The sequence below is a fragment of the Chitinophaga sp. MM2321 genome, assembly GCF_964033635.1.
Classification (GTDB): Bacteria; Bacteroidota; Bacteroidia; order Chitinophagales; family Chitinophagaceae; genus Chitinophaga.
In genome coordinates this window covers 2,133,838-2,249,180 of sequence record NZ_OZ035533.1, presented here as the reverse complement: position 1 = coordinate 2,249,180, position 115,343 = coordinate 2,133,838, and the positions used below count along the sequence as shown (strand labels likewise).

Here is a 115,343-nt window from a genome sequence, read left to right as displayed (position 1 = left end):
TTGCGCAGGTATTTCAAATAAATAAAATTCCAGGCGAAGTCACCTTTATAAAAAATATCCCTTGAAACTATTAAGCTTACCGCTCAGCATCACACAAAAACTATGTGCTTTCTGTTTGCTGTTTTCTGTACTCCTATTGTCCTGCCGGTCAGGCGAAAAATTATTTAATAAAGGCAGGTATGATGATGCCATAGGCGCTTTTGTAAAAAAGCTGCAACGCAAACCCCAGGATGCGACCGCACTGAAAATACTGCCCACCGCCTATACACATGCCCAGCAACAGCATGAAGACCGGGTAAATGAATACCTCCGCTCCAACAACCAGCTTAAATGGGAAGCCGTACGCAATGAATACAATAAGCTGCAATACCTCTATTCCCTTATTCACAGCTCCCCTGCTGCCTTGCGGGTGGTGACGCCAAAAGACTACCGCGACGCGATTACAGGCGCACAGGAAAATGCCGCCGAGATCCGTTACGACAGAGGCATATCCCTGCTGGAAAGAGGCGATAAAGCCAGCGCACGCCAGGCATACGATGAATTTACCGCCACCCTTAAAATGGTCGACGATTACCGCGACACCAGAGAACGCATGGAAGAAGCTTTTGAAGCAGGTGTGGTGAATGTGGTGATGAGTGAGATAGAAGTCCGTTCTGCTTTCTTTCAGTTCAGCGCAGACCAGTTCAGGGATTATCTCGTCAAAAATCTGCAACAGCGTAATATCAACCGCTTTGTGCGGTTCTATGATGAACGTTTTGCCCTCAGTCAAAATGTACGCCCCGATGAATATATTGAACTCCGCTTTTTTGACTTCGTGGTAGGCCAGACCTATGTAGACCGCATCCAACGCGATGTTTCAAAGGAAATTGTAACCGGCACTACCAAAGATACTACCGGCAAGGAACAGAATATTTATACAACGGTGAAAGCTACCCTCTTTATCACAAAAAAGACAGTCGTATCCAAAGGCTTGCTGGACTACCGGATCACAGCTACCGACAATGGCAAAGTAATCCGGACCAACCGCATCCCTGGCAGCTATACCTGGTTAAATCAGTTTGGTACTTACCGGGGAGATGCAAGGGCTTTAAGTGAGGAAGATAAACGGTTGATGGGTGGCCGTGATGAACCACCGCCACCGCCACAGGAACTGTTTATGGAGTTTACCCGCCCTATTTACGACCAACTGGAAAGGGATCTGCAAAGTTTTTACAACCAGCAGTTCTAGTTACTGTTGTGCGATGTAGGTATTGAGTAGTGGAATCAGCTGATGCGCAGGAACAACGCCGCTTTGTCGCCACAGGAGCTTGCCGTCACGAAAAAGCAGTAGTGTGGGCACGCTGCTGATCTGCCATTGCGCCGCCAGCGGCTGATTTTTATCGATATCTATTTTAATAATCCTGATACCTTCTCCCAGCTTATCTTTTACTTCTTTCAAAATGGGTGGCACCATTTTACAGGGACCGCACCAGGTAGCGAAGCAATCAATTAAAACAGGAGTTCCGGATTGTAATATTGCCTGTAAGTTGTCCATAGCACACGTGTTTATTCCTGCCACAAATTAGCATTTTTTAAAGACTTGAAAATATGATGTACATTACGTATAGCTGTAATATTAATTAAACGTCCGTATGCTCCTTTTCTCCGTTTCTATCAGTCTTGTATCTACCATTATATACCTGGTATGGTTTTTATCTGAGGTCCTGCTGCATCGCATACTGCGTGGTGGCGACACCACCGATAAAAAGAAACAGGACAGAGGAAGCCTCGCACTGATATGGGTCATCATTATTATCTGCGTGAATATAGCGGTATATCTTTCCTTCAAAACATACGACCCTATCATGCACAGTGCTGAGATAAGCTATATAGGCTTATCCGTTATACTGCTGGGCATGATCCTGAGATATATTGCCATCGCCTCACTGGGGCGTTTATTTACTGTAGTTGTTACCATCCGCAAAGATCATCAGTTAAAGAAGGATGGTCTTTACAGCGTACTGCGGCATCCCGCCTATACCGGTTCCCTGCTGTCTTTCCTCGGATTTGGTTTATCGTTGAATAACTGGATAAGCCTCGGGGTTGCTTTTGTTCCGGTGTTTATTACGTTTATCTACCGGATGAATGTAGAAGAGAAAATGCTCACAGAAAAGTTCGGGGATGAGTACAAAGATTATATAAAACATACGAGCAGGATTGTTCCATGGGTATATTGACCAGGATTAAACAGATTTATGGATTAAAACGGATGGGTGTAGTAGATGATAACATCCATCTGTTTACTCCAATCAACCTGTTTAATCCGGTCAGTAGTAGATCATAACATCCATCCTTTTTAATCCATAAATCTGTTTAATCCAGGTCCCTAGTTATTCAAATTCGGATTATTCTGCACTTCCGAAATCGGAATCGCAAACAAATAATACGGACTGTATGGCACAAATGCAGTACCATCGGGCAATGCCAGCGTTCTATGCCCCTGTGCAGCTATTTGTTTAAAGGTACCGTCGCCACGGGGTACATTAATAATACTATCATTTCCATCATGGGCAAGGAAAGCTTTCCTCACAACGGTGCCGCCTGTACGAATAATATCAGACAACGCAAATCCTTCTCCCCATAGTTCCTTCCTCCGTTCTACCAGGATGGTATCAACCAGGCTACCACCACCGGAAAGATTGTATGGCACCGCATTACGGGCTACCCGCAACGCATTGAGGGCTTCCACCGCTTTCGCAGGATTACTTGCACGCGCATATGCTTCTGCTTCTATCAGGTACATTTCGGCCGCACGCATCAGCACCAGGTCGCCAACCAGCGCACCCGGATCACGGAACCGGAATTTTTTGTACCGCAGGTAACCTTCCTGGTCGGGTAATGTGTCCCAGTCAAACAAACGGGTACGCACATCCGCGCTGTCGAAAAAGTTTTTAAAGTACGGATCAGCCATAAAGCTCTGATAGTAAGATGCCGGCGTAGATACATCCAGGAAATGGAAGTTATAGCTGGCATTACTCTGGTTAGGGGTTTGCCCCTGTCCCCAGATCCATTCTGCATTGCTGATATCGCTGAACCCCTTGTTATAGTCATCGCCTGACATCAGCGGATACCCCTCGCGGGCAGCAACAGCCTGCGTGGCAGCCTTGGCATATTGGCCGCTATACAGGTATGCCCTGGCCAGCAAACCATCTGCTACATGCAGGTCTATTTTCCATTTTTTTGTATCATCCCGTGTATAATTTTTCAGTAATGGCTGCGCTTTCAGCAGATCGTCAATGACCTGCTGATATACTTCCGCAATAGTGGCCCTTCCTTTACCCGCAGTAGTGGGCGTGGAAGGTTCGGTATAGAGCGGTACCGCCTTGGCAGCCCCACCGTGAATGATACCAAACTGATAAAAAGATGCCAGCGTGAGATAGCTGTTGGCACGCAACGCATATGCCTGCCCTTTCAGGTACTGTCTTTTGACATCATCCCCCGGTACATCGTCAATCCGGGCAATCAGCGTATTACAGTTATCAATCACCTTATAAAGAATGGTCCAGAAAGCGGTGACCCGGTTCTTGGTGTTATCAGACATTTCAGTAAATGTATAGGCATCCCTCAACCCATAGGAAGTAGTAACCGCTACATCGCTACCCATGGCGTCGCTGGTGAGATGAATTGATTTATATCCCGGCACTGCGTAGGTGAAGAATTCTTCAAACATATAAGACCAGGTACCATTCAGTACTGTTTCGGCATTATCAACCGTATTAAAAACCTGGTCTTCCGGTACAGCGTTGGTAGGCTGTGTATTCAGGAAGTCCTTGTTGCACGCCGCCAGTATTGCCGTCGTAAATATTGCTAAAAGTAATAGTCTGTTCTTTTTCATGATGCTGTTATTTAGAAGCTCAGATTAATACCGGCAGAAAGTGATTTGATAGCCGGATAACGATAATAGGTAGTTCCACCAACGGCCTGTTCAGGGTCCATTCCTTTGTGGTGGTAAACGGTGAACAGGTTTTCTCCCTGCAGGTATACCATCACATTATTCAGGTGTGCTTTTTCCATCCAAAGTTTTGGAAGTGTATAGCTCAGGTTCACACTTTTCAAACGTGCATAGGAAGCATCATACAAAAAGCGGGTAGAGTTGGAAGTCCAGCTGGTATTCACGGTGGTGAGCTTTGGCACATCTGTGTTCGTGTTGTCCGGTGTCCAGGCGTTCAGCATTTCTTTGGACCATGCACGGCCCGGAGAGGTACCTGTACTCATCAGGAATACATAATCGTTATCCAGGACCTTACCGCCAAAGCTGTAAGTGATCAGGAATGAGAAGGAAAAACCTTTGTAGGTGAAAGTGTTGGTTAAGCCGCCATACACATCAGGTAAGGAGGAACCGGCATAGTATTGTGTCGCTGCACTGTAGTTGCTGGTATCACTGATCTTTCCACTGGCAGGATCGGTATAGTGCCAGGTTGGCGCGCCTGTGGCGGGATTCACGCCGGCCCATTCCCGCAGCCAGAAGTCATAGATAGATTTTCCTACCATCAATTTTTTTGTACCGCTGATAATTTCCAGTTGTGGCAACGCGGTGATCTTGTTCCGGTAATGGGTGGCATTCAGGTCTATTGTCCAGCTGAAATCTTTTGTCTTCACCGGTGTGCCGTGGAGGTTGATGTCTACCCCGGTATTTTTCAGTGCGCCGATGTTCTCATCTATGGAAGGATAACCGATAGAAGGCGGTTTAGGCCTGGAATACAGCAGGTCTTTGGATTTACGCTGAAAGAACTCCACGCTGCCGCCAAAGCGGTTATCGAACATGGAGAAATCAACGCCCAGGTTCAGGTTCAGATTGGTTTCCCACTTTAGCAACGGGTTGTAAAGTGTTCTGCGATAAGTCCCTCCTTCTCCCAGGTTACTGTTCACATCAAACAGTGGTAAATAATTATAGTAGCTGTTTTCACCCAGGTTATCATTTCCCTGTGCTCCGTAGCTGGCGCGTAGTGTGAGGAGGTTAAGCCAGGAAGTATTTCTCAGAAAGTCCTCTTCTGTTGCCTTCCAGGAGCCGCCTACCGACCAGAAAGTACCCCAGCGCCTGTCCGGAGCAAAGCGCGAAGAGCCATCCCTGCGGAGGGAAGCCGACAGGAAATATTTCCCGGAGTAATCATATTCCGCACGGCCCAGGTAACTGGAAAGGGTATACGTATCTGAATAACCATCCAGGCTCTTGATCAATGCGGCATCAGCAAGTTCGTCCAGACCGGCTACTGAAAGACCGGATTTGGCGCCATCCAGAAACGTGTATTTAAATTTATATGCTTCCTGGCCTGCCAGCAGGTTCAGGTGATGTTTTTCCTGAAAGGTTTTTTCGTAGGTAAAGATGTTATTGAACGTCCAGCTGAAAGTGCGGTAGCTGGCCTTCTCCACGGTTCCCCCTACTTCTGTATCGAAACCGAGTGTCGGGTTCGTATAGTCGTGTGCGGTACGGGCAGAATAATCTGCATTATAGCTGGTTTTAAATTTCAGACCATCCCATATACTGGCTTCTGCATAAGCGCGGGCAGATACATCATCGCGCAACACGTTATGTTTATCGATCCCGGAAGTTTGTACGAGGTTGCTTCTTGGGTTGGCGGCACTGGGGCGGTAACTACCATAATCAAATAGCTTGTTGCCATTCGCATCCAGGATAAGGTTGCCGGTGTTATCGCGCTGATAAACCGGGTAGAATCCCGGCATCAGGCGGCCATAGTTCACATAGTTATCGGTGCGGCTGTCTTCAGATGGAGGCGCCTGTTGATCGGAATGCGCGCCGCTGAGATTGAGTCCTACCTTGAGCCATTTTCTTGCATCTATATCAATATTGGAACGTACATTATAACGTTTAAAACCGGAGCCCAGGTAGATGCCCTGGTCATCGAGATAACCACCGGAGATAAAATAACGCGTTTTGTCTGTTGCACCACTGATGCTGAGATCCGCCTCTGTACGATGACCGGTACGTTGCATGGCATCGTCCCAGTTATTATCCCAGAGTGGTTTGGCACCGGCAGCCAGTTTGCCGTCCAGTCCTACCGGTTGCGGATAAGCAGCTCCATAGGGATTGATGCCCAGGTCGCCCGTCAGCCTGCTGCTGGCGCGTTGTGCAGCGGCGGCAGAGTCCAGCCGGTTGTTCAGCCCACCGTTAAACAATGCCCGCCAGTACATTTCAAAATATTCATCCGTGTTTACCTGTTCGTAGTTATCGACAGCTCTTTTAGAAATACCCTGACTAACGCGAACGTCTATACTATTTCCTTGTTTCTTTCCATTTTTTGTGGTGATGATAATAACGCCGTTGGCGCCGCGCGAGCCATAGAGCGCACTGGAGGCCGCATCTTTCAACACGCTGATAGAGGCTATATCATAGGGATTGATTGCACTGATAGTACCGCCATAAGGCACGCCATCCACTACATACAAGGGATCGGCGGAGGCGTTGATAGAGCCCACACCGCGGATGCGGATGGTGGCGTCAGAACCTGGCTGTCCGCTCTGCGAGGTGCTTTGCACGCCCGGCGCCAGGCCCTGCAAGGCTTTGGACACACTGGATACCTGCCTGTTTACCAGCTCCTCTCCCTTGATCTGGGAAACAGAACCGGTGTAGGAATTTTTCTTCGCGGTGCCATAGGCTACTATTACAACTTCATCAATATCTTTCCCGGAAGATAGCAGGGAAATTTTCAATGGCGTAGTAGTAACAGGCAGTTCCTGCGACTGCATACCGATATAACTGATCACAATAGTGGTGGCAGCAGGATCATTTACATCCAGCTTGAAAGTGCCGTCGGCACCACTCACAACTCCGATGGTAGTGCCTTTAATAATTATACTGGCGCCGGGCAGCGGTTCGTTTTCCGTAGCCGATAAAACGGTGCCTGTAACGGTCCGTATTTGCGCAAAAGCGGCCAATGGCCCCAGCAGCAGAAATAGCATCAGCATTCGTTGTAACATAAGCAATAATGATTTGAGTGTTTAGATGAACGTGTATGGCAATGCAAACCCACAACCTGCTGAAAGCAGGCATGGCGCAAGGTTCCATGTTGTTTAAATACCAGGAACAGCTATTGTCCGGATACAGTTATTGATTGTTGTAACCTGCTATCACGGAGAAACTGTTGAGCAGATAATTATATGGTTATTTCCTACAGCAACAACATGAATTGATGGTGTAATAAGGCTGGTTAATACCTTTCATAAAACGGTTTCCTTTGATGATGAATGTTGAACCTTTTACTAATCTACAATTCCTATAGACTAACAGGACGCAAAGCTAATAGATTCCTATATTCTCAACAAAAGAAATGTTAAAAAAGTTGACAATTGTTGGGGTGTACAAACATCATTTGTAGTATGATAGCGGGTTTGCGGCATTTATTTTGTGATGAACGGCGGATAATGATCAGGTTTCCTGACAATCATTAACCGGCACTTTCAAATCCTTCATCTATGAGCCAGTTGCCACTATCTGCCGCTTGGGTGGCCAGCTCGTCGCAACGGTTATTGAATATATTGCTGGCATGTCCTTTTACCCATTGCATTTTTACCCGGTGTTTTCTGTACAGGGGAATAAAGCGCAGCCAGAGGTCTTTGTTCTTTTTATCTTTAAAATTTATTTTTACCCATCCCCATATCCATCCTTTCTCAATACTATCTACAACATATTTACTATCTGTAAAAATGGTCACTTCCTGTCCTTCTTTCTTCAGTGCTTCCAAAGCTGTAATAACCGCCAGTAATTCCATCCTGTTGTTGGTGGTTTTACGATAACCCTGTGATAATTCCTTCCTGATATTACCCCATATCAACAACACACCATATCCTCCCGGTCCGGGATTACCACGGGACGCACCATCTGTATATATATGTATTTCAGCCATAGCAGCGGCAAAGATAGAGTTCATTTTTTGATTTTCGAATTTTGGAATTTGTAAATGCAGCGAATACCTGCTTTTTGTTCTCCGCTGCATTTACAAATTCCAACATCAAAAAATAATTGTTTACACCTGGAACACGCCCACATTAAATGCCTGTTCCAAGGGTGCGTTGTTAGCGGCTTTGATGCCTTCTGCAATACGCTGCCGGGTATCCTGGGGATCAATGATCTCGTCTATCCATAGCCTGGCGGCTGCATAGTATGGAGTAGTCTGACTGATATATCTTTCATTGATGTCGTCGAGCAGTTTTTTCTCATCTTCCGGTGTAATCTCCTGCCCTTTTGATTTGAGGGACGCCACCTGGATCTGTAATAAGGTTTTGGCGGCTTGCTCTCCGCCCATCACCGCTATTTTTGCGGAAGGCCATGCATAAATGAAGCGCGGATCATACGCTTTACCACACATGGCGTAGTTGCCTGCCCCGTATGAGTTTCCGATGATGATGGTAATCTTCGGCACGATGGAATTAGCGACAGCATTCACCATCTTTGCACCATCTTTGATGATACCTGCGTGTTCACTTCTGCTGCCTACCATAAAGCCGGTAACATCCTGCAGGAATACCAGCGGAATTTTCTTTTGATTGCAGTTCATAATAAAGCGTGCGGCCTTATCGGCGCTATCGTTGTAAATAACGCCACCCATCTGCATTTCGCCTTTACGGCTTTTCACAATTTTGCGCTGGTTGGCAACAATGCCAACCGCCCATCCGTCTATTCGTGCGTAGCCGCATAAAATACTTTTACCATATTCCTGTTTGTACTGATCGAAAGAGGAGTCATCTACTACCCGGGCAATAACATCCAGCATATCATAAGGCCGGGAGCTGTCTGCCGGCAGGATGCTGTCCAGTTCTTCAGAGGGCTTGGCGGGTAATACCGGTGCAATGCGGTCAAAACCTGCGAGGGACGCATGTCCCAGCTTGCTTACAATCCGTTTGATATGATCCAGGCATTCTTCGTCTGTACTGAATTTATAGTCCGCAATCCCCGAGATCTCTGTATGTGTGATGGCGCCTCCTAACGTTTCCGCATCTACGTCTTCACCAATAGCCGCTTTCACCAGGTAGGGGCCTGCGAGAAAAATAGAGCCGTTGCCTTCCACCATCAGCACTTCATCGCTCATGATGGGAAGATAGGCGCCACCGGCAACACAGCTGCCCATCACAGCAGCAATCTGTGTGATGCCCATCGCACTCATGCGCGCATTATTGCGGAAGATGCGGCCAAAATGTTCTTTATCGGGAAAAATTTCATCCTGCATCGGCAGGAACACACCCGCACTATCTACCAGGTAGATCACCGGCAGCCGGTTTTCCATCGCAATCTCCTGCAAACGCAGATTTTTTTTGCCGGTCAGCGGAAACCACGCGCCCGCTTTAACCGTCATATCATTGGCTACAATCATACACTGGCGCCCGCTTATGTAGCCGATGCCGCCAACAGTACCAGCGGCAGGACAACCACCATATTCCGCATACATATCATAAGCAGCAAATGTACCTATCTCTGTAAAGAGGGAGTCTTTATCTATCAGGTATTGAATACGTTCCCGGGCAGTCAGTTTCCCGCGTTGCCGCACTTTCTCCAGACTCTTCTTTCCTCCCCCCTGTTCTATCACGCCCATGCGTTGTTTCATCGTGCTGATAGCCCTTCGCATGACATCTTCATTTTTGTTGGATTCCAGTTCCTCTTCGTTCATAACGTTTTGGTTTTACTACTAAAAATAGCGACAAAAACGCTAAATTAGACCAGGATTATATGGATTATCAGGATTTACCGGATTGGTGTAGTAGATAGATGAGTAGAACAGTTATTGATCATCCGTTAATCTACACAATTATCTACTACACCAATCCGGTAAATCCTGATAATCCATATAATCCTGGTCTAATGCTTTTTCCACTATGTTGCTCACAGAACATTTAGCTGCTTCCGTAGAGGCGCTCTACAATGGACAACCCTGGCTGGACGTTACTTTCAGGGAACACCTCTCCCGCATCAATGCGTTGCAGGCGGTGCAACGCTTTAAGGAATCCAATTGCATATGGCAGGTGGTCAACCATGTCATCTTCTGGCATCAGCGGGTACAACGCTATATTTATAATGAGCCGCCCGAAAAAGAAGGTGATCTACCGGATTTTTATATGCCGGAAAATCATGGGGAAGAAAACTGGCAGGCAACCCTGCACCGCCTGGAGCATTCTTTTGCGCAGATGGGTGAAACGATCCGGAAGTTTCCGGAAGATGAATTATTCGACACCTTTCCCGGTACAGATAAGATCGCTATCTATTATCTGCAGGGCATTGCAGAACACGATGCCTATCACCTGGGACAAATAGTGCTGCTGCACAAATACGGACCAGAATTGTAGGATTAAAGGATTAAACCGGATTGAACTGGTAGATATATGAGGAAATAATTATTGATTTTTCTATATCTACCAGTTCAATCCGGTTTAATCTTTTATTCCGTTAAATCCTGGTCATAGCGTTGCTCGTACAACTGCTGCCCCCATAATTGCAGGTGCTTTTCACCGGTTTTGCGGAAGCCCGCTTTTTTATAGAGATCACCGGCAGTGGTCTGCATACTGGTAGTCATGAGATATACTTTCTGATATTGTTTCTCCCTGCAAAAAGCGATGGCCTGTTGCAACAGTTTTTTCCCCAGTCCTCTCCCCCTGAAATCAGGATGTACCAGGAACCAGCGCAGTTGTGCAAGATGCCGGGATGATCCCAGGATGGCTACCGATCCTACGATCCTGTTGCCGGCGATGGCGAGGAAAATGCGGTCTTTACCGGTATTATAAGTCGCTAAAAAGTCGTGAAAGGTTTTACATACATACGATTCAAATTCCAGGTTGTAACCACTTTCGCGGGCATACAGTTCCCCGTGCAGATAAATGAGGTACCCAACATCGCCCGGTTGCAGCTGATAGCGGAAATGAACCTCCTCCGCGGCTTCCGGCGTGCGTTCAGGGGATAGTACCTCCTCTATTGTTTTCATGGCACCGGCTACCTGTTGTTGCGCTTTTTCAGGTAATGGTGCCAGCAGTTCCCGGATCTCTTCTGTAGATTTTTCATCCAGTGCTGTCAGCAGCTTTTTCCCTTTGGCTGTCAGCCGCAGAAAAAAAGTACGTCCGTCGGCAGGCGATTGCTGCCGGGATACCCATCCCTCTTTTTCGAATTTTTTCAGGATCCTGCTCAGGTATCCCCCATCTATTTTCATGAGGGTGGTGAGTTGTCCGGCGGTGCATTTTTCACTTTGTCCCAGTTCATATAGCACCCTTACTTCTGATAAAGAAAGGTGGCTATCCAGGATGTGCTGGTTCAATAATCCTACTACACCAGTGTAGAAGCGGTTAAAACGGCGGATGTCTGTTACAAGGGCATTATCTTCAGACATAGTTATTTGTTTATCAACCAAGTTTAAAATAATAGTTGACAAAAGCAAATTAAATATTTGACAGAAGCAAATATTATTTTTTGGGGAGATAAATACCGGATTGTAACCCGGAAGCCCAAAAAAGTTACTGCTGGTAAAAGTGAGAAGATATTATATTTGTCCCTTTATGTTTTGTGCCTTTGCACGAAAATGGTATCTTGATCAAATTTCGTTTATGTCGCCAGGATTATTATTCTCATTCGTCGTCGCCTACTTTGTAATACTTTTGATCGTGGCCTGGTATACCGGCCGCAACTCCACCAACGATACTTTCTTTATCGGAAACCGCAACAGCAATTGGATGCTGGTGGCTTTCGGCATGATCGGCACTTCCCTCAGCGGGGTAACTTTTGTGAGTGTGCCGGGGGCTGTTGGAAAAGATTCCTTTACGTATTTCCAGATCACGCTTGGATATTTTATAGGCTATATCACCATCGCCTATGTGCTGATACCCTTGTATTACCGGTTGCAGCTAACATCTATCTACAACTATCTGAGTACACGGTTTGGTGAACGATCTTACAAAACAGGTGCTTCCTTTTTTATTCTCTCCCGTACACTGGGCGCAACTGCGCGGCTGTACCTGGTAGTCAGGATATTACAGGATGCTATCCTGTCGAGCTTTGGGATTCCATTCTGGGCAACCACACTCATCATCCTGTTTATGATCCTCCTGTATACGTATGAAGGTGGTGTAAAAACCATTGTATATACCGATACGCTGCAAACTACGTGTATGCTTGCGGGTTTGATCATCTGTGTATTCTATATCCTGCATACCATGAACCTCGGATTTGGCGAGAGTATTGCCGCCATGCAGGAAAAAGGGCTGACAAAAATCTTTGTTTTTGATCCCGACAGCAAACTGTTCTTTGTAAAACAGATCCTGGCAGGCGCCTTTATTACCATTACGATGACGGGCCTCGACCAGGAGATGATGCAAAAAAACATCTCTGTAAAAACATTAAAAGACTCCAAAAAGAATATGGTATCGCTGGCCTTTATTATGTTGATCGTAATAGGGCTGTTCCTGTTCCTGGGTGGTTTATTACACCTCTACGGCGCACAACAACAGGTTACTGCCGTAGGTGATACCCTCTTCCCTGCCCTGGCATTGCATCACATGCCGCCGGTGATTTCCGTGATCTTTATCATTGCGTTAATCTCTGCGCTGTTTCCCAGTGCAGATGGCGCCATGACCGCACTCACCTCTTCCTTCTGTATTGATATCCTGAATATGCAACGCAGAACAGACTGGACAGAAGTACAAAAGAAAAAATACCGCCAGCGGATCCATCTGATCATGGCATTTGTATTCCTGCTGTTTGTGATGGTGTTTGAGTGGATCAATAACCAGAGCATGATCGGGGTGATCCTCATTGTGGCTACTTATACCTACGGACCGTTACTGGGACTCTTTTCCTTTGGTATCCTGACCAAGCGTAAAGTAAATGATAAGCTGGTACCGCTGGTATGTATTGCTGCACCGCTTTTATGTTATGTGCTGGATCATTTTCAGACTGCTATCTTCGGAGAATTCCAGATAGGACTGGAATTACTGATCATCAACGGGCTGATTACATTTATAGGCCTGATGTTCATTTCAGAGAAAACAAGTAAATAAATATTTACGGATTTTTTGATTTTGGAATTTAAAATGCGGCGGAGATTTACGTAAATCTCCGCCGCATTTTAAATTCCAAAATCAAAAAATCAAAAATCGTAAATCCCTTCTATTCTGTAGCCATCGACTTATTGAGATGATGTAGTTCCAGCACGGTAGTCTTTCCATTATCGCTTTCGCGGTACATGGGTACAAATTTCCGGTTGTGCCGGATTTCCTGGTAAGTATAGGAAGTGCGTTGGAGTACCGTGTTCGCATATACGTCGTTGAAACCTCTCACCAATACATATACTTCTACATCTGCACTTTCCATGTCGGCAGCTGAAAAGCCCAGTAGCGGACTATTTTCATCAATGGGATGTACAACGGTCCAGTTCATAGACAGCGTTTCGATCTTTCCTCTTTCCAGTGGCAGGTTATAAAATTTGTATACCGATGCACCATTTTCCTGCACCTGTAATCCGAGCGTTACCAATACATCTACATTGGTAAGCGTGTGGTTGTCTTTGTAGGAGGCGAAGCGGAACATCAGGCCCGTGATATCCTTGTAGGGACCTATCAGGGCGTCGTCGCTGAAAACCAGGTGTGCCTTGGGTTTGGAAAAGCGGCCATATATGAGACCGGTGGCCACGGCAAAGGACAGGAAGCCCGACATAGCCTCAAAAGCTGCTACCATGTTGGCACCGTCGCCAATGGGGTTTACCCGGCCATAGCCTACGGTGGTAAAGGTTTCCGTGCTAAAAAAGAATACTTCTTTGAACCTGTTCCATACTGTTTTACCGATAATGCCCTGGAATTCTTCCGTGCCTATTATCCAGTAAACACCCGTGTACAACAGGTTGATGCAAATAAAAAAAAGCAGGATCACGCAGGCAAACTTCCAGGCCGGAAGGTTGAGCAACATGTGATAGACATTAAAGCGGTCCCAGAAAGGACGGCCTTCGCGGCGGATGTTAAATGAGCCGTCACGATTGATAAACCGGCCTCCGTAGCCATTGGGATTGGTTCCGAAGCCCGTATTGTCATTCTGTCGGGAGAAAGGGTTGATCCTTTTTAGGAGTGACATATAACAGATAGTTTGTAGGGCAAATATCTGTATTTACCCCACAATCTATCCTGATTATTTACATTCCCCATCCGGTGTACAAACGGGGCCTGATACCGTTTCCAGTGTAGTGAGCGGCTGCGTTTGCTGCCATTCCCCAAATGCCTGGCTGAGTGCCTGTGAGAAGGCTCCCACGGGCTGTGCCCCTGCTACGCCATATTTCCTGTCGAGCACAAAGAAGGGAACGCCGCTGGCCCCCAGCTGCTGTGCTTCCCGGCAGTCTTTATTCACCTCGGTGGCTAAATCACCGGATTGCAGCATGGCGGCCACCGCTTCTTTACTGAGCCCGATTTCTCCACCCAGTTCTATCAGTGTGGCATGATCACTCATGTCTTTTCCTTCTGTAAAGTATGCGCGGAACAAGCGTTCTTCTGCTGCATCGCCCAGCTGTTGCTGTTTTGCGAGCTGGATCAACCGGTGTGCGTCAAATGAGTTGGCTATAACGGCCTTATCAAAATTATAGGTGAGTCCTACTTCTTTAGCGGTGTTCGTCATTTGTTCGTGGATCTGTAACGACCAGTCGCGCGACTGTCCTTTTATGTCTGCCACGTAATCATATACATCTTTTCCCGGCTGCGGTTTCATGTCGGGATTGAGCTGGAAGCTCTTCCACTCCACTTCTATCTTGTCTTTTCCGGGGAACTGTTCCAGGGCGGCTTCAAACTTCCGTTTGCCGATATAGCAAAACGGGCACATGATGTCTGACCATATTTCTACTTTCATAAGTTCATCTTTTTATGTAAAACTGTTGCAAAGTTAATATATTTGCTATCAAAAAGTAACCAGTTACCTTTGGGTAAGCGATTTACAAGAGGTAACCAACCTATCTGCAAATGGAAGTCATGCAACAAGCCACTATACAAAAGAAGGAGTGCAATGAAGTAGCATCCCACAAGGATTGCCAGGGCGTTATTTTACCGGTCAGGGATGCGCTGGACGTTATCAACGGCAAGTGGAAGCTGCCTATCATCATTGCCATTTCCCGCGGACACAAGCGTTTCCGGGACATCGAAAGAAGTATACCCCGGATCACGTCCAAAGTGCTCTCCAAGGAACTGAAAGACCTGGAAGCCCACAAACTGCTGAAACGTAGCGTGTATGACAGTCAGCCGGTATCCGTGGAATACACTTTAACCCCTTATGCCGCCACGTTGAACCCGGTTATAGATGCCCTGCATACCTGGGGATTACAGCACCGGAAAACGATATTGGGCAAATAACCATTTTCTTATTTATTCTTCTATTCTCAGTACTATTTTCCCCCTCCCTTTTCCGCCTTGCTGGCTGTAGTTCTGGGCTGCGGCAGCCTGTGATAAAGGCGCAAATACTTTTCTGACAAACGGCGTTATCAATCCTTTTTCCAGGAGTTTGGCCACTTCCCGCATAGCGTGGATGGTTTTGGTACCACCCCATACTGCCCGGATGCCCGCAGCAGCGGCCTTTTCAGCGGAGGGCATCCCTACCAGGCATACCAATACACCGCCTGGCTTTACCAACTGATAGGAACGTTCCAGGGTATCACCGCCTACGGTGTCCAGCACAAGATCAACAAGGGCTATCTGCGTTTCAAAAGGCGCCACCTTATAGTCAATTACTTCTGCGGCGCCCAGTGAAGTAACGAAATCTATGTTTTCAGCGGAAGCAGTAGCGATTACATAAGCGCCTGCATTAAATGCTAATTGCACCGCAAACGATCCTACGCCACCGGCGCCTGCATGGATGAGCACACGCTGCCCCTTTACCAGCTGCCCAACTTCAAAGAGCGCGCCCCAGGCTGTTTTGCCGCCACCGGCAGCAGCAGCTTCCTCAAAGGAAAGATGAGCAGGTTTCGGAAAAAGCTGTGCAGCCGGCGCCACCGCACACGCTGCATAGGAGCCATCTACCGCACCATATACTTCCTGGCCCGGCTTCTTATCGGTTACCCCTTCGCCAACAGCAATGACCACACCGGCAGCTTCCACGCCGGGAATAAAAGGCAGCGGCTTCTGCTGGAAGCCTTCCCTTAGTTTCCAGTCGATAGGATTTACCCCACTGGCAACGATGTTGATGAGCACTTCTCCCGGCCCTGGTACCGGGGAAGGTATCTCTTCCAGGGTGAGTTGTGAGGATGCACCGTAAGCATGCACACGTATAACAGGAATATGAATATCGCGCATTTGTTTTTTTTTGTGTAGTTAAATGTAGAGAAAAGCCGCAAGATTGTTACAGGACAGCCTTCGCAAACGTACCCCAAAAATATTAGTTACCTTCGCCGTTCATATTTTGACGTAACATGACATTTCGTGATTTAAATCTGAATACCCCTCTTTTAAACGCGCTGGATGAATTAGGCTATAAACAGCCTACTACTATACAGCAGCGGGCATTCTCGGTGATAATGTCCGGGCAGGATGTGTGCGGGATCGCACAAACCGGTACCGGTAAAACATTCGCCTACCTGTTGCCGGCGCTGCGACAATTTAAATTTTCAAAAGAGAAATACCCACAGTTGCTGATCATCGTTCCTACCAGGGAGCTGGTAGTACAGGTGGTAGAAGCGGTGAAAAAGCTGACCACCTATATGAGTGTGGAAGTGATGGGCATCTATGGCGGTGTGAACATGAACCCGCAGATGGCAGCAGTGCAGAACAAACTGGATGTACTGGTGGCCACCCCCGGCAGGCTCTATGACGTGATCCTGAGCGGCGCCCTCAAAGTGAAATCCATTAACCGGCTGGTGATTGATGAAGTAGATGAAATGCTGAACCTGGGCTTCCGTACGCAGCTGCGCAACATCCTGGACCTCCTGCCACCCAAAAGGCAGAATCTTATGTTTTCCGCCACTATTACGGAAGATGTAGAGAAAATGATCCACACGCACTTTTACAACCCGGTAAGAATAGAAGCAGCACCTACCGGCACACCGCTGGAAAATATTGACCAGATCGTGTACCATGTGCCTAACTTCAACACAAAGGTGAACCTGCTGAAACTGCTGATCACAAAGGATGAAAGCATGACCAAGACGCTCATCTTCGCGGCCACCAAACAACTGGCAGATGACCTGTTTGAACAGTTGCAGGCACAGTTTCCGGAAAAAGTAGGCGTAATCCATTCCAATAAAGAGCAGAACCACCGTTTTAATACCGTGCAGCAATTCCACTCAGGCGCTTACCGTTTCCTGATTGCAACAGACATTATTGCACGCGGGCTCGATATAGCCGAGGTGACGCACGTAATCAACTTTGATACACCCGAAGTACCGGAGAACTATATTCATCGTATAGGCAGAACCGGTAGAGCCGATAAAAAAGGTATCTCCATCCTCTTTACCAAAGAACAGGAAATGGAACAACTGGCACTCATCGAAAGCCTGATGAACTACAGCGTTCCGGTAGTACCACTACCAGACGACCTGGAGATTTCCGATGTACTCACAGAAGATGAAATACCCAAGGTACACATGCGGAATGTGCTGGTAAAAACACCTAAACGGGAAAATGTTGGGCCCGCCTTTCATCAGAAACTGGCGAAGAATATGAAGTCCAACAAGAAAGTAAGCCATAAAGATAAGATGATGCTGAAATACGGCAAACCGAAGAAGAGAGGGGCAAAGAAGAAATAGTCCCTTTGATTTACAGGTAGCATAATTTTATTTTGATGAGAAAGATCACTGAAACGAAATCACGTTACCTGTAAATCAAAAATGAATTCCTGCTTGTTCAAAACACTTTTTTTGTGAGAAATTTTCGATAGATAATCCCCGCTATCTATTGCCTGTATTGATTTTCGGAACAGATTAACCATTGGTTAACAATTAAATCTTCATTTACAAAATCCATCCCTTCCAAACAATCGAATATACCTCCTGTATGTTCAGTTGGTTTGAATGCACAGCTGTTATCATTAAAATCGTTCCACCTGGGAAGTGGAAAAAGAAAGGATTCCTGACAGGGCAACACCACTCTGTTGAAATCAACCATTATCGTGCATGAGTGCAATTAACAACGATATTGAATTGCTTGCGCAGCTGAAGACTGGAAGTATCCATGCTTTTGAGCACTTTTATACTTCTTACCGACAGTGGCTGCTCATCACTGCTATGTCCATCTTAAAGGAGGAGGAAGAAACACAGGAGCTGGTGCAGGAGTTCTTTATCGACTTCTGGCAGCATGCACTTTACCAGCGGATTGATCTTACCAGCATATCTTCCTTAAAAAATTTCCTATTTGTGAGTATTAAGAATCGTTGTCTGAATAAGATATCGAAGGACGATACACGTAGAAAAAGGATGACGCAGATATTTTCGGCGGTGACATATGCCATACCTGGTGAGAAACTGGAGAACTTTGAGCTGGGACAGCAGCTGGAAGGGGCTATCAACCAGTTGCCGGAACGGCAGTCACAGGTTTTCCGGCTGGCATACCAGGAACACAAAACACGGAAAGAGATAGCCGCCGCCATGGAAATCAGTGAGGAAACAGTCAAGAAACAGGTGGCCAACGCGCTGAAAACGCTGCGTGAAAACTTAAAAAAAATAGTGTCTTAATACCCCGCCTAATTATAAATCCGGTTATTAGAATAGAGAGAGATGAATCTGGAATATACATATCAACTAATGACAGAAAAACTGGCTGGGATTATTTCAGCAGCTGATGAACAGCTGTTGGATGAACTCATCGAGGAAGACGAACAGGTTCGGGGAATATGGATGGAGATGCAGGAAGGCAGTCTGCCTGTGCAACAAAAACCCTGGCTGGAGGTGACCAGTTTTTATGAGCAGCATCAACCGCGTCGTTTCCCGGTACAATGGGCAGCAGCAGCGGCTATTATGATCTGTATAGGCGTAGCAGGCTGGATGAAATTCAACAAAACAGTGAAACCTCCAAAGACTCAGCTGGCGGTAGCCCCCTACGCCATGCCCGAAATACAGAACAAGAAAAATGGTATTCAGCTACAACTGGCCAGCGGCAGCAAAATTAACCTGTCGAAAGCCTCCCAGCGGATATTTGTAGATGCAGACCAGCTCAGTAATTCACAAAAAACGCTCACTTACGCCGCTACCAATAACCTGCCGGCAGGCATCAACGCTATCACCGTACCTATCGGTATGGATTATAAGATCAACCTGTCCGATGGTACCGAGGTATGGATCAACTCCGCCACCACCCTGAGATTCCCCTTTACATTCAGCAAAGACAAAAGGGAAATAGCGGTGAACGGTGAAGCCTATTTTAAAATAGCCGAAGATGCATCCAGGCCATTTATCGTATACCTGCCCAATAGTACGGTAGAAGTAATGGGCACCACTTTTAATGTCAATTCCTATGATAGCAGCAAAATAAAAGTATCGCTGGTAGCCGGTGCCGTAAAAATGAATGCCAGTAAACAAGCTGTTGTGTTGAAGCCAGGACAGCAAGGTGTATTCAGGGAAAAAACCGGCGCACTACATGTGAAACCATTCGACGAAGGACAGGAACTTAGCTGGCTCGCTGGTACCTATATCTTCTCCAATGCCACCCTGGACGAGGTGAGCAGCGTTATACCGCGTTGGTTTGGCGTACCCGTAGTTATTGATAACAGCCTCCTGGGGAAAAAGAATTTCTCCGGCAGGGTTAACAGACGCGACCCGATAACAGATTTCTTACATGCACTGAGTGCAACTACTTCTGTTGAATATTACTTCAGTAAAGACAGTACCCTACATTTCAAATAATATATCATAAACGTGATGCACTTATGAAATCACTGACCAAAGCACTGTATATAGAAAGGGATGATCATGCCTATACCCCATTCGGAGAAATCCCCGCCTCCTTTAAAGATGAGCTGATCCCTTATGCCCATTGTTATTTTTATAGCGATGCAGAAGGCACCATACTGGACCAGAACATCAAAACAGACGGCTTTTCCCTGTGGCTGCATACTATAAACATGCAACAGGGCGCCGAGTTACATCCCTTTGCTCAATACCAGGTTATTGCCCTGCATGTATCTGACGATATTCCGGTCACCCTTAGTGAAGGTGGCCACGTGATGCTTCGGCACAAGGAAGTGAATATGTTTAACGTGATGCCGGTAGAACACTCCGCTATCCTGGCAGAAGATCACGCTATCAGCTTTCATATTAATGTGGAACCCGCTGCACTACCCCGTCTTGCCAGGGAGTTCCCCGTACTTCAGCCACTGGCAGCGATGCCGCTTTGTATGGTTACGGAGGCGCTCAACAAGGTCCCGCTCCGGTTAAATGCTGTCGGCAGCCTGATCAAAGACAGAATCCTCAACAGCAAACATATCGGCAAAACCGCAGAGCTCTTTTTCAGACGGAATGCTGCCGATTACTTCTGCAACTTTGCCCGTCACTTGTCGGCACCCGCCCCTATCATGATGAACCAGGTACAACTCAGGTTACTGGATGATGTATTTACCTACATCGTAAACAACCTGCACCAGGCGCACACAATACAGGAACTATGCGAAAAATTTCCGGTAAATAAAGCCATACTGCAACAACCATTTGAACAGGAATTTCATATGCCCCTTGCGGAGCTGATACACCAGGAGAAAATGGCGCTGGCTTTTGATAAGCTGGCCAACACCGATATATCCATTTCCGGAATCATGCAGGCAACAGGCTATGTGGCACAGGAACCGTTCATGGCTGACTTTGAAAAGTATTATAAATGTGATCCCATTCAATTACGAAACGCCCAGTAGTTACACCATGGGAACGCCTTTCAGCAGCTCCTGCACAAACAGGTCTGTCGCCTTTTTGCGGTAAGTTCCTTTTTGCCAGAAGATGTAAGCGCGACGCAATAATTCTTTCCCTTCAATAGGAATAGCCACCAGGTTCTTCCACCCTATCAGTGCCCGCTCGTTCAGCAATGTGGTCCAGTGGCCGTTTTCCAGCATGGAAAGCAGCGCATGTACGTCATTCAGTTCTATTTTTACAGCGGGATACACTTTATGTTTTTCCAGTACTTCGTTGAGAAAGTCGCGGGAGCTGAAACCTTTGGTAGCCAGGATCAGGTTCATACCGTTGAGACTTTTCAGGTTGATCTTTGTGAGATGGGCCAGCTTACTTTTTTTTGATACGGCCATCACTACTTTGGAAGTAAATAATTCCTGTTTCTCCAGGTCTTTACGCTCGCCATCCCGGCGAAAAACCAGCATAAAGTCCAGCTCAGAAGAACGTAATTTTCTTTCCAGATCATCGGTATTGCCGTATTCAATGTATATTCTGATACCTGGATATTTACCGGAGAAAGTGTTGAGTGCAGGCAGCAGTAAAGAAGTGAATGCATACGTAGCACCTATACGCAGATCGCCGGTCAGCATGTTCTGTAAGTCCTCCATGGCCTGTTTACCTTTCTCTACATCCAACAGGATCTGCCGGGCATGCAGTAGAAAAACCTGTCCGGCTTCCGTAAGGCGTACATGTTTTCCGATACGGTCAAACAGGAGCATGCCCAGTTCATTTTCCAGTTGCTTAATCTGTTGCGATAATGTTGACTGCGTAACATATAATGCTGCCGCAGATTCAGTGAAATGAGCTGTTTCAGCGGCTTTCACGAAATAGGTCAGTTGACGGAGCTCCATACACTAATCGTTTTTACTAATGGATATCATTAAAACAATCTATTTTACAAATATATCAATCCTTCCGAAATTTGCAGCATAGATTAATAAAAGGAATGCCTGCATTCCCGCTGCATAAAATAAAATTTTTGAATGGATGTTTTTCGCTCTTTAAAATCCCGGAACTTCCGGCTTTTCTTCTACGGACAATCAGTTTCCCTCATCGGCACCTGGATGCAAAAAACAGCTGTATGCTGGCTCATTTACCGGTTAACCAATTCCGCCCTGCTACTGGGTGTTGTTAGTTTTGCAAGCCTGATCCCTTCCCTGCTTTTATCTCCCTACGCGGGTAGTTATATTGATCGGCATAACCGTTACCGCATCCTGGTGATCACGCAGATCATCTCGATGATCCAGGCAGGTGCGCTGGCCATGATGATCCTTTTCCGTTTTTATAATATCCCGGGAATCATTCTGCTATCGCTGATCCAGGGCATCATCAATGCTTTTGACGTTACCTGCCGGCAGTCGCTCATGGTGGAGATGGTAGAAAGCAAAGATGACCTGCCCAATGCCATTGCATTGAATTCTACCATGGCCAACTTTGCACGCATAGCAGGACCCGCGCTGGCAGGTATTATACTGAGTACTTTCGGGGAAGATTTCTGTTTTCTCAGTAACTTCCTCAGTTATATACCTGTATTAATTTCTTTATTTATGATGAAGATGAATATACCCGTCATCATAAAATCAGAAAGCAGCATATGGAAAGAGTTGCGGGAAGGCTTTCATTATATTTCGGGAGATAAAGATCTGTCATCATTAATCCTGATGCTGGCGGTGAGCAGTTTGTTTGTAATCCCCTTCAATACGCTGATGCCCATTTTTGCGAAAGATCTTTTTCATGGTAACGCCAAAACGTTTAGCTGGTTTGAAAGTGCTGCCGGTCTGGGTTCTATTATATCCGCCATTTATATGGCGCAACTGAAGGGCGGAAAAGATATGGTGAAGATCATGATCACCTCCAGCCTGGTGTTTGCGCTCAGTCTCATCCTGCTTTCCTATGCAGGCTGGCTGCCGCTGGCATTATTGTTCATGATGTTTTCCGGTGTAGGTATGATGGCACAAACATCTGCCATCAACACCTATATACAGACACACGCTATTCCCGCCATGCGTGCAAGGGCTATCAGTTATTACATCATGGCTTACCAGGGTATGATCCCCGTAGGTAGCCTCCTCACCGGTTTGCTGGCACAGGTGATAGGACCGCGCCTTACCGTATGCGTGGCCGGTTTGACAGGTATTGCAGCCACTGTAGTTTTTGTAGCCTACCGGAGAAAAAAACATCATGCATTACAAATGGCATAAATATTTTGTTATTTTGAGATTTTGTTTAAGGAATAGATTTCCATTGAAACAAAATAAACAAATCACCAAATAACCAAATGTCTATACCGTTTATGAAGTCACTCTTCCTGACCTATGCACTTGTTATCACTTACTTTGCTACAACCGCGCAGGTATTTAAGCCTGAATTTAACAGGGCTATTCTCAACACACCACAAGGAAGCATTGTAGAGCTGCCGGGCTTCTTATCCAAACAGATCCCCCACCTGGATTATCACAAAATTGTACTTCCCGGCCCGCAGCATGTCATCTCTGATGATCCTGAATATATCCGTATCCCTGAAGCCATTGCGCTCCAGGAACCGGTGCAGGCGGGTTCCGTACGGCTTTATGTGTACAATGTAAACGGCGTGCAGGAACCGGCAAAAATTGACCGAAAAATAACGGCGCTCATCAAAAATACCGGTACCGCCCCCATGCACCTGCGTATGCTGAAGTATGCCCCACAGCCTGCCAGCACCAACTATTACCAGATCGGTAAACAAGGACTGGCTGATTATTTTGCATCCACACCTTCCGCAACTATACAGGTGATTGCACCCGGAGCCGTAATACCAATAGACCCCAGGCTGGAAAAACAGGTTGTGAAATACGATGAACTGGTACACGGCATCTACGAATTTGTTATTGATCAACCCGGGCAGATCACGATCCTGCAAACGGATCCTGCTACACCCGGTCCTGCAGCCCTGGCCCGCATTAAGACAGTACTGCCCACCAAAGGCCATAGCGGCGCTGGTCGTGGTGTATTTGGTGTAAGCAACTACCGCGTTATCACCAACGGCGTTTACGATACTAAAAACGGCCCCCAACAAATAGTGGTGGCCGACGGAGAACGTGATCCCTGGGTACTGGGTAAAGAAAACACGCAGGAAGGCATCGCAAAACTGGATGGCAACTACGGTGTGATGTACTACTTTGAGATGAAATGGAAAAGCACCGATGGCAAAGCACTCGCCCTGGTAACCTGGAACCCCAACGGTGACAACAGTCAGTGGTGCGGCGGCATGGCCAACACCATGGTAGTAAGCAAAGGGAAATTTAAGGAAGGGATCATTCAGTTACCCAGCGACAGGCTCATTACCAAAAAAGATCCTGAAGCTATTCTCATACAGCTATTCCAGCCGGCAGCTAACGGTGAAGAACAAACGATCCGCTTTACCTATTCACCACCGGGCGCTTCCTGTTTGCCTACACCGCTGGTGTTTATTCCCATAGACCAGGATTATAAGGATTAACAGGATTACCCAGATGGGTGTTTTGTTGTTGAAATAATTTAAAAAATATTAATAAAGATGGGCGGATTTTACGCTAATATCTTACGCTAATTTTTTTTAAACACCAAAACACCCATCTGGGTAATCCTGTTAATCCTTACAATCTTGGTCACTTGGTGAGTGTTACTGGTTTTATCGTACCATCTTTCTCAAAATGCATTTCTTCTATGCAGGTTTCTCTTGCATTCCTGTCTGTTTCTGTGAGTGGTCTGCGGTGGTAAACGATATACCATTTATTCTGTTTGGGCAGGTGTATCACAGAGTGATGTCCTGCGCCGGTGGCGATAGCAGGGTCCTGTTGCAGGATCCTGCCGATACGTTTAAATGGCCCCATAGGAGAATCTGCGATAGCATAGGCTACACTGTAGTCGGGGCCTGTCCAGCCGCCTTCTGACCACATAAAATAGTATTTACCATCCTTCACAAACATACACGGGCCTTCCACGTATTTCTCCGGTGTAATTTCCTTGAAGGTGGTGCCATCTGCGAAGGGTACAAAACCGGTGAAGTCGTCATTTAACCGGGCGATGTTGCAATGTTTCCAGCCGCCGTAGATCAGGTAACAGGTACCGTCCTTGTCTTTAAAGGCAAACTGGTCAATGGGTTGCGCCTTATTGTGAAATTTATCTATCAACGGCTTTCCGAGATAATCCTTGAAAGGGCCGCCTGGACGGTCTGCCACGGCTACTCCGATACCGCCTTCTTCCTGATCGCTCTGAATATCGTTGGCACCGAAGAAAAAGAAGTACTTATTATTTTTCTGAATAACAGAAGGCGCCCACATCGCACGCCGGGCCCACTTTACAGCCGCCGTATCCAGGATACGCGGATGTTTCTTCCAGGTAACCAGGTCAGTAGAAGAAAAAGCATCAAAGTAAACCTGTTTTTCATAAGGAGCAGAAAACGTAGGATAAATCCATATTTCCTTTCCAAATACAACGCCTTCGGGATCGGCATACCAACCTGGAAATACCGGGTTTCCGGCATGGGTCTTTTTCTTCTGCGCGGATGCACTGTGCACCAAACCCGCTATCAGCAATAGTCCTAATAGTTTTCTCATATGGCGATAATTGTATTCAACAGCTAAAAATAGTAAAGCGGTGATATTTATCTCACAAAAACTTTAACACATTCTATGATGATCATAAAATATACACATTCAGATTTTTAATACTTTTACAGATCAGAATGGCATTATCATGAAAGTGGGAAAAAAAATTACGCGGGTGGTGTTGATCAGTGCAGGTGTGCTGGTGTTGTTAATTGCAATAGCCGGGAGTATCCTATACAGCCAACAACAGCGGCTTACACAGCTGGCCGTCAAAGAGCTGAACAAACAATTTGCGGGAGAACTGGTTATCGGTAGCAGCAGCATCTCCCCTTTCAGTAACTTCCCTTATGTATCCATTGCGTTGCACCAGGTGCAATTTTTTGCCAATAAAAAAATGGATGGGCGCCCGCTTTATGAAGTGGAGCGATTATATGCGGGATTCAGTTTACCCGATATTTTCAGGCAGCATTACCAGGTGCGGGTGCTGATGCTGGCCAACGGGCGCCTGCATATGGCGCGGTATGCCAACGGAGAAGTGGACTTACTGAAGGCACATGCTTTCAAAACAGATACCCTTCCGGCGCAACCTGATTCTGCCGATGCCATGAGCCTGGACCTGAAACGGGTTATTCTGAAAAATATTGACGTTACCTACCAGGACGCCGTTTCAGGATGGCAGGTAGCTTCACACATAGAAAATGTAAGGACCTCTTTCAGCATGCAGGCCGGGCACATGGCCATAGAGCTGAACAGTAAGCTGCGACTGGATATTACGGGTAAAACAGATACCACTCTTTTCCGTAACCGGCAACTGTCTATCGACCTGAAAGGCGATTATGAAGAAGCCAAAAAACAACTCACGCTTTCCCGCAGTAGCATCAAACTGGAAAATGCCACTTTACAATTAGCCGGACAGGCACAACTGGATAAGGAAACTTACCTGGATCTCAAAGTAAAAGGCGACCGCCCTGACCTCAACCTGTTGATGGCGCTGGTGCCGAATGATATTGCGGTTATGCTGGGAAAATACCGCCGCGATGGCCGGATATTTTTTGATGGCAGCATCAAAGGCAAACTGGGTAAAGATCAGATGCCGGCGATGAACATCTCATTTGGTTGCGAAAATGTGTGGTTTCAGAATAAAACAGTTGACAGAAAACTGGATTCGCTGGGCTTCAAAGGCTATTATACCAATGGCAGCGGGCACTCGCTGAAAACATCTGAGCTGCACCTGCTCAACGTGAGCGCCAAACCGGGTAAAGGCGTATTCCGGGGCAATTTCGTCATGAAAGATTTTACAGACCCGCATATCATTATGCAGGTGTATTCTGAGCTGGACCTGCAATTTGTGGGTGAGTTCCTGGGAATCAAAGACCTGGAACAGGTAAAAGGACAGATCGCATTGAATATGAATTTCAAGGAGCTGGTGGATATGCAGGTGCCGGAACAAAGCCTCGCCAAATTAAAAGATGGCGTGCAAAGTGAACTTACGGTAAAAGATCTTGAATTCCGCATTCCCGGCTATCCATTACCGGTACGCAAAATAAACCTGCATGCGCAGGTAACGCAGGGCAACCTGCAACTGGATTCCGTGGCTTTTCGTATAGGCAGTTCCGATATACTGGCCAAAGGATCGATCAGTGACTTGCCGGCTATCTTTCATAAACAGGAAAAACCGGTATCTGTCAGGTTCCAGGCGTCGAGCAACCGTATCCGTATCGGCGAATTATTTCAACTCGATTCCACCCATAAATTATTGGAGAAAGAAGTGATGAGCGGGTTTCATATAGGACTGGCATTTGAAACATCCGTAAAAGAACTGCTGCACCCCAATCCTTTGCCCAGAGGCAATTTCCACGTACATCGCCTCAACGCCAACTTCCAGGAGTATCCGCACACCCTGCATAATTTCAAGACCGATGTAGCCATCAATGATACTACTTTATTACTGCGCAATTTTTCCGGGAATATTGATAGCAGCGGTTTTGTTTTCAAAGGACTTTTAAAAAACTATCCGCTGTGGTTTACGCAGATGAAGAAAGGCAATACAGAATTTGCCTTTGATTTCAAGTCAGACCGCCTTGCCATGCAGGACCTTATCGGGCAGCGCGGCAGGAAGTTCATCCCTGAAGGTTATTGGTATGAAGAGGCCAACGGGTTGTGGATACGGGCTAAAATGAATATGAAATACGACACCGCCTTTAAAAGGATGGATGCGCGTATTGCCAATATCTCCGGTACACTGAAGCGGCATCCTATCAAACTGGAAAATATCAAGGGCCGGATCCGCTATGGCAGCAGCCGTTACCTGGTAGTGGATACCCTTACCGGGAAAATAGGCAGCAGTGATTTTGATATGAATCTGCGGCTGTTTGCCGGACGCAACAAACAGTTGAAAAAGCGTGCAAACGCTTTCAGTTTTAAGTCTGCCTTCCTGAATGTAGATGAACTGATGAACTACGATTTCAGCGCGAAAACGCCTGCGAAAGAAGCCCCGGCACGCCCTACCACCGTACGCGAAAATGATTCCCTGCATGCAACCGGATTTAATGTTTTCCGCATTCCTTTTGCTGATTTTGATGCACAGGTGAATATCGGGAAAGTAAAATATCACCGGTTATGGTTGAAGGATATTATTGCAGATGTTCATATGCAGGCAGACCAGCGCATAAAAATTGACACCATCGCATTGCGCATTGCCGGCGGTCATATCGGGATGCGCGGCATGTTTAACGCTACTGACCCGAAGAAACTTTATTTCAGGAGTAAGGTCAAGCTGGATACTGTTGACATATCGAAGTTGCTGATCAAATTTGATAATTTCGGACAGGACTTCGTATTGAACAACAACCTCAAAGGTATGTTGAGCGGGCTTATCAAAAGCAATGTACGGTTGCATCCCGACCTTACACCGGTGCTGAGTGAAACCGCTGCACAAATGGATGTTGAAATATTGAATGGCACACTCCTTGACTTTGGCCCCATGCAGGCGCTTTCCGCTTATTTCAAAGATAAAAATCTGCGCATGGTGCGTTTCGACACCTTACGCAATAAACTGGTATTCAAAAACGGCGTACTGGAAATTCCAAAAATGAATATCAACTCTTCCCTGGGTTATATAGAGGTTTCCGGCAATCAATCGCTGGATATGCATATGAGCTATTCCCTGCGCGTACCCATGAAAATGGTCACCCAGGTGGGTTTCCAGACATTATTTGGCAGGAAACAGGAAGAAGTGGATGCCAGCCAGGTAGATGCCATAGAAAGTCATGATAAAGATAAAAAGGGCCGCTTCATGAACCTTACCATCTCCGGTACACCGGATAAGTATAAAATCGGGTTGGGTAAGGCAAAAAAAGGATAAAGTAAAACTACCGGCTTACCTTTGGAGACATCAATTGAAAGTATGGATCAGACGACAGCCGTTATTACACAAACAAAAAAATGGATCACTGACGTGGTGGTGGGTTGCAATTTCTGCCCGTTTGCCGCGCGGGAAATGAAGCGGAACACGGTACACTACCAGGTAGAAAATACCACAACACTGGCCGATGGGAAAGCTGCGTTTTTAAAGGAGTGTATACGGCTGGATAAAGACAAAACCATTGAAACAACCTTGCTGATCTTCCCCTATGCCTTTGAAAAATTTGATGATTATCTCGACCTGTTGTCGGCAGCAGAACAATTATTAAAACGGAAGAAATATACCGGCATCTACCAGGTGGCCAGCTTCCATCCGTTGTATCAGTTTGCCGGTACGGCGCTGAATGATGCAGCCAATTACACCAACCGCTCTATATACCCCATGCTGCACCTGTTGCGCGAAACACAGGTGCGTAAAGCGATTGCGCACCATACCGATGCCGAAGGCATCCCTGCGCGGAATATAAAATTCGCGCAGGAAAAAGGAGCAGCATATATGAAGATGCTCAGAGATAGTTGTTTGTAAGTGTGGGTTTGGTTCGCTATTTCAAACTTTTTACCGGATTTGCCAGCGCAGCTTTCACCGCCTGGATACTAACCGTAGTTACCGTTATAATGATGGCAACAAAGGCCGTCAGCACAAATACCCACCAACTGATATAAATGCGGTAAGCGAAGTCCTGCAACCACCTGTCCATGATAACCCAGGCGACAGGTGAAGCCACCAGGATGGCAATGAATACAAGTTTCAGAAAGTCTTTTGATAAAAGCGTAACGATGCCTGTGATGCTTGCCCCTAATACCTTGCGGATACTGATTTCGCGGGTACGTTGTTCTGCTGCATATGTAACCAGCCCAAAGAGCCCCAGGCAGGAAATGAGGATGGCAAAAAAGGCAAAGGATATAAATATTTTCCCGGTGCGTTGTTCGGATTGATAAAGCCTGTTGAAATCATCATCTAAAAAAGAATACAGAAAGGGTTGTCCTTCCATTTTATCTACCGCATGATATTTCTTTTCAATCTGTGCTATGAGTGCAGGCAAATTTTTTGTGCTGACGCGAAACGCCATCTTGTCCTTATATCCATCTAATCTGAATACCATGGGAGGAATTTTATTACGCAGAGAACCCGCATTAAAATCCCGTACAATCCCTACCACATTACGCGCCATGGCGCCACCATTGGAATAGAGATATTTATTATTGATGTCATTAAATCCCAGGAGACGGGCGGCTGTTTCGTTAATGATAATAGCCGAGCTATCGGAAAGCATTTGCGCTGAAAAATTGCGGCCACTGGCCATCGTCATGCCGAGGGTCGGTATATAATCCGGATCTATGCTGTTTTCAAATAATCCCATGACATTGCCCGCACTGGCGGCGGCATCCTTCGAATAGATACCGGTATTCATCATGGTAGAGGCAGGGAGTGCGTCGGTCATTGTTCCGGCTTCCACACCCGGGATCTGTAACACTTCATTTTTGAAGGCAGTGGCATGAATCCAGAGCGAGCCTATGTTTTGTAATACCAGCACCTGATTACGGTTATAGCCTAGTTTTTTGTTCCTGATAAAACTCAGCTGGCTATATATGACCAGTGTACCAACGATGAGAATAATAGCGGTCGAAAACTGGAAAACCACCAGGCTATTTCTTAGCCAGCCACCTTTGAAACCGGTAGCCAGCTTACCTTTCAACACCTGTACAGGTTCAAAGGAAGAAAGGAAGAACGCAGGATAACTTCCTGCCAGTAAACCTACTGTTATAATTGTAAGCAGGATAGCAGGCAGTAACCACCTGTTGAGCAGCAGCGCAACACTTATTTGTTTGCCTGCCAACTGATTGAGAAACGGCAGTAACAAAATGGCGATTACAACCGCTACAAGTAATGCGATAAAACTGGTTAATACCGATTCAGTAAGGAATTGCAGGATCAGGTCACGGCGTTGCGAGCCTAATACTTTTCTCACCCCCACTTCCCTGGAACGGCCCGCTGAACGGGCTGTAGAGAGATTCATAAAATTTACACAGGCGATCAGCAGGATAAAAAAAGCAATGATGATGAAGATGTACACGTACTGCACATTCCCCGAAGGTTCCATTTCATTGGTGAGGGTAGAATGCAAATGAATTTTAGTGAGTGGTATAGCACTATACCTGAAGTGGCCGCCGCTTTTCTCCAGATCTTCAATGCTGCTACCGGTCATTGCTTTCAGCGCACTGTTCATATAAGTCTTTGTGGCTTCATCCAGGTATTTATCAATTGTTTGTTTATCTGTACCGGGGCGAACCAGGATATACGTGTCGTAATTATCACTCATCCATTGCGTCTTACGGCTGTCATCCAGTCCGGCCATCGCTTTTATGAAGTTAAAATGAACATGCGAAGTAGCGGGCATGTCTTTGATCACGCCTGAAATCTGGCAGGTGGTGGTATTTTCTGTCAGTAATGTTTTACCTATAACATCCGTGCTGTTGAAATATTTCCTGGCGATACTTTCTGAAATAACAATGGTGTTGGGTTGTGTTAAAGCCGTTTTAGGATTACCGGCTATCATGGGTATGGTAAAAATATCAAACAACGTGGAGTCTGCATAAAAAGCATCGCGTTCCATAAAAGTTTGATTATCCTTCTTCACCAGTATTTGCCTGTCGCCATAACTGCGTAAGCGCACACTGTTTTCTATCTGTGGGTAATCTTTTTGCAAAACAGCGCCAAACTGCGCAGGTGAGTAGCGTTCATGAAAAGCATTTCCGTTTACCAGGAAGTCCGCATCAATCCGGAAGATACGGTCGGCTTTTTCATTGTGCCGGTCGTAGCTCAGTTCATCCGCCACAAATAAAGTGATCAGCAGACAGGTAGCTAAACCTAATGCCAGTCCGAAGATATTAATAGCAGAAAAACCTTTGTTCCGCCAAAGGTTCCTTAATGCAATTTTGAAATAATTCTTAAACATTCCGGAGATTTATACAATTATTGAATGACCTGTTTGCCGTTCCTGCTTTCCATTACAACAAGACAGTGCCATGTATTTATTAATTGATAATCACCCATTTAATAATTAGTATAATATTTAAATTGTACGATTTCAACCTGGTAATTGTTCGATTCTGAACACTACAAAGATACACCCCTCTTCCACGGAATAAAATCATCCTGTCCGTTCAACACTGATTTTGCAGTAACGATACCGCTGGCCACCTGTATAACGTAGTCGAGTATACGTTCTCCTGCAGCGGAAATAGTTTCATCACCATCTATGATGGTTCCGGTGTTGATGTCGATAATATCCCGCATGCGGTTGTATAGCTTTGTATTGCTGGACAGTTTAATGACCGGTGTGATGGGGTTGCCGGTGGGTGTACCCAGGCCGGTAGTAAACAGTACAATGTTGGCGCCGCTGCCCACTTCCGCCGTAGTGGATTCCACATCGTTGCCGGGTGTGCATAGCAGGTTCAAACCGGGGCGCTGCACTTTCTCCGGATAATCCAGTACTGCCGCTACGGGGGACGTTCCTCCTTTTTTGGCTGCCCCGGCGGATTTGATGGCATCTGTAATTAATCCGTCTTTGATATTTCCGGGAGATGGATTCATGTCAAATCCTGAACCGGCTTCTTCTGCACGTTGCTGATACGTGCGCATCAACTGAATAAAACGGGTGGCGTCTTCCGTAGTGGCGCAACGGTCGCTCATCTCCTGTTCCACGCCGCATAATTCAGGAAATTCTGCCAGGATCACGGAGCCACCTAAAGCCACCAGCAGATCCGAGGTATAGCCGATAGCGGGGTTTGCAGAAATACCGGAGAAGCCATCAGACCCGCCACATTCCAGTCCTATACACAGTTTGCTCAGGGGCGCCGGTTGCCGGGTACACTGGTTGGCTTGCATCAGCCCTGCAAAAGTTTGCCTGATCGCATTTGTAATCAACACATTTTCTGCGCCGGTTTGCTGTTGATCAAGGATGTATAATGGTTTGGAGAAGTGCGCATCGCGTTTCTTTATTTCGTCCTGCAACATGGTGATCTGCGCATTCTGACAGCCCAGGCTCAGCACTGTGGCGCCGGCTACATTCGGATGTGTGATATAGCCTGCCAACAAGCCGCACAGCGTTTGTGCATCCTGCCGGATACCGCCGCAGCCACCATCATGCGTGAGGAATTTGATGCCATCCACGTTTTCAAATATCCGCGGTGCGGCAATACTGCCCGGATCTTCGGTATAAATCGTTTCCAGGATCTTTGCGGCGCTGCTACCCGACTGATATGCCGTTACCAATGACCGTGTAAAGGTTGTATAAGCGGCTGGGCGACCATAACCCAGTTCATCCATGAGTGCTTCCCGCAGTACGTCCACATTCCTGTTTTCACAAAATACCAGCGGTATTACCAGCCAGTAATTGGCGGTGCCTACACTCCCATCTTCCCGGTGGTATCCTGAGAAAGTTTTCTGCTGCCATGCGGCAATATCCGGTATATGCCAGCTGGTTTTCCGTTGCGCAGCCAGTTCATAACTGCCTGCAGCATGGCGCACATTTTCAACAGAGATCCTGTAACCGGCAGGAATATTTTCCTGCGCACGGCCAGCCAGCACACCATACATGATAATGGCCTCTCCTGCTGCCAGGGCTGTTGCGGTAAATTTATGCTTGGTGGGAATATCTTCCTGTATAATATAAGTGTTGTCTCTCTCCTGTACCGTTTCCATCTTTTTCAGGTCACGCAATGCTACCACTACATTATCCTGCGGATGTACTTTTAAAATACTTTGTTTCATGTTACGCTTGTTAAATAAATAGCTGAGATATGGTTATTTTCGGGAGGTCCTGTAATGCAAGACTACAGAACATTTCACGAAAAGCGGTGTAACCGTGTCTGTTTATTTACGCAAACGTTCTCGGAGAAAAACGAATCTGCTCACTTATCAGCTAAATAACCCGTTTTATAACTGTCGGAAGCGTTCAAAGGCCACAAATACACTGCAAACAAACAAGAGCGCATTCAAAGCAACACTCTTAAACTCTTTTCTTTTATAGTGAATAACAGATGCCGGCACCATGATACACGCAAAACAAATAGCTGCCACCGGTGTCAGGAAAGGAAGGAGCTGCACACCCCACGGCATAATAATGCCTATGGCGCCCAATATTTCAGCTACGCCGATAAACCTTATCAGCGGGTAGGATAAGTCTGCTACACCGGTCTGCCCGATGCTAACCAGCTTTTCGCGTTGTTGGGTGGATTTCATCATGCCGGAGTAGGCGAAAGTAAAGGCAAGGACTGCCTGGATGCTCCAAAGTATTGTGTTCATAACTTTTATTTTTACAAAGTTGGGAACACGCTACACATTTTCCTTTGACATTTATCAAAAAGTAAAACTGGCGCGGATGCGGCTTAATGTTTCGGGTGTAATACCCAGGTAGGAAGCAATCATGCCCAAAGGTACCCGTTGAATAATGGATGGGGTAAGCTCCATTAATTTTTTATAGCGGTCGTGCGCAGAAGCAAAATGCAGGTCATCAAAACGTTGTTGCATGAGCACAAGTCCCTGGCTGACTAACAGCCGGCCGAAACGTTCAATTTCATGATTCTCTTTATACAGTTTTTCCAGGTCATCATAATTGATGGCCCATAAAATGGCATCTTCCAGCAGCTCTATCGTACGGCGATCCGGCTGCCGGGTAATAAAGCTAACGATAGAAGTAGAAAATGTTTTCTCCATACTGATCCAGTCGGTCACCTCTTTACCGTCTTTCAGGTAATAGGTTCTGGCAAGCCCTTTCTCTATGAAGTATACGTAATTACAAACTGACCCTGCCTTGATCAATACATCTCCTTTCTTTCCCTCCTTTCGTTCCAGGATACCGGCAAACAACGCCCTGCTTTCTGTTGAAAGAGGACTCAACGTTTTGATAGCATCAAAAAAGTCATTCATGCTGTACTGATTATCTGTAAAAAGAAAACCCGCTACAAAAGTATAGCGGGTTTTCTGTATTATCATATTTTAACTGGACAAATAACGCTGAACGAGCGATGCCCATTCTTTTTCCAATGATTCCGGCGGCCGTTTTTCTCCGGCCCTGCTATACCAGTAATCTGCATTCCCGATATCTCCTTCCATCCGGTGCAGGTAAGCATGGATGCGGGCTGCTTTACGGTCGGGCAGGTCCTCGATCAGCGTATGCGCTTTTTGCCAATCGCCTTTTCCTGCGTACCAGAGCGCCTCGAGGTAAACAGAAAGATGCGATGGGCACTCGTTTTCTTTCAGCGAAGTTGTAAATCCGGTAAAATCCATAGTATCCTAAATTAGCTGTAAAATAATGCAATGATCTTACAAAGATCTACACTTTTATTAATAGCCTTCATTCTGTTGTAAATTATTATTACCGGAGATAGCTTGCAAGGGTACCGGGAAACGATTCAGAAATTTATTGTTACCGGGTTGATGATCCCACCAGGGTTCGGTTACAAATTTATTCCACCGGATAAGGTCAGTGCGCCGCCTGCCTTCTCCCAGGAATTCGATGCCCCATTCGTCCAGCATCCTGTATTCATCGAGGTTAGCAGCCGTAGCGGGATCGGGGTCCAGGCCGTTTTCAAAGTTACGTTTGCGCACCTGGTTGATCAGGTTAGCCGCACCGTTATGATCACCGCTACGCCATTTACATTCAGCCAGCATATAGTATATTTCTGTGAGCCTGATTACGGGCTGGTCAGCACCCCAGCGCAATGATTTTTCGCTATCCGGCGGGATAGGAACCTTTACCAGGCGCACACCTGTATTTTCTTCTCCCTCAGATATTTTTGATGGTAGTTGTGAAACAGATGCATATTTTTTGCCGGGGCCTACTTCCGAAAACCGCCCTACCCTGTCATCCAGCACGAGTAGCTTGTCTTTGTACTCCTGTGTGCCTACACAATTATCTCCTGTAACCGGCGAAATCTGTTTGCCTGTGAGGAACATACCTGTATAATTGCCGCTACCAGTGTATACGTAAGGATGTTTGCGCAGATCTTTATCATTAAATTTTTCATAGGGAGATCCCAGTTTAAAAGCCGTTTTATACAACGTGCTATCCGGCCTCCGGGAAGGCTGCAAATGAATGCCATTGCTGGCGCCCATATCTACCCCGAAATAGACCCTCGAATTATAGTGATAAAAATCGCCGTAGAACCAGTCGTATTGCAGTTTATTGAACTGGGAGGGCATGGACCAGATGATCTCAGGTGATTTGTCGTTTGTGAAATTAAAGGCGCCGTTCCAGCTGGCATCCAGTTGATAGCTGCCATACTTTCCGGCAATGATCTCTTCACACAGCTTTGCACATTCGGCATACATCGGTTTGCGGATATAAGCCTCCGCATTAAAATACAGCTCCGCCAGCATGGCCACGGCCGCCGCCTGCCTGATAGCGCCTTCTTCCGCCTCTCCGGCTGCTTTAACGGGCAGTTTATCTATAGCCCCTTTAAACAGCTGTTCCACATGATCAAAGGTTTCCACATCCGTATTACGGGGAAGGTTTTCTTCATTCAGTGAATCAAACACCGGTAGTCCACCAAAGAAATCAAGTCCCCGCATATAAAAATAGCCGATGAGCGTATTCAACTGGTTTACATGCGCATCCTTGTCGGCCTGTGTGAGCTTAAACTGGCCATAGTCCAGCTTATTCAGGTCCTGCTTCGTATCCAGTGCCAAGGCTATTCCCATGAGTGTACCTCTCCATGTTTCCCAGATCCATCCATCTTCCATGGTCCATTTATGATAGTGATAACGTTCGAAGGCGCCGCCATCATACCAATGCGGTCCTTTGGTAGTAACAGCAAACTGGTCGGCAGTAAGCTCCTGCGCCCGCCAGCGGTCATTGACCACATACCAACGGGCATGGGTAAACGGACGATACAAAGCCGCTTTGATATCGGCTTCACTCTTAAAAAAAGTTTCCGGCACTACTTTATCGTACCATACCTCATCGAGGTTCGTACAGGCCTGGAAGGTAGTGATACAGACCACTAGTAATATATAATTAATGAATGCTTTCATGGCTTACAGTTTTGTTGTTAGAAATTAGCTTGCACGCCAAAGGTGAAGCTGCGTGTTTTGGGATAGACATTCAATCCTTCAAAACCCGGTTCAAGACCATTGATGTCCACTTCAGGATCAAGACCGGAATACCTGGTGATGGTAAACAGGTCGCGGCCACTCAGGTACAGGCGCAGGTTTTTGATGTACTTCAGGCGTTCTGTATCAAACCGGTACCCCAGCGTGATGACGTCTATCTTCACAAAATTTCCTTTTTCCAGCCAGTAGTCGGTCAGCTCTTTTTCCCCTTTAATATTCTTGTGTTCTTCGAAGGCAGACTTCAACACATTCTGCTCTTTCACATTTGGTAAGCTGTAGTACATGTTGATCATATTGAACACATCATAGCCAAACCAACCGCGCATATACAGGTTCAGGTCAAAGTTTTTGTAAGAGAAAGCATGATCCCAGCTAAGGATAACCTTGGGAATGGCATTGCCGACAAATCTTTTATCCTGTAACGATTTCGACTGCTGTGATACATCGAATACCTTACCGTCCTTATCGTATAGCAACCAGTTGCCTTCTTTAGAGAAACCGGCAGACTTCCACAGGTAGAACTGTCCGATATCTTCTCCTGGCGCTAGTCGTACGGCGGAGCCGGGAGAGCCGGGTGCCGGGAAAGATTTTCTATCCCACCAGGTTTGACTACCCCATAAGGTTACCAGTGTATTTTTATTATGTGCGCCACGCAGCGTGGATGAATAACTCCAGTTATTGCGTTGTATGGCATTCCAGGTAAGTTCTGCTTCGATGCCCCTGTTGCGCAGACTGCCCACATTCATGGTGGTTTTGTCGTGGATAGCCGGTGGCTGTGATACAGATATATCATAGATCATATCATCGCTGGTACGTTGATAAACATCTACTTTACCGCTTAACCGGTTATCGAACAGGCTAAAGTCAACGCCTATATTAATTTCCTTCTTTTTTTCCCATTCCAGGTTTACATTCTGGTTGTGTGCCAGTCCGTAGGTAGACACCCAGCGGCCATCTACAAGCCACCAGGTATCGCGTCCATACATGCGCATGGCAGTGCCTGGATCAAATCCGGCATTGCCGGTAATACCGTAACCCGCGCGCAGTTTCAGTTCATTGACGAAAGTAACAGGGCGCATAAATGGTTCCGCTGAAATACGCCAGCCGGCAGAGATAGCGGGGAAAGTACCCCAGCGTTTGGCCGGTGCAAATTTCGACGACCCTTCCTGCCGGGCGCTGGCAGAAAGCAGGTAACGGTCTTTATAGGAATAGTTAGCCCTGCCGAAAAAAGCGATGAGGCGTTCCCGTGAGTTCCTCCACGAACCAAGTCCTGCGCGGCCATCCGAGAGGAAGTTGCCGGAGCCCATATCATTTTCTTTCAGGCCGTCTATCGGGAAGTCCTGGTTCTCTGCCCAGAAACCCTGTCCATTGAACTCCTGGAAGCTATAACCAGCAACGGCTTTAATGCTGTGCTGACCAAACTGTTTGTTGTAAGACACCAACCACTCCAGGGTTTTATCCCACCATTTTTTATACTCCTGTTTAGCATACCCATATACGCCGGTTTCCCGTGAGGTCTTATGCTGTGCGGAGCGCCATGAAATAGGTTGCTCGGTAGAATTATTGGTGGCCACCATCACAGAAGTAAAGAGGTCTTTGGTGAGATTCAGTTTCAACGTCACATCTGCCAGCATATATTTATACTGGGTTTTATTACTGCGCAGTTTTACGTCTGCCAGCGGGTTCCAGTAATCGTAGCCTCCTGTCCACACATTGTAGCCGGTTACATCTTCCGGGTCGTACGGTGTTTGGGTGGGATTCAGTTTCAGCGCCATGTTAAAGATGCCGGAATTGTTGTTGTTGTCGCGGTCATAAATATTGGTCACATCCGCATCTACACTGGAGTAGCTGCTATGGCCTATTATTTCCAGTTTATCATCGAGTGTTTTGAAGTGTACGTTGAGACGGCCGCCAATTTCTTTCTTGTTGGCGCCGATAGCGATCCCTTCCGAGTTACGGCTGAAAAGGGTCGCATATACTTTGGCTGATTCACTACCGCCGGAGATGTTTACCACATGCCGTTGGCTGATGGGTGTACTTCTTGTGATGGTTTTAAACCAGTCGGTTTTATGCCCGAGATCTTCTCCCAGTCCGGCGGCTACAAATTCTTCCGGGCTGAGTACTTCCGCGCGGCGGCGTACGGTTTCAGTGGAGAGTTCGCCGGAATAGGAAAGGCTCACCGCACCTGCTTTCGCGCTTTTGGTGGTGATGAGGACAACGCCACCGGAAGCGCGGGTGCCGTATATCGCCGCAGCAGAAGCGTCTTTCAGCACATCAATAGACTGGATGTCTTCCCTCGCTACCGTATTGATATCGCCACCGGGCACCCCATCGATCACGATGAGCGGCCCCATGGAAGCCTTTACGGAGTTGGCGCCGCGCAGTTGAACCGATACACTGGCGTTAGGATCGGTACCGTTGCTGGACACCGTATTCAGTCCCGTTACCTTGCCTTGTACGGCCATCAGCGGATTGGCCATCATACCCGGTATGATGTCTTTACTTTTGAGAGAAGTGATAGAGCTGGTCAGTTCTCTTTTTTCCATGGTTCCGTAACCCACTACCACCACATCTTTGAGCGTAGCGTTATTGGGAGTGAGCATCACACTGAGTGAACCGCTGCCGGCAGGCATTTCCTTTCTGACATAACCGACGGAAGAAAAAACAAGTACGGCAGCATGGTCTGCTGGTAATTTGAACTGGCCCTGGTTGTTGGTGACCGTTCCTTTGGTCGTGCTTTTAATCATGACCGTTACGCCGGGTAATGGATCTCCGCTGAGGGAATCGGTAACGGTACCATTAATAAATGGCTGATCCTGTGCTGCCAGCTTCCATGGGAGGAAACAGCAAAGCAGCACCAGCCACACAATGGGTAGCCCATTGCAGGATTTGGTTTTTCTCATTATGCTATATGTTTTAGGTTTTCAAAAATCGCATATGGTAACGATTCTGCTACAGGTTCAACTATCAATAAGGACGTGGAAATACATACGACGAGATATCGTTTCTACATAGCAGCGTGCTTCAGTTTTTTTTTAGATTTAGTAAATACTTAACGTGGATTGTTCCGTTTTCATGGGTTGGAACAAACATATCATGTACAAAGTACAAAATGATTTTGGAATTTATTTATTTTGAAATTTTGAAATTTTGTTTATAGTTAGGATTAAAAACAACATTTCAAAATTTCAAATAAATAAATTCCAACATCACTTAATGCTGACCGGTTTCTACAACAGACAGAATATTTCCTGCGGGGTCTGTAAACCATGCTATGACCGGGCCTCCGCCGCGGAAGATCCCTTTTTCATCCGTCTTCAGATCACCTTCGTACTGTAGAAATTTTACGCCCTGCTGATGAAGCTGGTCTACAGCTTTCTCAACATCCGGCACCGGAAAGTTAAGGACGGTAAAAGTAGCGGGTGTATGATTGGGTTTAGGATAAATCATGATACTGTTGCCGCCATTAATATGCAACTGCAACATTCCATTTTCTTCCACAACTTCGAGTCCCAATGTTTGCTGATAAAACGCTTTTGCTTTCTGCACATCATTTACAGAAAATGTGCTGAATGCTTTAGTTTGTTTAAACATAATGCTGATGATTTAGTAGTGAAGAATAGGCTAATAGCCGATTGGTGTACTACAAATCTACGACCATTTAATAAGTGCCCCGGGGGGTGAATACGGCAATCAAGGGGTGGTATCACGACATGCTGCCTTCCTGTTAAATCATCGTTACCGGGCTGACAACGATTTGATGAATTACAAAAAGTTCCTTAACTTATAAAATAATAGCAATGATTTCATCACTCTAAACAACTCCACAAACTATGAGACTTAAACAACTCACCGCCATTATCCTCGTGATGGGCCTCTCTGTAATGATGGCCTGTAAAGGAAAACCTAAAGATGCAGACATCCTCGCTACCGTAAATGCATCGCTGAGTACGATTCCTGGCGTTACTGCGGATGTAAAAGATGGTGTAGTTACCCTTTCCGGTACCGTAACGGATGACGCAGCAAAATCATCCGCTGAAGATGCTGCTAAAGCTGTAAAAGGAGTAGCCAGTGTAACCAATGATATTACAGTTGCACCACCACCGCCACCCCCAGCCCCGGAAGTAACCGCAGACGATGCGCTTAAAACTGCTGTGGATGCTGTTGTTAAAGACTATCCGGGTATTGTTGCCAATGTCCAGGACGGTATCATCACCATCACTGGCCAGGAAACTGCTGCCAAATGGAAAAAACTCAAAATGGCTTTGGACGCATTAAAGCCTAAAAAAGTAGACGCTTCAGGGCTGAAAGTAAAATAATTCCTTACGCTTAAAACCATAATCATGGCATTACAGGATAAATACAAAGAGCTGATAGATGCAGCTCAGTCATCCGGTACAACGAACCTGAAAGTTAGTGAGCTGGACGGTGTACTCCATATAGATGGTGTGGCACCTACCGGCGCAGTAAAGGATAAGCTCTGGGATATCTACGGAAAAATTGATCCGAATTTCCTTACCGGCGATGTGGTGATGAACATCAATGTAGCCACCGCAGTAGAAGGCGCCAAGCTGGAAGTCATTACCGACTCTACCAATCTCAACATCCGTAAAGGACCTGGTACCGACCAACCCGTTGTAGGTAAAGCAGCACATGGTGAGACCGTAACATTGATCAATAAAACAAATGACCAGTGGTGGCTCATCCGTACCAATGGCGGCGCGGAAGGATACTCCTACTCACAGTATCTGAAACCTGTGGAATAAACAGTCATAGCATATAACATAGAACAGCCTTCAAGCCACCTGGTTTGAAGGCTGTTTTATTTAATCCCGGGCCTGCACGCACTATCGCATCTTTAGAAATTCCCTTTTCTACAAATCAAATTCCGTATCCGACAAAATCAAGCCAAATGTTTGGATGAAATTTGCAGCTGTAAATTAACCTATACATCTTACCAAATTATTCATTCGATGAAAATAAGACTTACTACTACGGCTACACGCACCACCAGTGCCAGCTCATTTGCTGCCAAACCACAGCTGTTACGCCAGCTTGCCGGCCATATCTCCTTTAAATGCTAACCTGTTTAGAAAACTAATTTACTGATTTGATTAACACTTTTACGTTAGGAGATCCCTGACAGGGCCGCTCTCTGCGACATTCTATAATATATAAGCCATGAAATTTATTGTAGCACAGATATTCATCCTCATCCTTTCCTTTCAAAGCCTCGCTCAAAGCGGGGCAAACTATATACATGGGAGCGTTGTAGATTCCGTTTCCGGTGATCCTGTTCCAGGTGTTACACTGCAATGGAGAAACGAAAAAGATAGCGTTATAGGGATCGGTACCACATCAGACAAGGGAGCGTTCCATATAAAATGTACCACCTTACCTGGCCGGGAAAATACATTATCCATCAGCTTCATTGGCTACAGGACAAAGCAGCTGGTGTTTGAGGTAAAGAAACAAGCAACAACAGATATCGGTTCTGTTAGTATTGCACCGGCCTTTACAGACCTGCAGGGCATTACCGTCACCGCGCAAAAAGAGTCCTACCAGGTAATGCCGGATAAAAAGGTATTCAACGTTGCCAGCAACCTGAATGCAAAAGGAGGTACCGTGTCAGAGGTGTTCCGGCAGATACCCGGCGTAACAATCAATTCCGGAAAGATAACCTTGCGTAACAGCACTCCCACCCTGCTGCTGGACGGCAAGCGGACGAATCTCACCCTTGAACAAATACCGGCAGACCAGGTGGCCTCCATTGAGATCATTACGAACCCTTCTGCTAAATATGATGCAGATGGCAGCGGCGGTATTATTAATATTATTTCCAAAAAAAATAGCAAAGCTGGTATGTACGGTTCCGTGAATGCCAACTGGACAACCATACCGGAGCATAACCTTTATGGGGACTTCAATATTTCAAAAGGAGACTTCCGGTTCAATGTCAATTTCCTGGAACATGGTCACCAGGGCAAACACCGTGAAACGCTTTACAGGAACAATCTTTCAGATGGTACGGCTTTACAGCAGCAAGCTGAAAGTGTCACCAAAGGCCCATTCAGGAAAGGGAAGTTTACCCTCGATTACGAACCCAATAAACAACATACCTTTTCGCTGACCGGCACGTATGGCGGCGGTGATTTCAGGACCTATAACAACCAGCAGAGCTATTACCTCAACAAAGCAGCGTTGGCAGATTCAGGTGCGATCCGTCATACCGGCAATACAGAAAATTTCCGTTTCGGGCAGGCTGCTCTCAGCTATGCATATCAATTCCGTAAACAGGGAGAAAAGTTAACCGCTGATTTCAGTGTAGAAAAATATAAGGGACCGGTAGATGGGAGCTATCATATGCAGTACCAGGATCCGCAAGGCGCCTCCCTGGGCAATCCCGTGTTACAACAATCCAGTGGCGGGTTTAAGGGGCATACCGTTATACTGCAATCAGATTATACCAATACGTTCAAAGAGAATAAAGCTAAACTGGAAACCGGTGTAAAGATCACCTGGCACAAAGATCGTAATCAAAGCCTCCTGCAGGATTATGACCATCACACCAGCGACTACCTGGTGAATAAGCAAGGTACCTATGATTTCAACTATAAAGATCCAACATACAGCGCCTATGGTAATTTCAGCGATAGCTATGGCAAGTTCAGTTATATAGCCGGATTACGTTTTGAACAGTATGATTATACCGGTATGATGCCAGACAGCGGCATCAGGATAGCGTACCATAATCCCGGCCTCTTTCCAAGCTTCTTTCTTACCCGGCAATTGGGAGCCGAACAGGAATTGCATCTCAATTATTCCAGGCGGGTCACCAGGCCGGCCTTTGATGAAATCACGCCAAGAATTGATTACTCCAATCCACAAAATCTGTTCAAAGGCAATACTGCATTGCAATCAGCATTTACTAATCTGCTGGAATTCTCTTATAATAAATCGTTTGGTAAATCCACACTCATTGCCACCGCTTACCTGCGCAATATTCAGCATCCCATCACAACCTACACCTATCCCATTGCACCTGATACCCTGCTGACCACCTATATCAATGCCGATCACAGCAACACCTATGGCGCAGAACTGATCTTTAAAAATCCCATTACCACGTGGTGGAACCTGACAACCAACCTGAACTTTTTTGATACCCGGATCACGGATACCCATATAGGATCTGTACTCGACAACAGTGGATTTAGCTGGTTTGCGAAGCTCAGTTCAGATGCAAAGCTGCCACAGGATATGACGCTGCAATTATCAGCATCGTATGAAGCCCCACAGATAATACCACAAGGTAAAACCAGTAGCACCAGCAGTATAGACCTGGCGCTGAAAAAAGATTTTCTGAAAGAAAAGAACCTGGCCCTCACATTGAGTTGTACAGACATTTTCAATACCGACCGCTACAGAAGAATAACAGCACTACCGGGCACCTTTCAACAGGACTTTCTACAGAAATACACTACGCGGGTATTCAAGATCAATGTTAATTACCGGTTTGGGCGTGCCAATGGTAAAGAAATTCAACATAAAAAGATAGAAACAAATTACAGTAAACAATAAATAATCGTCTATACAATCTATAAACCGTTTATAACGAAAATCCAACAGGGCAATAAACATTTATTATATTGAACGCACGGGAATCTTCCTTATAAATTGAAAGGGTATTTTTAGCCCCTGTCAACAGGTGGCAGCTATTTTATGACATATCCAACGGCAACAGTTACTACAACAGCACAAAATAAAAAGCTTTACGGGCTGGATCATTTGAGAGCACTGGCTATTATCATGGTCTTGTTTTATCATTACCGGATGTTTCCGCACCCGCATTGGCTGGACAATATAATGGGCTTCGGATGGACGGGCGTAGACCTTTTCTTTGTATTGAGTGGCTACCTGATCTCCTCCCAGTTGTTTGTAAACATAGCCGCCGGAAAAGAAATATCCCTGCCGGAATTTTTTATTAAACGTTTTTTCAGGATCATTCCGGCTTACCTCCTGCTATTGGCTATCTATTTTTTAATACCTGCTTTCCGGGAAAGAGAAGCATTGCCGCCACTATGGAAATTTTTAACGTTTACACAAAATTTCAACTTCGATATTAAAAACTTCGGTACTTTTTCGCATGTCTGGTCATTATGTGTAGAAGAACATTTTTATTTGCTCTTCCCGCTTGTACTGATCCTGCTGTTACATTTCAAAACCATGAAAAAAGGAGGACTGATATTGTTGGCAGTGTTGCTCTTTGGCTTTGTTGTAAGGCTATACAGCTGGCATTTCTTAATTGCGCCCGAAGCAGGACAAAACAACTTTGGTATTACCTGGTACCGGTATATGTACTACCCCACCTACAACCGGCTCGATGGATTACTGGCGGGTGTTGCCATTGCTGCGCTATTTGCCTTCAGGCCCGCTGTAAAAGAACGGCTGACAAAACATGGGAATATCATTTTGTTAGCTGGCCTTATCGTTTTAACCGGCGCCTGGTTTTTGTGTAAGGCACAACAAAGTTTCCACGCTTCCATATCCGGGTATCCGTTGGTAGCAGCCGGTTATGGCTTGCTGGTCATGGCTGCTGTAAGTCCGTCCTGCGTGTTGTACCGGTACAATAGCCGCGTCACGGCACTCATTGCCAGGTTATCTTTTGTATTATATCTATCGCATAAAGGAGTGATACACCTGGTACATCCCCTGCTGGAGAAAGCCGGTATTGCGCCCAAAGGCAACCTGATGTTCCTGCTCTGTCTTACAGCCGGCATCCTGGGTGCCCTTTTATTAAATAAAACGGTAGAAGCGCCTTTCCTGCGGCTCAGACAACGTATACTGGAACGTAGAAGAAAGAAGTTGTCCGTGAAAAATGAAATGGTTGGTGACTTTCAGCAAAGGTAGACCAAAAGCTGCGATCGGGGTAAAACCAATGTGCAATCATTTATCTCATTTCTTATCAGATACCATTTACAGCATTGACTCCCTGATCTAGCTCTATCGAAAGCTATAACATAATTTAATACTGAAATTCGAACTATTAATCAGGTATAACCTATTTTACATTCCCAACTTCCAGGATGGTTATTCACTATTTGGTACAAGCTTAATAAAATTTACCAGCTGCGCTGCTGCATTAAAATCATAATATTGCTGTTTTAGTAACCCGATCTGTAACTTTAAAGGCAAATAAATAGCCCACTTGGAAAAGTCGATCAAACTAGGATTCTGCTTCAGTAAGGATTCAATATGTTCATCAATATTATTCAATGATAAAAGTAGATTGAGCCACTTCTTTTGTAATTCTTCCACAGAAATTGACATTTCAAATGAGCTAACATATACATCCAAATTATTTATAATACCATTTACGGTAAATAGTAATCCAAGCGATTGATTAGTTTTTGTACCTGTAAATGAATAAAATTTAACTTTTTTATCGGTCACCAGCAAAGGTCTTTCTCCCTCAACATTCCTAATCTTACAGCTCATAAATTCTTGTCGAATCTCTAATATCTGTTGCTGACACGCCTCATCCAAGTAGGAAAATTGTTTAGTGGAGTAAATTATTTCCAGCATCTTTTCTCTTATCTTGGTATGCACGGTGAGATGTCCACTAAAGAATACGGGTTTTCGCCCATCTGCGGCTCTCACAACTTCAATTTTCTTTGCTTTAAAATCTACAAATTTTATCTTCCAAATTTTTGCCGCGAGTAAGATATTCTCGTCCTCCTTTATTTGTGGAGAGAATGGAATTTCACCTATTCTATTACCTGCATGTAGGACTTTAAAATTAGGCTCCGAAATAAAAACGCTATAAAAATCTTTATTATTAACTATCTTTTCTCCTTCTACTCCAATAATCAATTCAAGTCCTGTCTTTTCTATAAAATCTATGGATAGTAGGTGGCTTATCACTTCTTCCTTCTCGATGGTATCAATCTGAGAAAAAGCAAAGTTTGTTGATAGTTCTCTCAATAACCGTTCATGCGTAATACCATTTCCCCCTTTGAGGATGGATAATATTTGATGTACCAAAATATCATAAGGTTTCTCAGTTATCTCCGGTGGTTCTATGAATTCTTCCTGATAGAGTTCCCAACAAGCGATAGATTGCAAAAGGCTCCATTGATTAGTGGCATACAGAAACAGATTGCTTGGCATACCATTTTTTCGCCCACTTCTACCTACTCTTTGAATAAGAGAAGCGATACTATTCGCCGCATCAATCTGCACTACTTCATCCACACCACCGATATCAATTCCAAGCTCCAATGTGGAAGTGCATGCAATACAAAAACTCCGTCTTTCATTATTTTTCGCAAAATACTCAACATGCTCTCTTACTTCTTTATCAACAGATGAGTGATGTGAGAAATAATTGGAATGCCCTCCCACTTTATCCGAAATCTTCCTGAGTTTAACCGCTATTTCCTCCGCACGCCCTCTATTATTGGGAAATATAAGAACTTTGTCATCCTTCGTTTCTACGTATAAATCTTTCAGTAAAGCCAACGGTAACTCCTCTCCTTCGGCTTCAAAGTATTTGAACTTTGCGTTTATTTCCTTTTTCGTTCTGTCCAACAGGACTATTGTATTTGCTTCATTACCTGTAAATCGTTTTGCTTCCCGATAGTCACCAATAGTAGCAGATAAACCAATTATACTGAATGGAACAGGTATGGTTGATTGTATCCTTGCCAGTAAGGATTTGAGTTGTATCCCTCTCTCCGTACCAATAAAAGAATGTATCTCATCAATAACAACATATCTCAAATTGGAGAAAAGATGTAAGATATTAAATGGTTTATTTACAAACATCGCCTCAATGGATTCAGGCGTTATCAATACAATGCCATTGGGTTGCTTTACCACAGCCTCTTTTGCTGCTTTACTAGCTTCCCCGTGCCACTTTGTAACGGAGATATCGAGGTGTTTACACAGTTCCTCTACCCGGTAAAATTGATCATTAATTAGTGCTATTAGGGGTGAAATATATAGAACCTGCACCCCATGCTCTCTAAAATTTAATTTAGAAAGAATAGGGAGAAATGCAGCCTCTGTTTTACCAGAGGCTGTTCTTGATGCTAGAATAAAATTCTGGTCAGTAGAAATAATTTTCTTGATGGCCGCTGCCTGAATTGGTCGGAGTTCTTCCCAGCGTTTATCTCTAATATACCTGCGGATTGGCTCAGAGAGCAAGTTGATAGGCATTACAACTCATCTATTTCATCCAAGGAAAGTATATCAGGCCTTTCGTCTACCACTTCCATTTCACCAAATAACTTACTTTTCTCCAAGGAAGGATTTTGCCGAAGGATGTTTAATATATTCAAGAAGTCCCTAATTACCTCCCTGGGTGTTAAGAATTCATGCGCACCTGGTTTATTAAACATTTCCTCCATGAAGGTTTGTATATCAACATCAGTAATATCAATACTAGAAGAATAATTGAAATCAAAAACAGCTTTCAGCTTCTTCAATAAAACAAATATTTCATTATGATCCAGTGGTAATATTCTTATTACCGGCTGCGCAAAATCTCTAATCTCTGCTGTTTCAAATTTATTCGTCTCCAGTCTTGTTTTTAAGGCATCGTAGCTAAATAAGCCTCGTCGCTCATTTTCTAACGTTTCTTTTGTACCGGCGAAATTGAAGAAAAGGTGTGATACTTTACCTTGAAAGCAATCATTATAGATAGCCAGTATCTTTTCGTAATTCTTCTCACGCATTACGGAAGTCGATATTTTGTATAAGTTAATTACTTCATCAAGATTAATGAGAAAGCCACTATATCCCATGCTGACAAACAATTTGCAGAAGTTTTTCAGCATGTCATAATAATTTATATCATTAATAATTTCCCTAACACCTAAATCGTGCTTTGCCTCTGTTTTCGTTCTGTATTCTCCTTTCAACCATTTTAAAGCATTTTTCCTTAAAGCCTCATCATCCTTAACGTATCCTTCATAGTATTTCATTACAACCATTCCAAAATCAAAACCACCAACCTCAGTAATTTCATTTATGGTTTTCAAAATATTAGCTTGGATAAGCGGAAATTGTTCCTTCTTGCGAATTTCCGTCAGAAGAATATTATTTTCCAATGCTGTTTTCGAAATAATCTGTTCAATCCATTTCTCCATAAGTGTTGACAATGCACCCCCTTCAGGTTTTGTTTGAATAGCGATATTGTCCATTAAAGAGGTATATAATGACACCGCCTTCCCATCATTCGCATACAACCGGTTATCTGGTGTAAAGTCAGCATTGGTTACAACAAATTTTTGCCGAAGTGCCACCGTATTCATCAAGTGAAGCATAAATGATTTCCCCGAACCAAAGTCTCCTATCCAGAATTTGACCATACTATGTCCATTCTTAACATCTTCTAAAGCCATAATAAAGGCATTAGTTTCTTCAGATCTGCCAACAGTGATATGTTGAATTCCTATTTTTGGCACTACGCCTGCAATTAAAGAATTTATAATAGCTGTAGCTTCCTTGGGCTTTACATTTGCAATCATTTTGAGAATATATTTTGATAGTAATTTTCATTAATAACATAAAAATCGTCATCTTCCTCAATCAATAAATCATCAATTAATTCAAAACATACATCATTGACACTCTCTATTAATTGGTTGGAGAACATTCCGATTGACTTAGCATAAGTGTTTATATCAACTTGCGCAACAGACCAACTATTCTTCAAAAATATTTGCAACAAACCTGATTGTGCTGCATTCAGCTCAACTTTATGAACAGGCACTATTTCATCTTCGGCGCTATGCACTGTGTGATTGGACGAAGGAAATTCAATCGGCTCTATGGAATAGCTATCTGCAAGTGATTCATCTATTGCGCTTTCATCTTGCAGTAATTCATTTAACAACTCAACTGTACCTTTATATTTACGATTTACATCTTTGATCGTACCAATATCTAATTGAATTCTTTTCCGTTTGGGTAAATAGAGCCTAGAGGCATTATCAATTGCAACTTTGAGATTCTTTGTTTTAATGAGGTTATTAATGATAGATTCAAATTCTAATGCTTGCTCATCATTATCAAATAAATTCCTTTGAATTGTTTTAGCAATTGGCTTATTATCAAAAGTCTTGGAGTTCAGATCGTGAAATATGTAATGAGTATATAAAATAAGAGAAACGGCACGATCTCTTTTTGAAAGGATCTTTGAAGCTTCAAAGAATATATTTTCGATAGAAGGGTTATTCTTATTTAGTTTGCCCAGGCATGCCACTTCTTCCAGAAACCATACACTGTTTTTACTTCCAAGCATTCCTTCCAATTCACTTAATTTCGATTTCCAGCGAGTAGTATTTTTCGTGTTTAATTCTATTTCGGTTTGCTCGTCAGGTATTTTTGTATGCAGTATTTCTTTAGGAATTATTTCCCTTATCTTAGAAAGTATTCTTTCTTCTAACTGCAAGTTTACTTCCAAAATGCTATAATTATCGATAGAGAGTTTTCTTTTGTGTCCATAAAGCTCTCTGATGGCATTCTCGCAATGTTTAAAAATGAAAATATATAGCTCATTTATTGTAGATTGAATGCAATATTTGTAGTTATTACTGTTCAGCCTATACTTGTATTGTTTCCTGGCTATTACATCAGCAACGATCTGAAATTGTTGTTCTACTGTTTGTTGTTCTGAGTTATATCTTAGTTGTAATCCTTTAAGCACTGCCAGAAATAGCTTAATTATCTCCAATTGGCAAAATTCTAAATCATAAAAGTTATTGCCTTGATACCAAATTCTATTCAGCAATTTTTCTGATGCCTTATCCAGATTGAGTGTTTTCTTATGCTTTGAACCAAGCCCCCAATAATTATAATTATTCTCCTGCTGGTTTCCTTCCATCATTTCCTGATGGACCCTATTCACATTATTATTATCTCCAATTGCGGTCATTTTCTGTAGGAGAAAGGATCGTGTATAGGGTAGCGTTTTAGGATAGTGACTTCCCAAAATATTCAATCCACTCTCCAAACCGTGAAAATCAGTATCTCTATCGAATTGCTTTAGGAGATCAAATAGCAGAATGAAAGCATAATTATTATTCTCTTGTATGTCGATATAGGTTCCCTTCAAAAACTGCTCTTTAAAATTCTGATAGAAGTTAAACTGTTCTTTAGTGGCAGTATTTATATCGTCATAGGAATATATGTACCGATGGCTCCAATATGGAACAATAATAGTTTTATTGATTGGGTCTGGTAGGGGATTGAGATGCTTTATTTGAACAGATTCTCCAGTTATATCAATTATTGAATTATCTGTTTGGCACATTGTATCCCCCATTATACTTGGCTTTTCTTGCTGGCTTTCCTTGATCATAGTGATTGAGGGAAGGGCCGCCAGATTAGATGGATCTATTTGAATCAGTTTATCTTTTGCATTATCGGCTTTTGGGGTTGAATAATTCCTTATGCTTATATGCTCCTTTTGTAGCTCGGGGGGTAAATTTAATGGCAGCGATACGGAAGCTTCAACTGATGAGGTACCATCCATTTTTTCTCCTGTCGTTGGAGGTTGGCTACTTCCGCCAGTCTTATTCTGAGGCAATTTGGAGAATAAGGCCTTTGATATAGGAGGCAAAAACACCAAACCAAAAACTAGAATAAAAAACGCAGTTCCTACTTCTCCACTTAAAAAACCTCCTAAGGCAGTTAAACACAGGAAAATACCAATGATCCAACGTATAAGGATAAAAAAAATTTTCATGACATAACAAATATTGATGTGACTTGCTACTCAATGAGGATTATATAAATTAGTTCACATCCACTAAGATAAGATGTTAAAACAATTAAATGATTTGGAAAGTAGGCGTAATATAAGTTTTTGTCATGAAAAACACATCATAACAATAAATATAAAAACAGCATAATACATAAACAATGGCAAAGTTAATATATAACAATTAAGTAGATCTCCAAATTTCAAAATCCAAAAATATTTCCAACATGGCCCATTTAAAAAAACGCCCTACTCGGATCTTAAACTTTTTACCGGGTTGGCCAGGGCTGTTTTCACTGACTGTAAACTTACCGTCAGCATAGTGATCAGCAAAGCTCCCCCTCCGGTAGCTATAAATATCCACCAGGAGATCTCTACGTGATAATAGTATCCGGATAACCACTGGTACATGATATAATAAGCCAGCGGAAACCCCAGCAATATAGCAATGGAAACCAGCAATAAAAAATCTTTTGATAGCATGACCCACAGGTTGATGGCGGATGCGCCCAGTATTTTCCGGATACCTATTTCTTTTGTTCGCTGTTCAGTCATGAAGGAGGCCATACCAAACAAGCCCAGGCAACTGATAAAAATGGCAAGCAGGGAAAAGATGGTAGCCAGTTTACCGGTTTTTCTCTCTTCATTAAATTTTTTCTGATAATCCTGATCTGTAAATCTATAATCAAATGGCACAGCGGGTGAATAGGCTTTACACACGGCAGCAATTTTATCCAGCGCCACCCTGGTGCTTATGGCAGGATTCAACTTCATCATAATATAGTTCCCTCCTTCTTTCCTGCTGTAGAAAATAGTGGGCTTAGCCTGTTCATACGGTGAATTCATAACCATATCCCGCGATACGCCAATCACGGTATAGGTTTTACCCCAGCGGATAAGCTGTCCTACCGGATCCTTCAGTCCCATATACTTCACGGCGGCCTCGTTTAATATCATAGCAGTACTGTCAGCAGGGAAAGCTGCTGAAAAATCCCTGCCGGAACTGATTTGCATGCCTACTGTTTTTCCAAACCCGGGGCTTACATCTATCAGGGCAAAATCATCGGCCATTCCAGGTTGCTTGCCTTGCCATTCAAAACCGCCGCTGGTAACTTTCACCAGGGTGGTGGTGCTACCTGTTTCTGCCATTTCTGTTATGGCGCCTTCTTTTAGCAGATCGTTACGTATGGCGGCAAAGTGGTTATGCAGATCCGGCGTAACCTGTTCTATTGAAATAAGGCCGTTGCTATTATATCCCAGCGGCCGGTCCTGTGCAAACTGTATCTGCCTGAAAACTACGATGGTACCAATGATCAGTATCACCGATACACTAAACTGTAATACGATCAGCGCCTTGCGTGGGATAGCTGCGTTGCGCCCTACACTGAAGGTACCTTTGAGTATCTTCACCGGCCGAAAGGACGACAGGTAAAATGCCGGATAACTGCCTGCTATAAATCCTGTTACCAAACACAAACCCAGGCATATCAGCCAGAAAATTCCGTTGGTCCAGAGGATAGACATCTCTTTATCCACGATCCTGTTGAAAAATGGAAGAGATAACTGGACCAGCAGTAAGGCGGTTACAAATGCCATCAGCACCATTAACATAGATTCGCCCAGAAACTGTATGATGAGTTGTATACGCATAGAACCTATAGCCTTGCGGATGCCCACCTCCTGGGCCCTTTTTTCTGAACGGGCGGTACTCAGGTTCATAAAATTGATACAAGCCAATAGCAGCACAAAAATGCCGATTAAGGCAAACAGCCAAACATAACGTATAAGTCCGCCCGTACTTACACCGTTATTAAATTCGCCGTACAGGTGTATGCGACTCAACGGCTGTAACTGGATCACAGGATTAAAAGTTCGATCTTCTGCTGCAACATGGTCCATTTTGATATTCCTGATCTTCGCAGCTGTCGTCGCCATGTCAGCATGATCTGCCAGCTGTACATACATCATGAAGGAATTGTTATCCCAGAGATCTTCCGTTTTCTTTACCCAGGGTTCTGCTATGCCATATAGTTCCCAGGGCGCGATGAAGGTAAATTCCCTGAACAGGCTATTGGCGGCGAAGTCTTCATACACACCCGTTACCTTTACCACTGACTGATTATCCATTTTCAGGATCTTGTTTGTTGGATCTATGTCGCCAAACAAGGCACGGGCAGTGCTGGCTGAGAGTAAGATAGTGTGTGGATCAGCAAGGCTGTTGCGCGTACCATACAGCATTTTCAGGGAAAACATTTCCGGCCCATCCGTATTCATATACGAACCTGTCTGTGATATCTTTTTGTCGCCAGCCGCCAGTACATGCGCATTTGGCCAGGAGACGAGAACGATGTGTTTAAAGTCGCTGCCATAAGCTGATTGCATGGCCCCGCGTAAAACAGCGGGTAAAGCGGAAAAGGTAGCGACTTCACCGCTGAAAGTTTTACTTTGCATCACCTGCGCCATGCGGTCATAATGCGGGAGTACCTTACCAAAAGACCATTCATCCCATGTCCATAAACCTATCAGTAATGCTACCGCCATTCCTGCAGACAAGCCTGCAATATTTATTACTGAAAAGACTTTATTCTTCAGTAGGGTTCTTACAGCAATCCGGAGGTAGTTTCTGAACATAGTAACGTTGATGGTAATACGCAGTAAAGCACGATTTGTATGCCATCAAAGCATAAATTTTATTTCCACGTATTTATATATAATATCTATTATAACATGTTCGCTTTTATGTAGATGATTGTCCGTATCCGTACAGCGTAGGTCATCCCTGTTTGAAGCAGCCATATTCCGTTTCCAGGTGCGACAGATCACATTCCAGTGCCTGGCGATCCCAGTTGCCTGTATTGGCGGCTGCTTCATAGGTAGATTGCATAAATGCGAGGAGCGTTTCCTCCGGGTCAGCTGCTTGCTGTACCACGTCATAAGACAACAGGAACTCCCCCATTTCCGGGCTATAGAAGGCCTCTTCAGGCTTCACTGCCTGTTCGCCGAAAGCTGGCGTAGCAGGATAACAATAAGCATAAAAAGAGGCATGCGGATATTGTTCATTACCGGGCCAAAAACCGCAGGAGCTCACCTCTTTGGAATAAGCCTCCTGCATCACAATAGCTGGCATATTGGGAGCTACTCCTTGGTGTTGGGGTGCATCTCTCCCTGAAAACCTCGTCACCGCCAGGTCAAAGGCGCCCCAAAAGAAATGGACAGGGCTACATTTTCCCGTAAAGCGGGCCCTGAAACGGGTAAACACGTTGTGGATTTTTACAAGCGCCTGCCAGAAAGCTGCCATTTTATGCTGATCGTATGACTGATGAAGATGATCATCCGGAAAAGGAATCGTTACTTCCAGCTCATTAGGCACCGGGTAAATAGCTACATCAATATCTAATATTTTCAGTTTTTCAAATAGCACTTTATAGAAATCGGCTACCGTTCTTGGCCGCAGTTCCAGTGTTTCTTTTTTACCCGTACTGGTAATAATCAGTAGCTGATGCTGCATAAAATCAAAGTCTATCTGAAAAATACCATGCTGGTACGGCACGCTTCCAGTACTTAATCCGTAAGGGCACACATATAGCGTAACATGCCAGGAATGATTTAACCAGGGCATCTTCCGGAGGCGGATCTTTCCTACAATCTGCGTCCATAGGTGTACAGTGGCCAGGGTGTCTTTCCAATCATCAAACTTAAGTACAGGCCATTGTCCCTGTTTTAAAACAGTATCATGCATAGCTAACTATTGAATAATGAAGAGATAAAGCTTTCAATAGTAATATAACAAAAATGGCGTAGTTAGGTTTTAGGAAGATATGGGTCCAGTCAGGGCAGCATTTAAAAATGCAGCGAAGACCCGAGTGATTGTTTAAAACGATCAACTCCGACCTTCGCTGCATATCAAATTTCAAAATGAAAAATAATCCCTATTGCAATGATTTATAATCTTCCAGCAAAAGCTGTAATGTTTTTACCTTATCAGGGAATCTTTCTGCCACATTGTGTTTTTCAGAGATGTCCCATGCGAGGTTAAACAGCTCGGTTTCCGGAGTGGCTGCTTTTGCAATCCTTAGCTTCCAGTCGCCCTGGCGAACGGCTTCCAGCTGCCCGCTGGCATTCAGGTAATACAGCACTCTTTCCGGCATCTTTGCCTCTTTACCGCTGATATGCGCCCACATACTGATACCATTGAGATTAGCCGGAAGTGGCGCTGTATAACCGGTAGCAGCGGCCAGTGTAGGCATCATATCATTCATAATGCAGGGTGCAGTGGATAATTGTCCGGCTGGAACATGCCCCGGCCACCATACCAGGAAAGGCTCGCGGTGACCACCTTCATAGGTATTTGCTTTTCCTCCCCGGAAAGGTCCGGTAGATCCATGGTCCCATGGCTTTACGATATCCCGGCCAAACATACGCTCCGGCATATTATTCCATGGACCATTATCACTCGTAAATACTACGATTGTATTTTCATCCAGGTGGAGCTGCTTCAGTTGCTGCATCACCCTGCCCACGCAGTTGTCCAGTTCTTCGATCACATCTCCATATACACCTGCAACGGAATGTCCTTTCCACGCCTCGTTTGCAGCTACAGGTGCATGCGGCATCGGATACGGGAGGTACAGGAAAAATGGTTGCTTGCTACGGTTTGTGCGCGCGATGTAAGCAACCGCGGTATCTGTATAAAGTTGTAGCAGCTTGCTGTAATCCGGCTTTTCTATCACGCGTGTGTTGTCGTAAAATACAGCCAGTGTGGTATCAGTCTTTACAAAAGGGTCCTGGTAGTCATGGCTGTACATCATACCAAAATAATGGTCAAAGCCATGAGAAAGCGGCCTGGTATCCGGCTTGTCACCCAGATGCCATTTACCAATCATCATGGTTTGATAGCCATTGCTCCGGAACATTTTTCCAAGTGTAAAAATGCTGTCAGCCAGGCCATCTTTACTTCCGGGTCCTACTACATGTCCCATGCGGACCTTATCAGGATAACGCCCCGTCAGCAATGCAGCCCTTGCAGGAGTGCATGCAGGTGAAGGCACCATGAAGGACCCGCTTTTAAATCCTTCCGCGGCCATTTTGTCCAGGTAAGGTGTTTTAATCAGCGGATTCCCGTAACAGCTCAGATCTCCATACCCCATATCATCAGCCAGGATAAAGATCACATTGGGTTTAGCCGTTTTTTTTGCTTTCTGCTGTGCATTGATGGTGGTGAATGGCAACAGGCAGATGCAAGACAACCAGCATAGTTTTTTTATCAACATATCAGTCATTGTTTATTATCTAAAATAATTGTTACCATCCTGGATTTTGCGGCATCAAATTCGGGTTCAGGTCTGTTTCCGGTTGTGGTACCGGCCAGAGATAATGTTTAGGCGCTTCGAAATTACGGGTAAAGGCGCTGACAGTAATTGTTTTCACAACACCGCCATCTGTATAAGTCATGCCATATACCGGCCCGGTCATCAATGTAGCCGCAGTTTTCCAGCGCCTGATATCAAACAGTCGCAAACCTTCCAGTGCCAGTTCTACCATGCGCTCATGCCGTACTGCCTGGCGTAACTCGTTTTGACCAAGATCAGTGGCCAGTTGGGGCATATTTACATCGGCACGCTGCCGCACATCATTGATGGCTTTGTATACACTGGCATCAATCGTATTCAATTCTATTTTTGCTTCGGCATAAGTAAGCAATACTTCTGCATAACGCAGCAGAATAATATTAATCCCGCAATTTGTGGGATTGGCATAATCTTCCGGATTAACATATTTCCTGATGTTATAACCGGTGCTGGTAGCGAGATAGGTATTCCCGATAGCATCCGGTGTACCACTGCCGGGTACCGGGTTATAGGTGATGCCGGAAGGTAACTGGTCGCCCTGAACAAAAATAGAATATCTCAAACGCGGGTCCCTGTTGTCATTCGGATGAAACGGATCGTACCCGCTCCCTGCTGCATCAATTGCTTTGCCATTACTCATTTCGTAGGCATCCGTGAGTGCCTTGGTTGGCACATAATAACTGGTGGCGCTTTTCTGACTGTAAGGCGCCAGTCTGTTGAAAACATTATTCGGGTAAAGATCCTTTACAAATTGTTTGTCCAGTATTACTTCTGTATTATTTTCAGCAGCATAGGAAAATAACTGCTGATAGGAACCATACAAAGTATAACCCAGTCCCATTACCTGTTCTGCTGCATCCGCAGCCAGCTGGTATCTTCCTGCATACAGGTCGGCTCTTGCTTTGAGGGCCAGTGCAGCGCCTTTGGTGATGCGTCCTTTATCAGCTGCGCCATAAGAAACTGGTAGCGCCGGCGCAACTGCAGTGAGTTCTGCATCAACAAAATCCCATATCTCTTTTACTGGTGTACGTTTTATCTTGCTGGCTTCTGCAATACTGATGGTACCGGTGATCAATGGTACATCACCGTACAGTGCTGCCAGTTTGATGTACTGGTAAGCGCGCAATGTTCTGGCTTCCCCTTTCAGCCGGTTGATCAGCGCCGTATCAGTTACGGTGATTTTATCCACGTTCTCCATAAAATAATTGACCGCGCGGATGCCCGTGTAAGTGCGTTTCCATTCATCCCAGACCGTTCCGTTCAGTGCATCGTAATTGCCTCTGTCTATGGTTGCTTCAGCAGCAATATTCTGATTCACATGTGCAATATCCGTAAGTGCATCCCAGGTAAAAATATTGGTACTATCGAGAAAGGTATACAATGAATTTGTGGCCATCTTGGCGTCATTATCTGTTTTCCAGAATACGCCGGAAGACAGGCGGTCGTTGGGCACGGTGTCCAGCAGACTGTTGTCGCAGGCTGTAAAAAAGAGTGCCGACAACAGGAGAAATATGGAAGATGATTTATAGCGGTTCATGCGATTTCTTTTTGATGGTTGATGGTGAAACGATTAGAACTGGATATTACAACCGATGGTGTACAAAGCAGTCTGCGGATAATATTGCAAACGGCCCGATCCCACTTCCGGGTCCAGGTTCCACTCGTTCAGCTTCGAGATAGTGAAAACATTGGTAGCCGATACATACACTTTTACACTGTTAAACACATTGCGCGTCCACTCCTGGGGAAGGTTGTACAACAGTTGTATATTTTTCAGCCGGAAATAAGACCCATCTATTACCAGGCGGTCGGAGGTCATCACATTACGCAGATCACTTTTAACCGGCCGGGGATATTTTGCATCCGTATGTTCCGGTGTCCAGTAATTATTTGTAAAGATGTTGGACACAAAGCCTTCCTGCACGCCCATTTCAGCCAATGCACCGGATAAGCGGGTATCTACATCTGCCGCTCCCTGGAACAGCGCATTTAATTCCAGTCCTTTGTAGGAAAGATTGGCATTGAAAGCAAAGGTGTATTTCGGGAAAGAATTACCGATGGCGGTCATATCGTTGCCATCTATTTTACCATCATTGTTAAGATCAAGATATTTAACATCACCTGGTTTGGTGTTGGCAGCATAGTGCGGGTATTTATCCACTTCTTCCTGTGTCTGGAAAATGCCGCCAGACTTGTATCCCCACAGGGTATTGATGGGTAATCCCACCTTTACGATATAACGCGGATCAGTATCCGAACCGGTAATATACGGGCCGGTACCTTTCAGGTCCGTCACTTTATTGTTGTTGATATTAAAGTTACCACCAAAACCATAATGCAATGCGCCACTATTATTACGGTAGTTGAGCGACAACTCCATTCCTTTATTTTCCACAGCGCCGGCATTCTGCGGCGGTGCAATCAACCCCACCGTTGCAGGGATAGGGAGGTTAAGCAAGATATCGTTGGTCACCTTTTTATAATAATCAAAAGTAACGGATAACCTGTCTTTCAGCAGCGATGCATCAAAACCAATATCTGTTTGCCTGGTGCTTTCCCAGCCCAGGTCACTGTTAGACAGTGTTAACTGCCGGTAGCCACTTGCGGGTGCACCACCGAAAGTATAAGAGCTGAGATATAATGATTCATAAAAGCTGTACAGTCCTACAGACTGATTACCGGTAATACCCCACGAACCTCTTACCTTAAAATCACCCACTACCGGCTTGATTGCAGCCCAGAATCCTTCTTCAGACAATCTCCATCCTGCAGAAAAAGAAGGATAAAAACCATACCGTTTATCGCCGGTAAATCTTGATGATCCATCATAACGGGCATTTGCTTCCAGCAGGTATTTGTCTTTGTAGCTATAGTTTAATCTTGAAAAATAAGAACGCAATCCATATACCGCATCATTGCCTGAATTGGATTTGGTACCGTCGTCTGCACCCTGGCTGATGGAGCCCAGGTTGTTGTTATAAAACCTTTCGCGGTAGGCATTCAGATTGGTTTGTGTGTTACCGATCTGGGAATATCCCAGTAATACTTTGATGCTGTGGCTTCCAATCATTTTATCGTAGCTCAGTAAATTATTGAGCGTATACTCCCGCAGGGTATTGCGGGTTTCAGTCAGCGTATTGTTGGCAACCGTGCGAACGATATTGGTCATTTTATCTTTAACCGTATAGGCGTTGGCGTAGTCCTTCCCACCCGTCAGCATAAACCTTTCGCCGTATTGTACGGAAAATTTAAGTCCGTCGATGATTTCCCAGTCGCCTTTCAGGTTACCGGTAAAATAATCGATTGTCTGCCGGGAGGTACCGCCGATTTCTGCGAACATGAGCGGGTTAGCGCCTTGCGGACTAAGACCATAGGAACCATCTGCGTATTTAGGTACCGCCCAGAGTGAGCCGTGCAGCATATACTGATAAATAGAAAGTTCGTTGGCAGGTGTGAGAGACGCATTATTACGGTAGTTGGCATCTGCACTGAATTTCATGCGGTGAGGTGCATTGAAATCCGTGCTTACACGCACCTCTTTCAGTTTATTATTAAAATTGGTGATGATCCCTTCCTGGTCACTGTACCGTACACTCATGCGCGCCCTGAAATTTTCGCTTCCCCCGGCTACTGCCAGGCTATGGTTCATTTGTGGTGCTGTGCGCAGCATTTCCTGGTACCACACATTGGGCAGCGGGTATTTTTCGCGGTCGGTAGCATTCACCCATGCCTGGATGGATTCTTCTTTATAGCGTGCCGGTATGGCCGCACCAGCGTTGGTATAAGCAGCCACCTGTTCGCGCATATAACTCTCCAGGTCCATCATTTCAGGGTTGTTGATGCTTTTCTGAAGGGCGTAAAAGAAGTTATAGTTGACGGTCAGTTTACCTGCCCTGGCCCTTTTGGTGGTCACCATGATCACACCGTTCGTAGCCCTGGAACCATAGATCGCACTGGAAGAAGCATCTTTCAGCAATGAAATGGATTCAATATCATCCGGGTTAATATCTGTTAACCGCTGTTCTATTCCATCTACAATGACCAGTGGATCATTTTTGCTCAGGTCATAACCGGTAGTACCGGAAGCTAAAGTAGCATTGAACGTAGTAATACCTCGTACCCGGATGGAAGCACTGGACTTGCCCGGTGCACCGCCGTTGTCCAGGACCGTAACACCCGGTGCTGCGCCCTGCAATGCCTGCTGGATATTGGATACTGGTCTGCGGGTCAGGTCCTCACCAGTCAGCTGCGATATAGAACTGGTCAGGCTCACTTTTTTCTGCACACCATAACCTACTACCACGATATCTTTCAGCGCCTGCTCCTGCGATTGCAGCTGCACATTCAGGAAGGCACTGCCTGCAACAGTCATCTCCCGGGGTTCATACCCCATGTAGGAAAACTGTAGCACTTCACCTTCCTCCGCCTGTACAGAAAAGGTACCATCAGCAGCCGTGACTGCACCGGTGGCTTTACCTTTTACCTTTATGGTTACCCCGGGTAAAGGTTGTCCGTCGCTGGTCACCTTTCCCTTTACAGGCTGCTGCACGTCCACCAAAGTGGATTTGGTGTCTTTCAACTGTTTGATAATAATGTTGCGCTCCACAATTTCGTAAGACATATGCAGGCCATTCAAGCAGGCATCCAATGCTTCCTGTAGCGATGCGTCCTTTACATGCACATTTACAATCTGCTTCCTGTTGAGCTGCTGGTTATCATATAGAAACAGGTATCCAGTCTGGTTTTTAATACTTCCCAGCACTTTTTCGAGCGGCATATTGTTGGCAGCCAGTGTAATCTTTTGAGAAAAGGCTTTCCCATTCACATGTAAAAAGCCGATTACTAAAAGCAATGCGGTCATTTTCATAACCAGGATCAGTTTGGATAAAGCAAGCCCCTTCTTATACGGAGCTTTTCCGATAAAGTTTAAATACATACATTTACATTGTTTGGGTAAAACGTAAAACAGTCTTTGAAACGGATTAATTTTCCGGGTGCCCGAACATCCCGCCGGTGGTGCTTCGAACACCTCCGGCTTTTTTTTCAGTCACCACTTGTTTGCATCATTTATTATGTCTCCATGCGTGGTTGATTTTTTTACTTTGGTTGATAAATATTGCTCTTTTATTTTATCATGGCATCACTTTCAGTTGACGTCCGTTAATGCTGAAATGCAGATCGGTGGCCTGTAGTACGGATAATGCCTGCTGCAATGTGTAGCTCCTGTACACTTCTCCGGTCAATTGCCGTTTCTTTACAGTTCCTTCTATAACAACTTCTATATCATACCACCGGCTCAATTGCCGCATAACGGTTTCTATATCAGTATCTGCAAAGATGAACAGGCCGTTCTTCCAGGCCATTGCTTCCTCTACATCTACCTGCTTCACCCGTATTTCACCATTTTTCATGCTTGCCTGGTATCCCGGTTTCAATATTTTACCTTCCGACGCAGCAGAGATCCTGATGGAGCCTTCCAGCAGAGTGGTATTTATTTGTGGTTCATCCGGATAGGCATTTACATTAAAATGAGTTCCTAATACTTCTATCTCTGCGTCTATGCCCATTTTCACTTTAAATGGCCGCTGCGGATCGGGCGCTACTTCAAAATATGCTTCTCCTGTAATGTCTACACTTCTTTCTTTACCACTGAATACAACAGGATACGAGAGAGAAGAACCGGCATTCAGCCATACTTTTGTGCCATCAGGCAACAGCAATTGGAATTGTCTGCCACGGGGCGTACTGATCATATTGCGGGCCGTTCCTGCTGCTGTTTGTGTGCGTGCATCCTCTTCCTGATAGGCCAGGTAGCCGTTTCTGATCATTACCTTTGATCCACCCTGGGAGGCAATTTCTCCGTTTTCCAGGCTGTCCAGCTTAACTGTTGAACCATCTGCCAGTGTGAGTATGGCACCGGTGCCACCGGGACTAACATCCTGTTGTTTGGCGGCTACAACCCGTGGAGCCGGGTCAACCTTTGGTTTGAACCACCAAAGCCCTGCACCGCCTGCCAGCAACAAAATGGCGGCAGCATAAGGCAACCACCTGCGGATAGAAAAAGACGATGCTTCAGCGGGAACTTCTTCAGACAACGATGTGGTACCTACAGCCGCACGAACCCTTTCCAGCACCCGTTCCCTGGAAGCAGTTGCTTCATATACCTGTTCCAACCCCTGCTTTATCCGGGAGGGCTGTATCATATCTTCATACAAGCGCCTGTTATCAGGCGATCTTTCCAACCATTCCTGTAGCTCCTGTGTCTCCGGGGGGCTTAATTCTCCGCGGATCGACTTAAATATAAGTTCACTTAATCGCTTCGTAGACTCTATCATGAAAAGGACAGCAATTTGCTTTATATAATATAACAACTGGGTTTGACCAGCGTACAAGTGGAAATGAAAAAAAAATAAAAAAAGGTCAGAATCGGGAAGTAAAAAGGAGTAAGAGGATGGTTAACGGGAACAGGTCCGCTCCCTTAAAACGGCTGCGGAGAATTTTCAGCGCGGTCACTTTCTGATTTTTTACCGCCTGCACGCTTATCTGTAAAGCTGCTGCAATACTGGTATTATCCATTTCTTCCAGGAAGAACATACGGACAATATGTTGCTGCCGGGGTGGCAGTCTTTCTATTTCCCCCAGGATATGTGCCTGTAAACCGGCCTGTAATTTATCACTGAAATATTGATGCTCGTACACTTCTTCCGTTTGCGAAAGCAGCCATTCTTTTTTTTCGCTACTCCTTTTCTCCCTGATCAGTACATTCAGACAGGCGTTACGTACCGTGACCCGCAGCCATCGATGCAGCTGGGGCAAGCTCCCGAAGCTGGCAGAAGATTCCCATAATTTAATAAATGTGTCCGCCAGAATATCTTCCGCCTGGTGTAACGGTAAGAAGCGTTGTGCGAAAAAAAGTAATCCGTTATAATATTCGTTGTAGATCTCTTCGAATGCGGCCGTACTACCCGCCGTCAGCCTGGCCAGCAATGGTTGATCATCATGTTCTTCACCTATTGGCATTCACCTGACATCTTTTAAATCAATTGTAAACTTACAAAAAAACATCTGCTGTCATCTATTTATCATGATTATCTATTCCCCTTTCTTTTGTTTGATGATATATGCAGTATAAGAATTTTCCGGAGATGAGAAAAAAAAGAGGCCAACCCGGGTGGGCTGGCCTCTATGAGATGCAGTAAAAGCAATATTTATTTTACGGCTAATGCACGTTTTACCAACAACTGGAGATATTCATACTCCATTTTCGGCTTACCTGTTTGCATTTTCACAATTTTATCCAATGATTTTTGTGTTTCAACCAGCCAACTATAATATAAATGCGTAATATCTTCCGTTTGATACGGGATCCTTGGCATAAAGCCAAAACCCTCAACAGGGCCGGTAGCAGTGGTTTGTGTACAACCCACCGGTGATAATCCGTTTTCCAATGCCAGGTGATGCAACTTTATAACCCCTGCAAATTCGTCGGTATTATCAATCAAACCAGCTGTCATCGCATTTTCTTTACCTTGCACCACAGGCAGCACTCCAGCTGAACGTATTAGCACCTGGACAAAACTTCTTTGCAGGTTGAGCTTTGAATCTGTAGGCGTTTTACCCTGTAAGGTTTCTTTCCACAGGTAATTGAAAACATCTGTAATGCATTCTTCCTGTGTATAACTATCATGGCCACCTTTCGCTTCACTATAACCAATATTTGATACCCACCGCATGATGTACGGGAACAAGAGTGTTTGCATAAATCCCGATGCACTTCCATTGATAACATCCAGGTTTTTCTCCAGGTGGGCGTTGTTTAACCAGCTGGAATTTTCCAATGTTTCCAATAAAAACACCATCGATTCCCTTTGCTTTTCTTTTGGCACTACTTTGTAAGCAGGAAAAGGATCTCCCTCATATTTTTCATATTGATAAATACCTCCCAGGTTGCTCAGTACATGTGTTAAATACCAATAAAACTGGATATTGATGATAGAGAAATTTACTTTTCTCCGGAAGCTATAATCAGGATCATCTTCTTTCACCCAATCATTAAAATGTTCCATCAGGTATTGCAGGTTGCTCATGGCATACCGCGTTGCTTTCACCTGGTCATCGCCCAGATCTTCCGACAATGCATTTGGATCAAGGTTTCCGGTAAACTGCTGTTTACCGTAACGGAACATCGGGTCTTTGATTTTCTCACTTACAAAAGCTTCCAGTACCGGTACTTCCGCGGCGGCGCTGTTGGCGTTTTGAATAACGCGGTAAAGCCAGTTGATTACATAGTAATCATATACCCCCAATGGCGGTGGTGTCATTTTCACCCCTCTTTCCATATCACCCGGTTGTGCAACAAAGTTAAACCGGGCATAATCCATGATGGAAGGTGTAGTGCCGTATTGTTGCGTAAAAGAAGGCGAACGTAACGAGTCTACCGGGAAGGCAGACGATGCGCCCATATTGTGCATTAACCCCAGGCAATGCCCTATTTCATGCGTTAATACGTAAGTCAGCGACGGCCCTACCAGCTCCATCGGCAGGTTTACTTTACGTGCACGCTTATCGGCAGGAGCGGTTTGTATAAAGATCCATTCGTTTAGCACGTCCATGATACCATGATATACATATACCGAAGCATTGAGGATTTCGCCGGTACGCGGATCTACCCATGATGGCCCCATGGCATTCTGGGTAGCTGTGGGCGCATACTTAATGCAATTATAAGTGATGTTATCCGGGTCGAATGTAGTATCATTCTCGGGGTACATACGTGTGATCACCGCATTTTTGAAACCAATCTTTTCAAAGGCTTCATTCCATTGCTCCACTCCTTTGCGGATATAAGGTACCCAGGATACCGGAAATTTATTGTCGATATAAAAAACGACCGGCTTCACCGGGCTAACCAATTCACCTCTTTCAAATGCAGCTTTATCAGATGGTTCGAGCCTCCATCGATTGGCGTAGTAAACAGGTGCAATACCTGCTGTTGCACTGGTTTCCTGGTAATTTGTGTAAAACACACCAATCCGTGGATCGTTGATCCGGGGGCGCATCGGCACATCGGGCAGCAAGCAGATCGTCCTTTTCATGAGTACCGTGGAAGGACGATCTTCTGCCGTTGTAAACCCAAAGAACGTTTTAGTAACCCCGAAACTGAGATAACTGCTAATCGTTACGTTGGCAGGAAAGGATTGTATCCCGGCTAAAATGGAGCGGTCCTGCTTAAAGCTGGTACGACGGCTTGTCAAACCTCCTACCGGCGAATAAGGGTCCATTGCTGCATTCCCGCTGACAAAAAATGCGGTAGGTTCAAATACCAGCGCACTGCTATCAGGAGAATAGGCCAATACCTTATAGGATGCCAATACAGGCGCTATCTGGCTTTTATCAAGTACGCCGGCTGTTCCATTATCATCTTTGCGTTGTTCGAACTGCATCAACTTAATAGATACAACTGAATCCTTTTCTTCGAAAATCACACAAAGCGGATCATGCGCCTGTTCCCCGGCAGCGCCATCCTCTGAATGGCTCACAGACACTGCTACAGAGCCAATCAGCATAGGTTTGCCCAATAACTTTACCGGGAATTCGAAATACAACTTCCCTCCTAACTGGTGCATGGTAATAAGCCCGGTAACTGTTTGCTTTGTTTTATTTTTAAACAGTTTTTCATACGCCATTTGCTTATTCACGGTGTCTTTCTTAGCAGCCTTCTGCGCAAAGGCCGGGGTAGTTACGCAGAGTGTTACCATACATCCGAATACCAGGGCTGTTAAGCCTTTCAGGATACTACAGGAAAAGGTGCTACCGCGACTTTTATCAATATTAATTGATCTTTTCAACATAAACATCCCCCGTTATTTTAATGATTTTTCAATTTGTTCCAACAGCAACCTGTAATGCATGCGGGTTGTGGTATCGGTTGTTTTTGCCACGGTTGCTTTCAACAATGACTGACAACTTTTTAGCTGTGCATAATAGGCGGCTTCCATAGAAGGCGCCAGGGAGAATTGCACACTACCACCACCAAATGCCTGATAAGGCGCCGTTTCGGGGATATTATCACCCGAATGGCTACACGTAGGTTCCATATCTGTAATACCTGGAATAGTAAACGTTCCCTGGAATCCGCCTTCATTTTCCTGCAATTGAATCCCGTTTGGCTTACCGCTGTTTGCAGGCGATAACTTAGATTGCTTTATCAGTCCTGCTACATAGGCTTTCTGCATCTCACGATCCGTTACGTCCGGCTTTCTGCCTTTTGTGGTGGAACTCCATACTTCGCTGTACAGGTTTTTCATTACCTCTTCGCTGGTAAGAGGATTTTTCTCGGTAGATTTAGCAGCACTTAAATTAACTTTTAACGGTGCGTTCAATAACGCTTCAATAAGTTGCTTTCTCAATATCATGGAAGGCGTACCTACCAGTGCCATCTCCTGCAACACTTCCTTATTCTCCAGCCAGTCCAGATCGCGGAGCTGTACTATCAGCCAGTCCAGGGCTGCTTTTTGCTTAGCACGGGATACAGATTCATACATCAACACCGGGTCTCCTTCATACTTTTCATTGATGTACATCCCACCCAGATTCGCATGTACATGATTGATATAACGCACATATTGCGAGAGGATATTGTTCCACAACTCCTTGCGATACGTATAGTCTTTATCGTACTTGCCTACCCATTCATGCAGATGCGCCAGGATGTATTTTAAATTCTTTACCCCATATACAGATGCCTTTACAGCATCATCTCCCAGGTCTTCTGTTTGTGCGGAAGGATCAAACGGAATACCCTGTTGAGCACCGTAACGGTAACGGCGATCCGCTGCTTTGGCTTTAATTTTTTCTGCTTGTAGCTGGTCCTCTTTTTCCTGTGAAATACCCGGAGCATAGTAACTATAACTCCAGTCAACAATGTAATCGTCGTACAAACCAAATTCCGGTGGCGTAAGCTGAACACCCTTTTCCACATCACCGGGTTGCGCTACGTAATTGAAGCGTGCATAATCCATGATGGAATAAGTAGTACCATATTTTGCCGTGAAAGAGGCTGAACGCAATGAATCAACCGGGATAGCAGATGATGCACCCATATTGTGCATGAAACCAAGACAATGCCCCACTTCATGACGGATCACATACTGGATACCCTTCATCAGCAGATCAGCCGGGAGTTGTTTATTACGAACCCGGGAATCGGTTTGCGCCGTTTGCACAAACATCCAGTTGTTCAACAACTTCACAATATCATGGAAGGCATATACCGAAGCATTGATGATTTCACCGGAACGCGGATCCACCCAGGAGGGCCCGATAGCATTTGCAATAGCAACCGGTTGATAGCGGATACAGTTATACTTCAGGTTATCCGGATCAAAGGTAGTATCCCCCACCGGGAAGTCTTTTGCCACAATGGCGTTTTTAAAACCCATTTTTTCAAATGGTTGCTGCCAGCTGTTTACAGCAGCCCTGATAGCAGGTTTCCATGATTCGGGGAAATCGCTGTCAATATAAAACACGATTGGTTTTACAGGTTCACTAAGACTTCCTGCACGGTAAGCCGATGTATCCTTTGGTACAAGATTCCAGCGGTTGGCATAGTAAACGTGTTCCGTTTTATTGGCTGCTGCCGTAAACATTGTTTTGCGTGTGGTAAATACCCCGATGCGTGAATCCGCTTTTCTTGGGCGAACCGCCACTTCCGGCAAAAGGAGTAAAGTACGTGTAAGCACTACCGTTACAGGTTTATCTTTAACAAGCGTCCGCTTGTCATTACTCAGGGTATTTTCATAAGTGAGATGACTTTTAACAAGCAGGTTATCATTGAATGATTTAAACTCACCGATAAAAGAGCGGTCACGTTTGAAACTCTCTGCTATTTTGTATCCCGCCATTTTATAGATACTAAAATCGCCAAAGGGAGATAGTTCTTTTATATCATTCAGGAAATAGTCGGTAACATCAATAACCGCTGTTGTTTTAGCGGGGTTGTATGCCTGTACCGGGAATATTTTCAGGATGGCACCCATGTTGTTTTTCACCAGTGCCTGTTGAATATTGGGATCATCCGCCGGGGCAATATTGCTGCTTTCCATTTTGCAGAGCAGTAGTGCCGAATCAGCGTGTACCCACCTTACATGCAGGGGCGTTTGCGGTTTTGACCCAACAAGACCATCCATGTTATCGCTGATTTCAGAAATGGTGGAGGCAATTAACATGTCGTGCTGCATCAGTTGCAGTGGAATTTCCAGGTATAATTTCTGATTCTTGTAGTAAAGATTCATCATACCCTGCGACTGCCGTTGCATGCCACTGGTAAAAGTAGTATAGCCTTTTTTCTCTGCGGGGGCTACAACTTTCTCCATTGCTTTTCCTTTGCGCTTACTTTTCCGGTGACCCTTCTCTGAGCTGTCGCCTGATTGTGCTATGGCGACTGTGCCTAAAGCTAACAGCATTACCAGGGATAAATTTCTAAACAATTGGTGCTTCATAATTCCTTTATTAGCAGCTATACTTTCCCTGCTGGTCTGCAGCAAAATTGCTGCAGACAATACAGGTATTAGAATGGCGGGTATTACATTTATTTTTGTGCGGTTACGCTGGATATTTTTCCAAATCCATCATACACCTTACCGTTAGCAATATCCAGGTTTCCAAGACCGGGGTTTATCATGGGCAGCAACAACAATTTACCTTGATTGCCGTCGTAGGTAGCCATGATCAGTATCTTTTTATTTGTATTTAAAGTGGCGTCCACATTCGGATAATTACCCTGTTGATAAATCTGAAGTACGGTTACCTCTTCCCCGGCGGGCAATGTATAACGCTCCTGGTAGGAAGGAGTGGATGTTCCGTATAAAACGGCATACACTTTATTCCCGGATGTATAGTACAGGACGTTTTGATCATCGGCAAATACAAAATGATGTGCATCGGCTATACCCGGCGCATTGGAGAGATCAAACTGTGCTTTTGGTGCAGGTGGTATAATATCCGGATAATCATCTATTCCCTGATCAAGTACAAATAAGGATATTTTACCCGTTGCCTTATCTTTCAAAAGGTGCAGAAAATCTTTGTTCATACTCAGTCCTGCCGCCAGGTTTTGTTTACCGGGCACATTACTTGGATCAAACGCACCACCGCTAACAGGAGGGTATTTACGCATAACGTTGTCGCCAAAAGACTGTACCGTAGAAAGATAAACAAAATGCCCATGTACCTCATCATAGAAGCTTACACGAATGATGATACCGGAATAATTATAAGGATTTAAGGCCACCTGTGTGGGTATCACAAAATTGTTATCGTATGGCGCCGGATACTTGGGAGTAGCACCCATATTGGCGGCGGTAAATTTTCCTTCTCCTATATAAATATCTCCCAGGTAAATACCTCCCAGCGCCTGTGGTTTCAGTACCGGACGCGGTATATAAAACAGGCTGCTGTTTTCACCTGCCAGGGTATAATCCAGTGTTTTGATATTGAAAACGGAATTACTGGTGATACCAGTAACCATATCCACCCCGTAGATTTTATAGAAACGCATTTGCTTTACAATGCCATCTATTTTCTTACCATTGATGGAAGAGAAGACATTATATTTCAGGCTTTCTTTTGTCGCATCTGTCGTAACCCATGGCATCATCAGGTGATTGATATCGGATTGTATGCCGTCTTTACTATCCGCAATGACCAACCCTTCTCCAATGTTATTGAGTACAGTTATCTGGAAGGGCGTAATATAACGCAAGCCGTTTTGCTTATCGGTGACAGTATACACCAGTTGATGATATTTCCCGGTAACATTGGGTCGGAACCTGATTTCAGCGGCCAGGTATTTCTCTGTTGAAAGTACCTGGTACACGGTATCGTCAGGCTCCATATTTATTTTCCATTCGTAAGTGAAGGAGGCTTCATCGGCCCCATTCAGGTTGATGCCCGGCTGTAATTTAAGCGTATCAAACTGGTACACACCCAGTTTACTTTTGCCGGTGGTATCTACTACTACCCCGTTGATTTTATGTACATCCAGGGTGCTGGAATCTTTGCGGCAGGAATAAATGGCCGCCAACAGGAGCAGGCTGCCAAATAAGTATAATGATCTGTTCTTTTTCATGTAAATGGTCTTTGCTGGCTATTCAAATATTGACTGTGTATAGTACAATGGTACTATGGGTTGTCCGGCTAGTTTGCCATCGTCGTGTTTCAGTATATCACGGGGATGCGCTTTATTCCATTGCATCACGTAATCACCGAAAATACGGCCCATGGCTTCACCCCCAATCGGTGTAAGTAATCTGTATTCAGCAGCAGTGAGGGTTTTGAGTCCGGTGGTTTGCACAATCAACTGATAAGCCTTTGTACTTGGCTGAGCGGTGAAAAAGTATTTGAAATAGGTCCATGCGGGAACAACTATCTGATCCGACCATTGCACGGTATACTCACTTGTTTCAATATTGCCGGCTGCAAAATCAGTGTCATCCGCCAGTTTTATTTTGATGGCTACACGTTGGTTACGCAAACTGCTGTCGTTTCTCAGCTTTACTTTATAAGTACCCGTGAAAGAACCCGCCGGCACTGTGCCTCCCATCATTTCAAACAATGCGAGAGAAGCCGTGGTGGAAGAATCAATCACCACAGCGGTGAAGGAACGGTCATGACTGGCCGCAGTTCCGCTGATGCCTACGGGGATCTCCTGGATATATTCACCGCTGGCGTTACCCAGGAAGCTGTATTCTACAGTCTTGCCGGTAAAATTTACAGCTGGCGGTGCACTGTAAGTGAGCAACTCGGCCCGTTTGCAGCCGCTTTGCAACACAATGCTGCCAGCTGCCAGTAATATAAATGCAAAATATTTTTTCATGTCAGATTGCTTAATAGATATATTTTATTGAATACGGCCACCAAATTCAATTTCATTTGCCGGATACGGCAACACATATAAGGCGTCGTTGGCTACCCTGTCGGCCGCTAATCCCGGATAGGTGGTAAAGCCGAGACGTTTATAGTAGAAAAACAGCTGTCCTTCAGAAAGGAATTCTTTCCTGTATTCTTTGGTCAGTTCGTCTTTTACTGTTTGCTTATCGCTTCCTGCACTGATGTCCTGTAAGATTCCACGGGCCTGCCTTACAATATTTAAATATTGAATGGCCTTTGCCAGATCCGTATCGATATAATCTTCTGCAGCGATGTAATACAATTCAGGTATACGTATGAGTGGCATCCTGTTTTTTGATATGTAATCGTTGCCCTCCTGGCGTAATTTTACAGGCACTCTACCCCTGACCTGCAATTCAGTAAGGGTGTTATAGCGGAAATCGGCCAGGCCAATATCCGGGTTATCCGTTTCATACAACTCTTCGGCAGCCGCCTGCGCCAAAAACACCGCGTTGTAGTTGGTGGCATTGGAAGCATTCAGGAGAAGATCCGTGATCAATGAAAAGCCCTGTATATTGAGTGAGAACAGGTCTTCGCCCATCAACACCTTGTTAGTGGAAGAAGCAGCAGTAATGAGGTGTGCAGGTGCGTTACTGATAATTTCATTGGCAATATCACGGGCAACCACTTTCCGGGCACTCGCACCTTCCCAGGATAATACCCTGGCTTTTAATGCCAGCGCAGCGTAGTAGTTCATCCGGAGGGTGCGGTTATTATAGAACCCATTTATATTCACCCTGTCGTAATAACCAGCGGGATGCTGTGCCGCTGTATAAACAGGATCATCTTTGCGCAGCAAATCAATGGCCATATCAATATCGGCTTCCATCAACTGAAAAGTGGCCGTGTAAGTAAGTTGCGGCGGATCATCTTTTCCATAAACGGTCGCGTATGGGATAGCCAGGCGCGATGCCAGTTCCGGTCTGCCGGAAAAATTACCATGCCCATAAATCCGTATCAGATCAAAGTGAATATAGGCACGTAATGCCAGTAGCTCACCTTTGATGATATTGTAGTTAATAGGGTCCAGTATACTTTTCTTTATCTCAATATTCGTCAGCGCATTGTTGATGTTGGCGATATTATTGTAACACACATCCCACATACCATCTACAATCGGCCTTGAACGTACGGAGGTATAATTGAAGTCCTGAAAATCTATGTACGGCGTTGTACTGGTATATGGCGCGTACAATATGGCCAGGCGATCCATGAGATGCCAGCTCATATCTTTAGCATAACCTGAAGGTTTACTCATTCCAATGTATACGCCCATGAGCGCGTCACGGAATCCTCCTTCAGTGGAAAATTGTACTTCGGAGGGAATCTGGGAAGAAGGCGTTTCATTCAGCCATCCCTTTTTGCAGGAAGCAAACAATACTATGATACCACATAGTGTTAATAATTGCCTGAAAAAATATATTGATCTGATAAACATGTCTTAACGTTTAAAGTGTGGCAGAAAGGGAGAATGAAAAGGTTTTTGAAAACGGATAATCTGTACCCCGCTCTAAGCGGATGGTAGAAAATGTACCGAGTTCGTTCATGTTAACCGCCACCTTAAATTGTTGCATACCGATTCTCCTGGCTGTTTTTTCGCTTAAATAGTAATAAACGTTTACCGCACCGATTTGCAATTCCTCTCTTCGCTGTACAAACCTGGTGGTAGCCCTGGTGATTTCATGTTCCGGGGTGGTAGAGCCGTTTTCATTAGGGCGGTCGAAATTACCAAGCCGTTTGAACTGCACTACCTGGCCGGGATATAACCACCTGCCGGTAAGTACCCTGCGGTCTACGTTGTAGTTCATATCTACATTTTCCACCCGGTTTACCAGTGTATAATTATACAGATCACCACCCCCTAAATAACGGCCGGTAAAGGATGCGCCAATCCGTTTGTATTCAGCACTTACCCCAAAAGTACCCTGGTATGCAGGCAATGAATTTCCTGCTACTATCATATCCGCAGGGTCCCAGGTATAAGTGGTGGAACCATCTTTCTTCAGATAAATTTCATTCCCGGTAGCCGGATCAATGCCAAGAGAAGGCACCGCCCATATAGCATTCATCGACATTCCATCCACATACTTCTTCACAGGTGTTCCGTTAGCACGATCAGCGGCGAGTTTATCCATATTATCGTTATAGGCCTTCATCGCATTCGATAACCTGATAATGCGGTTTTTATTTGTCTCGATACCGAAATTAACACTCACAAAATCACGGCCTTTCTGATACAGGAGGTAGTTGGCATTCAGCTCCACCCCTTCGTTCTTTACCTTACCGAGGTTTTCAACAAGGGTATTAAAACCGGTTGATGTTGGCATGGTAATATTGGTAACCAGGTTTTCAGTAAAGCCCTGGTAGTAATCGAAGCGGAGGTTCAGGCGTTTTATCCTGATATCGGCGCCGACGTTATAATCCAGTTTTGTTTCCCATTGCAATGTATTGTTGGCCAGGTTCGTTAAATATGAACCGGGGAAGCCCTGGTAGAAGGATTCCAGGAAGTAGGCATAGGTAGGTACCGCTGCGTTCATCCGGAAGTTGGGGTTACCGGTAGCACCAACAGAGGCCCGTATTTTAAATTGGTCAAACCAATTGAACGCCTGCATGAATTGTTCGTGATGCAGATTCCAGCCAACACCCAAACTCCAGAAATCACCCCATTTGTTTTCTGATCCAAAGAGTGAACTGGCACTACGGCGGTAAGTAAGATCGGTCATGAACCGGCTATCATACATGTAGGAGAAAGCGCCCAGGAAGCCCATTTCTCTTGACAGTCCGTCAATACCCGTTGGCTTGCTATCCAGCAAGTATGCCCGGGCGAAGAGGATATTGTCCATCTTGTCACTCGAAAAACCTTCTGCCGAATGCATGACTTCCGAATACTTCTTTTCACTGGCATTGAACCCTACGTTTGCGAAGAAAGTATGTCTATCTACATTCTTTGAATAATTCATATTGAAATCACCGGAGAGAAATGTGCTTTTACCATTATTGATTCTGTAAAGCCCTTTGCGTTTTATCATTTCGTCCGTTGAATAGGAATCGAACATGGTATGTGATGCCGGGTAGAATTCATCTGCCCCACTGCTTTTAACATCTACGCCAGCCCTGGCTACCGCTTTCAATCCGGGCAACACGGTCCATTCCAGGTAAAAGTTATCTATGAAATTGAGATAGTCCGTCGTAATATTTGTATTGATGGTGGCATTATACATCGGATTCGTATAGTGCTCACCATTAGGCCCCGTCTCAGAGAGGTATGGGATATTACCGTCCGCATTTTCAGCTCTCCAATAAGGATTCATTTTCACATATTCTTCAAACTTACCGTAGGGCGACTCTTTGGTGGAGTTGCTATTGATGCTCATAATATTCCTGAACAGGAAATTCTTTACGCGATAAGAGCCATTCATATTTGCGGTGATATTCTTACGGCCGGAACCTATCATCGCGCCCTGTACATCGCGGTAAGAAATATCGGCCATCAGGCGGAGATCATTACCACCCAGTTCCACACCAATAGTATGCTTCTGCCCCACTCCATTCCTTAGCGGCTTCGCGATCCAGTCCGTATTCAAACCTTCCATCGCCAGTTTTCTCCGGGATTCGTATAACCGTTGCAGTTGGATATTTTCCGTTGCGGTTCCGGCGATATACATACCATCGATCCTTTCTGCTTCCAGTTTTTCCAATGCGTTGGTAAGGTTATAACTGCTCAGGTCGGGCAATTCTATATCTATACTGGCATTGTAACTTACCAGTGCCTTCCCCAACGTAGTTTTCTTGGTTTCCAATACAATCACACCATTTGCTGCACGGGAACCATAAATGGCCTTTGATGCTGCATCTTTTAAGATGGTAACGCTCTCAATACGGTTCATATCAAGGTCAAAGATCCTTTCCAGAGTAGCTTCAAAACCATCCAGGATAAACAGGGGTTCATTAGGGCTTTTGATATAATTACCTTTTAGAGAAGCTGCTGCACCGGAAAGGTCACCCATTGTAGAGGTGCCGCGCAATTGCATATTGGGCAATGCATTCGGAGAAGAACCCAGTTGGAAATTATCGATAAACATGGCCGGGGCAATATTCCGTAATGACTGGAACACATTGCCATTGCCCGCTTTCTTTAGTTCCTGGTTGGAAATGGTGACTACCGATCCGGTGTAACTATCTTTTCTTCGTGTATAGATCCCCGTGGTAATCACTACTTCATCCAATCTTGCAACAGCAGGTTTCATGCGCACCACATAATCATTTACCGGTGAAATCTCTACCACCACCTGGTCATATCCCAGGATAGAGAAGATCAGTGTAGCGCCTTTTTCGGCAAAGATGCTGAAAACGCCTTTGTCGTTTGAAACAGAGCCGCCCTTTTGTCCTTTCACAAAAATACTCACCCCTATTAATGGTTGTCCGGTAGTGGCATCCATCACTTTACCCTGCATCAGCACCGTGCGCACATTATTACGGACGGTATCCGCACGCGGTTGTTCCACTTTTACGGCAATGCTTTTGTCCGATACTAAAAAGTTGAGGTGCCGGTCCGGGAAATGTTTCTTCAGCACAACGTCTAACGCTTCATTGCGCACATCCATCGTGATGTTCCCTTGTTTCTTCATTAATTCATCATTATAGAAGAATACGTATCCGGTTTGGCGGGTGATTTCATCAAAAACAGCTGTAATCGTTGCGTTCTTCGCGTGAATGGTTACCTTCTGTGCCATGGCATTGACATCCATGAGTAGCGCCAGTAGTAAAACCATTATCAGTTTCACCTTCATCATTAATCGCTTTAAAATGCCTGAACGGGTATACCGTGTAAGGCGGACAGCTTTATCAAGCCTGGTTTTGGTTGATAATGCAGACAATAGTTGGCCCTTTAAAAGTAAAGTCATACTTTTAATTAGTTTGGTTGACAGATCAAAAAATCGGATTCAGGTTTTTACCTCTTCTCAATCATTCCGGCGGTGATGTTCCAAGCATCTCCGCTTTTTTTTTGAGAAAAGGGAACCGTAAGTGGTTCAAACGGCAGTTGTATTTACATGATCAGATGAGGTGTATCCCCCTTTTTCATTGTTGCTGATTTAATTCGTTATAAAATATTTACTTCGTTAGCGGCATTATATGCAATGTTCTGCCCTCCCATTTAAAAGCTACATTGGAAGAATAGGCAATGATCTTTAACAAGTCGTCGATATTATCTGCCCGGTAAAAACTACCTGAAAAAGTAGCGGCTACATCTCCGTCATAGGCCACCTCTATATCGTACCAGCGGGCCACCTGGCGCATCACTGTTTTAATATCTGCTTTACTAAAACTAAATTTATTATTTAACCAGGCCGTTGCCTCATTCATTTCCCCGGCTTCGTAAATGACAATTTTCCCATCGGTAGCACGTGTTTCCTGCCCGGGCAATAACACCACCGGCGCCGCGCTTCCCGGCGTATTGTTGTATACAAGTACTTTTCCTTTCACCAAGGTTGTACGCACAAATGGTTCGTCATCATATGCGTTCAGGTTAAATTCGGTACCGAGCACCTTTATCTCGTGATGGTTGCGGGTAACTACTATAAAAGGTTTTGATGCATCGGGGGCTACCTCGAAATAAGCCTCTCCTTCTACCGTTACGCTCCTTTCATTTGCTTCAAAGCTGGTGGGGAAGCGGATAGACGAAGCCGCATTTAATTTCACCACCGAGCCATCCGGCAGCTGCAACTTGAATTGCTTACCTTTTGTTGTACGCAACGTATTAAAGCTTATCCTGGTTTCGGTTATCTTATCATGATGCTCATATAGCAGCATTCCATTTTTAGCCACTACGTTACTACCGGCCTGTATAACCTGTAACCCTTTATTGACGGCACTATCCAGTTGCACTGTGCTGCCATCTTCCAATGTAAGCGTGGCGCCGTCACTACCAGGCTGGATCAAGGTCTGCCCGGCAACTACTACTGCCGGCTTATGCTCCCGCGTTGTAAAATACCACAACACAGCGCCTGCCAGCACTATTACCATAGCTGCATACCGCAGCATTTTCATCATCACGATACGGCCACGAACCGGTGCTGCCGACATTACTTTTTCTTCTCCCGCCATCACCTTTTCCAATATCAGCTGCAACCTGCCGGCTTGATCACTTTCATCCAATCCTTCCTCCTGCTGGAAACTAGCCAGATAATTCTCTAATAGCTGCTGTTCAGCAGCAGATGCTTCCCCTGCGAGATATTTATCTATTAAATGTAGAAATGCCTGTTTTTCCACTCATGATAATTAAAGTAGTCGATTAATCCATCCATGCTTCACCATGATATAGAGCTGCGTTAGGGTCGTATCCCCCAAACATCTTTCATATATTTTAATTAATAATGTTATTTTAAACGGGTTAGCTGTATTTCCCTGGCAGCAATATGTTGATGAATGGTGATTTATACCGGCAGGAGATGGAGAAAAACAACCAACACGTATCCCATGCCCTTGCGGAGTTTACGCAATGCAATGGTGAGCTGGTTCTCCACCGTTTTTTCTGTGATGCCTAACCTGGCTGAAATTTCTTTGTTGGAAAGATGTTGCTCTCTGCTCAACCGGTATATCTCCCTGCATTTATCTGGCAGACCAGCAGCAAGTAAGGATATGCGTATACCTAGTTCTTTGTTGTGTAGCAGGTTTTCGGGGTCCGGAGCATAAGTGACCCTGTATTCGAGTTGGTTAAATAAGTGGGATTCCTTTTCCCGCTTGCGGATAACTTTTAATAACAGGTTACGGTTGGCCGCATAAATATATGCGCGCAAAGAAGTATGAATATGTAACTGTTCCCGTGATTTCCATAATCCTGCAAATAATTCCTGCACAATATCTTCCGCCGCGGTACTGTCTTTTAATACTTTACCTGCGTATTGAAAAAGTTCTGCTGCATATTTATGATAAATCTCCGCAAACGCAGCCTGGTCTCCCTTACGGACCATCTCAACTAATAGCCGCTCCTCATATGCTGGCACATCCCCGAACAAAGTTGTCTTGATTAAGTTAAAAACAAATGTAATAATTAACCGCAGAATTTTAGCAATCAGCATTCATGGATAACAGGTAAAATGGATAAACGGTAAAAGAGCCGGAAGATCCGAGAGCTGATTTTTCTGTACCATGCGGTAAAAATTTATATATTTATATAATCTTTCCCCTTTACCTGATTTAATAAACTGATTGTTACATTGAATACAGTTATTGCTATACGTCAGGGTGATCGTGTCATCTTTGAAACTGTTTTCCAGGAGTACTACGAAAAATTGTACCTCTATGTACTTCATAAAACCAACTCCCGCTATATAGCTGAAGAGTGCACCCAGCTTACGTTTATCAAACTATGGCAATACCGTGCCTCTTTATCGGAAGAACTTTCCATCTCCATCCAGCTTTTCCGTATTGCAAGAACCACCATGATAGATCAGCTAAGAAAGAAGACTACCGTGGCTTTACCCATATATGATATTTCTGCCGGTGATGAAATATGGGGCGGACTTCATGAAAAGGAATTGAACAGTCAGCTGGTGCAGGTATTGCAGAAAATGCCACCGGTGAGGAAAAAAGTTTTTGAGATGAGTCGTTTTAAAGGGATGAGCGCCAGGGAGATTGCAGCAGAATTGTCCATTTCCGTAAAAGCGGTGGAGTACCATATCACACAGGCGATTAAGTACCTGAGAAATCATATTGCCCTGCTGCCCCTGTGGATCTGTCTCTATTTTTAAATTTTTTTTTATCGGACTTAGGGTATCAGCCTTTTCAAACGTATTACTAATCAAACACCCATTCTCACAATGATAACAAGGGAATTGATAACGCTTTTTTTGCAGAATGCGTGTACAGAGGAGGAGAAAACGCTTGTTATTAAACATTTTGAAGCACATCCGGAAGAGTTGGAAAAATATCTGCCGGAAGAAGAGTGGATAAATTTTAAAAGCACGGATAACATCCCTGCGGCTGCTGCGGACCGTATTACCAGCATCGTGTTAAAGAAGCGTGGGAAAATAGTAGGAATCAACGTTTTCCGGCGGATAGCCGCTGCCGTTATAATTGCCGGTACAATCGGTGCGGGCTGGTATTTCCTGGGACGGAACAATACTATAAATGATCCTGTTGCAGAAAGTACAGCACCGCGCGACGCTGAAGAGCAGTATATTTTATCTTCCAATAATACAAATTCGGTGCAACTTGTGGCATTAGCAGACGGGTCTACGGTAGAACTGTCACCACAAAGCACTATCAGGTATAAAAAAGCATTTATTCAGGCAGCAGAAAGAGACGTATATCTTTCCGGGGAAGCATTGTTCAAGGTATCAAAGGATAAAGCCAGACCGTTTATTGTTCATAGTGATAACATTACTACCACCGCGTTAGGAACCTCTTTTACCATCAGTTGCAGGCAGGCCGAAAATACGATACGTGTTCAGTTGCATACCGGGAAAGTGATGGTCAACACATCGGCGCTGCAACAGGACAAAAAAACAAGTTCCTTTTACCTGAATCCCGGAGAAGAATTACTGTATGACAGAACCGTTATGACAGCCAGTATCAACAGGATGAAAGGTGTGCACAGTATAGGCCGTGCGGTAGCATCTTCCGGCAATAGCGGCACGAAACAACCGGACTGGTATATGTTTAACGGCATGTCCATCAGCCAGGTATTTGACCAGTTGAGTGATTATTATAACGTAGAGATCTATTATGTGCCTGCCGAACTAAAGAACAGGTACTTCACAGGTAAGTTAAATAAGAACGATTCGCTAAATAAGATAATTAATGACATCGCTTTATTAAATCAATTGTCGGTCAGCAACCAATCCGGCAGATATATCATCAAAAAGATCCACTGATCCATTCCACATTGCGCCTTATGGTCGAAGCATTGCTCAGGCAATGATGGCGATTCTTTGCGCTAAAAAAAACAAATCAAATGAAAATTGCTACACTGCCTGGCAGGAAGATCCTTTCCTGCTTACTCTTGCTATCACTTTTCCTCCCGCTATCGGTACTTGCCCAGGAGAACCGGGCAGAAATTACCGGGATTGTCAGGAACAACCTGGATGAAGCTATGCCCAATGTTACGGTGATCATAGAAAACGAAAAAAGTGATTTTTCTGCCGGTTCACAAACAGACAGCATGGGCGTATTCCGCTTCTCCGGATTAGCCGCCGGAAAGAATTATATATTGAAGTTTTCCAGTGTAGGATATGATCCCCAACAATTGCCGGGTATTACCTTAAAGCCCAACGACACCTATTCCGTTGTCATTAAGATGACGCCTACGAACAGGATGCTTTCCGGTATTGTGGTGATAGGTTATGGTACACAAAAGAAAGGGAATGTAACGGCCGCTATTTCTTCCGTCAACTTCACCGAGTTATCGCAATCACCCAGCCCCAACGTCAGCAACATGCTGGCGGGAAGAGTAAGCGGTGTTACCGCCATCCAGCCCCAGGGCACACCGGGAAACGATCAAACTATGATCTATGTGCGCGGTGTTGCTACTACCGGCAATACCAATCCGCTGTATGTGATTGATGGTGTTCCCAGAAGTGCGACAGATTTTAACCGCTTGTCTGCTTCCGAAATAGAAAGCATTTCTGTACTGAAAGATGCTTCCGCAGCGGCCGTATACGGCGCCAGGGGCGCAAACGGTGTAATTGTGATCACCACCAAACGTGGTAAGGAAGGCAAACTATCCTTAAGTTATGCTTTCAATTACGGCATTCAAAAAGCGACACGTCTGCCTGAATATGTAGATGCAGCAGAATATGCTACCCTGTATAATACGGCGCTGGTAAATGAAGGCAGACCCAAACTATATACAGATGAAGCCATTCAGAAATACCGTGATGGCTCTGATCCGATATTCTATCCCAACACTGACTGGCTTAGTGTGCTGAGAGGTTCTGCGCCTACGCAGCAACACAACCTCACGGTTACAGGTGGAACAGATAAAGCGAATTACTACGTTTCCTTTAATTACCTGAACCAGGAAAACCTGTTGAACAGCGGCGGCAATTCCAACTTCGGTTTCAAGCGATATAACTTCAGATCCAATGTAGACATTAAAGCGACCAATACCACCCGCATAGGATTCGATATTTCCGGGTACATGGGAAAAGCCAGTAACCCTGGTCAGGACTATAGTTATATTTTTGAAAACATCAATCGCGCGGCTTCCGTTTATGCAGGAAAATATCCCAACGGTCTTTGGGGCCCTGCGGCTAATAACAGGAATGGATGGGCAGCTGCTTACGAAAGCGGGTACCAGAACGATGAAACAGATGGATTGCTTACCCGTCTGCAAATTTCCCAGGATATTCCTTTCGTGAAAGGGCTTTCCTTAAAAGGAATAGCAGCTTACGATAATAAACCTACACATACCAAAACCTGGTTATTACCGGTGGAAACATTTGTTGCCGTACAGGATAATAATGATATCCGGTATGACCAACTAACGGGCATGGATAAACCGTCACTGCTCGAATACAGGGGAACAGGTCAGAATACTTTACTGGAATTGCATGGTATCTATAACAGGGATTTCGGTCGTCATGGCATTAATGCGTTGTTGCTTTATTCACAGCAGGCCGAATGGTTTAATGACTTGTCCGTTACCCGTAAAGATTACCTGTCAGACCAGTTACAAATCATCAATGCAGGTGGAACCGTAAACCAGACTACCACCGGTGACGCTACCCAATACCGTCGGCAAAGTCTGGTAGGAAGACTTAGTTACCAGTATGACCAGCGATACCTGATGGAGTTCAGTTTCCGCCGCGATGGGTCAACACTATTTGCGGAAGGAAAACGATTCGGCTTCTTCCCCGCTGTTTCTGCGGGATGGGTCGTATCTAATGAAGCATTCCTGCAAGACATCCGTGCTATCAATTACCTGAAGCTCAGGGCATCTTACGGTGAGCTGGGGAACGATCAGATCGGCTCTTATCAATACCTGTCTTTCTATGGTTTCGGACCTGGTGTGGCAATGGGTACCGCAGGTAGTTTTCAAAACAATATTCTGCTGAGCAGACTGGCCAACCCGGATGTAACCTGGGAAACCGCCAAGAAAACGAATATCGGTTTTGAAGCCACTGTTTTAAATGATATATCTATTGAAGCTGATTATTTTATAGAGAAGAGAAGAAACATCCTCGGACAAAGAAGCGCCACTATCCCCGCTACCATGGGCACACCGGCCAATGTTCTTCCCTATGAAAATTTTCAGCAGGTTGATAATAAAGGATTCGAAATTGTACTGGGTTATAATAAACGGTTCAACAGTAAGCTGAATATTCAAAGCAGGTTTAGCATTACACATGCAAAGAATACGGTGATGGATATTGGCGAACCAGCATCGAAGGAACAACGCATTATGCAAGCCGGCAGACCACTCAACCCGGTATATGGGTATAAGGCAAATGGTTATTTCCAATCACCAGACGAAATTACCAAAGCATACGGCAACAATTATCCGTTTGTTAAACCCGGTGATATCAGATACGAAGACCTTAATGGCGATGGATTTATCAACGGAGATGACGTTACTTATATCGGCAGTAATAACCTGCCAATAAATATCTTTGGCTGGCAAACAACCGTCAACTTTGGCAACTTTGAAGCAGCTATGTTCTGGCAGGCAGGAACTGGTAACCAGCAGTATTTTAATAACTGGATGGCCAAACCTTTTAATGGCGCCGGTAATGCGCTGAAAGTACACGAAGACTACTGGACGCCGGAAAACACCAATGCCGCCTATCCGCGGATACTCACCAGTTCATCCTGGAACTATGATAATGTGTCCAGCTTCTGGCTATATGACATGAGTTATCTCCGGCTCAAAAATCTGCAGATTGCCTATAACGTTTCCAATTCCATCGCATCCCGTATCAGGGCCAGACAAATCAGGGTATATGTGAATGGCGCTAACCTGCTCACCTTCTCCAAATTCAAAGAAGTGGATCCGGAAAACACCAATAACATGGGGCATTACTATCCGCAGCAAATTATTTTCAACGGAGGCGTACAGGTTACTTTCTAATGCATGTATTACCTGAATTTAAAACTACCAGCAATGAACTATAAATATTTCAGCATACTCACCATTTTAATAGCCGGCACATTCATGCAGGGCTGCGAAAAATCAAAATTCCTGGATACTGCGCCGCTCAATGCCATCACGGCAGCATCCGTATTTTCCAAACCGGAACTGGCAAAAGCCAACCTGCTAACTATCTACGGATTACTCCCACAATACCTGGGTCGTGGCGGTGGTGTTATCTTTGACATGAATACACGGGATGCCGCGCATTCCTTTGGTGGATTGCTTTTCACCAATTTGCGCGGAAACAACTATAATGCAGGTGCCGGAAGTATGGAATATAACCTGGGAGGTCAGTGGGCGATGAATTATGAAAAAATCCGGCAGGCTAACACCTTCCTCGAAGGTGTGGAAGGCAGCTCTTTTGATGAACCGGTGAAAAAAGGTTACCGTGGTGAAGGCAGGTTTCTCAGAGCTGTATTTTATCTTGAATTATACAGTTTCTACAGGGGTGTTCCCATTATTACTGCTCCGCAATCCCTCCAGGATTCCGCTGCCTACAAAGTAAAACGTAATACCGCCGCAGAAACCATTCAATTCATTATTAATGAATTTGAAGAAGCATCCGCAGAACTTCCTCTTGAATGGAAAGGTGAAGATAAAGGAAGAGCAGAAAAGGGTGCATCTCTTGCAATGGAAGTAAGAGCCTTAATGTACAAGGCTTCGCTCAGCAATGACCAGGCAGCTTACGAACAAGCCGCAAAGGTGGCACAGCGGGTGCTGGATCTCAACACCTATTCACTCCATCCTGATTATGGAAAAATGTTCTTTGATAAATCAGATAATAACCGCGAGTTTATTGTTTCCTATAACACAGAACCACGTCAGATAAATGGAGCGCCGGATTGGGTACTGGTAAATGCACCAGAAAGCGGTGGCGCCTGGGGAGGTGGTATGCCCTCACAAAACCTGGTTGACCAGTTTGAAATGACCGATGGAAAACTTCCATCAGAATCCCCCCTTTACAATCCACAGGACCCTTATAAAAACCGTGATCCCCGCTTTGATGCCTCCATATACCACCAGGGATCTACTTTTAAAGGTATTCCACTACAATTTTATGTTGGCGGAAAAGATTATATCGTGGGCGGCAATCAATCTACCGGTTACTATATTAAAAAGGCAATCGATGAAACCATTACCAACTACTACGAGTACGGCATTACTTCCCAACATTTCCTACAACCTATTCTGCGATATGCTGATCTGTTGCTGATGTATGCCGAAGCATTGAATGAAAGCGGTAAACCAGACGATGCCGCCATTTATGTAAACCAGGTAAGGGCCCGTCCGGGTGTGAATATGCCCCCGTTGGTAACCGGACTTAATAAAATACAAATGCGCGAAAAAATTCGTCACGAACGCCAGATAGAATTGAATTTTGAAGAGATGCGCTACCATGATGTACGCCGGTGGAATATTGCCAAAGAAGTATGTGAGGGGCCGTTATATGGCGTCAAGATCACCAAAAATGGAGATGGTTCGCTCACCTATGGTACACAGTTAATTGAAACCCGGACTTTTGAACAGAAATACACCCTGTTACCAATACCACAGGAAGAGATAGATAAGAATCCTTATATTGAACAAAATACTGGTTTCTGACCTATTCCTTAAAATTTGATCGATTTATGAAACGTATCGCCAGGCATTATTATATTACTACGCTTTTATGTTTTTTTTTCATCCCCGTAATAGCGCAATCCGTTTCATCAGGGAGCCGTCCATTCAACAGTGAATGGCGGTTTTTTCTGGGAGACGCTACAGGCGCAGAAAAGCCGGGATTTGATGACCGTAACTGGCGTAGTCTTGATATACCACACGACTGGAGCATTGAGGATTTGCCCAATCAGTCCGATCACAATGTGATAGGCCCCTTTTACCGTAAAAGCGTGGGCGCCACTTCAACGGGTTATACGGTAGGTGGGCACGGCTGGTACAGGAAAAAATTTGTGCTGCCGGAAGCAGACCACGGCAAATTAGTATCCGTTCTCTTCGACGGTATCTATATGCAAAGTGATCTCTGGATCAATGGTCATTATCTCGGTCATCACGCTTATGGCTATACGCCGATACATTATGACCTGTCTCCTTACCTGAACCCTGCCGGTCAGCCCAACATATTAGCGGTACAAGTAAAGAACGAAGGACGTAACAGCAGGTGGTACACCGGCTCAGGTATTTATCGTAATGCCTGGTTAAACGTAACAGATCCCGTACATATACCACAGTGGGGCGTATTCGTTACTACACCGAAGGTAACCGAAAAAGAAGCAGTGGTCAGCATTACCGCTTCCGTTACCAACACGCTGCAACAGGCTGTTGCCAGCACAATGCTGATCACGATTGTTGATGCGAATGGTAAGCAGGTAGCTAAAGTGCGTGCTGGCTCAAATATAAAATCTAACGAAACAGTAGCCATTCAACGGGCAATACGCATTCCCAAACCAAAACTGTGGTCACCGGATAGTCCTACGCAGTACAGTGCGATAGTGTCCTTATACCGCAACGAAAAGTTAACCGGGCAAACAACCACCAGGTTCGGCATACGCTCCATCCATTTTGATGCCGCACAAGGTTTCTTATTGAATGGAAAACGATTATTGCTGAAAGGTGGTTCTGTTCACCATGACAACGGCATCATTGGCTCAGCCGCCATCAACAGGGCCGAAATAAGAAAAGCGCAACTGCTGAAGTCCAATGGATTCAATGCCGTGCGTACCAGTCACAATCCGCCTTCGGAAGCATTCCTGGATGCATGTGACAGCATAGGACTGCTGGTCATTGACGAGGCATTTGATATGTGGCAAAGACAAAAAAATGCACAGGACTATCATCTCTACTTCAATGATTACTGGCAAAAAGATCTCCGGTCTATCATCTTACGTGATCGTAATCATCCTTCTGTTTTACTATGGAGCATAGGTAATGAAATCAATGAAAGAGCTGATCCCACCGGACTGGCGCTGACAAAACAACTGCGTGATGAAGTCAGAAAACTGGATACCACCCGTCCTGTAACAGCTGGCATCTGCGATTTCAGCGATTTCCCCAAAGGACAAAAGCATTGGGATGAAACAGCGCCCGCCTTCGAAATACTGGATGTTGCCGGCTATAATTACCAATTAGCCACGTATGTAAGCGATCATGATAAATATCCCTCCCGCGTAATCGTAGGCACAGAATCATTCCCGGTGCAACGGTTTGAAAACTGGCAGGCAGTGGAGAAATACCCCTGGATCACAGGTGATTTTGTATGGACAGCGATGGATTATATAGGCGAAACCGCTATCGGTCATACCGTAATGGACAATGAAAAAGATGGTGGCGCATTAGAGTGGCCCTGGTTCAACGGCAATTGCGGAGACATTGACCTCATTGGCGGAAAGAAACCACAGGCTTATTACAGGGATGTGATATGGAACCGAAGCAAAATAGCCATGGCAGTACATGCCCCTATTCCCAAAGGGCTTACTGAAGTAGTGAGTAAATGGGGCTGGCCAGATGAAAGACAAAGCTGGACCTGGCCAGGACAGGAAGGCGCACCGATGGATGTAACCGTTTATTCGCGTTATCCTACAGTGAGATTAGAGCTGAATGGAAACATCATTGCAGAAAAATCCTGTTCTCCTGAAACCAGTCTCACAGCTCGTTTTAAAGTACCCTACCAACCGGGCGTATTAAAAGTTACCGGTATTGAAAATGGGATTAGAAAAGATTCCAGCATACTGCAAACTTCCGGAAAGCCAAGCCGGATAAGATTAACTGCAGACCGGCAGATCATCCAGGCGGACCGTAATGACCTGGCCTATATCCGGGCAGACATCGTAGATGAAAATGGGGTGATCATCACGGAGCCGGTAACGCTTCACTTCACCGTGGAAGGTGATGCGGAACTGATGGCCACCGGCAACGCCGATCCTAAGGATATGCGGAGCTTTACCCAGCCTACCTGCACTACTTACCGCGGGAGCTGCCTGATTATTCTGCGGCCTAAAGGCAAAACAGGCACCGCAAAACTAAAGGTGGTTGCGGAAAATATTCCGGATAGTGAAATCAGGATAGAGCTGGCGGAAAATGCACAATAGGATGCTAACAAAGTCAGCATCCTGTTATAATTATTTTACGGATATCAATATCATTCTATTGAACACCCCAGTGCTTGTTAGGCTTAGGTCCCATGAACAATTCAAGGGTTCCTCCGTCTAACAATTGCTGATGGGTGAACGTTGGTTTATTTAAAGGTTGACCGTTGAACCTGGCAGATTGAATATATTTATTTACCACAGAACAGTTATGTGCGTTGATGGTAAATATTTTTTTATCAGGCAGTGTTATACTTATTTTTTCAAACACCGGGCTACCAATAGTATACTCCGGAATACCCGGTGTGATTGGATAAAAGCCCATAGAAGAAAAGACAACAAAAGCAGACATCCCACCACCATCTTCATCACCGGGAATACCGAAGATATTATCCTTGAACCAGCTATCCAGCAGGAAACGGATGCGCTCCTGTGTTTTCCAGGGAGCATTGGTATAGTTGTACAGGTATGGAATATGAAAACTGGGTTCGTTACCCATGGAATACTGACCTACCAGGCCGGTAGCATCCGGGAATTTATTCCAGAACTCATAGCGCGACATCCCCAGCGGTTCGCGGAACAACTGATCCAACCTGTTTTCAAAGGATTGCTTTCCGCCCATTAAACTGATCAGACCGGGAATATCCTGCTGTACCTGCCAGAGGTATGTCCAGCCGTTGTTTTCATCATAGTAATCACGTCCTCCTGTGCCCCCATCAAATTTCACATTGATGTCAATCCAGTTGCCCTTATCATCTTTAGGCAGGAAGAATTGTTTATCTGCGTTCCAGAGATTTTTGTAGTTCTGTCCTCTTGGTGCAAACAAACGCTGGTCATCTTTCTTATGCAGATCACCAGCTAATTCAGCCAGTGCCCAATCGTCATAACTGCCGCCCAGTGTCACTGCCACGGCCTGTCTCTTTTCAAAAGGATGTACGGCTGCTACTGTTTCCTTCTCCCCTATATGTAATGCAGGAAAATATCCTTTATCGTGATAGATATCATCCAGTATTGTTTTGTTGCCATTGCGCCAGGGCAGCATAGTAGCGGCGGTCGCATTTTTGCGCATGCCCTCGTAGGCTTTTTCTATATTAAAGTTTTTTAGTCCTTTTCTCCATGCATCCAGCATGACTATAGAAGAATGAAAACCATTCATACATGCATGATCACCGAACAATACCGGGAAAGTAGGCAGCCAGCCGCTTTGCTCGTACATGTGTACGTAGGATTCCAACATATCCTCTTCCCTGGCAGGGTTCAGGATCATTCTCAGCGGATGCAGGGCCAGGTAAGTATCCCACGACCAGTCATCTACATAAAACGGACGGTTATCTTTATGGATCTGTTTATCAAAACCGCTGTAATACTGTCCGTCTTCCGTGATGTCTATCGCTCTTTCATAACAGCGATACAAGGCCGTATAAAAAGAACGTAACTGTGCTGGTGTACCACCTTTCACATTGATCTGCGACATGACACCGGTCCACGCTTTTTTACCGCTGGCAACTACTGCTTCAAAATTCTTTTTGCTGATCTCTTCTTCATAATTTTTCTTCGCCTGTGCTGCACTGATATAACTGATCGCGTATTTAAACGTTACTTCCCTGGTAGCAGCCGGAAAACTGATACAGGCTTTGATACCTTTACCAGCAATGCTTTTTTTGCTACTCAGCTGATCATCTTCCAGCACGCCGGGTATACCTGCCTGGCTGAACATCCCATACATATATACCTTTATATCGCCGTTATAGGTTTCCATACCGGCTATGGCATTACCTGGCAGAAAATTGTATTCGGCGGCGCCATCGTTATATACATCAAATAACAACGATTTATTTTCTCCTTCGGGAAAGCGGAAACGATAATAACCTGCTTTCTTGCCAGCTGTAAATTCTACATTAATTTCTTCATTCAGTAACCAGGTGGAATAATACCATGGCTTGTTCACTTCCAGGTTATGATCATAGGCCATCCTGGATTGCCAGGCTGTTTTACCGGGCGCCTCTATAGATGGTTTGATGGAAAACACCTGTCCGAGCCGGTGTGATACGATCGTCAGCGGGAAACTGGAAATCTGGTCATCCATGAAATCCTGTCGCTGCGGTGTAAAACGGATCAGCTGATTGGGTAGCTGTACAGTAGGTCTTGTAGGCTCCAGCAGGTGCCCTACATTTCCAATGGTAGGGTCAATCAGGTCAATGTTCTGCCTGTTGCCGGGAATGGTATCGCCGGCCAGTACTTTCATCGTACCGCATAAGAATAAGAAAGGTGTCAGCAGCAAAGGGCCGCACAGTTTCCACGTTATTTTTTTCATTCACTATTGTTTATATCCCGAAAGAATATGCGTGTGATGAGGAACAAAATAGTTTAACCATGCCCGGAGGCATGATTAAACTATTTGTCCATCAAAATAAAAACTAGTAGCTGGGATTTTGTGTCCATCCCGGGCTCAGGCTCAGATCACCAAAAGGTATCGGAGCAAGATATTTCGGAGCAGGGTTGGTCAGTGAGGTTGGATTAATAGCATTTGGCTCCAATGTTTTGCTGCGTTCTGCCAGCACTTTTGGCAACAATTGCAGCCGTACGATATCAAACCAGCGTTGTCCGAATTCACCAGCAAATTCATAAGCGCGCTCATACACAACAGAGTCGCGGAAAGCGGCGGCAGACAAACCGGTTTTCAGCGGAAGCAAGCCTGCGCGGTGTCTCACTTCATTTATGGCGTCATAGGATGCCGCCGAAGGAGCACCGGAAGCCATGGCAGATGCTTCAGCATAAATCAGCAGCGTCTCTGCATAACGGATAATATCTGTTGTTTTATTGGTACTTGGTTGAATCGTGATAATAGAAGTATCTGTTTCTTTTACACCATCCCCTACACCATAACGGAACTTTTTGTAATAAGGATGTTTCGCATTTGTTGCGCTGCTATTCCATGGCAATAAAGTGTAGGTTTTTTTATCCGGATTCTGCTTTTTAATAACGGTATAAAAAGTTTCATCGGTACGGGTACACTTGGGTGCATTCAGGAAGAAATTAACTTCAGGATAAAAGTCATCCCAGCCACCGGAATTATCCAGTCCTGATTCTTCCAGGGGTACACAGGTAGAACCGAAGGAACGGTTGGGTACATTCCCACCCACATTAAACTGGATACTAAAAATGCTTTCTGCGTTGTTATTTGTTTTGAACACCTCCAGGTAGTCCGGTACCAGCGAAAACTTATTTGCCTTGATCACCGCATCCGCTTCAGTTGCAGCCAAAGCGAAGTTGGCTGACTGGTTCAGCGGCCAGCCGGCCATAGTTAGATACACATGTGCCAGTAACGCCCTTGATGCAAGGCCACTGGCACGTCCTACGTCAGCACTACCCGTCCATTTGTCTGGTAATAAAGCAGCGGCTTGTTTCAGATCACTTACAATAAGTTCATAGACGGCACTTACCTCTGCTCTGGGTGGTAGCACCGCAATATCAGCAGGTTTATCGACCAGCGGTACCTGTCCAAAAGTTCTCACCAGGTAGAAATAGCATAGTGCCCGAAGGAAGTATGCCTGCCCGGCTGATTTATTTTTCAGATCCATCGCACCGGCGTCTGTACCTGGTATCTTCTCATAATTTGCCAGTACGTTATTAGCCTGGTAAATGGCATTCCAGGGGCCGTTCCATTGCGCTTTGATACCCTCATTGGTACTGGTGCCTTCCAGCTTGTCGTACTCGCGCATATCCTGTTTGTTCAAACCCGGATCTGTTGTGAGGTCGTCTGCACCGAAATAGGAAGTCATTTTATTTGTAAAACCCCAGGCTCCATCTACACTCAGCTTCTGATAAATGGAAGCAACGGATGCATCCAGGTCTTTCTGCGTAGCAAAATAATTACCGGGTGTTAAGTTTCCTTTAGGATCTTCCGTCAGCTTTACGCAGGAAGCTGTTCCCAGCACCACTGCCACCGCTAAAGGCAAGAAATATTTTATATTCATAATAGTAATTTTTTAGAAAAATAGAAACCTGTGCTTTTCAATATCAACTATAAACCAAGTCTTAAACCAACAGTATATGTTTTAGGATTCGGAATGGTACCGGTTTCCAGCCCCTGCGTAATAGCATTGGTAGCATTGGTTACTTCCGGATCATAACCAGGATAATCTGTAATAGTCCATATATTCTGTGCGCTCACATAAATATCAAGACTGTGAATTCTTGCCCTGCCCAATAAATTTTCAGGGAAGGTGTAAGTCAGCGAAATATTCTTCAGCTTTATATAACTGGCATCATATACCCAACGGCTGCTGGTCAGGAAGTTGGTACTGTAATAAACAGGAACATCTGTCTGATTTTCCGGTGTCCACATTTTCAGGACATCCGTAGAAGTAGCATGGCGGGCATCACCCAAACCACCCAACGTATAAGGGGTAGTAAAGGAATAGATCTGATTACCATGTGTACCCTGGAACATTACATTCATACTGAAGTTGCCATAGGAGAAATCATTGGTAAACCCAAAACCAAACTTAGGATTACCATTACCAACCACCTGCAGATCTGCGGTATTATAGGAGTGGCTGTTATCTACATCTTCATACCTGGCATCACCCGGTTTCTGACCATACAATGCAGCATCTGCTGCCTGTGCAGTTTTCCAGGTACCGAGGAATTTGTAACCAAAGAAAGAGCCCAGTGGCTGGCCTACTTTCAGAATAGCAGCACCTGTTTGGGCAGATCCGATATTGTTTACAATCACATTATCAATATCACCGAGGTTTAACACTTTGTTCCTGTTGAAAGAGATATTAAAATTACTGGTCCATTTAAACTTGTTTCCATACACGGGTGTACCACCTACACTAAATTCAAGGCCCTTGTTTTCCAGGCTACCCAGGTTTTTCTGGAAGTTGCCACCACCATAATATCCAGGGTTCGGCTTATTGTAGAGCAGATCGGTAATCTGCCTGTTATACGCATCAGCCGTGAATGTTAAACGGCCGCGGAAAAATTCAATATCTACTCCTGCATCATAGGTCGTATTTTTTTCCCATTGCAAGGTTTGTGTTACCGGTGTTCCCAACGGGGTGGATACACTGGGTGTGTTACCATCAAAATAATAAGCAGGACCACCGCTGGTAATCTGTGCAATAGTAGCATAAGCAGGTACTGCCTGGTTACCTGTTTGACCGTAACTGGCACGGATCTTCAGACCAGTGATCACCTTTGAGCCTTCCATGAAATTTTCTTTATCCACTACCCAGCCTAATGCTACCGCAGGGAAGGTGGAATATTTCTGGGTAAGATGAGAAGATCCATCTGTACGCACAGAAGCAGTAAGCAGGTATTTATCTTTATAGGAATAATTCACCCTGCCCATATAAGAGATAAGTGCATCAGCCCAATAACCGCCTGTAGTAAGCTGTGTACCACCCAGGCCCAGGTTATAATAACCATTGTTATAGGTAGATAAATTTTTAGCCTGCACTTTTGCGTTGGTATTGGTTTTGGAAGCCTGTTCAAACAGTGCGGTCACTGTTAATCCATGATCTCCGAACCGGTTGTTATAGGTCAGGAAGTTACTGTTCTGCCAGCTCCTGTACCTGTTGGTTTCTGCCTGTGCATAATCGCCACCTGCATCTCCCACGTTGGTTTGTTTGGGAAACACGGATTGTGTTAACTGTGACTGTAACTCGTAACTGTTATTGGAAGTAAAGATCAGGTGATCGAGGATGCGATAGGTTACCACACCCGTGGCAGTAACATTGGTGGTATTTACATCCACCGCCTGATTCATGGCATTGGCTACCGGGTTGAACTGGTTGGAACCTCTGGTGGAACGGGGAATATAATTGCCATTCTCATCCTTTACCGGAGAGGTTGGATCCCACTGGTATGCCTGTGCAAAAGGATCGGTAATATCTCCGCTATAACCGGTATTATGGCTTTGTGGCAATACCGCCGTGATGTTTACTTTCAGGTTTAACCGGTCATTTAATTTTGCATCAACATTTGCTCTCAGTGTATTTCTCTTATACCACTGGTTAATTAATATACCAGGTTGATCCAGGTGGTTAAAGGAGAAGAAATACTTTACGCTTTCAGATCCACCGGATACGCTCAACTGGTAATTCTGTACCCATGCTTTTTGTGTGACTTCATCCTGCCAGTCAGTCCCTTGTTTTCCAAGAAGATCTTTTACTTCCTGATCCGTGAATGCCGGTGCGCCGGTAGAATCTTTATAGAAGGAAGCTTTGTTTGCCTGTACGGCAAAATCATAGGCGTTCAGTAAGCTCAGCTTCTTGGGGATGCTGGCTCTGCTCAACCAGGTACTGAAGTCAACCCTTGGCTTCCCTGATCTACCTGTTTTTGTAGTAATGAGCACTACACCGTTAGAAGCCCTGGAACCATAGATAGCGGTAGCAGAAGCATCTTTCAGGATCTCCATAGACTCGATATCCGAAGGACTCACCGACTCAATGTTTCCACCGATATAGCCGTCAATAACATACAACGGATCATTGCCGCCACTTACAGAACTGGCGCCCCTGATCCTCACGCTCAAACCTTTCCCGGGCTGACCGCTGTTACTTTGAACTGTTACGCCGGAAGTAGTACCCTGTAACGCCTGTTCAACTCTTACCAATGGACGCTTGGCAATGTCTACGGCTTTCAGTGAACTGGTAGCGCCAGTTACATCCCTTTTTTTCTGGGTACCATAACCCACTACTACCACATCGTTCAATGACCTGGCATCAGGTTTCATCTGAACAGATAATGGTGCACTTCCATTGACCGGTATCTCCTGTGTCAGATAACCGATGTAAGAAATGATCAATACCGGGGAAGCCTGCTCACCGGTTGCAATTTGAAATGCACCCTGAGCATCAGTAGGACTTGAAAGGTTAGTACCTTTTATTCTCACAGTAGCGCCGGGTAATGGGTTACCGGAATCGTCCAGTACTTTACCTTTTGTCAACTGCGTTTGGGCATAGGCCTGAAGCAGGCCAGATGCGAGGAACATCAGCAATAATAATCTTTTCATAACGCGAACGATGTTTCGATTGATAAAATAATACCCTGCAAGTAAGCACGACAGGCCTAACAACAGACCTAATTATGAACTAACTGCGGCATTAGTGTTGAGTTTTTTTTAAATAATGTTGCATAACGGCCCTTCATTTATTAGTCTGCTTCAAAAGAAGTGAGTAGATCAGGAGATAAAACCTGCTGATGGCTGCGATCAAATAGGTAATTACCTATTACGAGATAATCCATCTCTGTACGCATGAAAGCGAGGTAAGCATCCTGTGGTGTACAAACAATAGGTTCTCCTCTTACATTAAAAGAGGTATTGATCAGCATACTGCAACCTGTAAGTTTTTTAAAATTATTAATAAGCTGATATAGCTTCGGATGAAGTGTATTATTGACGGTTTGTAAACGGGCGGAATAATCCACGTGTGTAATAGCGGGTACCGTTGAACGCACCTGGTGTAGCCGTTGATAGATATCTTGTTCCCCTTCACCGGCTGCTTCGGATTTTCGCTGTGTTGTTTTAAGTGCAGCTATAAATAACATATAGGGAGATGGTGCAGCCGTCTGAAAATAAAGGGTTGCATCTTCCTCTAAAACTGCCGGTGCAAAAGGCCGGAATCCTTCCCGGAATTTTATTTTAAGATTGATGAGTTGCTGCATACCGGTATTCCTGGGATCAGCCAGGATACTCCGGTTACCCAGTGCGCGGGGTCCAAACTCCATCCGGTCCTGGAACCAGCCCACTACTTTTCCATTGGCCAGGTGATCACTTATCAAAGTCGTCAGAGCATTAAAGTCCGTGATCTTTTCTCCCACTGCATCATATCTGCTGATCATCTTCCTAATATCCGTTTCGCTATAGGCAGGTCCGAGGAATGCTCCCTGCATAGCATCTTCTCCCGGTACTATTTCTCTCGCCTGTTGCATGCCGATATAAAAAGCGGCGTAGGCAGCACCTAATGCACCACCGGCATCACCAGCCGCCGGCTGTATCCAGATATCTTCAAAGATTCCTGTAGCTGCAATTTTACTGTTGGCCACACAATTTAATGCCACCCCGCCTGCCATGACCAGGTGACTACTTTGTGTAATTTCCTTTGCGGTACGCGCCAGCGCAACAACTATTTCTTCCGTTACCTGCTGTATGGCCAGTGCCAGGTTCATATGATCCTGCGTGAGGGCCGACTCCGGCATGTGGCGGGGCAAGCCAAACAAGGCTTCCCATTTATGATCGGCTGTCATACGGAGCCCCGTGGCAAAATCAAAATAGTCCATGTTCAGTAACAGGGAGCCATCACTTCGTATATCCACCAGCGTTGTAATGATCTTTTCCCTGAATAACAACGTTTGTGCGGCATCGGGCTGCCCATAAGGAGCCAGTCCCATTAATTTATATTCCCCGCTGTTTACTTTAAACCCCAGGTAATAAGTAAAGGCGGCGTACAGCAAACCCGGCGAATGGGGGAACCGAAGCTCCCGCAGAATTTTCACTTCATTCCCTTTCCCATGGGCAATGGTAGTGGTTGCCCACTCTCCTACACCATCTACGGTGAGGATAGCGGCTTCCTGAAACGGTGAAGGATAAAATGCGCTGGCAGCATGTGATAAATGATGTTCGGGAAAATAAAGTGGTAACCTGTCATCGCCTCCGAGTTGACGGAATGCTTTACGCAACAGTTTTTTCATGAACACCTTATCTTTCATCCATACCGGTATAGCCGTCAGGAAACTGCGCCAGCTGCGGGGCGCAAAGGCATGATAGGTTTCCAGTAGTCTTTCAAATTTCAGCAGTGGTTTATCATAAAAGGCTGCTGCAGTGAGTTCATTAAAATGGATACCCGCTTCCTGCAACACATAAGTGATGGCATTCACGGGGAAAGACGAATCATGCTTTATCCGCGTAAAACGTTCCTCCTGGGCCGCAGCCACTATCTTTCCGTCTATTATCAGCGCCGCTGCACTATCATGGTAAAAGGCGGATATGCCAAGAATGATAATCTTCAATCGCGTTAAAATAAAGTGTAAATGAAAGGCGCCAGCGCCGACACACTGGTTAAGGCCACCAAGGATGCCAGCAGCAGCAACATAATAATTAATGGAAGCAGCCAGAATTTTTTACGGGTCCTTAAAAAGTAAAACAGCTCTCGCAGAAATTCCATGTCGTATGAATTATGATCGTTTTAAAATGTATGGAGCAGGTCTTCTTTCGTATATACATGCTCCCGTTTCACCATCACGGATTCCCTTCCCCGCTTAAACTGCCGCAGCTGCAAACTATCTTTCCCGCGCAGTTTATGCCATAATCCTACCGGTAATACTACCACCATAAAAATAAGTGTCAATAATACACGTATATTTATCTCCCCTAATATCTTTGATAATCCAAACCAAATCCAGGCTAATGGAAACCACAGGCGTGGTAATATCATAGTGATCGCCATACAGATCAGGGCAGTGGTCACAAAATGAAAGTTCCTGTAGTATAAAACGGCTACTATAACTACCAGCACGGCCACCTGGCCAAACTCCACACATTGCTGACGGCTCACCCGGCCAAATACTATCTTCATGATCTATATTTTTTTTAACTGGCTTTGTAATAATAATGCGTCCTTGTCGGCAGGTGCGGTGTGCAGTACTTTTTCTACATACAATGCGGCTCCATCCTTATTTCCCATGCGGTAATATTTAGCAGCGATCTGATTCAGCACAGTTACGTTCAGGGGTTGCCTGGCAGCCTCCTCCTGGAGTTGCAGCACCTGGAGCAGGTATGTTTTTACAGGCTGTAAGTCAAGCTGTTGCTCATTATGCGCGATGGCATAATCCAGGTAGGGCAACGCAGCTTTGCTACGATCCAGTTTCAAACAAAGCACAAAAAGATTCCTTGCATTATCAAAGGAAGGAGCTAGTGCAAACGCTTTTTTAAAATATACCAGCGCATTGTCAAAGTCATTTAGTTTACCAAAGTAGTTGGCGGCCTGCTCATAATAACCGGGGTCTGTGGGATGTTCCAGTGCCAGCGCCTCTACTACTGTTCTGGCTGCCGCCAGTTGACCGCTCCTGTTATAGCTGTCGTACAGCTGTTGCATGGCAGTGGCCCAGGAAGTATGTCTGAATGCCACTTCATAGGCAAGTTGCTCTTCGGGTGTAGCAATCAGCGTAGTATCTGTGGCATGCCCCGTATTAAAAGGCCAGCTTCTTTTGAGGTTGGCAATTTTGTAGGCGCCTGCCAGCGAATCAACCACTGTTATCGGCATGGCTTGCTGCAGTTGCGCAAAGCTCATCTCATTTTCCGGCTGCACCGTAAAAATGCCTTGTTGTTTCATCGCATTATAAAATACATCCGACAACAACGCATACCCTTTCAGGTTAGGGTGTACATGTTCCAGCACCAGCTCCTTCCCAATAATATGACTGCTGGTGGCGGCTTCAAATGCGGCATGAGCATCTACCAGGTGTGTATTTTTATATTTACGGCATAGTTGCAGGATGATTTCATTCAGCTTTGAGGGCGCCCGGAAACGCAGGGCATCCAGGTCGCGGGCTTTGCTGAAATATACTTTTGCAGCGGTATTATCCCCCTGATGCATTTTCAGCAAACCGAGGTAATAATTACAACCAGCATGTGCTCCATAAATATTATTGGCAGCCAAAAAACCACTCAGCGCCGCCAGGCTGTCCCCTCTTTGCAGCAACTGCTCAGCCCGGGTATATGCAGCCGCGAAACCGGGATATGACACACTATCTACCGGCATGCTGATAAAAGGAAACAGGTCCTTCTCGCTGGATACCAGATTGCTGATGAAAACAGGCACGTGGGCCCCATTCAGCAATTGTAACGTTTGGTCCATATTGGTGCTGAACTGCCTGATCCCCCTTTCATACAGCACAGATCCATAAGGAATCTGCTGTTCCGCCACCATCAGTTCCATCCGTGCCTTACCGCTTTCCGGGCCGGCAGCACGCCCCGGAGAAGTTATCTTATCCAATACATTTGCAAACAGTTGTGTTAACCTGAACTCCCGCAGTTTTAAGATCGTGTGGATGATAAAAGGATTACCGGCAATTTTGTCTGTGCTACCGGCGCCCAGGCAACCATAATACTCGTTATGCCCTGTATAAATAAGCACGGCATCAGGCTGGTAGTGTACCAGCTCTTTCGCAAATCCCGCCACCGTATAGGAATTTACCGCCGTCAATGACAGGTTGATGATCTCCAGTTCCTTATCCGGACAGGTATGCATTAAACGATACTGCAAGCAACGGTGAAAAGAGCCATTATGAAAATAGGGGTAACCAATTGTAGTAGATTCTCCCAATACAAAAACCCGGAGGGTGTTTTTATCTTTTATCTTCTTAAATATTTCACTATTGCCGGTAGTGGCGATCTGTTGGTTGGAAAAATATCTCCGGGAAGCATCCGGGTTCAGTACATAATAGTTTTTATCCTGTGGAGAGGTGATAAACAGCCGAAGGTCATAGCCATAGTTAAAAGCCCTCAATATTAACTCTATTCCAACTATCAGTAAAAAAGGTAAAAGCATGCTGATGGTTTTAAACACCAGCATGCTTCTTTTTTGTAATAAAACGGCCTGAGTGCCAAGATCGTGGAATCTCTGAGTCCTATTCATTTCAATGCAATTTATCCGTGCAGCCTTAACAACAGCACTAATAATGCACTAACCGGGAGATTAATAAAGGAATTAATAAAGAATTTATCGGGATTGGGTCACCACATTACTTATCCCCCGAGTAATCATTAAACACATGCGGGAAATCTTCTCCATACATATGCTGGTACTCCTTGGCAAATTTGTTGAAGGCAGTTTTAGCGAGAGAATGCCGACCCAGCAAAATCAGGTTGCTGCATTTCAGGTGGAGCGCCTCTTCATTCACGGGATCGAAAAGGAAGATACTGTCTGCGATCTCAATTAAGAATTCAGGATCGGATCTGAACTGCACAGCAGCCTCTGATAAGATATTGAGGGCCAGGTTGGAGATCTCCGACTGGAAATCTTCCAGCCAGGTATAATTGGCATCGGGCAGGAATGAACCACGATGGATGATCCCCAGCAGGTCACGTACCGGCTGTTCCTGCAATGGCCGGGGCATTTGCAGCAGTACTTGAAAATCAGCCAGATCCATCCGGATATCTTCGGTATTGTATTGTAAACTCCAGCGGTCGGCCTCCTTCACAAAAGCACAGGTGCCCAGTTTGTCGAGGATGGCTTTGAGTTTCACCATATTCACAGAACGGTTGTTCTGTGCTTCCTTGTTAGACTTGTCACGCCAAAGGGTAGCGTATAGTCTTTCAGAGGAAATGCCCCTTCCGGATCGTACGGTATAAATAGCTAACAACAGGAACAATTCTTTGAGCAGCGGAGTGAAGTACTTCGTAATATCCTGTCCTTCTTTGTCTTGCACCTCAAAAGGGCCAAAGAAAAAGATGTTGCCTTTTTTTGCTACCGGTTCGGCTATCGTTACGGCAACAGGCGGTGTTGCAGGTATTACTTCGGGCGATACCAGCGGCGCCACGGGCGACTGCGAAGCAGGTGCGATCAAGGCTTGTGATGCCCGTCTGCGGCGTTTATAAAACAGGAACAACCCTACTGCTCCCACGGGGATCAGCAACAGGTAATACCAGGAAGAAAACCAGCTTAGCCCCGAAGTGGCTGCTATTATTGGATTAGGAGGGAATTCCAGGACATATACATTTACGGCTGTCACATTTTCCTTGGAAGTATAGAGCGTAACTGCCACCAGCTTTTTACTTGTTTCGCAGTAATACAGGTCGGCGAAGGATTTGATATCATGAAAAGAATAAGGGATGGTATTGGCCACCGGCTGATACGTTGGTTTCAGCAGGGAGCCCTGGATCAACTGAAGAGAGGAATTAAACTTGTCATCCGGGAAGATCAGGGCATAATATTCCTTTGCCACCGGGTCAATTACCAGGCTGTTGGCAAAACAGAATTGTGCAGCAGGTTCCGGTAACTGGTAAATTTTATTGAAAGAATGGTCTTTTACATCGTAGGATACCAGGTCATAATAGTGTCTTGGGTTTACGACCTGGTTACCACTGTTGCTGCCATAACCCCCAAGGATATACGCCGTATCTCCTGTTGGTGACGTTCCCAACGCCGACAGATACCTGGGCGTCAGCCGTGCTCCCTTGACTGGAACGGAGTCCCATGTCTTACTGGTAAAAGAATATCGCTGTACGGTGTTCTTATAGGTCATCTGCCCATAACCACACATGATATACAAAGCATCATCTGTTGATGAAATAAATTTATTGGCCTGCCAGTACACCGTGAGTATGTCCGGTGTATAATTCATCTCCCATTTTTTACCAATGGTATCATAGGCGCCCACTTTTTTATGGTCGATGTAAAAATTATAGAGTTTGTTGTTAAAAGGATTAAAGACAGACTGGTTACCGGGCAGCAGTGTATCCAGTTTTTGTGATAACCGGGTTCCCTCCAGTTGCTCGTTCTTAAAGCGTAAATCATACAGCGAGTCCTGCGACACAATGTACAGCACCTCTTCATTTTTATCAAAGGCCACACTGGGCAAGCCTTTTATCTGCCAGGTGTGCAGCAGCCGCTAGTTCTGGTGTTTGGGTCCTATCCAGTTGGCATTCCTGATCTCAGCCTTCTTTCCTTCTACTTTATCGATGGCTGTATTGCCCGTATCTCCCGACAATGGCCAATGGTACCTGATAACATTATCTTCCTTTATGACTATATTTTTCAGATTCATAGGTGGTATGTCCACCGTTTGAAATCCTTCAAACGTGTTGGTACCAAAAAAGATCCTGGTACATAGCGGCGTCCCGGATTTAACGGGGCCCTTACCAATGAATTTATTATTTACAAGGATGGAGATCTCGTTATGTTGCAGATCAAAGCGGATGGTGAAGTTGATCCAACTCCCAAACAACGCCACCGAATCAACGGCAAAGCTCCTGGAGTAACTTTCTCCTATCAGGAAATTAAAGGTTCGTTCCTTCTGATTATAAACAAGGTCAATGTTCTCATTATTGGCAGTGATCAATCTCAGCACATATCCGAAGTAAGTTTCCTTATATGGCACGAAGTTCAGATCAAATGAAATGGCTGCATCCTTCCTGAAACACAAGGGTCCTGATGGCGTGAGGTTTAGCGATGTCCGCCTTTCCTGCACAACTTCATGACTAGAAAAGCGTAATCCATAGGATTGAGCATAACCTGCAATTTCGAACAGATGAATAGATAAAAATAGTAAAAGGATAAACTTCCGCATACACCGCTAAAAGACAAAAATAATTAACTATTTAATATTTATAGATCTAAGCCTTCGCGGAATATACAAATAATAAACAAATTAAACCTTATTTATACGCTAATGATCAAGGACTGAATAAGGTATTTTATGTCATATTCAGTCCTTGATCATTTCTTATTGCAAGCAGGATGGTAGTCAAAATTAAGTCCGGTTACTTTACCGGATTATGCTCATGGAACTATCAGATCCTTTTAAAGGAACAGCATAAGAAATGTTGTATTGTCTTAAAGGGAGTTATATGATTTTCGGTGATACACTTTAGCTTCTCAAAGCCATTACTTAGCTGACCAGCCAATGTTTCTTCACTATATAACATCCTGCACCAGCCACTTTACCAGGGCTGCTTTTTCTCCTAATCTTAGTTTTGCCCGTTCCAATGCTTTGGTCGAAATATCTAACACTGTAATGTTCGTAAAGCCTGCTTCCAACAGAAAGTCAACGAGCTTGCTGTCACCACTGCCAATATCAATAATGCGGGCTGTTTTCGGAACATTACAGGAAAGAATTATATCGAGAGAAGTTCGTGGCACTTCCTGTGTCCAGCTTACTTCTGATGAAGATTTTGTATTATAAACATTTTCCCAATGGTCCTTGTTCTGTTCCATTTGCACATCATTTAGTATACAAAGGTAATAGATATGAAATTCTTCAGGATTTCAATAAAATTAATTGATGATATGTTCTATTTTGCTGAGGGAAATACGGATCAGATTTGATAAATCATTATAAAGCAACTAATATGAAACTAAAATATTATCCGTTTTGGGGTTGTTTTATATCAAACCACAAAACCATTCTTCAATCAACTTTTACCTGCCCTTACTGTGGATATAAAAAGGAAGAAATGATGCCTACTGATGCTTGTCAATACTTTTATACCTGCGAAAACTGTCATCAGCGGCTTAAACCCAAGACCGGCGACTGTTGCGTATATTGCAGCTATGGGACGGTAAAATGTCCGCCTGTTCAACAAGGGGATAATTGTTGCCACTAACGGTATTAACTGTCGATCCGCCCGGCTTAAAGCATCCGGTTTTTCGACCCAATACTTCCCTTTTCTATGATGTCAGCAACGTGATACCTGTTAAATCTACTTTCCCGTTTTTTTTCAGGAACTCGTAGGTCATCCGATCTGCCTGACAGTCAATAAACCGGACCCATTTCAAACGCTTGTTTTTAAAGAAAGTGTTAATAAGCGTTGCCTGCCGGAATGTCACCATATCAAAGGCGCAGTTTTCAAAAGAACAGTCCTCCAATCTACCCTCGAAAACGATATTGTCAATCTGTGTAGTAATAAAAGAGGTCCGGTTCCACACTGCATTTGCAACTGTACTATTCAGGAAGGCGCCGGATTTAAATTCCACTCCGGTAAAATTGGCGCCAGTGAAATCGCAGCCTTTGATATAGCTCCCTGAAAATGCAGCTTCATTCAGGGAACAGTTCTTAAACACATTATCCTCTAAGTAAGACCTCTGAATATGGCTGCTGCTGATATTGGAACCTGAAAAATCACAGCCTTCAACATTATTGCTTTTCAGAAGAAGTCCAGACAAATCTGAACCGATAAACCTGCAACGCTGGATATTGGAGGAGCTCAATTTTTCATGCAGATTTTCCACCCCGGAAAAATCGGCGTCCACCCAGCTCTCGCCCGACATATCCCAGCTACGCTTTTTCTGCTGCTTTCCGGATGGCTGTTCAGGCTCAACGGCTACCTCCTCAGCAACCTCAGATGGGAAGCTTTCTGAAAAATAGTTAAGATCAACACCCAGCATTTCCGCGAGACGGTTAAAAGTAGTGATGTCTGGCATTGATTCTCCCCGCTCCCACTTTCCAACTGCCTGGGCACTGATGAATAAACGCTGAGCAAGCTGGGCTTGAGAAATATTTATTTTCTTTCGTGCTTCGGCAATTTTATTGCCGATCATTCTGGTATTTAACATACGTACTATTTTGACACCAAAGATATTCAGATTCATCTCCAGAATCAGCAAAAACACAAGCACTCTTAGTTGTAATTACGCAACTTATTGTTGTTATTTAACAACTATCCGTAGTGTATCCCGGGATTTAAGGTGAATGCTCTTTTTGGGACAGAAAGTATATACACCGGAAGCAGGTTCTACCCCCCCCCAAAATAAAACTGGCCAAACAGTGTTTAAACCGTTTGGCCAGTAAGGTGCCCAGAACTGGATTCGAACCAGCACACCGTTGCCGGCGCTGCGACCTGAACACAGTGCGTCTACCAATTTCGCCATCTGGGCAACTGATATTGTGTCAGGGAAGGCAAAGATAAGCAGTCATTCCTTTTTTTCAAAAAATTATCCGGTACAAAAACTGACCAGCGAGGAGCCTGAGAGAATGGTTTACAGTGATACCAGTTGTCTGCGCAATGCTTCCAGTACCATGCCGGTACGGCTTTGTACATTCAGCTTGTGAAAGAGGGTTTCCCGGTAGCCATCTACCGTTCTTTCAGATACATTCATTTTTTGCGCGATGGCCTTATAGGTAAGATCACTGCACGCGAAGCTGAGAAATTCCTTTTCTCTTCCTGTGATGGTTTCTTTCTGTTCCGATTGCAGCAACAGGCGGCGGTAATTTACGTTGGAGGCATCGTTGTAATAGACGCCGTTTTTATGTATTTCCAGCAATGCCTTTTCCAGTTCCACGGGATGGATATCTTTCAGAAGATAGGCACAGCAACCAGCTTTCAGCATCGTAATGATGGTAGCATCATTATCTTTCATGGAAAGGGCGGCCAGCTTCATATCAGGATACGCTTTTTGTAAAGCGGCGGTAGCCTTCGCACCGTCCATTACCGGCATGTTTACATCCAGCAGTACGATGTCCGGAGGAACAGACAGGCCCGCTATTTTATCCAGCAGTTCTTTTCCGTTGATGGCTTCTGCTACAATGTGGAAGCCGTTGAAACTGCTGATCAGGAGACTGAGTGATTTGAGGAATAGCTGGTGATCGTCTGCTATGGCTATATTAATATTCATAAAAGATTTATTCAACGGGTAATTGTATCAGCACGGCGGTACCTCCTGCAGTGGTTACTTCCCAGCGGATAGTGCCGCCCAGCAGGTTGGTGCGGTGCTGCATGTTACGGATCCCCATCCCGGTGGCAGACATGCCTGCTTTGTCGAAACCCGCCCCGTCGTCAGCAATGATCAGCAGCAACACCTTTTCAACGATGCGCATACTGATATCTATTACCTGTGGCCTGGCGTGTTTAAGACAATTCTGTATGGCCTCCTGGATGATACGGAACAGGATGATCTGCGGTTCCGCCTGCAACGGCAATACGGCCAGTTCATGGGTAAACTTCACCTGTATGGCGCGGCTGGCGTTAATACGTTCCACCTCTCCTTTCAGGTTATCTATCAGGCTGAACTGATCCAGCCATTGACGGCTAAAGGACTTAGAGAGTGCCCGCAGATGATGAATAGCGGTACTCAGGGTTTCCTCGGCGGTACGCAGCGGCTCCGGTACTTCCGGCAGGCTACGCTGGGTTACATTGATCAGTAATTTTGTACTGCTTAACAACTGTCCGATGTCATCGTGCAATTCCTGTCCCAGGTGGGTAAAGGCTTCTTCCTGCATTTCTATCTGTGACCACATCAGTTGTTTATCATACTCCTCTTTCATTAATTTGAGCTGATGAAGATATGCCTGTTGTTTTTTCTTGTAATTGATAATGGCCATCACAACCACCAATCCCATAATGGTAAAAAGGAGGGTGATAAGAATTACAGCTACGAACAGATCCTGGGTGACCGGAAGCATACAATGCCTTTTATCAGCATAATATACAACAGGTAATTGGAAAACGAGTTTAAAATTACAAAAAGTCGCCTGGCTGATTTGAGGTCGCTGGCCAATAGCAGATTATAAAAACCATTCACACACATAGAGCCTGCGAAATAAAAGAAAAAAGCCAGGGTCAACCAAAAACCAGGGTGCCGGAATATAGACGCTTCACTATTCGGGGTAATCGAAAAAAAGGATAAAAGGCACCAGCAAATGACCAGGAAACTTTCTATGGTGATATTAATTCCGGGGAAATAATGCCAGCCACCAAAAATAAAGCTATGCGCAAGAGAAATACATCCGAATACATAAATAGAGATCTCCATTAATAACTTTAAACGGGTATCCGTGATTCCTGATCTTAAAATAATTGTTATCAAACTATATTCCAGCACCACAAAAAAATGGTAGACAATAAAAAAGCGGGGTTGGGCTTCATCTTTACCTATCAGCTCAACAATAATTTCCGTTACAATAGATATACCTAACAGTATCGCCAGTAACCTTACCTGCTCATGTTGCAGGTAGAACAAACTAATGGCGAAACAAATCACCAGCAGTACATAGTATCCGTATATCCATCCGTCCATTACCTGGAAGTATCGTTTAAAAAAGCCAATATATTGGTTAATGAAATATTGTCCTGTGTGTAGCCGCTTTCCTGCAGGCTGGCTAAAAGAGCCGTCAATGGTGGCTTCTTTCCTCCCCCGTTCCCTCTTTCTTCAATCAGCGGGTTGGTGGAGTCATGCACCATATCATTGGCCTGTGCTTTTGCCATCAGCTGGGCATACCCGATCTGGTTACGGTCTATATCCAATCCCTCTGCCAGCAGGCTCAGCTTCTGATCAACTTCCGGCACAGCAAAATAAAAACGGATATACTCACATCCCTGCTGACTGAGCAGCCGGAAAAGAGACGCTTTACTGAATTCCACAGAATGCACATCCTGAAAAACCTTTTGGGCATCCGGGTTTTCTGATAACAATTTGTAAAAATTAAGCAGCATGCCGAAATAGGCTTTCACCGTAACCGGCATCCCAAAAGTAGTGTTTTCACTGGTAAAGGGCATGTGGTAGTCAAGGGGCTCCGTAGTATCTTCCAGATACCCCTGATTGTCAGCAGTGTAACCTGTGACCATCATTTTGTCGCTCATGATTTTTTATTTAGTGTAAACAAATATTCATCTTTTTTATCATACCAGATACGGGAAAATCCCCGTATCTGATCCGCAGGAAAATGGGAAAAGACCGCGTTATAAAAATGTTTTAAATTCGGGGTATAAATCAGCAAATAATAACCATCCTGGATGATTATATTGAAACAGCAGCAGACTGAAAAGGAGCTGGAAATATCTCTCCGGATAAAACACTTCTCTATGGGAAATTATGATTGGAGCCGGTTCAACGTCCGGATACCTGTTAAAAGCAGCATTCAACAGGTATATGATGCCTGGACCTCCCCTGCTGCATTGGAAAGCTGGTTCCTGCGCGAAGCTGTATTTACCAGCAACGCAGGTGAACCCGTAAACAATAACAGTAAAATTCAAAAGGGAGATCACTATACCTGGCATTGGTACGGCTATGCAGATGATGTACCGGAACGGGGTGAAATTCTAGTAGCTAACGGGCACGACTATCTGCGTTTTTCTTTTGGCAAAGCTGGTATTGTAAATATCAACATCAGCAGCGAATCAGGTGAAACGGTAATAGACCTCGTACAGGAGGCCATTCCTACCGATGATGCGTCCAGGGCCAGTTATCACCTGGGCTGCTCCAATGGCTGGACCTTTTACCTGGCTAACCTGAAATCTTTCCTGGAAGGGGGACTGGATCTGCGCAACAAAAACGAGGCGCATAAAAATGTTATCAACTCGTAGCTATAAATTACAGTTTCAGCAATCCTGACCTGTACAAAGCATTCACCGGCTTATTATCCCAGAACAGTTCGAAATCTTCCAAACCGGCAGATTCATAACTGTCCTTCACTTCCTGTAGCGTATACGTTTTGGGATTGGTAACAGCCAGTTGTTGCAGCATCTGCACCAGCCACAAACCTTGTGGTGGTGGTACACTGATATTGACTTTCTCTTTTTTATTCTGAAAAGTAAAGGACGACACTTCCCAGGTGCTTCCTTTCTTGGATTTGGTAATCGTTTCCACTACTGGCTGTTTGCCGAGGTACACGACCTTGGAAGTTGGTTTTATGGTACCCACTTCTTCTTCCAGTAATGCCGTGGCAATATAGTCCGGATGAATGCTGGTCTTTGGCACTTTAAACTCAAACCATTTAGACAACGGATAGTCAAAACAAGCGCCATGCATATAGTTCAGCAACGATTTTTTCAGACCATAGCTGAAGGTTTCATGATCCGCACCGGTGGGGTCCACATGCATAATATCATTATTGGCAAAGCTGCCCGTGGCGGTTGATTCCTTTTGTACGTTGAACTTCTCCGGTTCGAGCCCCACAGGGCTGTGGGCCGTCATGGTAAACTGGTGCCAGAATGCGGACTGAAGGATGCCCGCCTGGAACATCTGCCGCACCATTTCCAGCGAGTCAATAGTTTCCTGTGCTGTTTGCGTAGGGAAGCCATACATGAGGTAAGCATGCACCATGATACCGGCTTCTGTGAAATGGCGGTTTACACGGGCCACCTGGGCCACCGTGATCCCTTTCTGTATAAGCCCCAGCAGGCGGTCAGAAGCCACCTCCAGGCCGCCGGAAACAGCAATACAGCCGGAAGCTTTCAACAGCAGGCACAGGTCGCGGGTGAAGCTCTTTTCAAAGCGGATATTCGTCCACCAGCTAACAGTGAGCTTGCGGCGGATGATTTCCAGCGCCATCGCCCGCATCAGTGCGGGTGGCGCGGCTTCATCCACAAAGTGAAAACCATTCTGACCGGTTTGTGCGATGATGGTTTCCATCCGGTCGCAAAGCAATGCTGCTGTTAACGGTTCATAGATCTTTATATAGTCCAGTGAAATATCACAGAAAGTACATTTACCCCAATAGCAGCCATGCGCCATGGTGAGCTTGTTCCAGCGCCCGTCGCTCCAGAGGCTGTGCATGGGATTCACCACTTCAATGGCGGAGATGTATTTGTCCAGCAGAAGGTCGCTGTAGTCCGGTGTGCCTACCTGTCCTTGTTTGTAGTCATTACAGGACTTATCATTGATATATGTTACTTTCCCATCTTCCAACAGGAACGTGCGTTTAAGTGCTGCGGTGGTCTTTTTTCCTTCGATGAACTGTACCAGGTTTTCTACCGGTGCTTCTCCATCATCCAACGTAATAAAATCAACAAATTCAAACACCCGCGGATCGGAAAGGGAGCGCAGTTCTGTATTCGGGAAGCCGCCGCCCATTGCCACTTTCACAGCCGGGTAATGTTTTTTGATCCATTGTCCACAACGGAAGGCAGCGTACAGGTTGCCCGGAAACGGCACAGAAATAGCCACCATAGCGGGTTGTACAGCAGCCATACGGGCAGCAAGAATAGCTGTGAGAATATTGTCTACATAAGTAAGTCCCTGCTGAAGGGCTTCATACAGTTCGTCGAAACTGTTGGCAGAGCGGCTGAGGCGTTCTGCGTAGCGGCTGAAACCGAAGTGGGCATCCACACATTCCGTGATGAGATCAGACAGGTCTTCGAGGTACATTGTAGCCAGGTGTTTGGCCTTGTCCTGTGTGCCCATGGAACCAAAAGCCCAGATGAGGTCATCCAGTTGTCCGAAGCGGGATGCTTCCGGCAGGAAATCACGTTTGCATACCTGATGCGCCAGTGTAGGGTTTTTGCCCTGTAGAAATAAAATGACGGCGTCTATGGTATGCACGTAATCGTCCTGTAGTGCGATGATCCGGGCTGCATTTTCTGTCAATGCTGCCGGCGGTGCTGCTGCTATATGTGCAAACAATTGCTGTAAACCCTGTTTTGAAAATAAAGCCAGCGTTACTTCTATACCCAGATCGGCCTGAAAGGAGGTGATGCCTTTTGTGTTCAGAAATCCCTTCAGATAAGCAGTGGCCGGGTACGGCGTGTTCAGCTGTGTAAATGGCGGCGTTATTAAAAAAACAGAATTACTCAAATCAGGTTATTTAAACCGCAAATTTAGCTCATAATAATGAAAGATAGCAGGATTGTGGCATTCCTGGGAGCGCAGGCGCTCCCAGGAATGCCAATCTACTTCTTCCCACTAACGTAAACGCAGCTACGATTTTATCTCTTTCATTTATAACCGGACGGTTCCGCCCAATGTTATCCATCTGCCCGGCATAGGTACTGCCCCGGCTTCTATGTAGGTAACATCCAGTAAATTATTGGCATCAACATATAACTGGTAACGGGGTTGCTTGTAGGCTATGCGCGCATCCACTACTGTATAATCCTTGTAGTTGATCCGCATGCAATACCGTGCAGCAGCGGATACACTAAAATGTTGCCACACCGTAGCACGTACATTGGCTGTAACCTGGTGACGCAGGCTTTCAATCACGTAACGGGAAATCTTTTTATTGATACCATCATCTCCTTTGAAGGAAGGCGACAAATAATTGTAGCCTGCATTAACAGCCACCGCATTAAATACCCCATGTTCCTGCAAGGTAGTGCTGTAGCCTGTGCTGAGCGTAAATCCTTTGGTATCCGCCCGCTGAAAATTCTGCGGCTGCCAGGGCTGATTAAGACTATCTTTTACATAATCAATAAAATCTGCTACCTGTCTGTAAAAGACACTCCCTGCATAAGAGAATTTACCACTGTATTTGCGTACGCCCACTTCCATGAAGGTGGCTTTCTCAGGGCCCAGTTTATCGTTGCCGATGATGGCGGCACTTTTATAATAGAGGTCTGTATAGGTAGGCAAACGTTGTGCAGTACCCACATTGGCAAATACCTTCAGCTCCGGCGTGATATTGAATCCTACATCTGCACCGGGAAAGAATTGCCAGCCATAGAAAGAGTTGTAGTTGAGATACCCACCTACCGTAAAACTAAACCGCTTATCTGCTTTTGTTTTATATTCTCCATAGAGGCCCAGGTTGGTTCTATCGTGAATACCCAGGTTGTTACTGTTGATGTATTCATAGCGTCCCTCTACACCGGCGCCAAAAGAGCCGATGCCTGTTTCAAAGCTGTTGTTCAGCTCTGCGTCCACGATGTGGTTATCGTGCAGGTTGCCGGGCTTGTTTTGTTTAATATACAGGTAATCATCTTCTGTATAACGATAGCTGATACGCGGTGTCATCACCCATTTACGGTTGATCCGGATAGTGTTGCTCACAGCGGCGAGGAAGGTCTGCACCGTTTCTTCCGATTCCTTATCACCGGGTGCAGCATAAAATCCGTTGGCGCCGTAAGTATTTTTCACAAAGCCTGCCAGTACATTATAACGCTGCGCACTATCCTTCTCGAATGCACCCTGGTAAAATGCGCGGTAATTATTATAGGCGGTATTATAGCGGTAACCATTGCCTTCATTAAGACCAAGCGACAGTGTTTGGTTGGTACTACCCGTCACCAGGGAGCCGGTGGCGCCAAGTGCATAAGCTCCATACGCTTTCCCTTTCTCATTTTTCTTAAAGCTGCTGCCTCCGCTGCCACTTAGTTCAATACCACTTTCCGACGCTTTGCGGGTAATGATATTGATAGCACCGTTGAGGGCATTAATGCCGTATACACGGGCGGCTGCACCACGCAGCACTTCTATATGGTCCACATCCGACAATGAAATGGGGAGATTCATGATATTGTGGCCTGTTTGCGGGTCTGTGATTTTGATCCCGTTCAACAGCACGAGGGTCTGGTCAAAAGTACCGCCATCAATGCCGATATCCGCCTGGATACCGCCAGGGCCGCGCTGCCGCACATCCAGGCCCGGAACAAATGCCAGCACCTCATTGATGGAGGTTACCGCCATTCCTTCTATCTGTTTACGGCTGATGATGGTAATATTACGGTTGAGGGCCTTTAACGGTGCCGCCAGCCTGTTTTCCTGCACAATTACTTCATCCAGGTTGTGTGTGGCAAGAGAACTATCTGTGCGTTGTTGCGCCGTTGCACGGCTGCATACGCCTAAGGACAGGAATATAAGGATCTTACTATAACTAACAGCTATGCGCATCTTTATGAATAATTGCTAAAAGAGCGCAAAAATACACATTAAATCATTAGCGTTTCAGACTTTACAACATGGATACCTTTTGTACAGGGCAAACACTCAGCTCAATCCACTCACTTGCAGCCAGCGGTTACGGGTTATAATAAATTTTACTTCGCCGGTGTCCAGCATGCCCGTCTTCATCCAGCCGGTGAGTGCATAGAACCGCTCAGCTCTTGTATTGGCGCTGGTTCCCAGCCACAACATATCATCCGATTCACTGAAATGCCAGTCCAGCATCAGGGTTTGTAATTGCTTGCCAATACCTTGTGCTTCATAACCGGGATCAACAAATAAAGCCCATATATTATTTCGCATAGCATCTATTATGGCAAAGCCTACAATATTGCCGGCGGCCTCACATACCCATCCCTTCCCATCTGTAGTCAGATAACGTTCACAATCTTCCCTGGTGGCCAGGTCAGGGTTATTCAGGCGATTTTCCTTCACTGCAAAGCGAACTTTAAAGAGGCCGGGAATATCATCAATGGTAGCTTCACGAAAGTGCATATCTGCGTGGTTTATTAAAAACAAGATACTATAATAGATTTTTATAGTCTACCTGTTTAAAGAATGCTTCCCTGGTTTTTGAAAATCAATTGATATTTCCTGTAATTTTACAATGTTATGAGTACCGGTAACAAAAAACAACAACTCCTCAAATGGCTGAAGAAGCTGGGTGTCTGGGGCTTTCTGTTCTTCCTGATCAAAGGGCTGATCTGGTTGGCTATCGGCTATTGGGTGATCGGAAAATAGTTTTCAGATGTAGAATGTACCTGCTACCACCGTCACCGCCTCTCCCTGCAACAATACACGATCATTCTGTAAGATCACTTTCAGCTCCCCGCCCCTGGCCGAAGCCTGGTAGGCATGAAAGGTTTTTTTATGCAATCTTTCCGCCCAGTAAGTCGCCAGGCTGCAATGTGCCGAACCCGTTACGGGGTCCTCATTTACACCCACCGGAACAGCAAAATACCTGGATACAAAATCGTATGGATAGCCGTTGTTACCCTTGCTGGTGATGACACATAAATATTTCTCCAGCAAATGAAAATCGGGAACAAAGTTGATCACATCTTCCGGTGAGTGCAACTCTACAATATAGCGGTCGTGGGAAAACACAACATCCGCATAATTATCTCCGAAAAGCTGTCTTAATGCGGTAGGTAAAGCTACCGGCTCATGGCTGCGTGCCGGGAAATCCAGTTCTATACGGTTATCTTTCCTGGCGGCTGTCAGCAACCCGCTCAGGGTATGGAATTGAATGACTTCTTCCGCAGGAGCCAGTCCGGTGGTCCACAGTACATGTGCGCTGGCGAGGGTAGCATGACCGCATAGCGGCATTTCTACTTTGGGTGTAAACCACCGCAGGCGGTATCCATCCGGTTGTTTGAAAAGGAAAGCTGTTTCCGCGATATTGTTTTCGGCAGCAATGGCCTGTAGTGTCTGATCATCTGCGGGAGCGTCCATGATGCAAACGCCTGCCGGGTTGCCTTTGAAGGGTTTGTTGGTAAAGGCGTCTACCTGGAAAAACCGGATATTCATGTGTGCAATATTTAAGGATACAAAAATGCAATAAATGCGCTTACAAAAACAGTTGCAGTTTTCTTTATTATGAGCAGATCAGATGGCCGTAACAAGACAGAAAAAAGCCGCACGAAGGCGGCTCAGAATTTAATGGGAACTTACTTTATGATGATTACATCCTGTAACAAACAGCGTTGATATTCATACCGGCGCCTACGGAAGCAAATACCACTACATCTCCTGCGTCCAGCTTATGCTCCGGGAAAGCACCTTTGCGTACCATGTCAAACAAGGTAGGGATAGTTGCCACAGAGCTGTTGCCCAGTGCGTGAATGTTCATGGGCATTACCTCGCTCAATACCGGTGTAATGTTATATAGTTTATACAAGGCTTTTACAATGGCCTCATCCAGTTTCTCATTAGCCTGGTGAATGAATATTTTCTTCACCTGGGTGATGTCCATGCCAATAGCATCGATGCATGTTTTAATGGCTGTGGGTACATGTTTCAATGCGAACTCATATACTTTCCGTCCCTGCATTTTGATGTATTTCACCTGCTCATCGGCGTTGGGCAAATAGGAACTACCCATGTTGATGTAGTTGGCTTCGTCCATCGCGAAGGACTGTGCTGCGCTGGATAGAATACCTGCGTTGCCGGCGGGGTCGTTGCTTGCTTCAATGATCACGGCGCCGGCGCCATCGCTGAAGATCATGCTGTCACGGTCGTAGCTATCTATTACGCGACTGAGGGTTTCTGTACCTATTACGAGACAACGTTTGGCGATGCCTGCTTTTATGAATGCATCTGCCTGTATAACGCCCTGCAACCAACCGGGGCAACCGAATAAAATATCGTAGGCTACACAGGAAACGTTCCTGATTCCCAACGTATGTTTTACGCGGGAAGCCAAAGATGGAACGGCATCGGACTGGATAGAACTTACACCAACATCTCCAAAATTATGCGCTACAATGATCTGATCTATCGTTTCCGGGTCAATACCTGCATCTGTGATAGCACGGGAAGCAGCAATGGCAGCCATACCAGAGGCATTCTGATCATTATCTGCATACCGGCGTTCATTAATCCCTGTGATCTGCTGGAATTTATCGATCACTTCCAGCGTCGCCGTTGCAATTTGTACCTGATGAGCATCATAGAAACTATCTGCGGCAAAATCGCGGTTAAGTTTCACAAGGGATGGAATAAAACAACCTGTTCCTTTGATAATTGTTTTTACTGTGTTCAAATTTAC

Annotated in this window: 83 protein-coding genes and 1 tRNA gene (1 of these 84 running past the window's edge); 26 read left to right on the top strand and 58 right to left on the bottom strand. The window is 45.1% G+C overall.

The features are described 5' to 3' along the window. Together smpB and ABQ275_RS08695 are read left to right on the top strand one after the other, a co-directional pair. Positions 1–21: the 3' portion of an SsrA-binding protein SmpB gene (gene smpB / locus ABQ275_RS08700; RefSeq protein WP_349317897.1), read on the top strand. Its footprint begins 417 nt before the window's first position; only the last 21 of its 438 coding nucleotides appear in the window; its start codon lies beyond the left edge, outside the window; the stop codon is at positions 19–21. 40 nt (positions 22–61) lie between these two features. Continuing rightward, on the top strand, positions 62–1,228 hold the full coding sequence (locus ABQ275_RS08695) for a hypothetical protein (protein ID WP_349317896.1): 1,167 nt from the start codon (positions 62–64) through the stop codon (positions 1,226–1,228). Here the strand turns inward: ABQ275_RS08695 and trxA are convergent, their stop codons facing one another. After that, positions 1,229–1,534 carry a thioredoxin gene (trxA, locus tag ABQ275_RS08690; RefSeq protein WP_349317895.1) on the bottom strand — a complete coding sequence of 102 codons (306 nt, stop codon included), beginning with the start codon at positions 1,532–1,534 and terminating at the stop codon, positions 1,229–1,231. 97 nt (positions 1,535–1,631) lie between these two features. Here trxA and ABQ275_RS08685 point away from each other — a divergent pair, with 97 nt between their 5' ends. After that, positions 1,632–2,216 (top strand): isoprenylcysteine carboxylmethyltransferase family protein, encoded by a 585-nt coding sequence (locus tag ABQ275_RS08685; protein ID WP_349317894.1) that lies wholly within the window; start codon positions 1,632–1,634, stop codon positions 2,214–2,216. A gap of 149 nt (positions 2,217–2,365) precedes the next feature. On the opposite strand, the gene ABQ275_RS08680 is transcribed toward ABQ275_RS08685, so the two are convergent. The 4 genes from ABQ275_RS08680 to ABQ275_RS08665 form a co-directional block, all read right to left on the bottom strand. Continuing rightward, complete coding sequence (locus ABQ275_RS08680) at positions 2,366–3,874, bottom strand: RagB/SusD family nutrient uptake outer membrane protein (protein ID WP_349317893.1); 1,509 nt, start codon at positions 3,872–3,874, stop codon at positions 2,366–2,368. A gap of 11 nt (positions 3,875–3,885) precedes the next feature. Beyond that, positions 3,886–6,975 carry a TonB-dependent receptor gene (locus ABQ275_RS08675; protein WP_349317892.1) on the bottom strand — a complete coding sequence of 1,030 codons (3,090 nt, stop codon included), beginning with the start codon at positions 6,973–6,975 and terminating at the stop codon, positions 3,886–3,888. Positions 6,976–7,442: 467 nt separating this feature from the next. Further along, on the bottom strand, positions 7,443–7,901 hold the full coding sequence (gene rnhA, locus ABQ275_RS08670) for a ribonuclease HI (RefSeq protein ID WP_349318792.1): 459 nt from the start codon (positions 7,899–7,901) through the stop codon (positions 7,443–7,445). A 120-nt stretch (positions 7,902–8,021) separates the two neighbouring features. Then, a complete protein-coding gene (locus tag ABQ275_RS08665) occupies positions 8,022–9,659 on the bottom strand; it encodes an acyl-CoA carboxylase subunit beta (protein ID WP_349317891.1) in 1,638 nt (545 codons plus the stop codon). A 205-nt stretch (positions 9,660–9,864) separates the two neighbouring features. Here ABQ275_RS08665 and ABQ275_RS08660 point away from each other — a divergent pair, with 205 nt between their 5' ends. After that, positions 9,865–10,332, top strand: coding sequence for a DinB family protein (locus ABQ275_RS08660; RefSeq protein WP_349317890.1), 468 nt, complete (start codon positions 9,865–9,867; stop codon positions 10,330–10,332). A gap of 92 nt (positions 10,333–10,424) precedes the next feature. Here ABQ275_RS08660 and ABQ275_RS08655 read toward each other — a convergent pair whose 3' ends face one another. Continuing rightward, on the bottom strand, positions 10,425–11,363 hold the full coding sequence (locus ABQ275_RS08655) for a helix-turn-helix domain-containing GNAT family N-acetyltransferase (RefSeq protein WP_349317889.1): 939 nt from the start codon (positions 11,361–11,363) through the stop codon (positions 10,425–10,427). 214 nt (positions 11,364–11,577) lie between these two features. Here ABQ275_RS08655 and ABQ275_RS08650 point away from each other — a divergent pair, with 214 nt between their 5' ends. Further along, a complete protein-coding gene (locus tag ABQ275_RS08650) occupies positions 11,578–13,026 on the top strand; it encodes a sodium:solute symporter (RefSeq protein ID WP_349317888.1) in 1,449 nt (482 codons plus the stop codon). A 109-nt stretch (positions 13,027–13,135) separates the two neighbouring features. Here the strand turns inward: ABQ275_RS08650 and ABQ275_RS08645 are convergent, their stop codons facing one another. Further along, complete coding sequence (locus ABQ275_RS08645) at positions 13,136–14,092, bottom strand: ion channel (RefSeq protein ID WP_349317887.1); 957 nt, start codon at positions 14,090–14,092, stop codon at positions 13,136–13,138. Positions 14,093–14,146: 54 nt separating this feature from the next. Next, positions 14,147–14,854 (bottom strand): DsbA family oxidoreductase, encoded by a 708-nt coding sequence (locus tag ABQ275_RS08640; protein WP_349317886.1) that lies wholly within the window; start codon positions 14,852–14,854, stop codon positions 14,147–14,149. Positions 14,855–14,973: 119 nt separating this feature from the next. Between ABQ275_RS08640 and ABQ275_RS08635 the strand changes: the two genes are divergently transcribed. After that, positions 14,974–15,351: a helix-turn-helix domain-containing protein gene (locus tag ABQ275_RS08635; RefSeq protein WP_349317885.1), complete on the top strand. Its 378-nt coding sequence runs from the start codon at positions 14,974–14,976 to the stop codon at positions 15,349–15,351. Between the two features lie 12 nt (positions 15,352–15,363). Here ABQ275_RS08635 and ABQ275_RS08630 read toward each other — a convergent pair whose 3' ends face one another. After that, positions 15,364–16,287 carry an NADP-dependent oxidoreductase gene (locus ABQ275_RS08630; RefSeq protein WP_349317884.1) on the bottom strand — a complete coding sequence of 308 codons (924 nt, stop codon included), beginning with the start codon at positions 16,285–16,287 and terminating at the stop codon, positions 15,364–15,366. A 116-nt stretch (positions 16,288–16,403) separates the two neighbouring features. Here ABQ275_RS08630 and ABQ275_RS08625 point away from each other — a divergent pair, with 116 nt between their 5' ends. From ABQ275_RS08625 to ABQ275_RS08610, 4 genes are all read left to right on the top strand, one after another. Continuing rightward, positions 16,404–17,735, top strand: coding sequence for a DEAD/DEAH box helicase (locus tag ABQ275_RS08625; protein WP_349317883.1), 1,332 nt, complete (start codon positions 16,404–16,406; stop codon positions 17,733–17,735). Positions 17,736–18,101: 366 nt separating this feature from the next. After that, positions 18,102–18,659, top strand: a complete 558-nt coding sequence (locus ABQ275_RS08620) for an RNA polymerase sigma-70 factor (RefSeq protein ID WP_349317882.1) — start codon at positions 18,102–18,104, stop codon at positions 18,657–18,659. A 69-nt stretch (positions 18,660–18,728) separates the two neighbouring features. After that, complete coding sequence (locus ABQ275_RS08615; RefSeq protein ID WP_349317881.1) at positions 18,729–19,826, top strand: FecR domain-containing protein; 1,098 nt, start codon at positions 18,729–18,731, stop codon at positions 19,824–19,826. 23 nt (positions 19,827–19,849) lie between these two features. Then, entirely contained in the window at positions 19,850–20,827 is a 978-nt protein-coding gene (locus ABQ275_RS08610; protein ID WP_349317880.1) for a helix-turn-helix domain-containing protein, read from the top strand. Here the strand turns inward: ABQ275_RS08610 and ABQ275_RS08605 are convergent, their stop codons facing one another. After that, a complete protein-coding gene (locus tag ABQ275_RS08605) occupies positions 20,828–21,709 on the bottom strand; it encodes a LysR substrate-binding domain-containing protein (RefSeq protein ID WP_349317879.1) in 882 nt (293 codons plus the stop codon). 132 nt (positions 21,710–21,841) lie between these two features. Here ABQ275_RS08605 and ABQ275_RS08600 point away from each other — a divergent pair, with 132 nt between their 5' ends. Together ABQ275_RS08600 and ABQ275_RS08595 are read left to right on the top strand one after the other, a co-directional pair. Beyond that, positions 21,842–23,059: an MFS transporter gene (locus ABQ275_RS08600; RefSeq protein ID WP_349317878.1), complete on the top strand. Its 1,218-nt coding sequence runs from the start codon at positions 21,842–21,844 to the stop codon at positions 23,057–23,059. A 92-nt stretch (positions 23,060–23,151) separates the two neighbouring features. Next, positions 23,152–24,336 (top strand): copper amine oxidase, encoded by a 1,185-nt coding sequence (locus ABQ275_RS08595; RefSeq protein ID WP_349317877.1) that lies wholly within the window; start codon positions 23,152–23,154, stop codon positions 24,334–24,336. A 148-nt stretch (positions 24,337–24,484) separates the two neighbouring features. Here the strand turns inward: ABQ275_RS08595 and ABQ275_RS08590 are convergent, their stop codons facing one another. Then, a complete protein-coding gene (locus ABQ275_RS08590; protein WP_349317876.1) occupies positions 24,485–25,435 on the bottom strand; it encodes a glycoside hydrolase family 43 protein in 951 nt (316 codons plus the stop codon). Positions 25,436–25,574: 139 nt separating this feature from the next. Between ABQ275_RS08590 and ABQ275_RS08585 the strand changes: the two genes are divergently transcribed. Together ABQ275_RS08585 and ABQ275_RS08580 are read left to right on the top strand one after the other, a co-directional pair. Next, entirely contained in the window at positions 25,575–28,790 is a 3,216-nt protein-coding gene (locus tag ABQ275_RS08585; protein ID WP_349317875.1) for an AsmA-like C-terminal region-containing protein, read from the top strand. A gap of 42 nt (positions 28,791–28,832) precedes the next feature. Continuing rightward, positions 28,833–29,375 (top strand): DUF1415 domain-containing protein, encoded by a 543-nt coding sequence (locus tag ABQ275_RS08580; protein WP_349317874.1) that lies wholly within the window; start codon positions 28,833–28,835, stop codon positions 29,373–29,375. A gap of 16 nt (positions 29,376–29,391) precedes the next feature. Here the strand turns inward: ABQ275_RS08580 and ABQ275_RS08575 are convergent, their stop codons facing one another. The 8 genes from ABQ275_RS08575 to ABQ275_RS08540 form a co-directional block, all read right to left on the bottom strand. Next, positions 29,392–31,806 carry an ABC transporter permease gene (locus tag ABQ275_RS08575; protein ID WP_349317873.1) on the bottom strand — a complete coding sequence of 805 codons (2,415 nt, stop codon included), beginning with the start codon at positions 31,804–31,806 and terminating at the stop codon, positions 29,392–29,394. A 161-nt stretch (positions 31,807–31,967) separates the two neighbouring features. After that, positions 31,968–33,623, bottom strand: a complete 1,656-nt coding sequence (locus ABQ275_RS08570) for an altronate dehydratase family protein (RefSeq protein ID WP_349317872.1) — start codon at positions 33,621–33,623, stop codon at positions 31,968–31,970. A 165-nt stretch (positions 33,624–33,788) separates the two neighbouring features. Continuing rightward, the gene (locus ABQ275_RS08565; RefSeq protein WP_349317871.1) at positions 33,789–34,157 is read right to left on the bottom strand and encodes a DoxX family protein; all 369 of its coding nucleotides are present in this window, start codon (positions 34,155–34,157) and stop codon (positions 33,789–33,791) included. A gap of 54 nt (positions 34,158–34,211) precedes the next feature. After that, the gene (locus ABQ275_RS08560) at positions 34,212–34,847 is read right to left on the bottom strand and encodes a Crp/Fnr family transcriptional regulator (protein WP_349317870.1); all 636 of its coding nucleotides are present in this window, start codon (positions 34,845–34,847) and stop codon (positions 34,212–34,214) included. Between the two features lie 3 nt (positions 34,848–34,850). Then, positions 34,851–35,141 (bottom strand): hypothetical protein, encoded by a 291-nt coding sequence (locus ABQ275_RS08555; protein WP_349317869.1) that lies wholly within the window; start codon positions 35,139–35,141, stop codon positions 34,851–34,853. A 57-nt stretch (positions 35,142–35,198) separates the two neighbouring features. After that, entirely contained in the window at positions 35,199–36,887 is a 1,689-nt protein-coding gene (locus ABQ275_RS08550) for a RagB/SusD family nutrient uptake outer membrane protein (protein WP_349317868.1), read from the bottom strand. Between the two features lie 17 nt (positions 36,888–36,904). Continuing rightward, positions 36,905–39,868, bottom strand: coding sequence for a SusC/RagA family TonB-linked outer membrane protein (locus ABQ275_RS08545; protein WP_349317867.1), 2,964 nt, complete (start codon positions 39,866–39,868; stop codon positions 36,905–36,907). Between the two features lie 310 nt (positions 39,869–40,178). Next, entirely contained in the window at positions 40,179–40,559 is a 381-nt protein-coding gene (locus ABQ275_RS08540) for a VOC family protein (protein WP_349317866.1), read from the bottom strand. 239 nt (positions 40,560–40,798) lie between these two features. Between ABQ275_RS08540 and ABQ275_RS08535 the strand changes: the two genes are divergently transcribed. The 4 genes from ABQ275_RS08535 to ABQ275_RS08520 all read left to right on the top strand — a co-directional run bounded on the left by ABQ275_RS08535 (position 40,799) and on the right by ABQ275_RS08520 (position 45,875). Further along, positions 40,799–41,284 carry a BON domain-containing protein gene (locus ABQ275_RS08535; protein ID WP_349317865.1) on the top strand — a complete coding sequence of 162 codons (486 nt, stop codon included), beginning with the start codon at positions 40,799–40,801 and terminating at the stop codon, positions 41,282–41,284. Between the two features lie 24 nt (positions 41,285–41,308). Beyond that, positions 41,309–41,731 (top strand): SH3 domain-containing protein, encoded by a 423-nt coding sequence (locus tag ABQ275_RS08530; RefSeq protein ID WP_349317864.1) that lies wholly within the window; start codon positions 41,309–41,311, stop codon positions 41,729–41,731. 415 nt (positions 41,732–42,146) lie between these two features. Beyond that, complete coding sequence (locus ABQ275_RS08525; RefSeq protein WP_349317863.1) at positions 42,147–44,546, top strand: TonB-dependent receptor domain-containing protein; 2,400 nt, start codon at positions 42,147–42,149, stop codon at positions 44,544–44,546. A 141-nt stretch (positions 44,547–44,687) separates the two neighbouring features. After that, entirely contained in the window at positions 44,688–45,875 is a 1,188-nt protein-coding gene (locus ABQ275_RS08520) for an acyltransferase (RefSeq protein ID WP_349317862.1), read from the top strand. A gap of 180 nt (positions 45,876–46,055) precedes the next feature. Here the strand turns inward: ABQ275_RS08520 and ABQ275_RS08515 are convergent, their stop codons facing one another. The 18 genes from ABQ275_RS08515 to ABQ275_RS08430 form a co-directional block, all read right to left on the bottom strand. Beyond that, entirely contained in the window at positions 46,056–48,185 is a 2,130-nt protein-coding gene (locus tag ABQ275_RS08515; RefSeq protein ID WP_349317861.1) for a DEAD/DEAH box helicase, read from the bottom strand. Beyond that, a complete protein-coding gene (locus tag ABQ275_RS08510; protein WP_349317860.1) occupies positions 48,185–49,498 on the bottom strand; it encodes an ATP-binding protein in 1,314 nt (437 codons plus the stop codon). The genes ABQ275_RS08515 and ABQ275_RS08510 overlap by 1 nt, the downstream gene beginning before the upstream one ends. Continuing rightward, positions 49,495–51,720, bottom strand: coding sequence for a tellurite resistance TerB C-terminal domain-containing protein (locus tag ABQ275_RS08505; RefSeq protein ID WP_349317859.1), 2,226 nt, complete (start codon positions 51,718–51,720; stop codon positions 49,495–49,497). Before ABQ275_RS08505 ends, ABQ275_RS08510 begins: the two co-directional genes overlap by 4 nt. A 264-nt stretch (positions 51,721–51,984) precedes the next feature. Beyond that, positions 51,985–54,366, bottom strand: a complete 2,382-nt coding sequence (locus tag ABQ275_RS08500) for an ABC transporter permease (RefSeq protein WP_349317858.1) — start codon at positions 54,364–54,366, stop codon at positions 51,985–51,987. A 142-nt stretch (positions 54,367–54,508) separates the two neighbouring features. Beyond that, on the bottom strand, positions 54,509–55,474 hold the full coding sequence (locus ABQ275_RS08495) for a DUF5996 family protein (protein ID WP_349317857.1): 966 nt from the start codon (positions 55,472–55,474) through the stop codon (positions 54,509–54,511). A gap of 190 nt (positions 55,475–55,664) precedes the next feature. Beyond that, the gene (locus tag ABQ275_RS08490; protein ID WP_349317856.1) at positions 55,665–57,005 is read right to left on the bottom strand and encodes a sulfatase; all 1,341 of its coding nucleotides are present in this window, start codon (positions 57,003–57,005) and stop codon (positions 55,665–55,667) included. Between the two features lie 31 nt (positions 57,006–57,036). Beyond that, positions 57,037–58,620 (bottom strand): RagB/SusD family nutrient uptake outer membrane protein, encoded by a 1,584-nt coding sequence (locus ABQ275_RS08485; protein WP_349317855.1) that lies wholly within the window; start codon positions 58,618–58,620, stop codon positions 57,037–57,039. Between the two features lie 33 nt (positions 58,621–58,653). Beyond that, entirely contained in the window at positions 58,654–62,019 is a 3,366-nt protein-coding gene (locus ABQ275_RS08480; RefSeq protein WP_349317854.1) for a TonB-dependent receptor, read from the bottom strand. A 196-nt stretch (positions 62,020–62,215) separates the two neighbouring features. Then, on the bottom strand, positions 62,216–63,418 hold the full coding sequence (locus ABQ275_RS08475; protein WP_349317853.1) for a FecR domain-containing protein: 1,203 nt from the start codon (positions 63,416–63,418) through the stop codon (positions 62,216–62,218). An 85-nt stretch (positions 63,419–63,503) separates the two neighbouring features. After that, a complete protein-coding gene (locus ABQ275_RS08470; protein WP_349317852.1) occupies positions 63,504–64,103 on the bottom strand; it encodes a sigma-70 family RNA polymerase sigma factor in 600 nt (199 codons plus the stop codon). A 188-nt stretch (positions 64,104–64,291) separates the two neighbouring features. Further along, a complete protein-coding gene (locus tag ABQ275_RS08465; RefSeq protein ID WP_349317851.1) occupies positions 64,292–66,934 on the bottom strand; it encodes a zinc-dependent metalloprotease in 2,643 nt (880 codons plus the stop codon). Between the two features lie 12 nt (positions 66,935–66,946). Then, a complete protein-coding gene (locus tag ABQ275_RS08460; RefSeq protein ID WP_349317850.1) occupies positions 66,947–69,583 on the bottom strand; it encodes a zinc-dependent metalloprotease in 2,637 nt (878 codons plus the stop codon). A gap of 89 nt (positions 69,584–69,672) precedes the next feature. Further along, positions 69,673–71,211 (bottom strand): PKD-like family lipoprotein, encoded by a 1,539-nt coding sequence (locus ABQ275_RS08455; RefSeq protein WP_349317849.1) that lies wholly within the window; start codon positions 71,209–71,211, stop codon positions 69,673–69,675. A gap of 18 nt (positions 71,212–71,229) precedes the next feature. After that, positions 71,230–71,958: a DUF4843 domain-containing protein gene (locus tag ABQ275_RS08450; RefSeq protein WP_349317848.1), complete on the bottom strand. Its 729-nt coding sequence runs from the start codon at positions 71,956–71,958 to the stop codon at positions 71,230–71,232. Positions 71,959–71,982: 24 nt separating this feature from the next. Next, positions 71,983–73,470, bottom strand: coding sequence for a RagB/SusD family nutrient uptake outer membrane protein (locus tag ABQ275_RS08445; RefSeq protein ID WP_349317847.1), 1,488 nt, complete (start codon positions 73,468–73,470; stop codon positions 71,983–71,985). Between the two features lie 10 nt (positions 73,471–73,480). After that, positions 73,481–76,936, bottom strand: coding sequence for a SusC/RagA family TonB-linked outer membrane protein (locus ABQ275_RS08440; RefSeq protein WP_349317846.1), 3,456 nt, complete (start codon positions 76,934–76,936; stop codon positions 73,481–73,483). A 208-nt stretch (positions 76,937–77,144) separates the two neighbouring features. Further along, positions 77,145–78,302, bottom strand: coding sequence for a FecR domain-containing protein (locus tag ABQ275_RS08435; protein ID WP_349317845.1), 1,158 nt, complete (start codon positions 78,300–78,302; stop codon positions 77,145–77,147). 164 nt (positions 78,303–78,466) lie between these two features. Further along, a complete protein-coding gene (locus tag ABQ275_RS08430) occupies positions 78,467–79,003 on the bottom strand; it encodes an RNA polymerase sigma-70 factor (protein ID WP_349317844.1) in 537 nt (178 codons plus the stop codon). Between the two features lie 246 nt (positions 79,004–79,249). Here ABQ275_RS08430 and ABQ275_RS08425 point away from each other — a divergent pair, with 246 nt between their 5' ends. The 5 genes from ABQ275_RS08425 (at position 79,250) to ABQ275_RS08405 (ending at position 88,250) form a co-directional block, all read left to right on the top strand. Further along, positions 79,250–79,783: a sigma-70 family RNA polymerase sigma factor gene (locus tag ABQ275_RS08425; protein ID WP_349317843.1), complete on the top strand. Its 534-nt coding sequence runs from the start codon at positions 79,250–79,252 to the stop codon at positions 79,781–79,783. Positions 79,784–79,852: 69 nt separating this feature from the next. Beyond that, positions 79,853–80,908: a FecR domain-containing protein gene (locus tag ABQ275_RS08420; protein ID WP_349317842.1), complete on the top strand. Its 1,056-nt coding sequence runs from the start codon at positions 79,853–79,855 to the stop codon at positions 80,906–80,908. Positions 80,909–80,988: 80 nt separating this feature from the next. Beyond that, a complete protein-coding gene (locus tag ABQ275_RS08415) occupies positions 80,989–84,102 on the top strand; it encodes a TonB-dependent receptor (RefSeq protein WP_349317841.1) in 3,114 nt (1,037 codons plus the stop codon). 33 nt (positions 84,103–84,135) lie between these two features. Continuing rightward, complete coding sequence (locus ABQ275_RS08410; protein ID WP_349317840.1) at positions 84,136–85,767, top strand: RagB/SusD family nutrient uptake outer membrane protein; 1,632 nt, start codon at positions 84,136–84,138, stop codon at positions 85,765–85,767. Between the two features lie 26 nt (positions 85,768–85,793). Continuing rightward, positions 85,794–88,250, top strand: a complete 2,457-nt coding sequence (locus tag ABQ275_RS08405) for a glycoside hydrolase family 2 TIM barrel-domain containing protein (protein WP_349317839.1) — start codon at positions 85,794–85,796, stop codon at positions 88,248–88,250. Between the two features lie 55 nt (positions 88,251–88,305). Here the strand turns inward: ABQ275_RS08405 and ABQ275_RS08400 are convergent, their stop codons facing one another. The 10 genes from ABQ275_RS08400 to ABQ275_RS08355 all read right to left on the bottom strand — a co-directional run bounded on the left by ABQ275_RS08400 (position 88,306) and on the right by ABQ275_RS08355 (position 103,195). Next, positions 88,306–90,561: a GH92 family glycosyl hydrolase gene (locus ABQ275_RS08400; RefSeq protein WP_349317838.1), complete on the bottom strand. Its 2,256-nt coding sequence runs from the start codon at positions 90,559–90,561 to the stop codon at positions 88,306–88,308. 103 nt (positions 90,562–90,664) lie between these two features. Continuing rightward, positions 90,665–92,224, bottom strand: coding sequence for a RagB/SusD family nutrient uptake outer membrane protein (locus tag ABQ275_RS08395; protein WP_349317837.1), 1,560 nt, complete (start codon positions 92,222–92,224; stop codon positions 90,665–90,667). Between the two features lie 47 nt (positions 92,225–92,271). Beyond that, positions 92,272–95,271 (bottom strand): TonB-dependent receptor, encoded by a 3,000-nt coding sequence (locus ABQ275_RS08390; protein WP_349317836.1) that lies wholly within the window; start codon positions 95,269–95,271, stop codon positions 92,272–92,274. A gap of 140 nt (positions 95,272–95,411) precedes the next feature. After that, positions 95,412–97,268 (bottom strand): carbamoyltransferase, encoded by a 1,857-nt coding sequence (locus ABQ275_RS08385; protein WP_349317835.1) that lies wholly within the window; start codon positions 97,266–97,268, stop codon positions 95,412–95,414. 5 nt (positions 97,269–97,273) lie between these two features. Continuing rightward, on the bottom strand, positions 97,274–97,423 hold the full coding sequence (locus ABQ275_RS08380; RefSeq protein ID WP_349317834.1) for a DUF5989 family protein: 150 nt from the start codon (positions 97,421–97,423) through the stop codon (positions 97,274–97,276). 21 nt (positions 97,424–97,444) lie between these two features. Next, on the bottom strand, positions 97,445–97,834 hold the full coding sequence (locus ABQ275_RS08375; RefSeq protein ID WP_349317833.1) for a hypothetical protein: 390 nt from the start codon (positions 97,832–97,834) through the stop codon (positions 97,445–97,447). Positions 97,835–97,837: 3 nt separating this feature from the next. Continuing rightward, positions 97,838–99,895, bottom strand: coding sequence for a hypothetical protein (locus ABQ275_RS08370; RefSeq protein ID WP_349317832.1), 2,058 nt, complete (start codon positions 99,893–99,895; stop codon positions 97,838–97,840). Between the two features lie 106 nt (positions 99,896–100,001). Continuing rightward, positions 100,002–101,831 (bottom strand): hypothetical protein, encoded by a 1,830-nt coding sequence (locus tag ABQ275_RS08365; protein WP_349317831.1) that lies wholly within the window; start codon positions 101,829–101,831, stop codon positions 100,002–100,004. Between the two features lie 39 nt (positions 101,832–101,870). Next, positions 101,871–102,548 (bottom strand): hypothetical protein, encoded by a 678-nt coding sequence (locus tag ABQ275_RS08360; RefSeq protein WP_349317830.1) that lies wholly within the window; start codon positions 102,546–102,548, stop codon positions 101,871–101,873. Between the two features lie 347 nt (positions 102,549–102,895). Continuing rightward, positions 102,896–103,195 (bottom strand): class I SAM-dependent methyltransferase, encoded by a 300-nt coding sequence (locus tag ABQ275_RS08355; protein WP_349317829.1) that lies wholly within the window; start codon positions 103,193–103,195, stop codon positions 102,896–102,898. A gap of 239 nt (positions 103,196–103,434) precedes the next feature. Between ABQ275_RS08355 and ABQ275_RS08350 the strand changes: the two genes are divergently transcribed. Next, the gene (locus tag ABQ275_RS08350; protein ID WP_349317828.1) at positions 103,435–103,584 is read left to right on the top strand and encodes a GDCCVxC domain-containing (seleno)protein; all 150 of its coding nucleotides are present in this window, start codon (positions 103,435–103,437) and stop codon (positions 103,582–103,584) included. Between the two features lie 64 nt (positions 103,585–103,648). Here ABQ275_RS08350 and ABQ275_RS08345 read toward each other — a convergent pair whose 3' ends face one another. From ABQ275_RS08345 to ABQ275_RS08320, 6 genes are all read right to left on the bottom strand, one after another. Further along, entirely contained in the window at positions 103,649–104,533 is an 885-nt protein-coding gene (locus ABQ275_RS08345; RefSeq protein ID WP_349317827.1) for a pentapeptide repeat-containing protein, read from the bottom strand. Between the two features lie 237 nt (positions 104,534–104,770). Further along, positions 104,771–104,854 (bottom strand) — tRNA-Leu (locus tag ABQ275_RS08340). A 102-nt stretch (positions 104,855–104,956) separates the two neighbouring features. After that, positions 104,957–105,592, bottom strand: a complete 636-nt coding sequence (locus ABQ275_RS08335) for a response regulator transcription factor (protein ID WP_349317826.1) — start codon at positions 105,590–105,592, stop codon at positions 104,957–104,959. A 7-nt stretch (positions 105,593–105,599) separates the two neighbouring features. Further along, positions 105,600–106,379, bottom strand: a complete 780-nt coding sequence (locus tag ABQ275_RS08330; RefSeq protein WP_349317825.1) for an ATP-binding protein — start codon at positions 106,377–106,379, stop codon at positions 105,600–105,602. Further along, the gene (locus ABQ275_RS08325; RefSeq protein ID WP_349317824.1) at positions 106,349–106,993 is read right to left on the bottom strand and encodes a hypothetical protein; all 645 of its coding nucleotides are present in this window, start codon (positions 106,991–106,993) and stop codon (positions 106,349–106,351) included. The genes ABQ275_RS08330 and ABQ275_RS08325 overlap by 31 nt, the downstream gene beginning before the upstream one ends. Next, entirely contained in the window at positions 106,993–107,556 is a 564-nt protein-coding gene (locus tag ABQ275_RS08320) for a hypothetical protein (RefSeq protein WP_349317823.1), read from the bottom strand. The genes ABQ275_RS08325 and ABQ275_RS08320 overlap by 1 nt, the downstream gene beginning before the upstream one ends. Before the next feature lie 153 nt (positions 107,557–107,709). On the opposite strand from ABQ275_RS08320, the gene ABQ275_RS08315 reads away from it, so the two are divergent. Beyond that, a complete protein-coding gene (locus ABQ275_RS08315) occupies positions 107,710–108,279 on the top strand; it encodes an SRPBCC domain-containing protein (protein WP_349317822.1) in 570 nt (189 codons plus the stop codon). Positions 108,280–108,286: 7 nt separating this feature from the next. On the opposite strand, the gene ABQ275_RS08310 is transcribed toward ABQ275_RS08315, so the two are convergent. The 3 genes from ABQ275_RS08310 to ABQ275_RS08300 form a co-directional block, all read right to left on the bottom strand. Beyond that, on the bottom strand, positions 108,287–110,488 hold the full coding sequence (locus tag ABQ275_RS08310) for a B12-binding domain-containing radical SAM protein (protein ID WP_349317821.1): 2,202 nt from the start codon (positions 110,486–110,488) through the stop codon (positions 108,287–108,289). A gap of 144 nt (positions 110,489–110,632) precedes the next feature. Continuing rightward, positions 110,633–112,522 (bottom strand): TonB-dependent receptor domain-containing protein, encoded by a 1,890-nt coding sequence (locus tag ABQ275_RS08305; protein WP_349317820.1) that lies wholly within the window; start codon positions 112,520–112,522, stop codon positions 110,633–110,635. Between the two features lie 96 nt (positions 112,523–112,618). Further along, the gene (locus ABQ275_RS08300; RefSeq protein ID WP_349317819.1) at positions 112,619–113,068 is read right to left on the bottom strand and encodes a GNAT family N-acetyltransferase; all 450 of its coding nucleotides are present in this window, start codon (positions 113,066–113,068) and stop codon (positions 112,619–112,621) included. Between the two features lie 117 nt (positions 113,069–113,185). On the opposite strand from ABQ275_RS08300, the gene ABQ275_RS08295 reads away from it, so the two are divergent. Then, a complete protein-coding gene (locus tag ABQ275_RS08295) occupies positions 113,186–113,314 on the top strand; it encodes an alanyl-tRNA synthetase (protein WP_349317818.1) in 129 nt (42 codons plus the stop codon). A gap of 3 nt (positions 113,315–113,317) precedes the next feature. Here the strand turns inward: ABQ275_RS08295 and ABQ275_RS08290 are convergent, their stop codons facing one another. Together ABQ275_RS08290 and ABQ275_RS08285 are read right to left on the bottom strand one after the other, a co-directional pair. Beyond that, positions 113,318–114,103, bottom strand: coding sequence for a PhzF family phenazine biosynthesis protein (locus ABQ275_RS08290; RefSeq protein WP_349317817.1), 786 nt, complete (start codon positions 114,101–114,103; stop codon positions 113,318–113,320). A 154-nt stretch (positions 114,104–114,257) separates the two neighbouring features. Next, positions 114,258–115,337: a ketoacyl-ACP synthase III gene (locus ABQ275_RS08285; RefSeq protein ID WP_349317816.1), complete on the bottom strand. Its 1,080-nt coding sequence runs from the start codon at positions 115,335–115,337 to the stop codon at positions 114,258–114,260. Positions 115,338–115,343: the final 6 nt, after the last annotated feature.

Bases quoted from the DNA above. Each gene is read 5' to 3' on its own strand.
- ABQ275_RS08335 (WP_349317826.1), bottom strand. From the start codon at position 105,592: ATGAATATTAATATAGCCATAGCAGACGATCACCAGCTATTCCTCAAA.
- ABQ275_RS08355 (WP_349317829.1), bottom strand. From the start codon at position 103,195: ATGGAACAGAACAAGGACCATTGGGAAAATGTTTATAATACAAAATCT.
- ABQ275_RS08445 (WP_349317847.1), bottom strand. From the start codon at position 73,470: ATGTTTATCAGATCAATATATTTTTTCAGGCAATTATTAACACTATGT.
- ABQ275_RS08400 (WP_349317838.1), bottom strand. From the start codon at position 90,561: ATGAAAAAAATAACGTGGAAACTGTGCGGCCCTTTGCTGCTGACACCT.
- ABQ275_RS08615 (WP_349317881.1), top strand. From the start codon at position 18,729: ATGACAGAAAAACTGGCTGGGATTATTTCAGCAGCTGATGAACAGCTG.
- ABQ275_RS08660 (WP_349317890.1), top strand. From the start codon at position 9,865: ATGTTGCTCACAGAACATTTAGCTGCTTCCGTAGAGGCGCTCTACAAT.
- ABQ275_RS08640 (WP_349317886.1), bottom strand. From the start codon at position 14,854: ATGAAAGTAGAAATATGGTCAGACATCATGTGCCCGTTTTGCTATATC.
- ABQ275_RS08300 (WP_349317819.1), bottom strand. From the start codon at position 113,068: ATGCACTTTCGTGAAGCTACCATTGATGATATTCCCGGCCTCTTTAAA.
- ABQ275_RS08295 (WP_349317818.1), top strand. From the start codon at position 113,186: ATGAGTACCGGTAACAAAAAACAACAACTCCTCAAATGGCTGAAGAAG.
- ABQ275_RS08440 (WP_349317846.1), bottom strand. From the start codon at position 76,936: ATGACTTTACTTTTAAAGGGCCAACTATTGTCTGCATTATCAACCAAA.
- ABQ275_RS08480 (WP_349317854.1), bottom strand. From the start codon at position 62,019: ATGTATTTAAACTTTATCGGAAAAGCTCCGTATAAGAAGGGGCTTGCT.
- ABQ275_RS08455 (WP_349317849.1), bottom strand. From the start codon at position 71,211: ATGAAAAAGAACAGATCATTATACTTATTTGGCAGCCTGCTCCTGTTG.
- ABQ275_RS08600 (WP_349317878.1), top strand. From the start codon at position 21,842: ATGGATGTTTTTCGCTCTTTAAAATCCCGGAACTTCCGGCTTTTCTTC.
- ABQ275_RS08495 (WP_349317857.1), bottom strand. From the start codon at position 55,474: ATGCATGATACTGTTTTAAAACAGGGACAATGGCCTGTACTTAAGTTT.
- ABQ275_RS08470 (WP_349317852.1), bottom strand. From the start codon at position 64,103: ATGCCAATAGGTGAAGAACATGATGATCAACCATTGCTGGCCAGGCTG.
- ABQ275_RS08510 (WP_349317860.1), bottom strand. From the start codon at position 49,498: ATGATTGCAAATGTAAAGCCCAAGGAAGCTACAGCTATTATAAATTCT.
- ABQ275_RS08535 (WP_349317865.1), top strand. From the start codon at position 40,799: ATGAGACTTAAACAACTCACCGCCATTATCCTCGTGATGGGCCTCTCT.
- ABQ275_RS08290 (WP_349317817.1), bottom strand. From the start codon at position 114,103: ATGAATATCCGGTTTTTCCAGGTAGACGCCTTTACCAACAAACCCTTC.
- ABQ275_RS08575 (WP_349317873.1), bottom strand. From the start codon at position 31,806: ATGTTTAAGAATTATTTCAAAATTGCATTAAGGAACCTTTGGCGGAAC.
- ABQ275_RS08370 (WP_349317832.1), bottom strand. From the start codon at position 99,895: ATGAATAGGACTCAGAGATTCCACGATCTTGGCACTCAGGCCGTTTTA.
- ABQ275_RS08555 (WP_349317869.1), bottom strand. From the start codon at position 35,141: ATGGATTTTACCGGATTTACAACTTCGCTGAAAGAAAACGAGTGCCCA.
- ABQ275_RS08685 (WP_349317894.1), top strand. From the start codon at position 1,632: ATGCTCCTTTTCTCCGTTTCTATCAGTCTTGTATCTACCATTATATAC.
- ABQ275_RS08380 (WP_349317834.1), bottom strand. From the start codon at position 97,423: ATGGAATTTCTGCGAGAGCTGTTTTACTTTTTAAGGACCCGTAAAAAA.
- ABQ275_RS08550 (WP_349317868.1), bottom strand. From the start codon at position 36,887: ATGAAAGCATTCATTAATTATATATTACTAGTGGTCTGTATCACTACC.
- ABQ275_RS08505 (WP_349317859.1), bottom strand. From the start codon at position 51,720: ATGAAAATTTTTTTTATCCTTATACGTTGGATCATTGGTATTTTCCTG.
- ABQ275_RS08345 (WP_349317827.1), bottom strand. From the start codon at position 104,533: ATGTTAAATACCAGAATGATCGGCAATAAAATTGCCGAAGCACGAAAG.
- ABQ275_RS08620 (WP_349317882.1), top strand. From the start codon at position 18,102: ATGAGTGCAATTAACAACGATATTGAATTGCTTGCGCAGCTGAAGACT.
- ABQ275_RS08430 (WP_349317844.1), bottom strand. From the start codon at position 79,003: ATGGTCCGTAAGGGAGACCAGGCTGCGTTTGCGGAGATTTATCATAAA.
- ABQ275_RS08565 (WP_349317871.1), bottom strand. From the start codon at position 34,157: ATGAACACAATACTTTGGAGCATCCAGGCAGTCCTTGCCTTTACTTTC.
- ABQ275_RS08360 (WP_349317830.1), bottom strand. From the start codon at position 102,548: ATGCGGAAGTTTATCCTTTTACTATTTTTATCTATTCATCTGTTCGAA.
- ABQ275_RS08605 (WP_349317879.1), bottom strand. From the start codon at position 21,709: ATGGAGCTCCGTCAACTGACCTATTTCGTGAAAGCCGCTGAAACAGCT.
- ABQ275_RS08610 (WP_349317880.1), top strand. From the start codon at position 19,850: ATGAAATCACTGACCAAAGCACTGTATATAGAAAGGGATGATCATGCC.
- ABQ275_RS08515 (WP_349317861.1), bottom strand. From the start codon at position 48,185: ATGCCTATCAACTTGCTCTCTGAGCCAATCCGCAGGTATATTAGAGAT.
- ABQ275_RS08650 (WP_349317888.1), top strand. From the start codon at position 11,578: ATGTCGCCAGGATTATTATTCTCATTCGTCGTCGCCTACTTTGTAATA.
- ABQ275_RS08635 (WP_349317885.1), top strand. From the start codon at position 14,974: ATGCAACAAGCCACTATACAAAAGAAGGAGTGCAATGAAGTAGCATCC.
- ABQ275_RS08405 (WP_349317839.1), top strand. From the start codon at position 85,794: ATGAAACGTATCGCCAGGCATTATTATATTACTACGCTTTTATGTTTT.
- ABQ275_RS08415 (WP_349317841.1), top strand. From the start codon at position 80,989: ATGAAAATTGCTACACTGCCTGGCAGGAAGATCCTTTCCTGCTTACTC.
- ABQ275_RS08485 (WP_349317855.1), bottom strand. From the start codon at position 58,620: ATGAACCGCTATAAATCATCTTCCATATTTCTCCTGTTGTCGGCACTC.
- ABQ275_RS08585 (WP_349317875.1), top strand. From the start codon at position 25,575: ATGAAAGTGGGAAAAAAAATTACGCGGGTGGTGTTGATCAGTGCAGGT.
- ABQ275_RS08420 (WP_349317842.1), top strand. From the start codon at position 79,853: ATGATAACAAGGGAATTGATAACGCTTTTTTTGCAGAATGCGTGTACA.
- ABQ275_RS08665 (WP_349317891.1), bottom strand. From the start codon at position 9,659: ATGAACGAAGAGGAACTGGAATCCAACAAAAATGAAGATGTCATGCGA.
- ABQ275_RS08500 (WP_349317858.1), bottom strand. From the start codon at position 54,366: ATGTTCAGAAACTACCTCCGGATTGCTGTAAGAACCCTACTGAAGAAT.
- ABQ275_RS08305 (WP_349317820.1), bottom strand. From the start codon at position 112,522: ATGCGCATAGCTGTTAGTTATAGTAAGATCCTTATATTCCTGTCCTTA.
- ABQ275_RS08520 (WP_349317862.1), top strand. From the start codon at position 44,688: ATGACATATCCAACGGCAACAGTTACTACAACAGCACAAAATAAAAAG.
- ABQ275_RS08325 (WP_349317824.1), bottom strand. From the start codon at position 106,993: ATGGACGGATGGATATACGGATACTATGTACTGCTGGTGATTTGTTTC.
- ABQ275_RS08375 (WP_349317833.1), bottom strand. From the start codon at position 97,834: ATGAAGATAGTATTTGGCCGGGTGAGCCGTCAGCAATGTGTGGAGTTT.
- ABQ275_RS08460 (WP_349317850.1), bottom strand. From the start codon at position 69,583: ATGAAGCACCAATTGTTTAGAAATTTATCCCTGGTAATGCTGTTAGCT.
- ABQ275_RS08540 (WP_349317866.1), bottom strand. From the start codon at position 40,559: ATGTTTAAACAAACTAAAGCATTCAGCACATTTTCTGTAAATGATGTG.
- ABQ275_RS08630 (WP_349317884.1), bottom strand. From the start codon at position 16,287: ATGCGCGATATTCATATTCCTGTTATACGTGTGCATGCTTACGGTGCA.
- ABQ275_RS08680 (WP_349317893.1), bottom strand. From the start codon at position 3,874: ATGAAAAAGAACAGACTATTACTTTTAGCAATATTTACGACGGCAATA.
- ABQ275_RS08595 (WP_349317877.1), top strand. From the start codon at position 23,152: ATGAAGTCACTCTTCCTGACCTATGCACTTGTTATCACTTACTTTGCT.
- ABQ275_RS08315 (WP_349317822.1), top strand. From the start codon at position 107,710: ATGATTATATTGAAACAGCAGCAGACTGAAAAGGAGCTGGAAATATCT.
- ABQ275_RS08580 (WP_349317874.1), top strand. From the start codon at position 28,833: ATGGATCAGACGACAGCCGTTATTACACAAACAAAAAAATGGATCACT.
- ABQ275_RS08330 (WP_349317825.1), bottom strand. From the start codon at position 106,379: ATGCTTCCGGTCACCCAGGATCTGTTCGTAGCTGTAATTCTTATCACC.
- ABQ275_RS08545 (WP_349317867.1), bottom strand. From the start codon at position 39,868: ATGAGAAAAACCAAATCCTGCAATGGGCTACCCATTGTGTGGCTGGTG.
- ABQ275_RS08450 (WP_349317848.1), bottom strand. From the start codon at position 71,958: ATGAAAAAATATTTTGCATTTATATTACTGGCAGCTGGCAGCATTGTG.
- ABQ275_RS08410 (WP_349317840.1), top strand. From the start codon at position 84,136: ATGAACTATAAATATTTCAGCATACTCACCATTTTAATAGCCGGCACA.
- rnhA (WP_349318792.1), bottom strand. From the start codon at position 7,901: ATGGCTGAAATACATATATATACAGATGGTGCGTCCCGTGGTAATCCC.
- ABQ275_RS08490 (WP_349317856.1), bottom strand. From the start codon at position 57,005: ATGTTGATAAAAAAACTATGCTGGTTGTCTTGCATCTGCCTGTTGCCA.
- ABQ275_RS08625 (WP_349317883.1), top strand. From the start codon at position 16,404: ATGACATTTCGTGATTTAAATCTGAATACCCCTCTTTTAAACGCGCTG.
- ABQ275_RS08475 (WP_349317853.1), bottom strand. From the start codon at position 63,418: ATGATAGAGTCTACGAAGCGATTAAGTGAACTTATATTTAAGTCGATC.
- ABQ275_RS08465 (WP_349317851.1), bottom strand. From the start codon at position 66,934: ATGTTGAAAAGATCAATTAATATTGATAAAAGTCGCGGTAGCACCTTT.
- ABQ275_RS08395 (WP_349317837.1), bottom strand. From the start codon at position 92,224: ATGAATATAAAATATTTCTTGCCTTTAGCGGTGGCAGTGGTGCTGGGA.
- ABQ275_RS08675 (WP_349317892.1), bottom strand. From the start codon at position 6,975: ATGTTACAACGAATGCTGATGCTATTTCTGCTGCTGGGGCCATTGGCC.
- ABQ275_RS08350 (WP_349317828.1), top strand. From the start codon at position 103,435: ATGATGCCTACTGATGCTTGTCAATACTTTTATACCTGCGAAAACTGT.
- ABQ275_RS08560 (WP_349317870.1), bottom strand. From the start codon at position 34,847: ATGATAATACAGAAAACCCGCTATACTTTTGTAGCGGGTTTTCTTTTT.
- ABQ275_RS08590 (WP_349317876.1), bottom strand. From the start codon at position 25,435: ATGAGAAAACTATTAGGACTATTGCTGATAGCGGGTTTGGTGCACAGT.
- ABQ275_RS08525 (WP_349317863.1), top strand. From the start codon at position 42,147: ATGAAATTTATTGTAGCACAGATATTCATCCTCATCCTTTCCTTTCAA.
- ABQ275_RS08530 (WP_349317864.1), top strand. From the start codon at position 41,309: ATGGCATTACAGGATAAATACAAAGAGCTGATAGATGCAGCTCAGTCA.
- ABQ275_RS08390 (WP_349317836.1), bottom strand. From the start codon at position 95,271: ATGAAAAGATTATTATTGCTGATGTTCCTCGCATCTGGCCTGCTTCAG.
- ABQ275_RS08570 (WP_349317872.1), bottom strand. From the start codon at position 33,623: ATGAAACAAAGTATTTTAAAAGTACATCCGCAGGATAATGTAGTGGTA.
- ABQ275_RS08320 (WP_349317823.1), bottom strand. From the start codon at position 107,556: ATGAGCGACAAAATGATGGTCACAGGTTACACTGCTGACAATCAGGGG.
- ABQ275_RS08645 (WP_349317887.1), bottom strand. From the start codon at position 14,092: ATGTCACTCCTAAAAAGGATCAACCCTTTCTCCCGACAGAATGACAAT.
- trxA (WP_349317895.1), bottom strand. From the start codon at position 1,534: ATGGACAACTTACAGGCAATATTACAATCCGGAACTCCTGTTTTAATT.
- ABQ275_RS08655 (WP_349317889.1), bottom strand. From the start codon at position 11,363: ATGTCTGAAGATAATGCCCTTGTAACAGACATCCGCCGTTTTAACCGC.